Here is a 97385-nt window from a genome sequence, read left to right as displayed (position 1 = left end):
CATACTGCCGTGGCGTTAGTCGATACCGATGGCGATGGCCTTACCGATTGTGAGGAGACTACTGGAATCGATAACCCAGCTACACCAGAAGTACCAACGGGTACGAGTGATGAGAACGATCCATGTGATCCGATGCATACTGCTGTAGCATTAACAGATACGGATGGAGATGGTGTAACAGATTGTCATGAGTTAACACCACCAGATGGAGAAGCTCCAACGGATCCAAACGATCCATGTGATGCTATATTAGCAGATATAACATTAGTTCAAACTGGTGCTTATCTGATAGCAGATTGTGATGGAGATGGTGTAATCAATGGAGATGAGTTAAGTCCTCCAGATGGGGAAACGCCTACTGATCCAAATGATCCATGTTCATTTGTGTTAGCAGACATTTTATCACCAAGTATGGCATGGAATGCTGCAGATTGTGATGGAGATGGAGTAACCAATGGAAACGAGATAAGTCCTCCAGATGGAGAAACTCCAACAGATCCATTATACCCTTGTTCATATAGGCCAACAGATATTAGCTTAACAGTTACTACAACAGTGAGTTGTATTGGAGAACTAGAGGTGACAAAAATAGCTGATGTGTCTAATAGAGGGCTAGGAGGTACCATTACCTATACTATTTTAGTAGAGAATACAGGGAATGTAACGCTAACGAATGTAGGGTTGGTAGATACATTCACAGATGCAAATGGCAATCCATTAACCTTAACGGAAGAACCTGTTTTTGATGATGCCGATTTAGGTAGTCTTGAAGGTACTTTATTATCAGGAGAAATAGCAACGTATACGGCTACTTTTGATATAACGGAGCAAGCTATAAATGCGGGAGGCGTTGTAAATAGTATTGTAGGATCGGGAACGACACCTGGTTTTGAAACTATAACAGATATGAGTGATGATGGTGATGACGTAGACGGAAATACCGAAGATGATCCAACGGAAACAGAATTAGGATGTTTAATAGTTCTTAATGAGTTCTCTCCAAATGGAGATGGCGTTAATGATTATTTAGTGATTAATTGTATAGAAAACTATCCAAATAATCGATTAGAGATCTATAACCGTTGGGGTAATATAGTCTATAAGAAGCAGGGCTATGATAATGAATTTGATGGCATATCAAACGGAAGATCTACCATAAATGGTACGGAGAAGTTACCAGTAGGGACGTATTATTATGTATTAGACTTAGGAGACGGTTCTAAGCCAAAAGTAGGTTGGTTATACATTAATAGATAAGATAGTAAACAAACAACTAAAGAAATTAAAAATGATAAAGCAATCATCATTGACAAAAAGTTTAATTTTAGTAGTGTTTACTGCACTATTATCTCTAGAATTAAATGCACAACAAGATCCACAATACACACAGTATATGTATAATACAATGAGTGTAAACTCAGCTTATGCGGGTCAACGAGAGGTATTGAGTATAACAGGTCTATACCGTACTCAATGGGTTGGAATTGAAGGGGCACCAAAAACAATAACTTTTGGTGCACACGCACCATTAAGAAATAAACGTCTAGGACTAGGCTTAAATCTTGTAAGCGATCAATTGGGACCAGCAAGTGAAACATATGTAGATGTTAATTTTTCGTATACCATTCCTATAAATGAGATTACGGATACAGAACTTTCATTCGGACTTAAAGGAGGTTTTCACTTATTGGATACCGATTGGAGTAAAGGTATTTTTCAATATCCAGACAGATTATTTAATGACAACCTTAATCTATTTTCACCTACTGTAGGTGCAGGTGTGTATTTGCATTCGGAAAAATGGTATGTAGGACTTTCTGTTCCAAACTTTTTTAGAACAGAGCACTATGATGGTATTCAGGAATCTGTAGCTACTGAACGTTTACACTATTTTTTAATAGGAGGTTATGTTTTCGATGTAAATGAAAATACAAAGCTAAAGCCAGCTGTTTTAGTAAAAGGTGTATCGGGAGCCCCATTAATAGCAGACCTTTCTTTAAATGCCTTATTCAATGATAAGTTCACATTAGGATTAGGTTATAGGTGGGATGATGCAGTTAGTGGTTTGGCAGGATTTCAAGTAAGTGACGGTTTATTTATTGGATATGCTTATGATTTAACAACCACAGGCTTGAGTAATTACAATAGTGGTTCGCATGAAATTATGTTAAGATTTGAATTGCAACAATTGGGAAGAATTATATCGCCAAGATTCTTTTAAAAAGACGTAGGACATGAAAAAAAGATTATTTATACTACCGTTATTCGCTTTAATATGTGTTAATGTATCCTTTTCTCAAAAAGGTATAGCAAAAAGTGTCAAAAAGGAATACGATAATTTGTCGTATATAAAAACAACAGAGAAACTTTTAAAAGCTGCAAATGAAGGTAATAAGTCGTCAGACTTATTACAAAGTTTGGCAAATTCATTTTATTTTAATGGTAAGATGGAAGAAGCTTCAAAATGGTATGGTGAATTAATGGATTTGGATGTTGAAAATTTAGATCCAGAAAATTATTTTAGATATTCACAAGCATTAAAAGGAATAGGAGATTACGCTAAAGCAGATAAGGTGCTGCGTGAATTTAGAACTTTAAAACCAGACGATTCTAGGAGTAAATTGTTTAATGCCGATTATTTAAAGATTATCGAGAAGCGATCTGATGATTTTGAAATGAAAAATTTAGAAATTAATACGCCTTTATCAGATTTTGGAACTTCAGTTTATCAAAATAATTTAGTTTTTGCCTCTTCAAGAAGTAAAAGTAAAAAACTTTACAATTGGAATGAACAACCCTTTCTAGATATTTTTCAGTTAAATTCGGATGGTACAATTTCAGAAATCAAAGGCGATATAAATACAAAATATCATGAATCGTCCACTGCGTTTACCAAAGATGGAAAAACCGTTTACTTTACAAGAAATAATTACTACAAAGGAAAATTTAAAAAGAACACCAATAACATTCACGGTTTAAAAATTTATAAAGGAACATTAATTGAAGGAGAATGGACCCATATTGAATCTTTATCCTTTAATAGTGACGAATATAATGTAGCCCATCCAACATTAAGTGTAGATGAAACGAAATTATACTTTGCCTCAGATATGGATGGTACATTGGGAGGATCGGATATTTTTGTTGTAGATATTAATAAAGATGGTACCTATGGAGAGCCAATAAATTTAGGGCCAAAAATTAATACAGAAGGCAGGGAAAATTTCCCTTATGTAAGCGATAACGGTACCTTGTATTTCTCATCAGATGGTCATCCTGGATTAGGAGGGCTAGATGTATTTGCTTTCAAGAATATTGATGAGATAGCCAGCTCATCTAATAAAACTCACAATATAGGGCGGCCTATAAATAGTCCTAAAGATGATTTTGAATATATTATAAACGAAGAAACGCTTGAAGGTTATCTTTCTTCAAATAGAGAAAATGGAAAAGGGGATGACGACATTTACAGCTTTAAGAGAAACCCTTATTTGCAACTAATAACAGGTATCGTAATAGATAAAAATACCAATCAGGTCATAGCAGGAGCAGATGTTGTCATTGTTAATAGTGCAAATGAAGTTGTTGAAACCTTAAAATCTGATGCAAAGGGTGAATTTAACCTTAAATTACCGAATAATAAAAGTCAATTCAAGTCTGAAGTGGTAAAAGAAGATTATAAAAAAGATATTCAAAACTTTATTATAGACCCAAAAACAGATGAAGAGATAAAATTAAAATTAAGCTTAGAGCCTAAACCAAACGAGGTTGATTTATTTAATCTTCTTAATTTAAAGCCTATTTATTTCGATTATGATAAATCGTATATAAGACCCGATGCAGAAATAGAACTAGCTAAGATTATAAATTATATGAAAGAGTTCCCTGAAGTAAAAGTAGATATAAGATCGCATACAGATTCAAGAGGAACAAAATCTTATAACCTTGTCTTATCGCATAAGCGAAATAAGGCGACCCGAGAATACCTTGTTAAGGTAGGAGGTATCGATGAAAGTAGATTAACAGGTAAAGGCTATGGGAAAACAGTACTTATTAATAAATGTTCTAAGGGCATTAGATGTAGTGAAGAAGAGCATCAAGCAAATAGAAGAAGTGAATTTATATTGGTTGTAAACTAAATTAAACGACATCTTATAAAAAGAAAGGCATTCATAAACATATGGATGCTTTTTCTATTTTATAAACAAGTTTTAATTTTAAATATTTAACTAGAATATGTTTTTTTAATATTTACTTGGTATTTTTGTAATGCTATGGAAGAAGAAAAAGTGATTCTTGTTAATGAAAATGATGAGCAGATTGGATTAATGCCAAAAATGGAAGCCCATCAAAAAGCCTTGCTGCACCGTGCATTTTCTGTTTTTATTTTTAATGATAAAAATGAACTCATGCTTCAGCAACGGGCTTTAAATAAATACCATTCTCCTGGACTTTGGACGAATACGTGTTGCAGTCATCAACGTGATGGAGAAACTAATATTGAAGCAGGGAAAAGGCGTTTGGAAGAAGAAATGGGATTTGTAGTAGACTTGCAGGAATCCATTTCGTTTATCTATAAGGCACCATTTGATAATGGATTGACTGAACATGAGTACGATCATGTTTTATTAGGTAAATATAATGACGCGCCAACTATTAACCCAGACGAAGTGGTTAATTGGAAATGGATGCCTTTAGAAGAAGTCAAGGCAGATATTTTATCGCAACCTGAGTTATATACAGAATGGTTTAAGGTGATTTTTGATAGATTCTACGGATATATAAATATTTCTAAATGAGAGCAACGGTTAGTAGAAAGGCACATTTTAACGCAGCCCATCGTTTATATAGAAAAGATTGGAGTTTTAAAAAGAACGATGCGGTTTTCGGAAAGTGTAATAACCCAAACTTTCATGGCCATAATTATGAACTTATTGTTAGTATTACTGGAGAGATCGATCAAGAAACAGGTTATGTTATTGATATGAAAATCTTAAAAGATATTATTAAAGCTGAAGTTGAAGATGCCTTTGATCATAAAAATTTAAATGTTGAAGTACCAGAGTTTAAAGATTTAAATCCAACGGCCGAAAATATAGCGGTCGTAATCTATAATAAGATAAAGTTAAAATTGGTCTCACATTTAGAATTGGAAGTGACCCTGTTTGAAACCCCTCGTAATTTTGTAACCTATTCGGGAAAATAAATGAACAATACATTATACCCACTTAAATTTAGCCCTATTTTAAAAGATAAAATTTGGGGAGGACAAAAATTAAAGACTATTCTCAATAAAAAAAGCGATTTACCAAATATTGGAGAAAGCTGGGAGATTAGTGATGTAGAAGGTGATACATCTATTGTACTGAACGGCTCTTTAAAAGGACATTCGTTAAAAGAGCTTCTGGAAACTTTTAAAGGGCATTTAATTGGAGACAAAAATTATAAGATATTTGGAAATAAATTCCCCTTACTTATTAAATTTATTGATGCTCGGGAAGATTTGTCAATTCAGTTGCATCCTAATGATGAACTAGCTGCTAAAAGACATAATTCTTTTGGGAAAACAGAAATGTGGTATACGTTGCAGGCAGATAAAGGATCCAATTTAATAGTTGGTTTTAACCAAGAGATGACCCCAGAAAAATATTTAAGCCATTTAGAAGATAAAACGCTTACTAAGATTTTAAATTTTGATAAAGTTAAAGTTGGCGATACATATTTTATTGAAGTAGGTCGTATTCATGCTATAGGAGCAGGGGTTATGGTAGCCGAAATACAGCAGACAAGTGACATTACTTATCGTGTTTACGATTGGGATCGTGTGGATGATCAAGGTAACGAAAGAGATTTGCATAATGATTTAGCAATTGATGCATTCGATTTTAACATGCCAGATAATTTTAGAGTATCTTATTCTAAAACAGAAAATCAGTCTAATAAAATGGTGAGTTGTCCCTATTTTACAACAAGTTATTTAAAAGTTACGAAAACGCTTAAAAAGAAAAATGAACACGATTCATTTTTAATATATATGTGTGTAGAAGGTGCTGCAGAAATTTTAGTCAATGGTGTTTCCGAACCTATAAAAAAAGGAGAAACCATATTACTTCCTGCAGCCATTAAAGACTTTGAAATAGCTTCTAAAAATGCTACACTATTGGAAGTTTATGTTTAATTTTGCAATCAAATAAAAAATACAGATTATGGCAAATGTTAGAGATTTAAAAAAAGACATTAACTATGTTTTAGGAGATATTATTGAAGCGGTTTACGTATGGGAATATGAAAACACAGACAAAGATACAAAGAAGAGCGAGGCAATTATTGATGAAGCAATTGCTGTTTTCGATGCGTTAATTGCCAAGGTAAATGCCAAGAATGTTGAAAATGCCAAAGCGCATTTTAAAGCAATTAATGTTGAGCTAGAAGCCAAGGGTAAAGCCCTAATTGAAAAAATCAATAAATTGGGATAAATTTTTTAACGGACTACTTGTAAATATTAATTTAGATATTATATTTGCAACCGTTAAATAAGCCGATGTAGCTCAGCTGGCTAGAGCAGCTGATTTGTAATCAGCAGGTCGTGGGTTCGAGTCCCTCCATCGGCTCTTGAAATTTTGAAAAACATATCAGGTAATTGACCTATGTTTTATGGTTAAAACAGAAGTTAGTTGGGACGAGAAGTTTGTCCTGATCGTAGTCGAAGGGAGTTCTTCCATCGGCTCTTTATAAAAACAAAAAAGACCTTTCATTTAAAAGGTCTTTTTTGTTGGGGTGAATTAAAAAAATGTTATTTCTCCGAAGCTTTTATTTTATCAATAAACAATTGTAATTCTTTACCATATTTAGAGTTTTTAACTTTTGGCGTTAAACTATTATTAATGGTATCTAGAAAATTGATTCTAGCATTGTAAATTTCAGAAAGAGCAAGGTAAGGGGCTACCTCACTATCCTTATTATTCAATGCAAAATTTACGGTGTATAAGTATCTTCTTTTTAATGAATTTTCTGATTCCTTATCTAATTCCTTGATTTTCGCTGTATCATTGCTTTTATGAGCTTCAAAACGTTCCTTAATTAAGTCTAAGTTTCTATGATTCATTCTAGACATAATAGCTTTATATTCTTCTAGTGTTTTCTGTTGTTCAGAACCATTAATTTTTGCATCAAAAACAAAGTTTTTTAATGTTGTATTAATTTCTGTGATGCCTTTATCTGCAAAAAAAGCGATTCGATCTTCTTCAGAGCTATTCTTATCTAAATCCAAAAAGAATATTTCTGGAGATTCTAAATCAGATTGTAATTCGAATTGAGAATTACCATTTATAACTAAAGAATCTACCGTTACTAAAGTAGAATCACTAATTCTTTTAAGATAGATAGTTCCTTTTTTTAAATCTTTAATATGTCCTTTTACTATTAAATCGTGCTGTTTTTCACTACAAGAGATTATTAAAAAAGCTAAAAGTAAAAATGTAATGTTTTTCATGAATAGGGTCGTTTTTATATAATGGCAAATATCTTATAATTATATATTAAATGCTAGCTGCTAATAATTATTTTATGAGGTTGTATTTTTTTGCGTTTTATATGCAATAAATCAAAAAATAAATATAGAATTATATAGTTTGGCACGGATGTTGATGCATAAAAAGTAATTATATTTAATTAAATAAGTTTATTGAGTGGTTACTTTAAACTTAAAATGTAATTCATATTTTTGGTTAGTTAGTTAGTAAAAAAGCATCCTTATATAAGGATGCTTTTTTTATTTTACGAAAAGTTAGGTGGTACTGATTGTAAGCTTAACTAATTCCGCTTTTTCAGCAGAATCTTATTTTATGTTTCTTGGATTTGTCTCAAAGGTATTATTCATAAATAAGCTAGCCACTAAAAAAGAAGTGGTAAATAAATTATCATTAGCTTTAATATCGGCTAATTTCTTTTAAAAAGGTAGCATATTCTTTGGTCATAGACGTTCCTTTTCCAATTAAGCCATAATTTTTGCGTATTATTTGTTTGGTCTCTTTATCAAACCATGCCCGCCGTTTGATATGCAAATACACTATTTTGCCCCGAATAGGAAAATCTTGAATGGTAACTTCTTTAATAAACCCAAGAGAAATTAATTTTTGGGAGTCTTTTTCTTTATGAACGATATTGCGTTCTTCAAAATAAAGGTGCAGAACTTCGTTTTTCTTTGTCTTTTTCACTAAATCAAAATACTCTACTAACATAGAAGGAAGTGTAAGTTTTAACAAGTTTAAATAATTGTTCAAAGCTCTTTTTTGTAAAAATCTAAAACTTATTTCACTTTACATATAACTTTATGAAGTGATCCAATATTTGATATTTAAATGTGTATTTCATCGATATTTAAAGTATTTTTACCTGCAAATGTTAAAATTTTATGCTTTTCGTCGATTTTATATGTTTTTTATCGTCTTAAACCATTTATAGTTTTATTTTTGAAGTGTACTAAATAACACACTTTTTAGTTCAATGGATTAATTAATTAATATTTGCATTATGTTGTTGATATAGAGACCCTAAATCTAGCTTCATAATAAAAAAAGCAAATTGAAAGAAAGCCGAGTTTGAGGGAACTCGGTTTTTTTGTGTTCAATTTTTAATACATTGATAATTTATCTACATTAGCTTACAACTTAAATTATGAGAAAATTAGTTACGCTTATAATCATGTTTTATTGTGCATTCTCCTTTGGGCAACTGGAAAAAGGGTTTGTATATGTTCATGATATTATTCCAGATTTGGATGTAGAACTGAGATATTATTCTTCAAATAATTTTGTAGGAACTCCTATTGATGGGTATCAAGCAAATAAGCTTATATTAACAAAAGAAGCTGCAAACAAATTGAAGTTGGTTCATGAAGAATTGCAAGAGCATAATTTGTGCTTGAGGATATATGATGGTTACAGGCCGCAACAGTCAGTAAACCATTTTATTCGTTGGGCTAAAGACTTAAATGATACAATAAATAAACACATATTTTATCCAGAGATAAAAAAGAGGTATTTGTTTAAAGAACAGTATATTGCTTCAAGATCTGGCCATAGCAGAGGGAGTACGGTAGATTTAACTATAATTGATGGTAATACAGGTGAAGTACTGGACATGGGTAGTCCTTTTGACTTTTTTGGTCAAGAATCCTGGGTGAATTATGAAGGAATTACCGAGAAGCAAAAAGCCAATAGGCAGTTGTTACAGACTATTATGTTAAAGCATGGTTTTAGGAATTACCCAAAGGAGTGGTGGCATTTTACATTACGGGGAGAACCATTTCGTAATACTTATTTTGATTTTCCTGTTAAATAAAAACCTGCCTTTAAAAAAGCAGGTCTTATTTTTTTATTTATAAATAACGATACTATTCCTTGTCTAGATTTTTAGTCATATTAAAACCTACAAATAAACCGATACCAGCCATTAAGAAAATGCTACCTACATATAAAGGGCCTTCTTCAATGGTTGTGTAATTTTCCAAAATAGACCCTATAAAGGTTCCTAAGCCTATCCCCATTAATAATAAGGATACATTTAATATGAGTACTTTCCAAATAGGGGCAGTATGATTATTTCGTCCCCTAACAAAAATTGAGGCGTCTGCTCCCTTTTCTATAAGTGCTAAACGCTCCTTGTTGCGTGTTGAAAAGTATAAATAAAATACTCCGAAGACAGCTCCGAATATTATTGGTACTATGATTAATTCTGATCCCATAATTGTTTGTTTTTAATTGATTAATTTTAAACTGTTCATAGCTTATGACGACACGTTCTTAATTTTGGTTACACTTTTTTAAAAAAATATTTTTTTGCAAAGTGTAACCTCGATGAATATATAGTCGTCTTACCTTAAAAATGACCACCAACGACCAACATTATATCGATCTAATTATAAATGGAGACACGAATGCCTTTGAAGTATTGGTGGAGCGCTACAAGGATTTGGTATTCACTTTAACAATGCGTATGCTTAAAAATAGGGAAGAGGCTGAGGAAGTAGCACAAGACACCTTTATAAAAGCTTATAAATCGTTAAATAGATTTAAAGGGGATTCTAAATTTTCAACCTGGATTTATAAAATTGCTTACAATACGAGCTTAGATAGGTTAAAAAAGAATAAAAAACATTTTAATGATGTAGCTATTGACGAATTTACAGAGCATCAGGTAAAGACCATTGATAATGCTTTATATAATTTAGAGCTTAAAGAACGGGAACAGTCTATTCAAGATTGTATAGCTTTATTACCGAGTGATGATGGTTTTTTGTTAACTTTATATTATTTTGAAGAGCAATCCCTGGAAGAAATTTCCAAAACAATGGGACTAACGCCTAACAATGTAAAAGTGAAGTTGTTTAGAAGTAGAAAAAAGTTGGCAACTATTTTAAAAGCGCGATTAGAACCAGAAATAATTGAACATTATGAACGAGAACGCAGATAAATATTTAGATGATTTAACTAAAAGAGTAATTAAAGAAACTTCATTAGAGAGTCCATCTTTTAATTTCACAGCTTCTGTGATGTCTCAAGTTACAGAATTGAATGATCATAGTGTTACAGCCTATAAGCCCTTAATTTCTAAAAAGGGATGGATAATTATTTCAATAATTTTTTTAGGTCTAGTTGCATATATGCTTTTTGGAATTCAAAAAGAGCAAACAAATTGGTTTGATGCTTTAGATTTAAGTATACTGTACAATAATAAGATAACAGGTTTGTTTTCAGGGTTTTCAATACCAAAAACACTGACTTATGCTATAGCCCTTTTTGGATTCATGTTTTGTATTCAGGTGCCAATATTAAAGAATCACTTTAATAGAAGATTACAGGGTTAAACCCTTGTAAAATTGGTGATTATATTGCTGTGTTCAGGAAATCTTGAAATTAGCATATCTCTTTTAGGGAGTTCAAAGTCATTAAAATCGAAACCAGGTGATACGGTGCAACCTACTAAAGCGTAAGCACCTTTCCCAATAACTTCTGCAGCAAACCAATCTTTGGCTTTCACTACAAACTGAGGGGTCTGTCCAGATTCTATTTCATTTCCTATAATCGCAAAAGAATAAGTGCCATCATTAGAAATTATATGAATTTTTATAGGTGCTCCCTTATAAAAATGCCAAATTTCATCCTGTTTAATTCTATGGAATGCAGAAAACGATTCAGAAGTTAAAAGGAAATAAATAGAGGTTGCATAGTTTCGCTGTCCAGAAAAATCCTCCCCAAGATTTTCTTCGTTAATAGTTCCACCACTTCTATAAACTTCTTTAAAGTAGCCGCCTTCTGGATGTGGTAGTAGTTCTAACTGATCAACAATTTTTTTTATGTCATTCATATATAAAATGTTTTAGTACCAACGTTTCTTCTTCTTTTTAGAAGCAGCACTTTTACGTCCCTTTTTATGCTTACTGCCTGTTTTTTTTGATTTATGAACGATTGGTTTTTCCTTCGGATCCAAAGGATATGGATGGTTTTCAATAACGTCTATTTGAATCTGGATAAGCTGTTGTATAGCTTTTACATAATTCTTTTCATCTGCCGAGCAAAATGAGTAAGAGGCGCCTGTATTTCCGGCTCTGGCCGTACGTCCTATTCTGTGCACATAAGTTTCCGGAACATTTGGTAAATCGAAATTTATAACAGCATCTAAATTATTGATATCAATACCACGAGCCGCAACATCGGTTGCAATAAGAATATTAACGTGGTTAGATTTGAAATTCTTTAAAGCCTCTTGCCTTAAATTTTGATTTTTGTCACCATGAATACTATCCACCTTATAACCATTTTTTAACAGGGTCTGCTCTAATTTTTGAACGCCGAATTTTGTACGCCTAAAAATAAGGATGCTTCCTTTTATAGTATTTCTTAATAAATGCAAACACAATTCAATTTTATTGCGTTTTGGCACATAATAAAGTGCTTGATTTATATTTTTTGATGTAGATGAGTTGGGGGCGACTTCAACACGTTCTGGCTCTTTTAAAATGGTATTTGCTAACTGTTCTACTTTGTATGGTATGGTAGCCGAGAATAACAAGATTTGTTTTTCCTTGGTACAAAGACGTTCTATCTTTTTTACGTCATCAACAAAGCCCATATCCAACATTAAATCAGCTTCATCTAATACCAGTGTTTCTACATAATCGAGGTTGGCTATGTCTTGTTTGTGTAAGTCGAGTAAACGACCAGGCGTGGCGATTAGTATATCGATGCCTTTTTTTAGAATATCTATTTGAGGCTCTATAGAAGTGCCACCATAAATCACGGTACTTCTTAAGTTTGTGTACGTACTATAGTTTTTAAAATTTTCTCCAATCTGTATGGCTAATTCACGAGTCGGGCTTACAATCAAGGCGCGAATTTTTTTTCCCTTTTTGGGTGCATCTTGTTTATCGAATAGTAACTGTAAAATAGGTAATGCAAAAGAAGCCGTTTTTCCTGTACCGGTTTGGGCAGAAACAATAATATCTTTTTTATTTAAAACTAAAGGAATGGTTTTTTCTTGAACTAAAGTAGGGGTGTCATAACCCGTTTCTGCTATAGCCCTTAAAATAGGCCTGTTTAACTGTAAGTCTTTAAATGACATATTTAAATTTTATGTCACAAAGATACACCAAAATTAGCACAGCTATTTTAAGAGTTTTTTTATTTTTTCGCGCTTTCTTATTGGTAGGGCATCGTTTTCTACAGCCAGTCTTATTAAGTTTTCATTTTTATTTTTTGAAAATAACAAATCAAAAAACTGCCATGTGGTCAAGCTATTATTTGCATGTTCGACTAGTTTAAAAGTATCTCCGTTTTTTACATAACCTTCTTTTAAAACCCGTACATAAGTTCCTGGGAAACCATGCTCTATAAATTCCTTTAAGGCATTTTGGGTTCCAAATTTAATACCGAATTTAAAACAAGGCTCACGGGGTTGTGTAACTTGTACGATAGCTTCGCCAATCTCGTAGAGGTCACCAATATGGATGTCTTTTTCGTTTAAACTGGAAACGGTTAGGTTTTCACCAAACATACCATAATCCCAATCTAAATTTGGGTAACGCTCTTTCCAATAAGCGTAATGCACTTCAGAAAATAGATAACACGCTTTAAATTCGCCACCATGCACTTTTCTGTCTGAGACCTCATCATCTTTCACACCCTCTTTTCCTAAATAAATAGGAGTGTTTGTTGGCTTTTTGTAGATACCAGTAGTAAGCTCTTTTCCGTTCCAGATAATAGAAATAGGGTTGGAAATGTTGGTGGAGATAATTTTCATAAGTATTGTTTTGTGGCAAATGAGATCATTTATATAGATTCCGATTTTTATATTTAAAATTTACCGTGGCAAAAATAGTATAAAACAAGTTAAAATTAAGAGTTTGTTTTTATGGACAGCCTTGAAAACACCTAGGGCAATTATCAAGTTTTTATAAAGTATAATACTGGTTAACCATTTATTTTTCACGGTACGGGCAGGACTGAAAGTAAGTCAGAAGATTAAATTTTCGATCTTCAAATTTTTCCTGTAAAATTTTAAAATGTTGAATTCTATCAACTCTAAAAGAACGATATTCTTGTCGTAAATGACACCAGGCAATTAATATCCATTTGTGCTGTGTAGAATACATGGCACAAGGCTCTATTTTTCTAAAGGAAACATTGGTGTCGTTTGCTTTGCAGTAATTAATTTCTATAAAATTGAAATTAGTAATGGCCAATTGTATTTCAGAAAGAGCATTGCTAGATATATTTTCGTAAGTGGGATTGAAAATGTGAATCTTGCTTTGTAAGAGTTCACTTTTTTCCTGAATAGAAGTTCTAAAAACCGATTTAATTTTGGTTAGTGCTTCATTAAAATCTTTAATAAAAGAAGCATCCTTTGACTGGTTTATTAAATGCTCGGCCGTTATCAAGGCATTGGCCTGTTTTTCGGTAAACTGCACTGGGGCCACAGAATATCCTTCCATTAAAGAATAGCCCCTACCTTCAATGGTGGTAACGGGCACACCAGCTTCTTCAAGTTTTCGTATGTCCCTGTAAACCGTTCTTATGCTAACATCAAACTTTTTGGCAAGCTCACTGGCTGTTAAAAGACGTTTCGATTTTAACAGTGTTAGAATTGATATGAGTCTTGATAATTGAGACATAAAAGCAAAGATAGCGAACCGTATAACAATTCGCTACCTTGTCGTTTTTTGATTGCCAATTCCTATTACATTACATAAATGAATGTAATGCTATACGATTACCTTCTGTATCTATAAATTGTGCCATGAAACCGTTTTCTCCAATATCGGTTTTTGGCATAATTATTTTACCTCCAGCAGATTCTACTTTACTTAATGGCAAGCTTAAATCTTCACCGCCATTTAAATAAACCGTAGGGCCATCGGTTGTTGGTGCTTGCCCTTCTGCTTGAATGAGGCCACCGCCTACACCGTTATTATCATTATCATATGGAAACACACCATATTTTACGTTTTGTTCTGGCATGTGATGATCTTTGATTTCCAGGTTGGTTACAGTAGTATAAAACTTTTTGGCTCTTTCATAATCTTTTACAGGAATTTCAAACCAGCTAATTGCATTTTTCATTTTTTAAATTGATTTTAATTATTAAACTTACATACAAAGTTATTTGGAATTGTGTCGTATTGTGTCAGGGGCTGTTTTTTGTTGAAGAATTTTTTAAATGTTAGGCTTTTTCTGGTTTGCGCGTTGCTTTTTTTCGCTTTCGAGACCTCACCCGTTTCTGTTTGAGTTTTTAATTCGTTGATTTTTATGTTTTTAGCACATATTTCTTTTAAAACATAAACATACCCAACCACGTTTTCGGGTATGGCATGGCGTTTTAATATGCACGGGGGAATACCCCAAGTATACAGGAGGGCGATCAGTTCTATGGATTTTATTTTCATGCTCTTGCAAAAAACATTTTTTGGAATATTGGTTTGTCCGAGACTTTTTATTTTTTGTTTGATAGTTTTTTGTTTTGTTGAAGCAAATATTTTATAATGGTATTTACTGTGGATAATTCCTTGATTTTGGAAAGTTAACATGCGATTTTGTACTTTTATAACGTGAACATAACTTGGACGGTCGTTCAATTAAAATAAACCATGACAAGAACAACAGACCAAATTATAAGCATAAGGGTGCCCCTCTCTTTGATTATTTTTGGGCTTATCGTTTGCGGATGTAGTAAAAATACGAATACGATTGACAACCCAGACGAAGACTCCAACAATGAGGGTGGCAAATTCGAGGTTTCATACAAACTGGAAAATTTTGAGGCGACCAATACTGTGGTACGCCCATCACACGACCCTAGTAAATATACCCATTGGGAATGGGGCTTTGACAGCTCGGATAAATCGGGTAACAAACGTCTGGGTACTGCTGTTTACTCCAATGCAATGGCATTTACTGGCAATCAAAGTTTGGCCATGACTATTGATGGCCTAGACCCCAATGTACCTGATGATAACAACCAATCTGTTAGAAATATATTCGTGCAATATTATCCTTATGACGACGATAACTACGAGTATCGTTATATTAGGGAACAAGAGGTATGGAAAGGTCACAGCGGATACCAGCTTAATACCTATAACCGCATGCGCATGTGGGTAAAGGTTCCTAAAGAGGCCATCGATATGAATCCCAAGGACGATTCCTTTCAAGTGGGTACCTATACACGTCTTACCACGGCAGACCGAAACAGTTCTGAGTCTGGAGGTAACGGCGGACATTTCTACCATTATTTCAATTTGCCTTACATGGGCAATGATGTGTGGCACCAGGTTATTGTCGATTTTCACCCGCATACCGAGCGTGGTGTAAGCGGATCGATTGATATTGGTGTACAGGATAACCCAGAAAGCGGCTATAACTATTTCGATTTAATGACCCGCTACTACCTTAAATCCCTTAATAAATCGACCAGTTACCCAAGTACCTGGTATGTAGACGATATCGAGCTGTATTTTGACCCGAATGACGAAAACATCGAGCAGGTATACGCCCTAAGTAGAGCTTATAACCGTGAAAATAATAGGGTACAGTTGGGCTGGTCGCGACATAAGCAGGAAGGCGAACTAAGCCATGAGGTACGTTATGCTTTTGAGGATATTCATGTATTGGGCTGGTCTCATGCTAAATTGGCTCCCAATGGTGTGGTAACTCCACCAAGTAAGGGGTCGTATAATGGTATGCGTTATACCTCACAGGATATTGATTTTGAAGGGGCAGACTTTATTTATATAGCCATTAAGCCTAGTAATTCGGATAGGTTTCGCCAAATTAAGATTATAAAATGATGGTGTTTTGCTCTCCTAAATTCTAGCTATGCTATTGGTTTTAACGCATAGCTCTATGTTTATAACAATGGTGTTTGCGGCCATAAGTTCCCTGTTGTTGAAGTACGGGGAAGGGAACAAAGCAAAGAATGTATCGAACTCCTTTTGGTATAAAAGATGCGTACCTGTGTTGTAGCTTTGGTCTGCATATATAATGCCCAAAACTTTTAGGCCTGTCTTGCAATGTTTTTTAACGTCGCTTTTTAAATGAGATTTTTCTATTAGTATCATTAATGTGGCTATAATGCCGTAAAGTGGCAGTATAAAACTGTCTGGTACGATGTCTGTTTCCCTTCGCTACCGCTAAACTGTGTTTAGTGGCGGCAAACCAACTAGGTTAACCTATAACGCAGTATTGTTTATTCCCAAATCAACCCATAAAACCAACTGAATCTATTTCCAAAACCGTATTATCTTCTTGAAAATTCCTTGCGCTTGAATATTTCCAATCTACAGCGTTAGTTACATATCCACTTACTACTGGGTTATTATGTATATAATCTATTTTTTGCTTAATAGCTTTTTCACTCCATAATTCTATAGGTTTATTATGGTGCTGCCAAAACTGATATTTACTTTTTGTTGCATTCTTTTTCCCTGCTCTTTCAAATAACCATAACAATAATTCTTTGCGGCTTTCCTGTGGATTATTTTCTATAGTTTTTATTAATTCCCTTGCTGTATGCTTTTTGAAATCCCTCAGCAGTCCCGATGGATCTTCATTTGAAGACCTAAATATCAAATGTACGTGACTTGTCATGAAACAATAAGCGTACAACTCCATGCCCTTCTCTTTTCTACAGTAATCTACGCTTTTCGCTAATACATTAAAATAAATTTGTCTGGTAAATACATCTATCCAATTTACTGTGGCAAAACTTACAAAGTATAAACTCGATTTGTTGTGGAACTTATAATTTCTACTCATAGTTCTAAAATACAAAAAGCCCTTATGCTTATATAAGATTTATCTTAAAATATTTTATTGTTTTTTGCTCACTGCTACCGCCACTAAACACAGTTTAGCGGGAGCGAGGGAATGCGGGAGCGGGGAATTAGTTTTTCTTTTTGTTATTTCCAAGTTTAATAATAACACTCCAAAAAATAGTATGAATCAAAAAATTCAGAACATAGTTCCAAATTGGGGTTTCCAAAATCAAAGGTATTTGATAAGAAACCCAAGTTGTTATTACTCCGATTATCCCAATCATAATTATAGATGCAAACCATCCAACAATAGCATTGGCTTTCCGTCCATCTTTGCTATAAAGAGGAAGGAAAATTAAAAAGGGTAACATAATAGTAAACAAAAAATTAGAAGAAAATGCCATCCAAAAAATTGAACGTATGGGTTTATTTGTATTAGTTATCGGATAATTATTTTTCGGATCGTTTTGGTCGATAGTTTCAGGTATTTCATATTTTATAGAGTCCTTTAAAAATAATCGATATAATTCGTCCGAATAATGTTTTTTAGAAAATACTTTTCGCTCCATTTTAGTTAGTTCGACAAGTATTATGGAATCGGATTCATATTTTTTCTTGAGATTGCCAATTTTCTCAAGTTGTCCAATTTTATTGTTCAGATGGTAATTATAACTAAATCCTAAATAATAGTCAGAAGCAAAAAGTAAAGCAATTACAGAAATGAAAAGAGCTGTTTTAAACCCCCAAGATGTGGTTTTGTCCTTTATAAGGTCAATAAAATGTTTAAAAATATCTCCCAATTTCGTTTTTGTTCAAATTAATACCAACAATCTAAATATACTCAATTTGGTATATTTCTTTTTTACCTATAAATCTAGCAAACTTTTAATAGACGATGCCACTAAACACAGTTTAGCGGGAGCGAGGGGTTTTCTATTGTTTTTACATTGTTGCAGTGATCTTTATTTCGTCTCTTATTCATTTTCTTCTTCACCTTCATTATCTTGATTAAAAATTTCCGAAATCTTATTTAGCATATCTTTTAAATTTTTTTGTTCGTCATCTGACAGATTCCCAAAATCCGTATCGTCAATTACATTATTGTCTATCAACTGTTTTATCATTTCGGTATAAGTAAATTCAATAGGTACTGTGCCTTGCTGAATTTTTACAATAATATTGTTGTTCCCTTCTTTATTAAATAGTAATTTCATATTATTCAGTAAATTTTTTGAGATTATATTTCTTCACCCTTTTTTTTATTGAAGATTTTCCACCGTCTGTTATTGAAGCAATTAAGTCAACAACACTCGTTCCATCTATTTTTCCCTCTAAAGGACTAGACTTGATTGTAAGTTTATTGTTTTCATTTTTACACAAAATGATATTTTGAGCATCTGCGAGCATTGGAATAGTCGCATTATGAGAGACTAAAATTATTTGTTTTTTGCTTTTTATTTTCTTTACTGCATTAACCAAGCCTTTGTTAATATAATCGGTTGCTAAATTATCTTCAGGCTGGTCGATAATTATTGGTGCGCTATCCTTATCATAGCCTAAAATAATGTCTAGAATAACAGATGTTTTCCAACCTGGACTTAACCTTTCAAATTCACGACCATCATTAGTAATTATTTTATATTTCTTTTTATTTAATTCTTCAAAGGAGTTATAGATTTTATTTTCAAAATCATCATAATCGTGAACTTTGGGTTGTTTCTTTTTGAAATTAGTTTCGAATAATAATTCTGGTGTAATACTATCAAAATCTGTGATTTTTGTTTTTATGTAGTGATTTACAACTTCAACAAATTTTGTAGTATTTAATATGAAATCATTTTCAATAAATAATTTATGACCCATTGATTCAATTTCCTCTGAATCAAAGTTTAATGTGTAGTTTGATATTGAGTTGATAGTTCTATGAAATTGTCTATATGCACGAACGTATTTCTTCAACGACTCAAGAAGTTTATTGAAATTCTGTCTTTTCGTTTGTTCTTCTGAATTTGAATGTTTTAATGCTTGATTGTATGACTCTTGATTTAGCTCTAATAATTGTTTTATTCTTTTTTCTTTTTTTGAAATTTGTAAAACATCATCTAATTCATTTTTTAGGTTTTCGATTAAACTAGAATCGTGGTTGATAAATGGATAGTTAGATAAAAAACTTTCTAAAGAATTCAGAGATAGAATATAATTGTCATAAGTTCCTTTTGAAAAGCGTAGTTTTTCATTCTCGACTTCTGTTGGCTGTAAGTTATCAAAAATATTAGTTTCTAAATTAGCCCTTGTTAATAATCTTGAAAGGATTGGAATAGTGGATAGTGTTTGATTTTCTTCTTCTAGAACCTTGACACATCTAATTAGTTCTTCAATATTTTTTTTAAATTCTCTTAAACCATTATTGATATTTAATTTTATTTCATCATCACCAGGAAAAACTCTCTTAATGATGTCAATATTTTCAATTTTGTCATTACTTATATTATTAACAACACCCATTATATAATTTTGAGAAAGATAATGAGGCATCATTCCTGACGGATTTACAATCGTAATTTGGTCAATTTCGTATTGGTCATAAATAGATTCTTCCGTCTTTTTATTTAGACATTTGACAATTGAATCAACTAGAAGAGTTTTTCCGCTTGAAGAACCACCGATTATCACATTTAAACCTGATGTCAGTTCAATATCTATTTCAATATTATCTTTTTTATGAGAAACGGATTGTATATTTTCTGAATAAAATATAGGTTTAATTTTAGAATAGATAAGTCTTGACTGTTCGGATAATGAAAGTCTTAATCCGTTAAATGTTGGTTCTGCCAACATCCAAGTAGGGTTAAAAGGGTTTTTGTCTTTTCCATTTGGGTAGGTCACTGGGGTGTAATTATCACTACAAGTAATTAGATTTACAAATTCGTTAATTCCTAGTTTCTTAAAATATTCTTGTGTTCTTTCTAGTCCGTTGTCTCCTCTTGCTGTGAAGCCTTCGAAATGATTGTAGTAAACATTTCTCTCCAGTGTGCCATCAAGTCGTGTTTTTCTTGGAATTGAAGTGTTAAATGTAGCGTGTGATTGTCCTCCGTGGGGGAGAAGCATGAATTCATAAAAATCGAATTTGTTTATTATATCTTGAATCGATGGGATTTTAGGATCATTTTTCTGTACAATTTTATCAGGATATAATTCGTCAAGCCTTTTATTTATGTCATCTAGAATATCTTCTGTAATAACTTTTATATCGAAATAAATATGACAATGGTATGCTGGACAACCGTCATAATTTCTGACATGAAGTTCAACACCAAGAATTATATTAAGATTTAAAGCAATTGCTTTTTGATAAGCATTTTTGTTGACCATATTATGGTCTGTAAGAGAAATTAAAAATTCTGAATTGTCATTGAACTCGTGAATTTTCCTAACCAACATTTCAATATCATAATCTTTATTAACTTCATTTGGATTTTCAGAAGTATGTATATGTGTGTCTAGGTAAATTGGATTCACAATGTTTTTTTTAGATTACTGACAACAATTTGATAGAAACAATAGTTTATGCCTGCATTTCAGCACTAGTTTCTATAATCACTACAATAATAAGATGAAAAGGGGTGGGTATATTACGGAATACCGTATTGTGCAAATACCGTATTTTATAATAGTAGGCATATTTAGTGAATTTTTCTTATAAAATCAAGTTGATGTAATAAAAAAACCACTTTGTGTAAAACAAAGTGGTTTTGGTACTCTATTGATATTTAGAGATTGTATGTATCGTGAGATTCCTGCCTTCACTTCGGCTACGCTCAGTGCAACGCGCAGGAATGACATTTATTTGATCATTTCATAACTACGTTTAATAAAGTTTGTTAATTCTTCACCTTTTAATAAACCTTGAGACAGGCGTGCCAAATCTAAACTTTGGTTAATCAAGCGCTCCTGTTTCTTTTTGGTTTTGGTGTTTAAAATTTCACCTACCAGCTCGGAGTTTGTGTTAACTACCAAATTGTACATTTCTGGCATGTTGCCCATACCAAACATACCACCGCCACCTGTGGCTTGCATTTCTTTCATACGGCGCATAAATTCTGGCTGCGTAATAATAAATGGAGAGGCATCGCTATCCATAGCTTCTAGTTGTACCGTGAATTTCTCGGCAGGGATGACTTCTTTTAACAGCTCGTCCAATGTCTTTTTCTGGTCTTCGTCCAGTTTAGAAATGGTCGTATCGTCTTTCTTGATTAAATTATCGATATGATCGCCGTCTACACGTGCAAAAGAAATTTTTTCCTTAGAAGACTCTAGTTTTTGGATTAAGTGCGATACAATAGGCGAGTCTAATAACAACACCTCGTAACTTTTGGCTTTGGCAGACTCGATGTAGCTGTGCTGTGCATCTTTATCGGAAGCGTAAAGAATGACTAGTTTGTCGTCCTTATCGGTTTGGTTTGCCTTAATCTTGTTAAACAGTTCTTCGTAAGTATAATACGTACCGTCTACGGTTGGGTACAGCGCAAAGGCATCTGCTTTTTCAAAGAATTTTTCTTCAGAAAGCATCCCGTATTCAATCACAATTTTAATATCGTCCCATTTGGCTTCAAAATCTTCACGGCTGTTGTTAAACAGCGATTTTAATTTGTCGGCTACCTTTCTGGTAATGTAAGACGAGATCTTTTTTACGGCACCATCGGCTTGTAAGTAAGAACGCGATACGTTTAATGGAATGTCTGGCGAATCGATAACACCACGAAGCATGGTTAAGAACTCTGGTACAATACCTTCTACGTTATCGGTTACAAAAACCTGATTTTGGTACAGCTGAATTTTATCCTTCTGGATTTGCATGTCGTTAGACATTTTCGGGAAGTATAAAATTCCTGTTAAATTAAACGGATAATCCACGTTTAAGTGGATGTTGAACAAAGGCTCTTCGAACTGCATCGGGTACAATTCGCGGTAAAAGTTTTTGTAGTCTTCTTCCTCTAAATCTGCTGGTTGTTTGGTCCATGCCGGGCTAGGGTTGTTAATTATATTGTCTACCGTAATTTGTTTGTGAGGCTCGGTGGTTTCCTTACCGTCTTTGTCCTTTGTAGTTTTAGGCGTAAAGTCTGGATCGTTTATTTCCTTGGTTCCAAATTTAATAGGAATAGGCATAAACTTATTGTACTTGTCTAGTAGGCCTGTAATACGAGCGTCTTCTAAAAACTCTGTAGAATCTTCGGCAATATGTAAAATAATTTCGGTACCTCTTTCTGTTTTGTCTGAGGCTTCTAGGGTGAATTCTGGGCTTCCGTCGCAAGTCCAATGCGCGGCAGGCTCGTCTTTAAAAGATTTTGTGATAATCTCAACCTTTTCGGCTACCATAAAGGCAGAATAGAAACCAAGACCAAAATGCCCAATGATTCCAGAATCTTTAGCAGAATCTTTATATTTATCTAAAAACTCTTCGGCTCCAGAAAAGGCCACCTGGTTGATGTATTTTTCAACTTCATCGGCAGTCATACCCAAACCTTGATCGATGATATGAAGTTTTTTGCCGTCTTTATCTATTTTAACTTCAATTTGCGGATGGCCATATTCAATCTTGGCATCGCCAACATTGGTTAAATGCTTAAGCTTTAAAGTAGCATCTGTGGCATTACTAATCAACTCACGTAAAAAGATTTCGTGGTCGCTGTATAAGAATTTTTTAATGAGGGGAAAGATATTCTCAACCGATACATTAATATTTCCTTTTGTCATAATGAATTGTTATTTGTTGGAGATGTCTAAAAAGTGTGTTCAATGTCATATTGAGCTTGTCGAAATATTTAATCGCTTTGATGATCAATATTGGTTTCGACAGGTTGCACACTGAGCGTAGTCGAAGTGCTCAACCTGACAAAAATTATAAAGACTTTTTTGGCATCGTCCTGAATTAATTATTGTTTTTAATTATGTTGAGTGTTAGTCAAAAAAAGTACCAAGAGTAAAAATGTGACAAACTGACACAACTTTTTATGGGATTGGTTTCTGGAATTTAGATTTTTATTATTGGAATTTAGTAGGACTTATTGTACTTTGTATTATCTAAAGAAAATGTGTTATGTATAATTCTAAAATAATAGGTTTAGGTAAATACCTTCCAGATCATGTGGTGACCAACGATGATTTATCTAAACTCATGGATACCAACGATGCATGGATTCAGGAACGAACTGGAATAAAAGAACGTAGATGGATTAAGGAGGGTACCGGGGATACATCGGCAATTATGGGCGCCAAAGCAGCCAAAATAGCTATTGAACGTTCTGGATTAAAGAAGGATGATATTGATTTTATTGTATTTGCCACTTTAAGTCCCGATTATTATTTCCCGGGCTGCGGGGTGCAGATACAGGACATGTTGGAGATGCCTACCATTGGTGCTTTAGATGTAAGGAACCAATGTTCTGGGTTTGTGTATGCCATATCTGTTGCCGACCAGTTTATTAAAACAGGCATGTATAAAAATATTTTGGTTATAGGAGCAGAGTATCATAGCAACGGATTGGATAAAACAACACGAGGCCGAGGGGTATCTGTTATTTTTGGTGATGGGGCAGGGGCCTGTGTATTAACAAGAGAAGAGGATAATACGAAGGGTATTTTGTCTACACATTTGCACAGTGAAGGGCAATATGCCGATAAACTAACAGTGGCTTCGCCAAGTATAGCGCACTGGGTGCCAGAAATTCTAGCAGCAGAAGAAGAGGACATCTCTTATTTTCCTTACATGGATGGCACCTTTGTGTTTAAACATGCCGTGGTACGTTTTAGTGAAGTGATTATGGAAGGTTTAATGAAGAACGGCTTACAGAAAGAGGATATCGATATGTTGATTCCGCACCAGGCTAATTTACGAATTGCTCAATTTATCCAGAAAAAATTTGGGCTAAAAGAGGATCAGGTATTTAACAATATTATGAAATACGGTAATACTACAGCAGCATCTGTTATTATCGCATTGACAGAAGCTTGGGAAGAAGATAAAATTAAGGAAGGCGATCATGTTGTATTGGCTGCTTTTGGCAGTGGGTTTACCTGGGCCAGTGCGATTATTAAATGGTGACAGTGTCATCCTGAACTTGTTTCAGGGGCTCATGTAGTATAGAAACAAAAAACCCGAAACGATTAAGTTTCGGGTTTTTCTAGCTATTAATCAACTTCAACTAACACTAATGTGAAGAATCTTAATGTGTTAGACGTATAAAGCCTCATATTATTACATGTGTTTTAATATTTAACTTTTGCTAACGATATAAAGAAAAAACCCGAAATAGAAATTACGAGTTTTTAATTATACAAATCTTTAGGCACGAATTTTCTGTGTATGTAGACGACTAACTCTAAATAATTATTTTCGTTTTGGCTAGACTGTATGTTACGTTTAACGTTAAACCTTTTTGTTTATTGTGTGAGGTCTAAATTTTTTTTAAAAAATATTTTTTTGAACAAATTTTAAAAGCAAACCCCCAAGGTGATACCTTAGGGGTTCTTATTTAATAACCTTGCACGATATTACCAACCATCAACTATTTTGCAAGGTATTAAATGGTCTTTATAGGAAGCCGCCTCCAGATTTTTCGTCATTATCACGTTGTTTACGAGATTTTGCGCGGTATTTTCCGCCACCAAATCGATACGATAGACCAGCAGATACCGTATGGCTTTCCCAGTTAAAGAAAACATCTTGTTGATAAGGCTTGGTTCCAGATCCAGAAAAATGCATGGTGTTAAATACATCGTTAAAATTTAAATTAAAGGAACCTTTTCCTTGAGCAAAGCTTACACGACCGCCTAGATTTATAAAAAACATAGGGTCTATGTCAAATTGTAGGTTTTTGTTTTGTCCTCTGTAAAAACCAAAGGCTGTTAGGCTTATAGTTTTACTAACTTTAAAATTGTTAAACATTCTAAGGTTCCAGGCTACGTTGTCAACTTCGTCTGTCTCTGTAATAATATTAGCTATAGTAGCTGTTTCTATAGGCGTGTTTAGTCTTTCTGCAATACCTTTTTGGGTTTGGGAGTAAAAATCGAAACTACCGTTTATGCTCCACCATTTTGTAGGGCGGTAATTTGATGATATTTCTACCCCGTATGCCGAGGTATCATTAAAATTGTCGTGTGTTAAAATAATTCTTCCAGATCTCACATCGCTTCTATCAATAAATAATGCCATATTTATTTCATCCGAAATAGCGCGATAAAACACACCTGCAGTTACACTTCCCTTACGGTCTTTTAAGTTTCTTGTATAGTTTAGCTCTAAAGAATTTGTAAACTGAGGTTCTAAAGATTGGTTGCCAAATGAAGAAACTAAAGGTGTACTCCACTCTCTAATAGGGTTTACCTGCCCGATACCTGGTCTGTCTACACGACGGCTATAACTTAATTGATAGGTGTTCTTCTCAGAAGGCGTATAGGTAAAGAAAGCCGAAGGATAAACTTCAAAATAATCATTGTTAAATGGAATTGATGTTGTTGCGTTTGAAACAACATCGGTTTGCAGGGCCAATGCCTCTACGTTAACATTTTCAGCACGAACCCCTATTTGATAGGTCCATTTATCAAATTTTTTGCTATAGGTGGCGTAAGCAGAGTAAATGTCTCTGGTGTAATCAAACACAGTACTCGGCGTCGGTGCCAGAACACCCATGCTATTAAACGAATCTCCTGTAGAAGAATAATCGATATCTGTATTGAACAATCGGGCTTGAAGTCCCAGTTCTAATTTAGAACTATCAGACAATGGATTTACATAATCTAAATTAACTGTAGTTCGTACCCTATCGGTCTCATTAAAATCATTATAGTTATCTTGGTCTCCCAGAAATACAAAATAATCAAGTGGGTTTTCTTCATCGAAGATGTTATGGTCAACTTCCAGTTCTATGTTATGCCCCTCTTTTTTAAAATCCAGTTTATAGTCGAAATTATATTGTGCTGTATTGTTCTTTCTGTCTGCTAAAAAACGTTGCCTTTGATTAAAAGCACTGTTTTCATTAAAAATGGCCGAAGTATTACTTATGGTACCAATGTCTGCAATATTTTGATTGGTAAATAGAGAAAGCGTGTTTTTATCATTTATATACACATCAACACCTACTTTAAATAAATGCGATTTATTATTTGTTAAAAACTTAAAAAACTGCTCAGAATTGTTTTCTGGTCTAAACACATGACCATTGTTGACATTTTTAGCAATATTGCTGCTGTAATTGGTGTATACATTAAACTTACCCGTGCGATAATTTAAATTAATGGCACTATTAAATTTTGCTTCCTCTTCATGAGAAAGGTTTGTACTTATACTCCCATTAAAGCCAACCATGGTATTTTTATGTAGTACGATGTTTATAATACCACTCATACCCTCAGGGTTGTATTTGGCTGAAGGATTGGTAATCAGCTCAACAGATTTTATAGCCGTAGATGGGATTTGTTTCAATAATTGAGCTGTTGGAATGTTAGATAGCTTACCATCTACCATCACCCTTACATTTTGATTGCCTCTAAGGCTAAGGTTTCCAGTTTGAGCATCTACGTTTACAGATGGAATACCCACCATGAGTTCTGAAGCCGTTCCTGTGGCAGCCAAGTCTTTTCCAATGGTAATGACTTTTCTGTCTACCTTTTGCTGGATAGTCGATGTTTCTGCTACAACCGTAACAGCATCCAGGCCTTCGGTTTCTTCTTCCAGTAAAATACTGCCCAGATTCACTCTGTAGTTGCCTTTGCCTATCGTAATGTTTTTACTATATGTTTTATATCCTATGTATTGAATACTTACTACGATATCTCCTTCCGTGACTTTTTCGATTTTAAAAGAACCATCATCTAAAGAGATACCTCCAGTTAAGATGGTGCCTTTGGAGTTTTTAATTACGATATTTACGTAAGGTAAGGGTTGTTTAAGTTTTGCGTCTAATACTTTTCCTGATATGGTACCAGTTTTATCGGCATTTTTTTCGGGATCTGCGTTGTGTGCTTTAGTAGATACTGTAAATAATAAAACACATACTAAAAATAGTTTGTACATTGTTGTTATGATTTTTTTGATTGATGTGATAATTTAGTTCAATTAATAAGTAGACGCCTTGGCTTGTTTTCTGTTACCACATTTTTTCATCTTAACATTTTTTTAACAAATGAGAAAGAAAACACTGATAATTGGTGCCTCTTTAAAACCGAATAGGTACTCTAACTATGCTATACAACGACTGGTCGCCCATAATTTTGAGGTGGTTGCTTTTGGTTTGAAAAAGGGAGAGATTTCTGGAGTACAAATCGACACCCAGTTATTACCGTATAAAGATGTTCATACGGTAACCTTGTATTTAAATCCTAAAAGACAGAAAGATTATTATGATTATATAGTATCGTTAAAACCAAAGCGCGTTATTTTTAATCCAGGTACAGAAAATCCAGAGTTTTATAAAGTTTTAAAAGAAAACAGCATTCCTTTTGAAGCGGCATGTACGTTAGTTTTGCTTGCTACGAATCAGTATTAGTCCCAAAAATGTTATAAGCCCGTTAATTATTAAAAGCTCATAGCCTATAACGTAGCCTCCAATTTGCTCGGCTGGAATTTTTCCAATGATATAAGATAGTATTACGGATATTAATGTAACCAGCCAAACATATTTATCGACAACTTTGAATTTGGTAAAAATTCCAAAAGCAAATAACCCCAGTAGAGGCCCATAAGTGTAACCAGCAACTTTTAAAAGGTTATCAATAACATTGCTGTCTAATATATATTTAAAAGCTACGATAACAAAAATTAGAATGATGCTCATTAATACATGAATTCGTTTTCGTAGGCCTTTTTGTTTGGATTCATCAATTTTTTCTATACCCAAAAAATCTACACAAAAAGATGTGGTTAACGATGTTAGGGCGCTATCAGCACTACTATAAGCAGCGGCAATTAAACCTAATAAAAATACGACAGCTAATGTTATGCTTAAACCACCATTTAATGCTATTTCTGGGAATAGTAAATCGGTTTTTATCTTGCCGTCTAGTGTTGGAGTGGCTATGTTGAATTTATTGGCATAAATAAACAACAGGGCACCAAGTAATAAAAAGATAAAATTCACTACAACTAAAACCAAACTAAAGGAAACCATATTCTTTTGGGCATCTTTGAGTGTTTTACAGGTCAAGTTTTTTTGCATCATATCTTGATCCAGCCCCGTCATACAAATGGCTATAAACATGCCGCCAAGGAAAGACTTAACCAAATGGTTTTTTGCTAAAAAAGACTCGGTAAAAAAAGTTTTATTATAGGCTTTCAATTCATTAGAAGCTAAAAATTCTGAAAAGCTCCAACCTAATTTATCGGTGATTAAGATAATGGCTATAACAACTGCAACAAGCATGAATAGGGTTTGTAAAGTGTCTGTCCAGACAATGGTTTTAATACCACCTTTATAAGTGTATAACCATATTAATAAGATTGAAATGGTTACGGTTCCCCAAAACGGGAATCCATAAGCATCAAAAACAAACTTCTGTAAGACTATAGCAACTAGGTACAATCGAAAAGAGGCGCCCAAAACTCTTGATATAAAAAAGAAAAAAGCCCCTGTTTTGTAACTCACCACGCCAAAACGCTCTTCTAAATATTGATATATTGAAATGACATTAAGCTTGTAATATATAGGAAGCAAAACGTAGGCTATTACAAAATAACCAGCCAAATACCCCAAAACAACCTGCATATAACTAAACTGAGAGGATGCAACCCAACCAGGAACAGAGATAAAGGTCACGCCAGAGAGTGAAGCGCCTATCATTCCAAAAGCTACGACAAACCATGGTGATTGTCTTTTGGCTTTAAAAAAAGCTTCGTTAGAATCTTCTTTGCCAGTTAAGTACGATATAAGAATAAGTACACCAAAATAAAGCACTATGAGTAGTATGATTTGCGTAGCAGACATTAAAATAAGTTTTAAGAGTTTAAAATACTGATATTAAATCCCAAATTCCAAATGATTGGATCTGTAATTTAAAAGAGTTGATGAAAATTAGTGAATTTCAGGTCTAAATGTTAAATTCGCGCAAATGGAATTTTCTTCAAAATTATTAGAACGTGCAGTAAATGAGATGTCTCAGTTGCCTGGAATAGGTAAGCGGACGGCTTTACGCTTGGTATTGCATATGTTAAGGCAGCCTAAAGAGCAAACAACCATGCTTTCTGAAGCTTTGCAGGCTATGCGCAACGAAGTTAAATTCTGTAAATCGTGTCATAATATAAGTGACCATAACCTTTGCGAAATATGTGCCAGTCCGAATAGAAATGAAAGCATTATTTGTGTGGTCGAAGATATTAAAGATGTCATGGCTATAGAAAACACAAGTTCGTTTAAAGGGCTGTACCATGTTTTAGGAGGTAAAATTTCACCTATGGATGGCATTGGTCCACACGATTTAAATATAGAATCTTTGGTAAATAAAGTAAAAGAAGGTAGTGTTAAGGAACTCATTTTTGCATTAAGTTCTACCATGGAAGGGGATACCACAAATTTTTATATATTTAAGCAAATTCAAGAATACAAAATTTTTACATCTACAATTGCTAGGGGCATTTCTGTTGGTGATGAGTTGGAATATGCAGACGAAATTACTTTGGGGAGAAGTATTGTAAATCGAATTCCGTTTGAAAACTCTTTAAAGTTATAATTATTATTTGAAACTCTCAGTTGTTATACTAAATTATAATGTTCGCTACTTTTTAGAGCTCTGTATAAAAAGTGTACAAGCAGCTATTTCTAATATTGATGCAGAGATTATAGTTGTCGATAATAATTCGGAAGACACTAGCTGCAAAATGGTAAAGGCTTTTTTTCCAGAGGTCAATCTTATAGAAAATAAAACGAATTTTGGTTTTTCTAAAGGTAATAATATTGGTGTTTCACAAGCCAAAGGCGAATACATTTGTATTCTAAATCCAGACACGGTAGTCGCAGAAGATGTTTTTTTAAAGCTATTAAAATTTGCAGATGAAAAAGAAAAATTAGGTATAGTAGGTTGTAAATTAATTAATGGAGCGGGTAGTTTTTTACCAGAAAGTAAGCGTAACATTCCTTATATAAGATCGGCATTTAAGAAGTTATTGGGAAATTCTAAAGATTACTATGCCAATCACTTACAAGAGAATGAAATAGGTAATGTTGATGTTCTGGTTGGGGCTTTTATGTTGTTAAAACGCAATATTTATAATGCAGTTGGAGGGTTTGATGAAGATTACTTCATGTATGGAGAGGATATCGATTTGTCTTATAGGGTATTAAAAGCTGGTTATAGAAATTACTATTATGGTAACTCTAGCGTCATTCATTACAAGGGAGAAAGTACATTAAGGGATAAATTTTATGCACGTCGTTTTTATGGCGCCATGCAGATATTTTACAAGAAGCATTTTAAGAAGAATATATTATTCGATATGCTGGTTTGGTTAGGGCTTAGGTTGGTATACGTTTTTCGTAAAACACCGATTTATCAGCAGAAAAGGATCAATCAATATGTTTTTCTTTCAGACATAATGAATGAAAAACTAAAAACTGTTTTGCCCAAGAAGGTCATCTTAAAGCAGGAATTGGATATTGTTGAAAATTTGACAGAAGTTATCTTTGATGCAAACAGTTATGATTATAAGGACATTATAAAAATGATCGAGGCTAATAAGGGGCCAGAAATTACTTTTAAAATATGCCCTAAAAACTCTAATTTTGCATTAGGAAGCGATGATGCAATATCGAGAGGGGAAATTATTATTTTAGAATAGTTTTTGTTGTAAATAATTTAAAAAAATTAATGTTTTTTAATTAATTTTGCAATCGAAATTAAAAAAAGAAGGATTACGTTATTAATATGGCAAAGTTTGAACTTAAGTTACCAAAAATGGGTGAGAGTGTTGCAGAAGCAACAATAACATCTTGGCTAAAGGAGGTTGGAGATACGATAGAAATGGATGAGCCTGTTTTAGAAATAGCGACAGATAAGGTTGATAGTGAAGTACCAAGTGAGGTAGATGGTGTCTTGGTTGAGAAGCTTTTTAATGTAGATGATATTGTGCAAGTTGGGCAGGTTATAGCTGTTATTGAAGTTGATGGAAAAGAAGATTCGGAACCTATTGATGAAAATGAAGAACAACACCAAGAAGAGGCTATCGAGCTGGTGGAAGAAACTATAGCTGTAGCCAAAGAAGTAGTAGCACCTGTAGCCTCAAATGGCGAACGCTTTTATTCGCCACTTGTTAGGAATATAGCAAAGCAAGAGGGTATTGGTCAACAGGAATTAGATGCTATTTCGGGTAGTGGAAAAGATGGACGCGTTACTAAGCACGATATTCTTGGGTATATAGAAAATGGAAGAGAGACGGCACAAGAATCAATTACAGAACATGTTGAAAGCCCAGTTGTTCAATCTAAACCTGTAGAAAAACAACAAGCAGTTACTAAGCCTGTCATTTCTGATGGAGAAGATGAAATTATAGAAATGACTAGAATGGGCAAGATTATTGCACATCATATGGTTGAGTCTGTACAAACATCTGCTCATGTACAAAGTTTTATTGAAGCCGACGTTACCAAAATATGGAATTGGAGAAAGAAGGTCAAGGAAGGGTTTATGAAGCGTGAAGGGGAAAATTTAACCTTTACACCAATTTTTATGGAAGCGGTAGCTAAAGCACTCCGCGATTTCCCAATGATGAATATCTCGCTACAAGGAGATACCATCGTGAAAAAGAAAAACATTAATTTGGGGATGGCTGCTGCTTTACCAGATGGCAATTTAATAGTGCCAGTTATTAAAAATGCCGATCAACTCAATTTAGTTGGTATGACCAAACAAGTTAATGACCTGGCAAATAGAGCCCGAATAAATAAATTAAAGCCAGACGATATTCAAGGTGGTACTTATACTGTAACCAATGTAGGAACCTTTGGTAGTATTATGGGGACTCCAATAATAAACCAGCCACAGGTGGGGATATTGGCACTTGGAGCTATTAGAAAAGTTCCAGCAGTAATCGAAACTCCCGAAGGCGATTTTATAGGGATCCGTTATAAGATGTTTTTATCACATTCATACGACCATCGGGTAGTAAATGGTGCATTGGGAGGCCAGTTTGTAAAAGCGGTAAAAGACTATCTGGAAGCTTGGGATAGTGACAGGGAAATATGATTTTTAAGAAATAAATATTCAAAACCAACTTGAAAAGGGTTGGTTTTTTTGTTTCTACACTTTAGCAATTTAGTATCTTTACAACTTATTAATATTTTAAGTTAAATGCAACTAAATCTCACCAAGCCCATTTGTTTCTTCGATCTGGAAACAACAGGTGTCAATATTTCTAAAGATCGTATCGTAGAGATTTCTGTTCTTAAAGTATTTCCTAACGGAACAGAAGAAAGCAAAACTTGGTTGGTAAATCCAGAAATAACGATTCCAAAAGAAGTTGTTGAAATTCATGGTATTACTAATGAGAAAGTAGCCAATGAACCAACATTTAAGGAGCTTTCCAAAGAAATCCATAATATGATCAAAGACTCAGATTTAGGCGGATTTAATTCCAATAGATTCGATATCCCTTTATTAGCTGAAGAAATGTTACGCGCAGATATTGATTTTGACATGAAAAACCGATTGGCGATAGATGTGCAAACTATTTTCCATAAAATGGAACAGCGTACTTTAAGTGCTGCATATAAATTTTATTGCGATAAAAATCTTGACGGTGCTCATAGTGCAGAAGCAGATACAAATGCGACCTACGAAGTTTTAAAAGCGCAAATTGAAAAATACGATGAAGTAGAAAACAATACCAAATTTTTAGCAGCGTTTAGTTCAAGAAAAAAGTTTGCAGACTTTGCAGGTTTTATAGCCTATAATAAAGATGGTGTAGAATGTTTTTCTTTTGGGAAACATAAAGGGAAGTTAGTAACAGAAGTATTGGAAAAAGAACCAGGATATTTCGGTTGGTTATTAAATGCAGATTTTCCTTTATACACCAAAAAAGTATTGACAGGTATTAAACTTAGAAGTCTTAATAATAAATTATAAAGGTTTGTCGTTTCTGTATATCACTTTGGGTGTATCGAAGTGAGGGAGGAACACATTTTAAATCTGAGTTCAGTAATATAAAGACTCTTACTGTAGTTTGTCTTGAATGTTGTTGAAAATGAAAATGTATTTTTTTGAGAGGCATCACCTGTTATAGTATGGCAGGAATAATTAGGAAATATGAAACTTATTTGCATCGGTAGAAATTATACCGAACATATTAAAGAATTAGAAAACGAAAAACCCGCAGATCCTGTGGTTTTTTTAAAGCCAGATACTGCCATTTTATTGAAAAAACAGCCCTTTTTTATCCCAGATTTTTCAAATGATGTACATCATGAAGTTGAGGTTTTGGTTAAGATCAATAGGGTGGGGAAATATATAGATAGAAAATTTGCACATAAATATTATAAAGAAATTAGTTTAGGAATTGATTTTACAGCCCGCGATATGCAGAGTCAATTAAAGGAAAAAGGTTTACCATGGGAAAAATCTAAGGCTTTTGATGGATCGGCAGTAGTAGGTAAATGGTTAAAAGTGAGTGATTTTGAGGATGTTAACGCACTTAGTTTTTCATTACATAAAAATGAAGAGATCGTTCAAAAAGGGAGTACCAGCTTCATGTTATGGAAAATTGACGAACTAATAGAATATGTGTCAAAATATTTTACTTTAAAGATAGGAGATATTATCTTTACGGGCACGCCAGCAGGTGTTGGCAAAGTAATTGCTAATGATAAATTAAAAGGTTTTATAGAAGACAAGGAAATGTTTTCGATAACAGTAAAATAAATGGAGCAACATTACAAATTATTTAGAGTACGGGAGTTAGCCGACAATGATGAGGATTTTATAAAAACGCTAGCAGAGACTTTCTTGGAGGAAGTCCCAGAAGATGCAGAACGATTAAAAAAAGCAGTGGCTGAAGGCGATTATTTCAATGCCTATCAAGCTGCTCATAAAATGAAGCCTACAATCGATTTATTCGAACTGGGTGTATTAGATATCTTAATTGAAGTTCAGGATTGGGGTAAATTTGAAAAGCGGGATATGGATATCACGCCTCAATTAAAAATCGTTATAGATGCGGTAGATCATGCTATTGTTGAAATTAGATCAGATTTTAACTTATAATGTTAGCCGAAATAATCACTATAGGTGATGAGCTTCTCATTGGGCAAGTTATAGATACCAATTCGGCATTCATTGCAAAACAGCTTAATAAAATTGGAGTTTCAGTATATCAGATAACTTCTGTTCAAGACGATCAATCACATATTCTAAAAGCTTTGAAAGAAGCCGAAACTCATGTGGATATTGTTATTCTTACAGGCGGATTAGGACCAACAAAAGATGATATTACTAAAAAAACTATTGCTGAATATTTTAATGATACCCTTATAAAAAACGAATCTGTTTTAAAAAACATAGAATACATTTGGAGAAATTATGTGGGAGGTTCCCTTTTACAAGTAAATAAAGATCAAGCTTTGGTGCCATCTAAGGCAAAAGTATTAATGAATAAGCTAGGTACGGCTCCTGGCATGTGGATAGAAAAGGGAGGTAAAGTTTTTGTTTCGCTTCCAGGTGTGCCTTACGAAATGAATGCTTTAATAGAGTATCAAGTGGTTCCTAAGCTAAAGGACAAATATAATTGTCCTTTTATTTTGCATAAGACCATGCTGGTATATGGTTTAGGAGAAAGTGCATTGGCAGATAGGATAGCGTCATGGGAAGATGCTTTGCCAGAACATATAAAATTGGCTTACCTGCCAAATCTAGGCCAAATGAGATTGCGTCTATCGGCAAAAGGAGATGATGAACAGCAAGTTAAAGAAGATGTTCAAAAAGAAATAGACAAGGTACTGCCATTAATTAAAGATGAATTTTTTGGTTTTGAAGACGAAGAAGGCTCGGTTGAAATAATTATTTCTAAACACCTAACCAGAATAGGAAAAACATTGTCAATAGCCGAAAGTTGTACTGGTGGGACGGTAGCAGAGCGTTTTACTGTAAATTCTGGAGCTTCAGCTTATTTTAATGGCGGTGTTGTTACGTATTCTACGGCATCTAAAATCAATGTTTTAGGGGTCTGTAAAGAAGATATTGAGGCGCATTCTGTGGTTAGCTCTCAAGTGGTAGAGTCTATGGCTCAAAATGCCTTGCGGTTATTTCAATCGGATTATGCAGTAGCAACAACAGGAAACGCAGGTCCAACAAAAGGTGATTCAGATGCAGAGGTAGGAACGGTTTTTATAGGAATAGCCACTAAAACAGGTGTGTATTCAGAAAAATTTAACTTTGGAAATCATCGTGTAAAAGTGATAAATAAAGCGGTAAATAAAGCGCTGGAAATGTTACTAAAAGAAATTTTTAAAAATTGATTAAAAATTAGGTTGCTGTAAATTAAAGAATTTGTATATTTGCACCTCGATTTTAAGCAACAAAAAAATTAAAGTTATATATCATGTCAAGAGTTTGTGAACTTACAGGAAAGAAGGCAATGGTTGGAAACAATGTTTCTCATGCATTAAACAGAACAAAACGTAAATTTAATGCGAATTTATTAAAGAAGCGTTTTTACATTCCAGAAGAAGACAGTTGGATAACTTTAAAAGTTTCTGCATCTGCTTTAAAAACTATTAACAAAATAGGTATATCTGCAGCAATTAAGGAAGCAAAATCTAAAGGGTTTTTAAAATAATAGCTGTATTTAATAAGTTAAAGAAATGGCAAAGAAAGGCAATAGAATACAAGTAATTTTAGAATGTACTGAGCATAAAGCGTCTGGTCAACCAGGAACTTCAAGATACATTACTACTAAGAATAAAAAAAATACGCCAGATAGAATGGAGATTAAAAAATTTAATCCTATTCTAAAACGTATGACAGTTCATAAAGAGATAAAATAATAAGTCATGGCAAAGAAATCAGTAGCATCATTACAAACAGGATCTAAAAGATTAACGAAAGCTATCAAAATGGTGAAATCACCAAAAACAGGAGCTTACATGTTTGTTGAATCCATTATGAGTCCAGATCAAGTAAAAGACTTTTTTAGCAAAAACTAAAACAGTCATACTTCATGATATTATAAGCTGCTTTCTTTTTAGAAAGCAGCTTTTTATGTTTATATTTGGAAGGTTTTTCTGCCATAATTGCAGTAAAAATTTGTGGTGTGAAAATTGACATAAATGTTTTGAGCGTCATCACAAGGAAAAAAGAACGCTGTCATTAATAAATAACAATTAAGTAAACTTAAAGTATGAGTTTTTTTAAAAAAATATTTTCTTCAGAAAAGAAAGAAACCCTAGATAAAGGTTTAGAAAAATCTAAATCCAGCTTTTTCGGGAAATTAAGTAAAGCTGTAGCGGGGAAATCTAAAGTAGATGATGATGTTTTAGATGATCTTGAAGAAGTTTTAGTATCTAGTGATGTAGGAGTTAATACAACACTTAAAGTTATAGAGCGCATTGAAGCACGTGTTGCAAAAGACAAATACCTAGGAACCGACGAACTTAATACGATCCTTCGTGAAGAAATCGCCAGTTTGTTAAGTGAAACAAATTTAGGAGAAGAAACAGATTTTATCATTCCGCAGGACAAAAAGCCCTATGTTATCATGGTGGTTGGTGTTAATGGCGTTGGTAAAACGACTACCATTGGTAAGTTGGCCTATCAATTTAAAAAACAAGGCTTAAAAGTAGTGCTTGGAGCCGCAGATACTTTTAGAGCTGCGGCCATAGACCAGTTACAAGTGTGGGCGGACAGAGTAGATATACCCATTGTTAAACAATCTATGGGTAGCGACCCAGCCTCAGTGGCATTCGATACTTTAAAAAGTGCTGTCACGCAGAATGCAGATGTTGTAATTATTGACACAGCGGGACGATTACATAATAAGGTAAACTTAATGAATGAGCTTACTAAAGTAAAGCGTGTCATGCAAAAAGTAGTGGACAATACGCCTAATGATGTGCTATTGGTTTTAGATGGTTCTACAGGTCAAAATGCATTCGAACAAGCAAAACAATTTACAGCAGCTACAGAAGTTACATCATTAGCCGTTACAAAACTTGATGGAACGGCAAAAGGAGGCGTCGTAATTGGTATTTCAGACCAATTAAAAATTCCAGTAAAGTATATTGGTGTTGGTGAAGGTATTGAGGATTTACAGGTCTTCAATAAGTTTGAGTTTGTGGATTCATTTTTTAAGTAAAACTTTTGGTGTTTGTATGTGGTCACTGAGTGAAGTCGAAGTGAAGACAGGTATCTTTTAATTCTTATGTTGGATTTAAGGGATAAGAAGACGCTTCGAGTTTTTATTATTATATCTGGAATTTATTCTGTGATGAGAATTTTGAGCTATTCTGTTTCTCTTATTCAATCGTATTTCAATACTAACAATCCTTTAATTCCTGACTATCTGTTTTATTGCGTTAATTTTCCTCTGTATTTTTTTATACCCGTATTTAGCTTTATTTTGTGGTATGCCTTAAAGAGTCTGATAAGTCAGAATTATAATAAAGTTATAGTTCTTATAACCTTTTCGTTTGTTGTGATTTCTTATTTTTTTGAAATTCACATTTATAATTTCATTCAAAGCTTTAACCCCTATGGTAAATAATTAGTACTTTTAACTACATGTACTACAATATCTACCATAATCTCTTAATCAAAGCTTCTCCAAAAGTAGTTTTTGATGCTGTTTCATTACCAGAACATTTAAATAATTGGTGGACATTAAAAAGCTCTGGAACTCCAGAATTCGATTCAGAGTACAATCTAAATTTTACAGATGCCTATAATTGGTTCTGTAAAGTATCTGAAGTGAAAAATAATGAATCATTTTACTTAAAAATGACAGATTCAGATAAAGATTGGAACCCTACAACATTTGGATTTGACTTAGAAGTCCAAGACTCAGAAACTTTGGTGAAATTTAGCCATGTTAATTGGTTAGAAGATAACCATCATTACAGACATTCCTCATTCTGTTGGGCTATACTGCTCAATGGTTTAAAAAACTATTTGGAAAAAGGAATTATTATTCCTTTTGAGAAAAGGAACTAATCTTATTATTAAATTAAGTATAAATAATCTTCTCTTTTGTTAAGAAATTTCCATTCGTCGAAGAACTTCTTTACACAAACCTAATATTTTATTAATCGTAAGAATAAACTTAATTTAATTGTTAGATTTATATTTAGTTTCATTTTTAAATTTAATGAAGTATGAAAAACATTTATTCTAAAAAAAGGCATGTTATTATAACAATGACCTTTTTATGCACATTAATAGCTAATTCGCAAATTATTATTAGTGGGGTTTTTGATGGTCCTCTTCCTGGAGGTTTACCAAAAGGGGTAGAGCTTTATGTTACTGACAACATTCCAGATTTAAGTATTTATAGTATCGGATCTGCCAATAATGGAGGCGGTACAGATGGAGAGGAATTTACTTTGCCAGCAGTAGCTGTTAATTCAGGAGACTTTATTTATCTGGCTTCTGAAGCAATAGAATTCTTAAACTTTTTTGGTTTTTCCCCAGATTATACTAATAGTGCTGCTAATATCAATGGAGACGATGCTATTGAGTTATTCAAGTCAGGTACGGTTATCGATGTTTTTGGAGATATAAATACAGATGGCTCTGGACAGGCATGGGAATATTTAGATGGCTGGGCATATAGAAATGAGAACACAGGACCAGATGGAAGTATCTTTGTATTGGCTAATTGGTCTTTTAGTGGCTCTAACGCTTTAGATGGAGAAACCTCCAATGCTAGTGCAGCTGTTCCATTTCCCTTAGGAACTTATGGTGGAGGAGGAACTGTTGATAACGAAGCGCCTACAGCCCCAACAAACCTAATAGCTTCTAATACTACAAACACTACTACGGATTTAACCTGGGAAGCATCAACAGACAATATTGGTGTTACGGCCTATCAGATTTTTAGCGGAACGACTTTAATAGCATCTTCGGCGGAGACAACACATACCATTATAAATCTAACACCAAATACAAGTTACACATTTACGGTAAAAGCTATAGATACTGCAGGAAATGTATCAGTTGCAAGTAATCCAGTAAATATAATAACCAATGCAGGAGATCCGCCACCTCCTGGAATATCGACAGATTTAATTATTACGGGTGTTATTGATGGACCACTTTCTGGGGGTGTGCCAAAGGCTATTGAGTTTTATGCTGTAAATGATATATCTGATTTAAGCCTATATGGTTTCGGATCTGCTAATAATGGCGGTGGTACAGATGGACAAGAATTTACATTTTCAGGATCGGCGAGTGCAGGAGATTTTATATATGTAGCCTCCGAGGAAACTGGATTCACAAGTTTCTTTGGCTTTGCACCTAATTTCACATCAGGAGCAGCAGGTATTAATGGTGATGATGCCATTGAGTTATTTAATTCGGGTGTGGTTGTTGATGTTTTTGGAGATATTAATACAGATGGTTCTGGTCAGCCATGGGAATATTTAGATGGATGGGCTTATAGGAAGGATAATACAGGAGCAGACAATAATACTTTTGTAATAGAAAATTGGATATTTAGTACTCCCAATGCTTTAGATGGTACAACGACCAATAATGATGCGACAACTCCATTCCCTTTAGGGGCTTATGGACCCGATTTAATTATAACAGGAATTATAGACGGACCACTTTCAGGAGGCATTCCAAAAGCTATCGAGTTTTATGCTAAACAAGATATTGCAGATTTAAGCAAATATGGTTTTGGTTCTGCTAATAATGGAGGTGGATCTGATGGGGAAGAGTTTACTTTGTCTGGATCGGCAAATGCAGGAGATTTTATTTATGTAGCATCCGAAACGACTGGTTTTAATAGTTTTTTTGGCTTTGTACCTAATTTTACATCGGGAGCTGCTTCAGTAAATGGTGATGATGCCGTAGAATTGTTTTTTAACGGAGATGTTATCGATGTTTTTGGAGATATTAACACAGATGGTTCAGGACAGCCATGGGAATATCTAGATGGATGGGCTTATAGAAACGATAATACTGGTCCAGACGGAAGTTCTTTTTTATTGGCAAATTGGTCTTTTAGTGGTGTTAATGCTTTAGATGGAACAACCGTTAATACAACATTTCCTATTGGAACGTATGGAGAAGGTGGCGTTAGTGAACCAGCAGAATTAATATCAATACTTGAGGCTAGAGGTGCAGATAAATTGGGGGAAGAAGTAAAAGTAACAGGTGTGCTTACTGTAGCGGATGAATTTTCAGGATCTGCTTATTTACAGGACGACACTGGAGGTATAGCCATTTTTGATGCATTAGTTCATGGAGATGGTGTTTTTAAAATAGGAGATTCAATAACTGTAAAAGGTATAAGAAGTATTTTTAGAGACCAAGTTCAAATAAGTCCTGTAACTGAAGTGGAAAACAATGGAAGCCCCAATCAGGCTATAGAACCATTGGTTATAACTTTAGATGAATTGTCCAACCACCCAGCAGAATTGGTTAAGATTTTAAATCCTGCTTTTCCAAAACCAGGAGATGTTCTTTTTGGAGACTCTAATTATATTTTAGCAGATTCAAGTGGTTCAGGAGAATTAAGAATCGATAATGATGTCGAAGAAATAGTAGGCTTAGGGCAGCCAGAAGTTTGTGATGAGGTAATAGGCGTTGTAGGTAGGTTTTTTGAATTATATCAATTGCTTCCTAGAGCAGCTGCAGATATAGGTTGTGCAGGAGCATACATGCCCCCTGTCTCTCCAATAGATATTCCAAAAGAAAAAACTTTAGACGTGGTAACATGGAATATTGAGTGGTTTGGAGATGAAAGTAACTCTCCAGCAGCAGGAAATCCGATGCCTGATACCATTCAAAAAGATAGTGTAAAAGTTATAATTAATGAATTGAAGGCCGATGTATTGGCGGTTCAGGAGATTTCAGATGATGCATTATTTGCACAATTGGTAAGTGAACTTCCTGGGTACGATTACATACTTTCGCCAGCTGTGTCAAGACCAAATGATCCTGGTGTTAAACAGAAAGTCGGATTTATTTATAATACGGCGACAGTAAATGTAACCGCAACTAAAGTTTTGTTAGAATCTATTCACCCTTTGTATAATGGAGGAGATGACTCTGCATTGGTTAATTACCCAAGTACTACAGACCGTTTTTATGCAAGTGGCCGTTTGCCTTTTTTAATGACAGCAGATATTAATATTGATGGTGAAACAGAACCATATAATTTTATTGCTTTGCATGCTAGGGCAAATAGCAGCTCAGATCCTCAGAGTAGATACGATATGAGAAAATATGATGTAGAAGTATTAAAAGATAGTTTAGATGCACAATACCCTATAGCAAATATTGTATTGTTAGGTGATTATAATGATGATGTTGATGTTACCGTTGCTGATGTTGCAACAACACTAACTAGCTACGACGAATATGTTACAGATACTACGAATTATAATGTAGTAACCAGTGCTTTAAGTGCAGGAGGGTTTAGATCTTTTGTGTCCAGAGAAAATATGATAGATCACATTGCTATTTCTAATGAGTTGAACGATAATTATATAAATGAATCCGAACGTGTTCATTACGAATTTTATGATAGTGATTATACCCGAACGGTATCAGATCATTTTCCAGTATCAGCCAGGTTACAGATAAAATCACTAGTTGTTAACGAGCTTGTCCATACAGATATTATTTGTTCAGGTACGTCAGATGGTTCAGCAGCACTAGCTGTTTCTGGTGGCATAGCACCTTATAATTACCAATGGAGTGGGAGCGATATGTCTACAAATACAATTAATGGTTTAAGTGGAGGAGACCATATGGTAACAATAACGGATGCTTTAGGGAACGTAATAATTGAAAAATTTACCATTTTAGAATCACCCGAATTATCAGTTACTACAACTAATGATACAACAGTGTATTTTGGATATAAATCACAAGCCTGTACCTTGTTAGAAGTTGCAAATGTAACAGGAGGCACAGCCCCGTATAATTATGAGTGGAGTACTGGCGAAACCCAAGCAAGCATAGAAGTTTGCCCAGAAGAGACCACAGAATACAGTATAACTATTACTGATGCTAATGGTTGTACGCAAACATCAACGATAAAAGTTACTGTAATAAATGTTGCTTGTGAGGCAGAAGCAAGTCAATACAACCAGAGATATCAAAGACAAAGAAAGCCTAAAATACAAGTGTGTTTTAAAGGCAGAACTTTATGTGTGAATCAATATGCTGCAAGGGCTCTTTTGGCAAGAGGAGCTTATTTGGGAACTTGTAATGATCAAGACCCTATACCAACAGTTCGATTAAAAGTGTCTCCCAATCCTTTTGTAGCCTACACTAATGTGATCTTAAATAGTAATATGGAAGCAGAAGTAGAATTAAAGATTTACAATTTCTATGGACAGCTTTTAAAATCGTCATTTCATCAAATTAGTGCTGGTAAATCCAATATCGGTCTGCAATTAGGTGATTTAAGATGTGGGTTCTATTATTTAAAGACTAAAATTAATGGGAAACATGCTAAAACTAGGATATTGATAAAGCGTTAGAAAAATTAATAAAATAAAGGTCAAAGTATAATGCGTCATTGCGAGTTGAGTGTAGACATGGTAACTCTTTAGAATTAAATCTGAAATTAAACAGGTTACCGCGATTTTTACAAAGCCTCGCAATGACGAATTAGTTTTTTAAGCCTTTATTTCACTACTGGATAGCTTATTGACAAGTACTAATTAATCAAAGCATTTATTTTGGCCCAGAGATCATTATCAAAAGTAGATAAAGCAAAATTGATATTATCTGCAGCATTTCCCATACGCACTATGACTAATTTCTTACTGGGAACAACATAAATTTTTTGATCATTTTTACCCAAAGCAGCATACATATCTGTAGGTGCATTGGGAATTAACGCACCATTAAATTCTAATTGGCTTCCGGGTAAGTGGTAAGTCGGTTTTCCATTTAACCACCATAAGTATCCATAAGATTGGTTGATGCTTTGAGATGTATTAGTGGCTTCATTTAAAAAATTTTCTGGGATTATTTGAGTGTTTTCCCATTTTCCATTGGCATAAATTAGTAAGCCGAAACGGGCCATGCTTCGTGTATTACTCCAATAAACATTAAAATCATTTGAATTTATCCATGTACCAGTCATACCAATTTTGTTCTTTAATACTGTGTTAAAGTATCCAGACCAACTTTGACTACTAGCTTGGGCAATAACATCCTGCATTTTCACATACACATTATGATAAGCCCATCTGCTACCAGCATCGGCTATGTATTTAAGGTTTGCAGTAGACACATTGTCTCCTAAACCATCATCCAGACCAGAGTTCATAGATAATAGATTTTTACAAGTAATCAGGTTTTCTTTTTCTAAAGGAGCGCTCGTCCAACCAATTCCTAGATAATCAGAAACTTTGTTATTGATATTTATTAAACTTGCTTCTTGGGCGATTCCAGAAATAGCTGTGGTTAATGTCTTGCCTGCACTGGCCCAATACCAAGGCGATGTTGCAGTATGATTGCTAAAATAGTGTTCAACTACAATTTTGCCATCATGAAGGATCATAAAACTTTTTGTGTTTTTATCTTCTAAATAATCCAATAGTGGTTGTAAAGCAGTGGTGTTCCACTCTAAATCGCTAACAGATTTAGTCTTCCAAGTATTAGAATTTATAGGTGGAAAATAAAGGGTGTCATCTAAAACCTCGGGAGATGTGGGAGCATTATCTTTAGAGCAACTCAATAAAATTGTTAAGATGCATAATGAGAGATAAGTCATTTTTTTCATAGTTGTAGGTTTAGCAATTAAGACCTTCAAATATATAAAAGGTTTAATTAAGGTTGTATCTTTGCGCCCTAAATTGGTTATCGTTATTAATTAAAAAGATTCCCACCTTCTCGGGAAAATGGTATGCGTACAAAAACTCTTAAGAAAAACAAGATAAATGTTGTAACCCTTGGCTGTAGTAAAAATGTTTACGATAGTGAGGTGTTAATGGGACAACTTAAAGCTAGCGGTAAAGATGTTGTTCATGAAGATGAAGGGAATATTGTCGTTATTAATACCTGTGGATTTATTAATAATGCTAAGGAAGAAAGTGTGAATACCATCTTGGAATTCATGCAAAAAAAAGAAGCAGGAGATGTTGATAAGGTATTTGTTACGGGATGTTTAAGCGAGCGTTATAAGCCAGACTTACAAAAAGAAATCCCAAATGTAGATCAGTATTTTGGAACTACAGAATTACCAGGGTTGTTAAAAGCTTTGGGTGCCGATTATAAGCATGAATTAATAGGAGAGCGCTTAACAACAACCCCAAAAAATTATGCTTATTTAAAGATTGCTGAAGGTTGTGACAGACCTTGTAGTTTTTGCGCTATTCCGATTATGCGGGGAAAACATAGAAGCACCCCCATAGAAGATATTGTTGTTGAAGCCGAAAAATTAGCTGCGAATGGTGTTAAGGAACTTATATTAATAGCACAAGATTTGACCTATTATGGGTTAGATTTATATAAAAAGCGAAATCTGGCAGAGCTACTGGAGGCTTTGGTGAAAGTTGATGGTGTAGAATGGATTCGCTTACATTATGCATTTCCTACAGGTTTTCCCATGGACGTCTTGGAAGTTATGAATCGCGAGCCTAAAGTTTGTAATTATATAGATATTCCATTACAGCATATTTCAGATGCTATTTTAAAAAGTATGCGACGCGGAACGACAAAAGAGAAAACTACTAAATTACTTAAAGAATTTAGGGCTGCTGTTCCAAATATGACAATAAGGACAACACTCATAGTTGGGTACCCTGGTGAAACAGAAGAAGACTTTCAAATATTGAAACAGTGGGTTGCAGATATGCGTTTTGAGCGTTTGGGCTGTTTTACATATTCTCACGAAGAAAACACACATGCCTACAATTTAGAAGACGATGTTCCAGAAGCGGTAAAGATAGAACGTGCTAACCAGATTATGGAGGTACAGTCGCAGATCTCATGGGAACTCAATCAAGAAAAAATAGGAAAGACCTTTAAAGTCGTTATCGATAGGAAAGAAGGCAACTATTTTATAGGGCGTACCGAGTATGACTCGCCAGATGTTGATAATGAGGTACTGATTGATGCGACTAAAACCTATTTAAAAACAGGTGAGTTTACTACCGTGAAAATTATTGAAGCAGAAGATTTTGACCTTTACGGCGAAGTTGTTGCTTAATATTTAAAATAGAGATATTTATAATGGTATGGTTGACCTGAGCTGTTGATGAGGTTGTTAATTCATTATTTTTCTATTTTTGAAGAAACATATGTGTATGGATTCAAGTGATTTTTCAAAATTCTTAAATAACATAAGTTCCAAGCCGCTACAGGTGTTGGATGCATCTATACCAAACTCCAAATACATACCTTTAGATTTGTCTGAATCTAATGAAGAATTAAATAGTATCGATGTATCATCATCGTCAAAACTAGATACCTTTATTAATAATCATATTAAGAAGTATCATGCTTTTGTGGCTTATGGAGGATATTTGGAAGTCCGAAATATATACAAACGCAGTTCGCATTTTAATAAACAAGCTGAAGATGGGCGTAATATACATTTAGGAGTCGATTTATGGTGTCCTGCTAATACTTTAATTTACACACCTCTTGATGCTACTGTACATAGTTTTAAAAATAATACGAACTTTGGCGATTATGGTCCGACCATTATTTTGAAACATGTTATAGGCGAGGTCACATTTTATACCCTTTATGGTCATTTGAGCCTAGCATCAATCAAGGGTTTAAAAATTGGACAGGCGTTTATTAAAGGGGAGCAAATCGCAACTTTAGGCGACGCTTCAGTAAATGGAGATTACCCACCGCATTTACACTTTCAGATTATTAAAGATATTCAGCATTGCATTGGGGACTACCCAGGTGTTTGTAATAAGAAAGATCTAAAGTTTTATATGAAAAATTGTCCAGATCCCAATGTTCTATTGAAGTACACTTAGTCTTAGATAAAAAGACCTATTTAGCACCTTAAAATGAACTAAGAATAGAGCATTATTGGGTATTATATTTATAAATTGCTCTGCTTGTGCGTAAGCAGAATTATTCAAATTTAAAAATCTTAAAATATTATTAAATAATGTTCATTATCAAATCGATTCGTTTTATAACCATCTGTTTTTTATTCCTATTGTTAGTTGCTTGTTCTCAGAAAAAAGATACGTTAACTTCTGAAAATTCAGAAAAAATAGCTAAAACAGAAAAATACGAACCTACATGGGAATCCTTGGCCAAACATCAAGCCACTCCAGAATGGTTACAGGATGCCAAATTGGGAATTTATTTCCACTGGGGGGTGTATACTGTGCCAGCATATCACAGTGAATGGTATCCTTTTTATATGTATAGAGATGGGCACCCACACGGGTCTAATGTTGCTAAATGGCATAAAGAAAAGTACGGAAAAGATTTTAATTACCATGATTTTGTCCCGATGTTTAAAGCAGAAAAATTTGATGCAAAAGATTGGGCTAAATTATTTAAGGATGCTGGAGCTAAGTTTTCTGGTCCAGTAGCACAGCACCATGACGGTTTTGCCTTATGGGATAGTAAAGTAAATCCTTGGAATGCAAAAGCTAAAGGGCCTAAAAAGGATATTACTGGATTGTTAGAAAAAGAGATTAAAGCAAATGGGATGAAATTCATTACAACTTTTCACCATGCTCGTAATCTACAAAGAAATGCCAATAATCCAGAAAAGTGGGGAGCTTATGATAGCCATTTTGCGTATGATCCTAATTCGGCAACATCCTCTAAAGATTCTATAATTTCAAAGTTATATGGAAATATGCCAGCAGACCAATTTCATAAATATTGGTATGCCCAGCTAAAAGAAGTTATAGACCAGTATTCTCCAGATATTGTTTGGTTTGACTCTTGGTTAAATGCAATTCCTGAACAATACAGACAAGAATTTGCAGCTTATTATTTAAATGAGGCGAAGAAGAAAAATCAGGAGGTAGCCATTGTTATGAAACAACACGATATGCCACACAATATGAGTATGCTGGATATTGAACAAGGCGGTAAAAAAGATTTATCTGAGTCGCCATGGATGACAGATGTCACCATTAGTAGAGGTTCTTGGTCTTATACAGATAATTTAAAATATAAAGATGCCACATTGGTATTGCGAAATATGATAGATGTTTGGAGTAAGAACGGCACCGTTTTACTAAATGTTTCCCCTACAAAAGAAGGGGTTATTCCAACTGAGCAACGAGACATTCTTTTGGAAATTGGAGGTTGGTTGTCTAAGTACGGAGAAGCTGTTTATAATACGCGACCGTTTATAAAATACGGATTTGGAACTTCTGTGGCTAAGGCAGGTCATTTTGGGGGGCAATCTGCAACGACTAAATATTCTGCAAATGATGTGCGTTTTACCATGTCGAAAGACAAAAAAACACTCTACATGTTTTTCTTGGGTCATCCCGAAAAAGGTAGAAAATTAGATATGAAAAGTTTTGGTTTACATCGCTATCCAACGCCGAGTCCGATTAAAAATATTACTGTTTTAGGTACAGAAACTAAAGTACAATTTGAACAAACAGAAAATGAGTTATTTTTAACAATTCCAGATGTAGACATGAATGATATGGCAACAATATTTAAATTTGAGCTGGAATAAAATAATATATTTACATCTTAACTTATTTAATCTAACGGGCCAATGATCATATGAAAACTGTAAAAATGTTGTTAATCCTATTATTATTTATTTCTTGTAATAACAAAACCGATAAGAAAGAAAAACCAGAAGTAGATAAACAACTAACAGCTGTAGAAAAACAACTTTCTTTATTGTTGGAAAAAGCAGTGGAAAAAAACAGAATTCCTCGAACTACCAATAAAGACAATAGTATTTATTGGGCGCCTTTAAAATTTGATTGGACTGAGGGTTTTTTTCCAGGGACATGCTGGTATTTGTATGAAGCTACTAAAGATGAAAAGTGGAAAAACGGGGCTGAACAATTTCAAAAACTAATTGAAAGTCACAAAACAATTACAAACAATCATGACTTAGGGTTTATTTTTAATTGTTCTTTTGGAAATGGTTATCGTTTGACAAAAAATGAAGATTTTAAACAGGTTTTAATTGTCTCTGGAAACTCTTTAATTACACGTTTTAATGAAAAGGTAGGCTGTATTCAAAGCTGGGATGTAGGACCAAATCATCGTTGGAAATTTCCTGTCATTATAGACAATATGATGAATTTAGAGTTGTTATTTGAATTAACAAAATTAACAGGGGATCCTAAGTACAAAGAAATAGCCATTATTCATGCCAATACGACGATGAAAAACCATTTTAGAGATGATTATAGTTCTTACCATGTCATTGATTATGATCTAGAAACAGGTGCCGTACGCAACAGAAATACAGCACAAGGCTTTTCTGATAAAAGTTCTTGGGCGCGTGGACAAGCATGGGGACTATACGGTTATACAGTTTGTTACAGGTATACAAAGGATAAAAGGTACCTGGAACAAGCTCAAAATATAGCAAAATATATTATTGACGCTATGCCAGAAGATGGAATTCCTTATTGGGACTATAATGCACCAAACATTCCTAACGAAAAAAGAGATGTTTCTGCAGCTGCTATTGCTACGTCTGCTTTAATTGAATTAGATGGATATACAACAGAATCTTATTTGTCTTTTATCAATAAGTCAATTGTTTCCCTAGGTTCAGAAGTCTATAACGCTAAACTTGGAGAAAATAATGGTTTTGCTTTGATGCATAGTGTAGGTAGTATTCCGCACAAAGCAGAAGTAGATGTGCCTTTAAACTATGCAGATTATTATTATGTAGAAGCTTTGATGAGGTTGATAAAGTAAAAAACTAAAAACATTATTTGTTTTGTAGGTTTTTTTGACTATATTGGTAAGTGTAAAACTACAAAAATATAAAACATGAATGAACAAATAATCAACAAATTTGAAAGTAAAGGTGTATCGTCTGGGCTAGTAACAATAGCTCATACTGATTTTTTTTGTTATAATAATGTGCAAGGTTCTTTAACTGCGGGGTATTTATATACTAATATTGGAGCTACAAATTCAAATCTCGAAGTGTACATGAGATATGATAGTGGAGATACCACAGAATATACGTTATTATACCAGATTGATGGTGGACCAACCGAGTCCTTCACTCTGACACCAGGAACAAATATTTTTACTAAATCGTGTTCGTTTAAAAGTCTTAACTGTTGGTTAATGGTTCCTTACCAAGGAGGTAATGCGAATACTTCGTGCTCAATGAGTGTGTTTAAGTAATCATTTTGTTCACAAAATTATGTGAAGTTATTGAAATTTGAAGTTTAATAAGAAGAAAACATTCATTGTTATTGAAATGTTTTCTTCTTTTTTATTGGTACAAACTTCTATATAGAAAGCGATGAATTAATGACTTCTATAATCATATTGCAAGGTGCTTTTCTATCAGGCCTATGCGTTTTAATAGATTACAGACTTTAAAATTTCCCCTTCTTTGTCATTATTTTAATAAAAATATGTTATGACTCTTTACGTTAGTTGTCTTTTTTGGTTGAATGGTAGTTTCTGATCTCTATAGAAAATGCTTTTGAAGGGTTGATGCTCATTAATAATTTAAATTCATCATCTGTAAAGCCATGTGATTTTAGTTCAGGATAGAGTTTTTTGAAAATATTTGTAAATGGTTTGATTGATTGGTTTTCCTTTTGCGGGTCATACCAACCAGAGTCATGAGAAATCAAAATTTTATCTAAAATCCCGTTTCTTTTTGCAAATAGAATTTTTTCAATATGTTTATCCAATTCCCAACCTAAACCATCGAGACTTATCCAGCATCCCATTTTTGCCGCTTTAAGATAATTATCATTGTTATTTTCAAACTGGGCGTGAACCCAAATAAAAGATTCTGGTGACACTCCCATTTCTTTAAGAATGCTTAATTGTGGCCATAACCCTTTTGCTTCTCCAGTGTGTGATGCTATGGTTAAACCTGTTTTCAAGTGCGTAAGAGCAGCAGCTTTTACCAATTTTTGATGCATTTTATCTAAAGGATCGGAATTATCAATACCAATCTTAATAAACCCAGGTTTAATAGACGTTTTATCTATACCATATTTGTATTCATTTATCCATCTTTCAGCGAGATCCTTTACGGGTATTTCTCTTGCATAATGAGGAATAAATTTGTTATTACGAGCCCCATAAAGTCCTGTATTAGTAATAATCTTAACACCTGTTTTTTTAGCAATTTTTTCAAGAAGTAATGCATCTCTTCCCAGATAATTAGGTGTCGCGTCTACGAAATAATCCACATTAAATGCTTTGATTTCTTCAAAATAAGGTAGTATTTCTTTGATTATCGAATCATGGTCCCATGTGTTAGGTTGTATGCTATCTGCTCCTATAAAATCAACTAATATATGTTCATGTGTTAACCATATTTTTTCTGAGGTTAATTTATGTGCCCCTTTTACGTCTTGCACTAGTGAACTTTTGCTTAATGACTTGCACCCGCAACCTATTATTAATAATAAAACAACATGGTTTATTTTGAAAACCTTATTCATGGTTTTATGTATTACTTTGTTAATAAAAGAATATCAATTGTTCATCAAACTAGTAAAGTTTTAACTATTATTTCTGAAATATAATGATTAGTACTGTTACTATTCATGTCTTCAAAATGCGCTATTATCATGATTGATTTACTTTGTTCAAATCGTTGATTATGAGTGTTTAATATGCTCTTTTATGGTGGTACTAAGATAATAAATCTTTTTTCTATTGATATATTTATAAAGCTAGGGTATAAAAAAAGACCATATATTTTAATATATGGTCTTTTATACCAATTTTAAAAAATTAAGTAAAATGTTTATTCTTCAACCAAAACCCAGTCACCTTTAGCAATTAATGGTTCTGCTTGCTTGTATTTAAGTGTTTTGTTTTCACCATTCATAACATGCTTAATGGTAACTCTATCGTTACGTCCAATTTTTGGTCGGTCGCGAACAATGGTTTCTACCACTTCTTGTTTACGTTGGGTATTACCTGCAGCTCTATTTTGGGCAGAGCGTTCGTCCAAATTAGGAATTTCATCCTTTTGAGTATTTAATTTTTCCTGTTTACGGACGCGTGCTTCTTGGATGGTATTTTGTGTTTCTTGCGGTAATTCACCTTTAAATAAGAATGAGATAACATCTTTATTTACTTGGTCAATCATACCTTTAAATAACTCAAACGATTCAAATTTATAGATAAGTAGAGGATCTTTTTGTTCATGTACAGCTAATTGTACAGATTGTTTCAGTTCATCCATTTTACGTAAATGTGTTTTCCACGCATCATCAATAATGGCTAAAGTGATATTTTTCTCGAAATCGGTAATTAATTGTTTACCATTGGTTTCATACGCTTTTTCGAGGTCGGTAACAACATTTAAGCTTTTTATACCATCTGTAAATGGAACAACAATTCGTTTAAACTTATCACGTTGTGTTTCATATACATTTTTAATAACAGGAAAAGCAATGTCTGCATTACGAGCCATTTTTTCTCTGTAATGATCAAAAGCAGTTTTGTATATTTTAGACGTGATTTCTTGAGCAGAAAGTTTACCAAATTCTTCTTCAGAAATTGGAGAGTTCATTGAAAAATAACGAATTAATTCAAACTCGAAGTTTTTATAATCGTTAGCGCCTTTATTTGTTTCTGCAATACCTTCTGAGGTATCATAAATCATGTTTGCTAAATCTACACGAAGACGTTCTCCAAATAAGGCATGGTGACGACGTTTGTAAACAACCTCACGTTGTGCATTCATAACATCATCATACTCTAATAAACGCTTACGAACCCCAAAGTTATTTTCTTCTACTTTTTTCTGTGCACGTTCAATAGATTTAGAAATCATAGAATGCTGAATAACTTCACCTTCTTTGAGTCCCATTTTATCCATCATTTTGGCAATACGTTCGCTGCCAAATAAACGCATTAAATTATCTTCTAAAGAGACATAGAACTGAGAGCTTCCTGGATCTCCTTGACGCCCTGCACGACCACGTAACTGTCGGTCTACACGACGTGAATCATGACGTTCTGTACCAACAATGGCTAAACCACCAGCAGCTTTAACTTCATCGCTTAATTTAATATCGGTACCACGACCTGCCATATTGGTTGCAATGGTTACCTGACCCGCGTTTCCTGCTTCTGCAACAATATCAGCCTCTCTTTTATGCTGTTTTGCATTTAATACATTGTGTGATATTTTACGAATGCTTAGCATTTTACCTAATAGCTCACTAATTTCAACAGATGTTGTACCAATAAGAACTGGGCGACCTGCTTGCGATAATTGTGTTACTTCGTCAATAACGGCATTATATTTTTCACGCTTTGTCTTGTAAACCAAATCTTCTCTATCGTCTCTGGCAATGGGCTTGTTGGTAGGAATTTCAACAACATCTAATTTATAGATTTCCCAAAACTCACCTGCTTCTGTTACCGCAGTACCAGTCATACCAGATAATTTTCGATACATTCTGAAATAGTTTTGAAGGGTTACCGTGGCAAATGTTTGTGTGGCATCTTCAATTTTTACATTTTCTTTAGCCTCAATCGCCTGATGTAATCCGTCACTATAACGGCGCCCATCCATAATACGACCTGTTTGCTCGTCAACAATCATTACTTTATTATCCATAACCACGTATTGTGTGTCCTTTTCAAATAAAGCATAGGCTTTTAAAAGTTGGTTAAGTGTATGGATACGTTCCGACTTCACCCCGAAGTCCTTAAATAGCTCTTCTTTTAAATTCGCTTCTTCTTCTGCGGAAAGGTTTTGCTTTTCAATTTTAGCAACTTCAAGACCGATTTCTGGTAAGATAAAAAAGTCTGGATTATCTTTCCCAGAGAGATAATCTATTCCTTTGTCGGTTAATTCAATTTGATTGTTTTTTTCTTCAATAACATAGTACAGTTCGGCATCAACCTTTGGCATTTCACGGTTGTTGTCCTGCATGTAGAAATTCTCTGTTTTTTGAAGCAGCTGTTTAACGCCTTCTTCACTTAAAAACTTAATAAGTGCTTTGTTTTTGGGAATACCACGATACACACGCAGTAATTGGAAACCACCTTCTTTGGTATCACCAGCTTTGATTAACTTCTTAGCCTCTGCTAAAACACCTGTTAAATATTTACGTTGTACGCTTACAATATCGTCTACCTTAGGCTTTAACTCTGTAAATTCATGGCGCTCTCCCTGAGGAATTGGTCCAGAAATAATTAATGGCGTACGGGCATCATCTACTAAAACCGAATCGACCTCATCTACAATCGCATAATTGTGTGGGCGTTGTACTAAATCGTCTGGCGAATGTGCCATATTATCACGCAAATAATCGAATCCAAATTCGTTATTGGTACCATAAGTAATATCAGCATTGTAGGCTTTTTTACGAGCATCGGAATTTGGTTGGTGGTAATCAATACAATCAACACTTAAGCCGTGAAATTCGAAAATAGGAGCCATCCATGCGCTATCACGTTTTGCCAGATAATCGTTTACCGTAACTAAGTGAACACCTTTTCCAGCAAGTGCATTTAAGTACACGGGCAGTGTAGCCACTAATGTTTTTCCTTCACCTGTCTGCATTTCAGCAATTTTCCCCTGGTGCATGGCTATACCACCAATAAGTTGCACATCATAATGAATCATGTCCCATGTGATAGCTTTCCCTGCTGCATCCCATGAATTTGCCCAAATGGCTTTGTCATCTTCTAAAACAACATAGTCTTTAGCTCCAGATAGCTCTCTATCGAAAGTATTAGCAGTAACAGTAATATTTGTATTGTTTACAAAACGTTTTGCGGTTTCTTTAACAACAGCAAAAGCTTCAGGTAAGATATCATTTAAAACCGTTTCGGTTGCGTTGTATGCGTCATCTTTTAATTTGTCAATATCTTGATAAATATCCTCACGCCTGTCTATATCTTCGGTGTTTTCTGCTTCTTCTAAAAGATTTGCTATTTGTTCGTTGATACTCTTAGTGGCATCGGCAATTTTCCCTTTAAATTCATCTGTTTTACTGCGTAATTCATCATGTGATAAAGCTTCTAACGCAGCTTCAAAGGTTTTTACTTGATTTACAATAGGGTAGATGGCTTTTACGTCTTGTTTGGACTTGTCGCCAACAAATACTTTAAGTACAGAATTTAAAAAACTCATGTTTTTATATTTTAATTTTTACTTGGAGATCGCTCTAAAAGTAATTTATGTTATGTTTAATTTTATTGCGCTTTTGTAAAGCATTCAAAGATACATTTTGTTATGATGTTTTATAAATATTAAGACAAAAAAAAAGCCCCAAATCGAGACTTTTTAACTATTCTTTATGCTTTGCTATTATTAATATTCATCTTCATTCCAGAGGTAATCTTCATCAGTAGGGTAATCGGACCAGATTTCTTCAATTGAATCATACGAATCACCTTCGTCTTCAATTGACTGTAAATTTTCAACAACTTCTAACGGGGCTCCCGTTCTAATAGCGTAATCTATTAATTCGTCTTTTGTCGCTGGCCAAGGTGCATCACTTAAATAAGATGCTAGTTCTAATGTCCAATACATTTTCTATGTGTTTAATTTTTTGCAAAAATAATTTTTTAGTTTAAACAGACAAGAAAAAAGTGAATTATTTATTCGTTAATTTTAAGAACGTATCTTTAATTGTAATCTAAACAGTTGAAATTATTAGTGCTTTGTTAATATTTTAAAGCTGTTTCTTTAATTAGGATTCTTTTTCGGGAATCCACTTAATTTCATTTGCTTGTAAGTCGTACGACAACTTTCGTGCCAATACAAAAAGGTAGTCAGAAAGGCGGTTTAAATACATTAAAGCACTAGGTTCGATTTCCTCAATGTCATTAAGTGCAGTTGCTAAACGCTCTGCTCTGCGGCATACACAACGTGCTATGTGACAGAATGACACGGTTTGGTGGCCTCCAGGAAGAACAAAATGCGTCATAGGAGGAAGTTTTGCATTCATAACATCCATTTCCTTTTCTAAACGTTCAATATCTTCATTAGAAATTTTAGGAATGTTTAAACGTTCTTTTCCATTTTTTAAAATGGCTTTTTCTGGATCGGTTGCTAAAATAGCTCCAACTGTAAAAAGCCTGTCTTGAATATGAATTATTAAATCTTTGTATTGTTGATCAATCTCCTGGTCGCGAATTAAGCCTAAATGGGAGTTTAATTCATCAATAGTACCGTAACTTTCAATACGAATATGATGTTTTGGTACTCGGGTGCCCCCGAATAATGCTGTAGTACCTTTGTCGCCTGTTTTGGTGTAGATTTTCATTTTTTTATGAAGGCGATAAGACGCCAATTTTTTCAAATTTAACAGAAATCCTGTTTTTAAACTAATAAATTTAAAATATGGACCAAGATAGCCTTAAAGTCATTATTCATAACTGATTCTATTTCGTTTAAAAAATCGATAGTGAATTCTGGTTAATTTTAAAAGTGAATCCAAATATTAGAATAGACAAGTGTTTTACCTAAGTTATAACCCATAGACTATGCAAATGGTTATCTAGTTATCGCTTATTTATTTAATTTGAAAAACCATTAATCCAAGGTCAGCACGATGGGGTTTTCCATTTCTTAATGGTTTAATGAAATATTCTGGCATTAGGGAAACAATAGTATTTACTTGTTTTATAATTGGATTCTCAGGATTTGTTGAGCTTATTTTACCAATTTTAGCTATTTTATTGATCTGTATGCTACCGCCTGATGTAACATATGCCCAAACCTTTAGATGAGGCCCTTTAATTGGCATATAGCCTTTTGCTAGTTTATGTACATTGTTTTTAGAATTAACCTTGGCAATGATATAGTTTCGAATTTGACGAATATTAAATTCATCTATACTTTTTGAGTTATTACATGTGGTACATTTTTGATAGCTTCCAACTGAAAACCATTCCAGTTCTTTATCACATAAAACTTGTTTTTTATCCTTAAATTTTCTTATGATTCCCAATGAATATATCCTGTTTATAGATTTATTTAAGTTTAAGGAATTCATAGGATATTTTTTTAAAATCTTAATAAGGGTTTTATTTAGTTTTTCATTAGTTGTATTCGTCCAAACGTCATGTAGATCACCTTTTTTGTTGAAACTAAAAAATACTTTAATAGCAGGTTTTGAATGACTTATAATTGCCGATTCAATATCTTTGGTTTTTAAATTTTCCTTGAAAAAACTTGTGAAAGAGTTGTTGTTTAGATATAAAAACTCCTCCTTGGTAAAACTTTCACTTATGAACAGGGGCAAAGACATATTTACAGATGTCTCTAGAGCTACTCCATTACGATTGGCTGGTTGTATGATTTTTGTTCCAAACAATTGGACGATTCTATTTATTTCGGCATCAAATGCTGGGCTAATTGAGTAACAATTTAGATCTGTAATGAGGCCCTTTTTGTTGATTTTAAAACGAATATTAGTTTTTAGCTCACCAGCAACACTTTCTTTTTTTATTAATTCTTGATTTAGGTTTTTGATAATAAAATTTTCTAAATTCTTTTTAAAGCAACCGTAAGCATCGTCAAATGAAATATTTTGACATTTACCCGATATAGGAAAACGTTTAAATACATCTGATGTGTATAAGGGTGGGGTGTCAAATGTAGTTGTGCTGACTTTCTTTTTTAGTGAAGTTTTTGCTTCTTTAGAGATATTGCCATCTGCGTAAAAAACGTTTTCACTATTAGATTGAGAGAGATTGTCTACGTATGAAAACACAGGAGGAAAAGTACTTACTATAATAGAACTGACATTTATTATGTTTTTATTTCCTTCTTTTGAAAACAATTGAATTTTGTTTATAGATTCATGTAGTTCTGAAAGGTTAGAGACTTCATTTGGTAGAAATTCCCTTAAAAGTTTTTCTAATTTTTTATTAAGATCTCTGTTGCCAGTATAAATCCTAAAGTTCCATGGTCTGCCATTAGCGCTTACTTGGAACTGTGCTCTAATGCTTTGGTGTGAATTTGGAGGGGTTTTATAGCTGAGATTTCTTATTTCATCATTGCTAAGGTGTATTTTTAAATACTTGGAAAGCTTATTTTCTGTTGAAGGCCTATGAAGCATTCTAAACGATTTTTCTTCCAATTGGCTATCCATTATTCTAAATTGAGAAAAACCTTGTAAGCTAAAAAACAGTAGAAGAAATAATAATTTATGCATTCTTGAATTTTATAAGATAATTTATAAAAATATTAAATTCTAATAATAAAATGTTCCTTGACCTGTTCCTTTCTAAAAAAAACTAAGCCCCAAAAAAAAGTATCAATTGTTACGGAAACTTTAGGATGCTGCTTGATTATTTCCCAAGCTTCAGTCATTTCTTTAGACCAATAAATATCATCGAAGATAAAGATAGAATCATTATTGGCGGCCTGTAAAAATGTTTCGAAATAGTTTAAAGTAGTTTTTTTTTGGTGGTTGCCGTCAAAAAAAATAAAATCGTAATTATTATTAGCTGGTAGTTGGTTAATCACAATATTAAAATCACCAGTTTTTATATCAATATTATCTAAATTATATTTCTTAAAATTTGCTTTCGAAAACTCCGAAATATTAGGACAGCCTTCAATGGTTGTTATATGAGTGTCTTGATTTGCTAAACTCATGGCATGTGTTGCAATTCCAAGAGAGGTGCCTAACTCTAAAATAGTTTTAGGACTGAAGTGTTTTGCTAATCGGTATAAAAGTTTAGCTCTTTTGTTTGTTGAACCCGCATTTTTAGCCATGGATGAAATACGACGTTCATGTTGTTTCATCACCTGAGAACCTGCCCCTAAATCGGTTACTTTAATACTTGTTTTGTCTTTTAGAAGCTCTTTTTTATAATTTAAAATGTGCTTGTAATCATCATACTTTGTCTTGTCATAAAAGCATTTGGTAACTAAATTATAAACAAAAGGAGAATGTACACCGTGTTGATTGGTAGACTTGATAAGGAACTTTATGTATTGAATAATTTGATACATGTTTTTAGTGTTCAGTTGCTGTATTCTGGATTTGCTGAGGTGCTAAAGCTTCGATTTTTGCTTCTTTGCGGGAATACTAAACGCCATACATATCAGTGCTAACTTTGCAATCATCTGCAAACAAGTTAATCCTCAAGTTTAGCCGATAATTCAAACCACCGTTCTTCTTTAGCCTCAATAGTATCTATTATTTTTTGTAATTCATCTGATAGATTATTAATGTCATCTTGTGAAAGGTCGGGGTTGTTGAATTTGTTTTCTAATTCTTTTTTATCAAATGCTAAAGCATTTAATTTACTTTCAATGTTTTTAAGTTCTTTTTCTTCATTATAAGACAATTTAGTGGTGTCATTTTTCTTCCAGGCATTTTTGTCTTTTTTGTTTTCCTGACTCTTTGAAATGACAGGTTGACTGTCTTCATAAACACGATAATCTGTGTAGTTGCCAGGGAAATCTTCTATAACACCTTCGCCCTTAAATACAAAGAGGTGATCAATAACTTTATCCATAAAATAGCGATCGTGGGATACGACAATAACACAACCAGGGAAATCTAATAAAAAACTTTCAAGGACATTAAGTGTTACAATATCCAAATCGTTAGTCGGTTCATCTAGGATTAGAAAATTAGGGTTCTGAATTAAAACAGTACATAAATACAAACGTTTGCGTTCGCCACCACTTAATTTTTCAACAAAATCATATTGTTTTTTTCTGCTAAATAAAAAGCGTTCTAAAAGTTGTTGGGCACTTATTTGTCTACCTTTCTTTAATGGAATATAGTCTCCATATTCGCGGATGACATCAATGACTTTTTGTTCGGGTTTTATGGTAATGCCATTTTGAGTGTAATACCCAAATTTAACAGTGTCGCCTTTAACAATTTTACCAGAGTCTGGTTGTGCGGTTTGAGTCAATATATTTAAAAAGGTTGTTTTTCCCGTACCATTTTTGCCTATAATCCCAACACGTTCTCCTTTTTGAAACGTGTAATCAAATTTGTTGAGTATGGTTTTGTCTTTAAACGCTTTTGATACTTTATGAAATTCTAGAATCTTGCTACCAAGACGTTCCATATTTAGTTCAAGCTGAACTTCGTGATCGTTTCGTCGTTGGTGCGCACGATGTTTTATATCTTGAAAATCATCAATTCGAGATTTCGATTTGGTTGTTCTGGCTTTGGGTTGACGACGCATCCAAGCGAGTTCTTTCTTGAATAGTTGTTTTGCTTTGCCTATTTCTACAGACTCCTGTTCAATTCTGGCTTCCCTTTTTTCCAGATAATACGAGTAATTGCCTTTGTAACTGTATAACTTTCCTTGATCTAATTCAATAATTTCATTGCAAACACGCTCTAAAAAATAGCGGTCGTGTGTAACCATGAACAATGTCATATTTTCCTTAGCAAAAAAAGCTTCCAGCCATTCGATCATTTCTAAATCTAAGTGGTTGGTAGGCTCGTCAAGAATTAACAAGTCGGGTTTGTTTATTAGGGCATTAGCTAACGATAGTCGTTTTTTTTGTCCACCAGAAAGTGTACTTACTTTTTGGTTTAAATTATCCAGTTTCAGTTTAAAAAGGATTTGTTTGTAAAGTGTTTCGAAATCCCAGGCCTGATGCTGTTCCATTTGCTCGAAAGCGGTTTGGTAGGATTCAGAATCTTCAGGGTTTAAAAGTGCTTTTTCGTAATTGGCTATGATTTTTAAAATAGGATTGTCACTAGCAAAAATAGTTTCTTCTATAGTTAAATTGTTATCAAACTTAGGGTCTTGCGATAGAAAAGAAACTGCAATACCTTTTCTATAAATCACATTGCCTGAGTCTGCTTCGTCATCACCAGAAATAATGTTTAAAATGGAGGTTTTTCCTGTTCCATTTTTTGCTACGAAAGCAATTTTCTGATCCTTATGTACGCTAAAAGAAATATTTTCAAAAAGCGTTCGCTCTCCATAAGATTTAGATATATTTTCAACGGTTAGATAATTCAAAAGAATATTTTTTTTTGCAAATAACGGATAAAAAACCAAAAAACTTGCCATAAGTTTTATTGTTCAAGACGAAAACTTATATTTGTGATAAATCAATGTGCCCTCTATGAAGAGATGTTTTATTATTGCTATTATAGTTATAAATGTAGTGTTTGTTTCCTGTATTCCATATAAGGATACCGTTTATCTTCAAAATAAAAGTAATGCAGTAGATTCTACTCAGGTTATTGTCGAGAAGCAAAAACCATATCGTGTCCAGATAAATGATATCCTAAATATTCGGATTAAAGCAGCTAAGCAAGAAACGGTTTCTATTTTTAACCCAATTGGTGAAGGTGATTTAAATGTTGGTAGCCAAGAACGAGCTTATTTTGATGGCTTTACAGTGAATTTACACGGAAATATTCTTCTTCCAAAGTTGGGAGAAATAAATGTGTTGGGATTTACAGTAGATGAAATAAAGCAAATTATTGAAAAAAAACTATTGGAAACCGAGTATAAAGCTGCTAATGATATTTTTGTGACAGTCAAGCTTACAGGTTTGCAGTATACAGCTCTTGGCGAGGTTAATAATAGAGGCATTAAAATCATTTTTAAAGAACGTGTAAATATTTTTGAAGCCTTAGCAAGTTCAGGAGATATTTTAGATACAGGAAATAAGAAAGATGTTTTGATTATTAGGCAGTTCCCTCAAGGGCAAAAAATATTTCATTTAGATTTAACAGATGCTGCAGTAATGAATTCTCCATATTATTATATTCAGCCTAACGATATGATTTATGTAAAACCCATAAGACAGAAGTCTATAGGTACTGGTACTACCGCGTTTCAAACTATCGGATCGATAGCTACGGTAATAACATTGATTACTACCACAGTCATATTAATTAACAGATAGAACTATGTCTCAAAATGAATTAGAAGATATTGAATTTCAGGAATCTGGAAGTTTAAGTTTTGATATTCGAGGCTTTGTTTTTAAAGTTTTGAAGTTTTGGAAGCTGATAGTGCTATGCATTATTACTGGACTAATAATTGCATATTCTATTAATGTTAGAAAGCAGAATATTTATAATGTAAATTCTTTGATATCGGTTGAAAATGATCAAAATCCTTTTTTTACTGCTAACACAAGTATTTCTTTTAATTGGGGAGGTGTTTCGGATAAGGTAGGTAAAATTATCATAGCATTGAGTACCAGAAACCATAATGAAAAAGTAGTTGATTCTTTGAAGTTTTATATGCGATATTTGAAGGAAGGGAAATATAGAAAAAATGATATATACAAAAATGCACCGTTTGAAGTTGTAATTGATAAAAGAAAAGGGCAATTACTAAATGAGTACATAGGTATTCGATTTATTAGTGAAAATCAGTATGAGCTATTTATAGATTTTGAAAATGATTTAGTAAGAGTGCAGAGATATAAAGATAAATTAATTCAGACCATATCAGTGGAAACAGGTGAGTTTAACAAAGTTTTCAATTTTGGAGAGCAAGTAGATTTACCTTTTGCATCATTTAAGCTATTAAAGAAACCTGATATAAAAATAGTGCCAGAATCTGAATATTTTATTCAATTTTTGAATTTTGATGCGATTGTGAATAGCTACAAACGTCAAATAAAAGCAAGGTCGTATTCAAAAGAGTCGGCATCTGTATTAATGCTTTCTTTAACTGGAGTTAATAAAGCCAAAATAGTAGATTATTTAAATGCCACTACACAAATATTGAGTAAAGCAGAGTTAGACCGTAAAAATTTATATGCTACTAATACAATAAAATTTATAGATAGTACTTTAAGTATAGTTAATACTGATTTGAAGGCAGCAACAGATACTATGAATGCCTTTAGACAAGAGAACAAAATATTTAATATTGATGAGGAATTGTCACAACTTTCGGGGAAAATAATTGAACTTGATGTAAACAAGGAGACTATACAATCTAAATTAAGGTATTTGAATTTTCTTGAAAATTATTTACGTACAAGAACTAATTATACAAATATAGCCGCACCAACTTCAGTAGGTATTGATGAAAGAAATATAATAGCATCTGTTGGTAAAATTACATCTTTAGCTATTGAACGCCAGGAACTGGAGCAATTGGTGCAAGAAGGTTCTACGTCACTAAAAGAATTAGATGCTAGAATAAATGCGGAGAAGAATGTATTGTTAGAAATTCTAGATTCAACTAAAGAAACAATTCAAATAGAGTTGGAAATAGTAAATAAAAAGAAGGTAAACTTAGAGAGTAAACTCAAAGATTTACCAGAAGACCAACAAGAATATTTGAAAATACAACGAAAATTAAATTTAAGTCAGGAATCTTATAATGTTTATTTGGCAAAGAGAAGTGAAGCAGCAATAGTAAAAGCAGCTAATGTATCCGATATTTCTGTAATAGATGAAGCTAAGGATGTTGGTGGAGGTCTAATCGGTCCAAATAAAAACTTAAATTATATGATGGCACTAATTTTAGGGATATCTCTGCCAATTATAATTTTGTTTATTATTTTTTTACTAGATAATACAATTCATGGAACTGAAGATATAAAACGATTATCCAATGTTCCTATTTTGGGTCTTATAGGTAAATTAAATCATGAGAATAATTTAATAGTATTTGAAAAACCTAAATCCGCAGTAGCTGAAGCCTTTAGGGCTATTCGTTCTAGTTTACAGTTTTTTTATAAAAAAACAGATAAAGAAGGAGGACGTACAATTATGATTACCTCGTCGGTTAGTGGTGAAGGAAAAACATTTTGTTCTATTAACGTTGCAAGTGCTTATGCGTTATCTGGTAAAAAAACCATCCTTTTAGGTTTAGATTTGCGTAAGCCTAAAATTTTTGAAGATTTTAATATTGATAATAGTATTGGTATAGTTAATTATTTTATTGGAGATAAAACATTAAAAGAAATCACATTTAAGAGTCATATAGAAAATTTAGATGTAATTACATCAGGACCTATACCTCCTAATCCTTCAGAATTATTGATGAGTGAAATAATGGAGGATGTCGTTCTGAATTTACGGAAAACATACGACATCATAGTATTGGATTCGCCTCCATTAGGATTGGTAACCGATGCCTTGATTTTATCCCAATATGCAGATGCCTCTTTATTTGTAGTCAGATTAGATTATACAAAGAAAGGGATGTTAGAGCTAGTTAATGCAAAACACAAATCTGGAGAATTAAAAAATATTAGCTATGTTTTAAACTTTTATAAACATAAATCTAACCATAATTATGGCTATGGCTATGGCTATGGCTATGGGATATATGGAAATGCTTATCATGAGAAAACCCAAAAAGAAAATGTTTTAAGCAAATTGAAAAATTTGTTAAAAAAAGATAGTTTAAAGCGATATTAAAAAATATAAAAAATAAATACTTTGAAAGAGGAAGAATGGCTATATACAATATCTTCAAAAAAACGATTAATTGATTTTAATTTTAAAGAAATATGGAGATATAAAGATTTAGTATTGCTATTTGTTAAAAGAGACATTGTTACAGTTTACAAACAAACCATTCTCGGGCCTTTGTGGTATTTTGTTCAACCACTACTTACATCATTAATTTTTACATTAATTTTTAACAATCTGGCAAGTATACCCACAGGTAATGGTATGCCTCCTTTTCTGTTTAACCTTGCAGGCATAACTTCTTGGAACTATTTTAAACTATGTTTAACAGGAACAAGTAATACGTTTGTTAAAAATCAAGACATTTTTGGAAAAGTGTATTTTCCAAGGGTAGTTATGCCTTTGTCTGTTGTTATTTCCAATATATTAAAATTTGGAATTCAACTTTTAGTATTTATTTCTTTTTATATTTATTTTAAATACTTTACTCATAGCTCAACAAATGCTTTACCGCAAATAGAGATTGTTTTGTTGCCAATTATAATTGTATTAATGGGATTATTGGGCTTAGGCTTTGGTATGATAATTTCATCTATGACTACGAAATATAGAGATTTAACATTTTTATTAACATTTGCTGTCCAGTTACTTATGTATGGATCGGCAGTTATGTACCCAATAAGTTATTTTAAGGAAAAGTTACCAAATATATCATGGGTTGTTGAGTATAATCCAATAGCAGTGATTATTGAAACTTTTAGATATATTACTATAGGAGCTGGAGATTTTTCATTATATAAAATGCTTTACGTTTCATTAATTAGTGTTTTAGTATTTTTATTTGGCTTGATAGTTTTTAATAAGACAGAGAAAAGTTTTATTGATACCGTATAATGATGAAGGAAGATATTATTTTAAAAGTTGAAGATATTTCTAAGCAATATCGTTTAGGACTAATAGGTACTGGCACTTTAAACCACGATTTGAATAGATGGTGGTGTAAAATACGAGGTAAAGAAGATCCTTATTTGAAAATTGGAGAAACCAATGACAGAGCAAAAAAAGGAACTTCTAGTTATGTTTGGGGGTTAAGGGATATTAATTTCGAAATAAGAAGAGGTGAGATCTTAGGCATTATCGGTAAAAATGGTGCTGGAAAATCTACCTTATTAAAAGTATTATCGCGAGTAACAAGCCCTACAACGGGAGAAATAAAAATGAAGGGGCGCATTGCTTCTTTATTGGAAGTAGGCACAGGATTTCATGGTGAAATGACAGGTCGTGAAAATGTATTTTTGAACGGAGCTATTTTAGGAATGACCAAATCAGAAATAGCATCAAAAATTGATGATATTATTGAGTTTTCAGGATGCCATCGTTATATTGATACACCTGTAAAGCGGTATAGTTCAGGAATGACGGTTCGTTTGGCTTTCGCTGTCGCAGCTTTTTTAGAACCAGATATTTTAGTGATAGATGAGGTATTGGCGGTAGGAGATGCTGAGTTTCAGAAAAAAGCTATTGGTAAAATGCAGGATATTAGTAAAGGGGAAGGACGTACTATATTGTTTGTAAGTCACAATATGGCCTCAATACAAAACCTGTGTACACGGGTTATGCTGCTAGATAATGGAAAAATAGATATTGACGGAGCAACCGATGAAGTCATTTCTTATTATCTAAAGAAGTTTAGAAATAAAGAAGTAGAACAGAAATTAATAAGTAGAGCTGATAGAAAAGGTAATGGGAAATTAAAGTTTTTAGATTACTGGTTTGAAAACATAAAAGGTGAAAAAATAAACTTGATTCAATCTGGATTGGCATATAAAATGGTTTTAAAAGTTCAAAATATTACAACTAATAACTTAAAAAATATTAGAATTTCTGTTGGTATTGATGATGATCAATCTAGAAGGTTAACCATATTTAGTAATGACTTAACTAACCAAGTTATTGAATTTAAATCTGTTGAAACAAAATTGGTTAAGATTCGCATTCCGGCAATTCCTTTTCAGTCGGGAACATATCATTTTACACTATTTGCTAGTGAAAATCAAAATATTTCAGATTGGGTAATCAATGCAGGTTCTTTCGAAGTAGAAAATGGTGATTTTTTCAACACTGGTCGTATTATAGAAAGTAATCAAGGCTATATATTAATAGAGCATGAATTTCATTAAGAACACGATTCGTTATGCATTGAAGATGTTGGGCTTTAGGTTAATTAAAGATAACCCTCAAAGTTTCGAATATACAGCAGCAAGCAAATTGTTGGAAATTGGTTATGGCCATTTAGAAAGTGCACGCACAGAAATGTCTATAAATGCCGAGAAAAAACCTATACCTTGGTTTACATACCCAGCAATTGAATACTTGTCTCAATTAGATTTGTCGGACAAAATAATGTTAGAATGGGGAGCAGGAAATTCATCTTTGTTTTTTTCAGAAAAAGTAAAAACCATTTATTCTGTAGAGCATAATAAAACTTGGTATGAACAGGTTAAAAAGTATAACATTAGTAATCAATACCTTTTTTTGTCAGAGACTAATTATGCTACAGAACCAACCAAATTATCTATTAAATTTGATATTATTCTAATTGATGGCATCAAAAGAGAGGCGTGTTCTAAAGAGGTTTTTAGTTTAATTAATAAAGGAGGATTAATTATTTTAGATAATAGTGATAGGCATCCTGATATCGCTAAGAATTTTAGGAAGCATGGATTTATAGAGGTAGATTTTCATGGGTTAGGTCCAATTAATAATTACTCCTGGACTACTAGTATTTTTATGGATAGAGAGATTAATTTAAAACCGCTATCCATTCAACCAACACTACCAATTGGTGGTGGATTTTGATAAAGAATTACTATGGAAATTTTAAAAAATATATTAAACGTTGTAGTTCCTAAAAAAATTAAAAACTTTTTTTATCAACAAGTAATTACCGATTATGAGAAACGGTTAGAATATGCAACCATATCGTATTCGCAAGAAGGTGAAGATTGTATTTTGGATAGAATATTCAATGAAATGGAATATGGCTTTTATGTAGACATTGGCGCACATCATCCAAAACGTTTTTCTAATACTAATAAATTCTACAAAAGAGGATGGAGAGGTATAAATATAGATGCCATGCCAAATAGTATGGATGCATTCAAAAAAGAGCGTCCTGATGATATTAATCTTGAAATTGGTATATCTAAAGAAAACAGAGTTTTGACTTACTATATGTTTAATGAACCGGCATTAAATACATTCTCAAAAGAGGAAGCCAGTAAGAAAGATGGGATAAGGAATTATAAAGTAATTGAAGAAAAAAAGATTTTAACCTATTCTTTAAAAGAGGTTTTAGATAAATATTTAATAAACAGTAATAAAATCGATTTTATTACTATTGATGTTGAGGGGCTTGATCTAGAAGTGATTGAATCTAATGATTGGAATAGATATAGACCCAAAATAGTTTTAGTTGAAGACTTAAAAAAACATGAACTTATTGAACTTCCTTTAAAAAGTGACGTGTATAAATTTTTGAATTCGAATGACTATCAGTTGATAGCAAGAACATTTAATACACTGTTTTTTAAAGATAATCGAATTTAAATGAATCTTGCACCCGTTATATTATTTGTTTACAATCGCCCATGGCACACAGAGCAGACTTTAAATGCTTTAATGTTAAATAAATATGCGAATAAGAGTGTTTTGTATATTTATTGCGATGGACCTAAACCAAATGCTCCTATTGAAGAAATTAATAAAATAAGTGAAGTCAGGCAAATTGTAAGAAAAAAAAAGTGGTGTAAAGAAATTGTAATAATTGAAAGAGATGAAAATTTAGGGCTTTTTAAAAATGTCATAGATGGTATTACCACAATTGTTAATAAATACGGTAATATTATAGTTTTAGAAGATGATTTAATAAGTTCACCATATTTTTTAACTTATTGTAATGAAGGCCTTGAGATGTATAAAAAGGAACAAAATGTATATTCAATAAATGCTTTTCAGTTCCCTTTGGAAACTAACAGGGTTGATACTTTTTTATCACCTTTAGCAACAAGCTCTTGGGGATGGGCAACATGGAAAGATAGATGGAACATATTAGATATTAGTATAAAAAATAAGGAACAAATTCAGAATCATTTTTTCTTAAAATCTAGGTTTAATTTTGCAGATTATGACTATGCGGCTATGCTTAACAACCCAAAATCTTGGGCAATTAAATGGTACTACTCAGTTTTTTTAAGGAATGGATTAGGTTTATTTCCAACTAAACCTTTGATAACTAATATTGGTTTGGATGGTAGCGGTGAAAATTGTGGTACAGAAACTGTTTATAGTACATTAATGAGTAGTAAAATGGTTTTATCAAAAAAAGAAGTTATAGATATTGATTTTTATGAATTAATGCTAAATTATTTTACAAAAACAGATAGTATTACTTCAAAAAAAAGAAAGAAAAATAGTATTTACAGTTTAAAATACTATATTAAAAGAATGTTAAAGTTTTGATTTAATTAAGAAACAATCAAGAGAAGTATAAGAGGGTATATTACTGTTTGGAAATGAGAAGATTAATTTTAGAATTTATTTTTAAGGTCTTTGGCAAAAAGAACATTATTGATTCTATAGGTATTGATTTAATCGATATGGAATTACAGAAAAATGAAACTAAAAGTCTTTCGAAACAAGCATTAATTAGTGATAGTTCTGTTTTTTATAGAGAATCCAGTATAGAGAATTTGCAGAATGATAAGTCTAATGTCGTTATTGGTGATAATACACATATTAGAGGGGGGCTCTTAATTTTTAAGTATGGAGGTAAAATAGTAATTGGTAATCATTGTTATGTTGGAGAAGGAGCTAGATTATGGTCTGGAGAATCATTAACAATAGGCAATAATGTATTGATATCTCATAATGTGAGTATTGTTGACACTGATTCTCACGAAATAAATTATTTAGAAAGGGCAGTCAGGTATAAAGAGATGTTGTCTACTGGACATTGGGAAACGAAGGGTAGCATAAAAACAAATCCAATTATAATTAAAGATTATGCATGGATAAATTTTGGTGCTTCCATATTAAAAGGAGTAACTGTAGGAAAAGGGGCAATAATTGGAGCAGGAAGTGTAGTTACTAAAGATGTGCCTGATTGGACAATAGTGGCTGGTAACCCAGCTCAAATCATTAGAACAATTTCTGAAAGCGAAAGGTAATATGATTTGGGAAGAAACTACTAACTATCATAGCAGGAAATCTTGCTAAACCCACCAAAAAAATAAAAAATGCTTAAAAAGGTTGCTAAATATATATTAAGAAAGAATAAGGAAAAGAAAAATAAAAATGATAGACAAGCTTTATTGCGTGAAGTTGAGGAATACATAGATAAGGGTAGAGAACCATGGTCGAAAGGATATCATCAATATAAGCAAGAGGTTATTGTCAAATCAATAAACGATCAAGGGTTTCTAGAAAAAATCAAAATTAAGGCGCCTTTAAATAATTATGGATATAGATTAGATGAAAGAGTAGTGGAATACCCCTGGATATTTTCAAAACTGAATGTAAAAAAACAAAAGTTATTAGACGCAGGTTCTACTTTTAATTTTGATTTTATTGTTAATCACCCTATCTTAAAAAATAAAGATTTAACAATTTTTACATTTGCCCCTGAGTCAAATAACTTTTGTAATAAAGGTGTTTCTTATGTTTATGGAGATTTAAGAAACATAGTATTCAAAGATAATTTGTTTGATGTTGTAATATCGCAGTCCACTATTGAGCACATAGATATGGATAATTCAATTTATGGCTATGACGTTAAACACAATGAAGATATTAATAGAAAGTCTTATGACTATATTCTTGCGGTAAGAGAAATGATTCGGGTACTTAAAAATAAAGGAACTCTATTACTAACCTTTCCATTTGGTAAATTTGAAAATCATGGTTTTTTTCAACAGTTTGATGAAGAAATGCTAAATAAAATATTAGAGCTTTTTCAAAATATAGGTACCTATAAATTAGATTTTTTTCACTATAAGAAACAAGGTTGGGAGTTTGCAAAACAAGCAGAATTAGTAGATGTGGTATCTTATAACCCACATACAGGTAAAGGGAAACATGAGGATGGCGCTGCGCATTGCAGAAGTGTAGTTTGTATACATTTTATCAAGAAATAATATGACTTGGGAAGAAACTATAATTAAAATAAGAAAAGAAAACGACTACAAAGATTTAGTTGCACAGGCTTATTTTGAAGAGGATTTAAAACTCAACGTGGAGCGTTTTTCCAAAAGCAAAGAATATAAAGAAACGCAAAAGCTAATTGTTCGGTATGCACCAAATGCAAAATCTATTTTAGATATAGGTTGCGGTAATGGTATAAGTGCCATAAGTTTTGCATTGCAAGGGTATCAAGTAACTGCAGTAGAGCCAGATGAGAGTGAAACTGTAGGAGCAGGAGCTATTAAAAAGCTTAAAACCGCCTATAAACTTGATAATTTAGACGTTTTTGAGGCATTTGCTGAAGATATTAATTTTGCAAATAATTCTTTTGATATTGTTTATATTAGGCAGGCTATGCATCATGCAAATAATTTGGATAAATTTGTTGCTGAATGTGTTAGGGTGTTAAAACCAAATGGGCTTTTATTAACTATAAGGGACCATGTTATTTTTAACGACAATGACAAACAATGTTTTTTAAAAAATCATCCTTTACATAAATTTTATGGAGGTGAAAATGCATATAAACCAGAAGCTTATAGAAGTGCTATAAAAAATGCTGGAGCTATTATAAAAAAAGAACTAAAGTATTTTGATAGTGTCATTAATTATTTCCCATTAACAGATATAGAGATTAAAGCAATAGGAGATACAGAAATTAAAGACCAGAAGAAAAAATTATATAACAAAATTGGAGCGCTTTCTAAAATTCCTTTTGTATGGAATTTATATGTGATTTTAAGAGGGTACAGAGCGCCTAATGAAAATAAAATACCTGGAAGAATGTATTCGTATATTGCGTATAAAAAATGAAAATACTAATAATTGGATCTAAAGGATTTATTGGATCGCATTGTGTGACCTATTTTGCAAATAACCATGAAGTGTGGCAATGCGATGTAGTAACTGATTATGTTAGTGAAAAATATATCGTTGTTGATGTTACCAATGCGAACTATAATGAGATTTTTCAAACACACACATTCGATGTCTGTATTAACTGTTCTGGAGCAGCAAACGTGTCAGATTCTCTAAAGAACCCTCAAAGAGATTTCATGTTAAATACTGTAAATGTTTTTAACCAGTTAGAAGCCATCAGAAGGTATAATTCAAAGTGCAAATACATTAATTTTTCAAGTGCCGCGGTTTATGGAAACCCAGAGTATTTACCAATTGATGAAAATCATCCACTTAGTCCTATATCTCCATATGGAGTTCATAAGCAACTAGCTGAACAAATTTGTGAAGAGTTTTTTAAAACGTACAAAATAGCATGTTGTTCTTTACGAGTTTTTTCTGTTTACGGTCCAGGATTACAAAAACAATTATTTTGGGATCTTTATAAGAAAAGTAAAAATGCTTCTAAAGTAACACTATTTGGGACAGGAAATGAATCTAGAGATTTTATTTATATATCAGACTTAATCCAAGCATTAGAATTAGTGATTCTTAATAGTTCTTTTAAAAATAATATTATAAATGTAGCAAATAATAAAGAACAAAAAATAAATGATATTGTGACTGCTTTTTATAAATATTATGATGCTAATGTAACAATTGAGTTTGGAGGAGAGGAACGAGCTGGAGACCCTATAAATTGGAAGGCTGATATAAACAAACTTAAGGAATTAGGCTATGAGCCACAAGTGAATATTAATGAAGGTTTAAGGAAATATATAACGTGGTTAAAAGAAAGAGAATAGGAGTCATTTTTTCTTATAATGAAGCTTGGATAGCTGGTAGTTACTATATTTTAAATATAATAAATGCATTGCACCGCTTAGAGTATAAAGAAAAACCAGTTATTGTAGTGCTAACTGAACAAAAATCTGATTTTTTGATTTTGGAGGAAGAAACACAATACCCTTTTTTAGAATTTTTTAAAATACCTCTGCAGCTACCTCGCTATAGTGTTTTTGAAAGGTTGATCAATAAAATAGGACGCGTTTTTAAAATTAAAAAATTAATAAATAAAAAACCACTTAAAGCAGATATTGAGTTTTTATATCCTTTCGAAATGCCAGGTGTTTCTGTTAATCCCATAAAAAAAATAAATTGGGTTCCAGATTTTCAAGAGATTCATTTGCCAAATCTTTTTACTGAAGAACTTTTAGAACAACGGAAAAAACATCAAAAAGAGGTTATTTGTAAAGGAGATTGGGTTGTTTTTAGTAGTAAAGACGCTCAAAAGGATTTTAACCAGCTATATACTAACACTACGGTAAAACAGTATGTATTGCCCTTTGCTGTTACACATCCTGATTTTAAAACATTAAATTTAAATGAGATTTTAAAAAAGTACGATTTGCCTAAAAACTATTATTTTGCACCAAATCAATTTTGGGCCCATAAAAATCATATGGTTGTGTTAGAGGCAGTCAACGAATTAAAGGATAAAAATATTAATATACAGGTTGCTTTTTCTGGAAAAGAAAACGATCATAGAAATGCAGATTATGTATCGCTTTTACACTCATATGTAAAAAATAACAACTTAGAAAAGAATGTTCACTTTTTAGGGTTTATTCCTAGAAAAGACCAGCTTAAATTAATGCAAAATGCGGTGGCTATAATACAACCATCAAAATTTGAAGGTTGGAGTACCGTAGTCGAAGATGCCAAGGCAATTAATCAATATCTCATTTTATCAGATATTGATGTGCATAAAGAACAGATAAACAAAAATGTATCTTTTTTTAATCCAACAAATTATTCAAAATTAGCTGCATTATTATCCGAATTTTGGTTAAGCCCTCCTAAAGTAGAAGTAATAGATTATGATATAGAGAAAAGTAAGTTCGCCAAAAACTTTATGAGCCTTATAACATCAGTTAATAATCAAGTGTAAATTTAATATTAGTAAAATTATTTATGCTTAAAAAACCAACTGTTTCAATTGTAACGCCAAACTATAATCAAGCACAGTTTATTGAGCAAACGTTGTTATCGGTTATAAATCAGGATTATCCAAATATAGAATATATAGTTATTGATGGTGGTAGTAATGATGGCTCGATAGATATTATTAAAAAGTATGAAAAGTACTTAACTTATTGGGAGACATCGCCAGATAAAGGTATGTATGACGCAATTAATAAAGGGTTTAAGAGAGCTTCGGGAGATATCATGTGTTGGATAAATAGTGATGATATACTGGTTTCGAGTGCTATAAAAGAGGTAGTTGGCTTAATGGATAAAAACCCCTATGTTCATTGGCTTATGGGGTATCCCACAATTATTAATGAAAAAAGTGAAATTACCTGGCAAGGTCAAGACGCTCAAGTGTTTTCGCCCTATTTTTTTTATTTACATAATCATACCAGAGACTTTTCATTTATTCAACAGGAATCTACCTTTTGGACCCGATCCCTATGGGAAAGAGCTGGAGCTAGGTTAAACCTTGAATATACTTTGGCAGCGGATTTCGATTTATGGATGCGGTTTTTTAAACATGATAAATTATACTTTACACATCAACAGCTAGGGGCATTCAGAAGACGAAAGGGGCAGCAATCAGAAAATCAAGAAAGTTATTTGCAAGAAACCAATTTGGCTATATCGAATAATCAGGAAAAACTTTTAATAAAACAGAGGTGCGTTATTTTTTTACTTAAAAGTGTAAGAAAGCTATTTTTCTCTTTAAAAAATAAAAAAATAAGGAATGCCTATTATAAACTACAGCTTAAAATATTCGGTAAGCCTAATTGGATTGATTAGTAGTTTGTTATTATACCATTCTATTTTTATGTTGAGTAGCCTGTAAAAAAGTTATATTTACGATTAAATAATTAAATACGAGTAAAAGAATAGATGCTAAAGTTATCTATAATAACTGTTAACTATAATAATTATAATGGACTAAAAAGAACCATTGAGAGTATTAGTTCACAAAATGTTTCTGACTTTGAATTTATAATAATAGACGGAAATTCTACAGATGAAAGTGTAGCTCTTATTAAAGAAAGTAGCATGTATATTTCTAATTGGATAAGTGAGCCAGATAATGGCATTTATCAAGCAATGAACAAAGGTGTTTCTATGGCCAAAGGGGAATATCTTCTTTTTTTAAATAGCGGAGACCATTTGTTTGAAAGTAATATCATATCTACAAGTCTTGATCATTTAAAGGGAGATGATTTTATTTGTTTTGATATCGAATGTGTTTTAAGTAATGATAGCTGTATTAAAAAGCACCCCGATAATTTAGATTTTTCTTATTTGTTTTCCGATACATTTGCCCATCAATCTACTTTCATAAAAAGAAACGTTTTTGAAAAAGTTGGTTATTACGACGAATCATTAAAAATAGTATCAGATTGGAAGTTTTTTATTCAATCAATAGTGTTTCATGGTTGTAGCTATAAAGCGATTCATAAAACCCTCTCGACCTATTATCTTGATGGTATAAGTGCAACTGCTGAAGGTACGTTCAACCGAAGAGAAGAAAGAGAAGCCATTCTTAAGAATGAATTCTCAATATTCTATAATGACTATAGGAGGTTGAAGTTGTTAGATATGAACCGATTTAAAATGCTCAATGAATTGGAACACTCAAAATTAGCTAAAAAAATGCTTTCTTTTTTTCTTAGAATCTTGCTAAGATGTTTTAGGAATAAGTCGCTTAAAGATTTGTAATTTGAAATACAGATGATTCCAAAGATTATTCATTATTGCTGGTTTGGAAAAGCCGAAAAACCAAAACTGTTTGCTAAATGCTTAGAGAGTTGGAACTACTATTGTCCAGATTTTGAAATTAAGGAATGGCATGAGGGGAATATAAAGCAGTTTAAAAACAAATTTATAAAGGATGCATTGAGAAAAAAAAAGTATGCTTTCGTTGCTGATGCAGTTAGAATGCAAATTGTTTTGGAGTTTGGAGGTGTTTATCTGGATACAGATATGTTGTTGTTAAAACCACTAGACGAATTGTTGACATATAATTTTTTTATAGGCAATGAAGTTATAAACAGACCAGCTTTTGGCATTTTTGGAGTGATTTCTAAGCACAGGTTAATACAAGAAATGGTTGATTTTTATAATACGGAAAGGTTTGATCAATTTTCAGCCCCAGTAATTACACATAAATTTAAACACTTAATTAAACGGGAAAACCTCATAGTGAACGAACGAATTTTAGATGTTCATTATTTTTATCCATTGCCATACGAGAACAGACTTGATGATTATGCTCCATTTTGTTCAGAAAATACAATAGCAGTACATTTATGGGATCATTCATGGGGTTCAGAAGAAAATGAGAGCTTGAGGAGTCTTTTTAAGAATTTACAAATCGTTATAGTAGATTATTTGATTTATGGATATTCCTATGCTTATTTTAAGCGCTACTTTAGAGGTTTTTCAAGAAAAGTTTATCACCATATAAAAAGAAAAATGGGCTTATGAAAGTAGTTCAGATAAGTACATCCTCAAGAGGAGGAGCAGGTATAGCTGCCCTTAGACTACATCATGCTTTGCGACAGGTAGGCGTGGAGTCTGCCTTTGTATCGAAGAATTATACGATTGGATTTGATGGAGTAGCACACAACGATGCTTTTTTTGAATATAAGCGACCTTCTCTTTTTAAGCGGTTTTTATTGAAAATTAAAAGAAGCTTTTATCCATCAATAGGCCAAAGAATAAATAAAGAAATTGAAAGCAAAAAGCATTTGTTGAAATATGAAATGTTGTCTGTCCCTTATACGGAATTTGAATTACATAAACATCCAATTTTACAACAGGCAGATGTTATAAATTTTCATTGGGTTGGTGGTGTTTTATCGTATAATACTTTTTTTAAAAATAACAAGACTCCTATAGTTTTTACTCTACATGATATGAACCCTTTTAAAGGGCTGTTTCATTATCAACAAGACGAAATAAGGAATAGAAAACATATAAAAGTTTTGGATAATTCTTTGCTGATTTTAAAGAAAAATGCAATAAGTATTATAAAAAAGGGAGCTTTAATTACTCCTTCCAAGTGGCTGTTGGATGAAGCGAAAACCAGTAACTTCTATAATCATTTTCATGCTTTAAAGTGTATTCCAAATGCTATAGATTTTAATGTTTTTAAAATTCAAAATAAAGTACAAATAAGAAAAGAAAAAGGGATTTCGGAAAATGAGTTTGTTTTGTTGTTTGTTGCAGATAAAGATGCGAGTTTGCGTAAAGGCGTAGATTTGTTGGTGGAAGGTTTAGAGTTGTTGAAAAACATCAAATGTACCCTTTTGGTATTGGGAAGCGGAGTGGTTAAAGCCGATAATATTAATTTAAAAATAGTACCTTTAGGCTTTGTTGGAGAGGTTGATGAATTGGCATCGTATTATGCCGCGGCAGATGTATTTATTTTACCAAGTATTGAAGATAATTTACCTAACGTAATGTTGGAATCATTTGCCTGTGGAACACCTGTAATTAGTTTTAAAACAGGAGGAATGGACGAGCATGTAATAAATAATATAACGGGGGTTAAAATAGAGGACATAACAGGGGAGTCTTTAGTAAAAGCAATTCAGCAATTCTATGAGAATATAAATGATTTCAAACCCGAAATAATAAGGGAATATGCGATCAAACATTTTAGTTATAATAAACAAGCCGAGGCTTATAAAGAAGTTTATAAAGAATTAATGGCCTGAAATAAGAGGTAAGTGGTCTAATAAATTAAAATGAATAATAATCCTTTTCTTTCTATAATTACTATAAATTATAATAATGCTCCAGAACTGGAAAAGACTTTGTTATCGGTATTTCACCAATTGTATACTGATTTTGAATACATAGTAATTGATGGCGGTTCAACAGATGAAAGTTTATCAATAATCAAAAAGCATAAAAAACAGATTACGTACTATACCAGTGAGCCAGATACAGGTATTTTTAATGCCATGAACAGAGGTATTGATGTTGCAAAAGGAGCGTATTTATTATTTTTAAATAGCGGAGATGTGCTTACTTCTTCAAATGCATTATCAGACTTTATAAATCACGAAAAATTTAAAGGGGATATTATTTATGGAGATTATAAATTTAAATCAGGAGAAAAAATTTATCCCGATACCCTATATCCAAGTTATTTTATGAGGAGTTCATTGCCCCATCAAAGTACACTATTTAAAAAAGATGTTTTTAAAAAAATGGGAGGCTACGATGAAACTTATAAAATAATAAGTGATCGAGCGTTCTACCTTAAATGTTTCTTAAGCGATCAATTTCAATTTACCCATGTAAAATATTTCTTAACCCTCTTCGATATGGAAGGCGTTAGTAATAATGATGATTATAGAAAAAAGAAAATAGAGGAAGACGAAAGGATGTTTAAAAGTGAGTATGGCGTTTTTTATGAGGAGTGTAAAAGAAGTTTGTTTTTAGAACAAGAATTGAAAAAAGCACAACGTAAAACATTGCAAGGCATTTTAAAACGAATTAAAATAAAATTAAAAAAGTTATGGGTTCTACGCCATTGGTAAGTGTTATTGTGCCTACATATAAGAGAGAAGCATATCTTAAACTAACATTGGAAAGCATTGTGTCTCAAACTTATAAAAACATAGAGATTATTGTTGTAGATGATGGTACTCCTGGTGATGAAAACGAAATTTTGTGTAATAGTTTTTCTAGTATTGCATATTTTAAAATAGAAAATACAGGAGGACCTTCTGGGCCAAGAAATTTTGGAATTTCAAAATCAAATGGTGCCTATATAGCATTTGTTGATGATGATGATATATGGCTTCCTCAAAAATTACAGGTACAAGTTGATATTTTAGAAGAAAATAACGATTTTGGTCTAGTTCATAGTTGTTGTAATATTATTGATGAGTACGGATTAGAAACAGGAGAGGTCATTGGCAGACCCGGTAAGCCTTTAGTAAAGCATGGTAAGGTGTTCATGCGAATGATTGGAAATTGGACAATTATGATGCCCACTCCATTAGTAAGAAAAGATGTAATTGATAAGGTTGGCTTATTTAATCAAAATATCCCAGCAGCTTTAGAAGATGTAGAGTATTGGTCTAGATGTGCTTTTCATACTAAGTTTTATTATGTAGACGAACCGCTAGTAAACTATAGACAGCATTCAAGTAATATTTCAACGAATAATAAAAAATATATTAATTTACCATTATATCTTTTCAAGGTAGTCAAACAAAAACATAAACAAAATATTTTTAGTAAAGAAAGCTATAAAAAATTAGTATCGAATCTTTGTTTTATGCAGGCTAAAATGTTTAAAATTAATGTTTTAAAAACAGTATCTAACCTATTTGTATTAAATCCTTTTTGGTTTAGTAGGTTTAGCATTTTAAAAGTGATTATAAAAAAGACAATTTCATGAGTTTAACAACATATTTAATAACTGGTGGTGCAGGAAATATAGGGAGTGCATTGACTAAAAAACTATCTAAGGGCGCTAATAATTTAATTGTTATAGTCGATAATTTATTGACAGGAAGTTTCTCAAAAGTACCTATAAAGGATAATGTAATTTTTATAAAAGCAGATGTAAATAATTATAATGATATTGTACCCGTTTTTGGACGATTTAGTTTTGATTATGTATTCCATTTTGCTGCAGTAGTAGGTGTAAAAAGAACATTGGATAATCCCATGATGGTGTTAGAAGATATAGAGGGTATCAAAAATATTTTATCCTTATCAAAAAACACAGGTGTCAAGCGTGTGTTTTATTCAAGTTCTTCAGAAGTTTATGGAGAGCCATTTGAAATACCTCAAAATGAGTCAACCACACCTTTAAACTCAAGATTGCCTTATGCCATAGTTAAAAATTTAGGAGAGGCCTTTTTTAAATCTTATTACCAAGAATTTAATTTAAAATATACAATTTTTAGATTTTTTAATACTTACGGACCCAATCAAAGTGAGGATTTTGTAGTACCAAAATTTTTAAAGGCAGCTTTAAAAAATGAGCCTATTCTTATTTACGGAAACGGTCAACAAACAAGATCTTTTTGCTTTGTTGATGATAATATTGATACTTGCCTAAAAGCTTTAAAAAGTGCAGATTGTGTCAATGAAGTTTTAAACATAGGTAGTGATAAAGAAATGACGATTCTTGAGCTTGCCGAAATTATAATTAAGGTCACGGGGTCTAATTCTACCATAGAACATGTACCTGCTTTAAAAGAAGGAGATATGGAAAGACGCTGCCCAGATACATCAAAAATGAGAAATTTACTTGGTCGAGATTTATTATCTCTGGAAGAAGGCTTAAAAAAACTTATGAATTTTTATAATAAAAACTAAGTTGCTACTTAAATCATATGATTTTTAAATTAAAAAAAGTATTAAACGCTATAAATGAAATCGATAAGATTCATAGAAGTAATGATGATGCTTATGCGCTTCAAATTATACATAAATTATTTCCAGAATTTTGTTATTTACCATTTACACCTTTTTCGTTAAATCCATATACCATTATCCACATCTTGAATGATATTTTATTTAATGATAGAAGACAGATTGTTGAATTTGGAGGCGGTATATCAACAATAATAATCTCACGTTTTATAAAAGTTAACAACTTAAAAACAAAAATTCTAAGTATAGATAATAACGAAAGTTGGCAGAAGATCATTTTTAATGAAGTTAAAAAATACGATTGTAGTGATAATCTATTACAGATTCATTGTAGCATAGTTGAACATGAAAATGAAATATTGAAAGTTTATGATAATGATTGTTGGTATGACCATAAAAAGGTTAATAGCGAGATTGATAAACTTGATTATGAAGTGGATTTAGTTATTGTAGACGGGCCAAGTACAGCAACTTCTAAGTTTGTAAGATATCCAGCATTGCCTACCATACAAAGTAAGTTATCTACATCAGCATCAATATTTTTAGACGATATAAAAAGGCCAGCAGAAAAAGAGATTTTAGAAAAATGGAATGACATGGTAAAAGGAAAACTAACGTTCGAAAAGATGTATGGCACTATTACATTAGGCGATAGTTTTTCAACAAAACCGTTAAGTCATTAATTTAGTCATTATGAGGATAGGAACTAACCCAGAGAAATTACAAAACATTTTAGAAATTGACTCCTATCATAGAGTCGTAATTCCAGTATATATACCCAATTTGACCGAAGACTATTTTAAAGATGCATTGAAAATCTTTAAGCTATGTTTTGAATCTTTACAAAAAACAATACACTCTAAAACAAGAATATCTATTATAAATAATGGATGCTGTGATGAGGTATTAAATTATTTGACAAAAATTTATAATGTGCATGAAAATGTAGATCAACTATTAAATTCTAAAATTAATTTAGGAAAAGTTAATGCACTTTACTCTGCCATTAAAAGTAATTTAGAACCATTGATTACCATTACAGATTCAGATGTTATGTTCCTGCCAGAATGGCAACAAAAAGTAGAAAACATTCTTGAGGCATTTCCAGAATCGGGTATGGTTTCTCCTGTACCTAGCAGTATAGCTTATAAAGGAGAGTTTTTATACAGTACCATATATTATGCTCTAACTAAAGGTAAATTGCAATTTACAAACGTTAAACATCCCGATGGATTAGAAAAATTTGAAAAAAGTATTGGACGACAATTGTACAATCAAACTCATAAGGAAAAATACCTAACCGTTACTAGCAAAAAAGAGAAAGCCGTTTTGGGTTGTGGGCATTTCGTGGCTACGTTCAAAGCAGACGTATTTAATCATGCACCAAAAGAGAATTGTAAGCTTAAAATTGTTGGAGGTAGCGAAAACAATTATTTAGATAAACCTAACGATAAAGGTGGTTTTTTAAGATTGGCTACCCATGGTAACTATGCTTATCATTTAGGTAATATTTTTGAGCCTTGGATGGAAGATAAAATGAATGAAATAAATAAAGAAACCCATTCAAATGAATTATTAAACACATTACCAATATCCAAGCCATACAATAAGTTTCAATACACTATAGGTAAGACATGGCATATAATCTTCTTTAAAAAATTAAAATCTTTTTACTTTGGTATTAAGGGTGTAAAAAAACCTTTTTAATGCAAAACGATTTAAATATATTAGTTAGTAATATAGCGCTTCCATCTAAAAAAATTGGTAGTTGGACCACAAGACTATCATTATTAAATAATACTCATAATGTGTTTAATTACATACTATCCCCGTCAAATTTTAACAAGACTTATTTATATTGTAGAAAGAGAAAATTTATTACTTGGCGGAAAGAAGTTAGAAAATTTAACCTAAAACATTGGGTTGCTAAAGATTATTTAAAGGCTATCTCAAAGCTATCTAAAAAAGCATCAAGACTTACTATAGTTATAATGGACGATACCCATTTGTTAGAGGCTATAGCAATATCGAAGTCTAAATTTAATTGTCCCATAAAAATTATATTCTCGTTCCATGGATTTAAGCTACAACTTGAAAACAAAATTCTAAAACAAATAGACAAAGTGCTGTTTCTCTCGAATGTAGGCTATGAAGTAAGTAAAACTGATAACTTTCCTAAAGTAGAAATTGTTGGAAATGGTGTAAACTCGAATGTTTTTTATCCTTTAAATGATAAAGAATATATAGAATCAAGATTAAAAAAAGGATATATTGAAGAAGATGAAATATTAATTTGGGTTGCCAATGATAGACCCAAAAAAGGGTTTCATATTTTTAGTGAAGTTGTTCAAAGCTTATTGGAAACTATACCCAGTTTAAAAGTGATAATAATAGGAACAACAAAAAAGCTAGATCATAAAAATGTTTCTAATATAGGGCGTATAAGTAATAACGAAGTTTCAAAATATTTACAAATAAGTAATTATTATATGTTTACAACTTTTTACGAAGAAGGATTCGGGTTGTCAATGGCTGAAGCTTTAAAGTGTGGTAACGCTATAATAGCATCAAACAGAGGAGCCATTCCAGAAGTTTTAAATAATATAGACTACACTTATCAGATAAATGATATTGAAAATATAGATAATTGGGTTAAAGCGTTTAATTTAGCTAGAAAAGAAACTAATCATGGTAAAAAAAGACGTTTCAAATCTGAAACAGACCTCATTTGGGATTACAAAGACTGGGAACAAAAATTTATAAATGCTATTTTAGAATCGTGAAGAACATCGTAATAATTCCAGCAAGAGGTAACTCTAAAAGATTGCTAAAAAAGAATATTTTGCAGCTTCAAAATAAACCTTTAATAACATATAGTATTGAATATGCTATAAATAATAATAGTTTGGTTGATGAAATATATGTGTCTACTGATGATGAAGAAATAAAAGAAATTGCTCTTGGATTGAAGGTGAAAGTAATTGATAGGCCAAAAGAGCTGTCAGGCGATTTGGCTACTACGGTATCCGCTTTAAAACATGTTTTAGAAAATTTGGACACAACTTTTGATAATGTAATTTTATTACAGCCTACAAATCCTTTAAGGCCTCAAACACTTTTAAAAGAAGCATACCTGAAATTTGTTGAGTCCGATTCAGATAGTTTAATGACTGTAAGTTTAAGTACCAAAAAATTAGGTAAAATTACTAATGATAATTTCGAGCCATATAACTATACTATGGGGCAACGAAGTCAAGATTTAGAACCTTTATATTTTGAAAATGGCTTGTTATACATTACAAAAACTTCTTTAATTTTAGATGATATTATTTTAGGTAAAAATAATTACCCTTTTATAATTAATCACCCTTATGCTAAAGTCGATATAGACACAAAGAACGATTTTAAGTATGCCGAATTTATTTTAAAAAACCATCCAAATGACTAACCCATTTATAAAAATATCAGGAAGAAAAATAGGTTTAGATTATCCCCCTTTGGTTATTGCCGAAATTGGGATTAACCATGAAGGATCTTTACAAATAGCAAAAGAGATGGTCGATGCAGCAGCTAGGGCAGGAGTAGAGGTTGTAAAGCATCAAACACATATTGTAGAGGATGAAATGAGTAAAGAGGCTAAAAAAGTAGTTCCAGGAAATTCAAATGTATCTATATACGAAATCATGGAAAGGTGCTCATTAAATGAAGCAGATGAAATAGCTCTAAAAGATTATGTAGAACAAAAAGGAATGATTTTTATTTCTACTCCCTTTTCTAGAGCAGCAGCAGAACGGTTAAACAAAATGGATGTTAAAGCCTATAAAATAGGTTCTGGTGAATGTAATAATTATCCATTGTTAGAACATATAGCGAGGTTTGGAAAGCCTGTAATTATGAGTACGGGGATGAATACCATTGAAAACGTACAAAAAGCAGTTGAAGTTTTTGACAACCATAATGTACCCTTAGCATTATTACATACTACAAACCTGTATCCAACACCAATCCATTTGGTAAGATATGGCGCCATGATGGAGTTGCATAAAGCCTTTCCTGATAAGGTTTTTGGGCTTAGTGATCATACGCTTAACAATAATGCATGTCTTGGTGCTGTTGCGTTAGGAGCCTCCATATTAGAACGTCATTTTACAGATTATATGGAACGTACAGGTCCAGATATTGTTTGTAGTATGGATGAGCAAGCATGTAAAGAACTAATTATAAGTAGTAACGAAATAGCCCAAATGAGAGGAGGCACTAAAGAACCCTCAAAAGAAGAACAAGTAACGATAGATTTTGCTTTTGCAACCGTATGCTCAATTTCCAAAATTGCTAAAGGAGATATTTTAACTAAAAATAATATTTGGGTAAAACGACCTGGTACAGGCAAGATTTTAGCAGAACATTTCGATACAATTTTAGGAAAAAAAGCCCTTAAAGATATTGATAACGACGTACAATTAAATTGGGAAGACTTTGAGTAGAAAAATAGTATTTCTTACAGGTACAAGAGCCGATTTTGGTAAAATAAAATCGCTCGTTCAGATATTAGAGGATCATGAAAATTTTAATCCTTTTGTATTTGTTACAGGGATGCATCTCATGGAAACATATGGTTATACACTTATTGAAATTGAACGTTGTCAGTTTTCTAATGTTCATGCTTTTGAAAATTATACGTCGGAGGCAACTATGGATTTAACTTTAGCTAAAACGATTCAAGGATTCTCATCATATATTAAAGAAATTAAACCAGATTTAGTTGTTGTACATGGAGATAGAGTGGAAGCTATGGCTGGAGCTATTGTTGGCGCTTTAAATAATATATTAGTAGCTCATATTGAAGGTGGAGAACTTTCGGGAACCGTAGATGAACTTATTAGACATTCGGTTAGTAAAATGAGTCATATTCATTATGTCTCCAATACTGAAGCTAAAAATAGACTAATACAAATGGGAGAATTGCATAACACCATAGAAGTTATTGGTTCTCCAGATATAGATATCATGTTTTCCAAAAACCTACCAAGTATAGATGAGGTGAAATCATATTACAATATTCCATTTAAAAATTATGCTTTAGCAATGTTTCATCCTGTCACGACAGAGTTTGATAAAATGGAAGACCATGCTAACAGTTTTGTAAATGCATTATTAAAGGATGATAAAAACTATGTCATTATTTTCCCGAATAATGATTTGGGTTCCGAAGTAATATTAAACGCATATAAAAAATTAGAAGCCAATTCAAGGTTTAGAATTTTCCCATCTGTAAGGTTTGAGTATTTCTTAACTTTATTAAAGCACAGTAGTTTTATAATAGGCAACTCCAGCGCAGGAATTCGTGAAGCACCTTATTACGGTATTCCAACAATTAATGTTGGTACCAGACAAGAAAACAGAGCGTTACATTCGCATATTACAAATGTATCCTATAGTGAAGAAGCTATATCTAATGCGCTTTTATCAGAATTCAAAACGGTTAAAAAAGATACCGTTAGTTTTGGAAATGGTAACAGTGCAGGGTTGTTTTTAAATTCACTTTTAGGTACTACCATATGGAGTTTAAACAATCAAAAACAGTTCGTAGACATTCATTAAAGCAAAAATTAAAGAGTGAATAATAAGCGCAAAAAAGTCATATTTGTTGTTCCTGATGGAACAGGTATTAGAAACTATTTGTTTTCTGAAATTATCCCAAACCTAATTAAGCAAGATGCAGACCTTGTTGTTTATCATGCACTTTCAAATGAAGCTATTACAGAAGTGGAAAAGCTTCATGGCATACGGTTAACAAAAAAAAACATACCAAAGTATGAAGAAACTGTTTTACAAAAACTTTTAAGAGAATCTATATGCTATGGTAGGTTGATCTATAATACTGAATTGGAGAATAATCCAACAGTGCTTACAAATTGGAAACCTAAAAGAAAAGGCTTGCAAAAATGGTTTTATAAAGTTGCAGAGTTTTTAGGAAACCGCATAAGTAAAGATTATAAAAACATATTACGTTTCGAAAATTATTATCAAAAAAAGTTACTAAAAAGTATTTCTGTCGAAAAAGAGTTTTTGCAAGACATTCAGCCAGATGTCATTTTCTGTACACACCAAAGAGCGTTAAATGCTATCCCTATTTTTAAGGCAGCCGAGATGTTGAATATTGAAACCATTGGAGCTATTTATTCTTGGGATAATTTAGTTAAAGCCAGATTATCCGTTCGAACTAAAAAATATATCGTTTGGTCTGATTACATGAAAGTTGATATGAAAAAATATTATCCAGAAATCTTAGAAGATAATATAATAGTTACAGGTACACCACAGTTTGAATTATATCAAGACTCATTATTGCTATCAAAAGAAAACTTTTTTAATGACTATGGTTTAGATATTAGCAAACCCACGATTTGTTTTTCGGGTGATGACGAATTAACATCACCATATGATCCATTATATTTGGAGGATTTTGTGGACGCTATTATAAAAGATAATCTTCAAGATAAAGTACAAGTTATTTTTAGAAGAAGCCCCGTCGATTTATCGGGGAGATATGATGCAGTAATTGATAACTTCGATTTTATAACTTCAATCGAGCCTGCTTGGAGCAATAACCAAAAAGCTTGGACACAATTATTTCCTTATTACGACGATGTGAAATTATTAGCAAACATTTGTAAACACTGTAGTTTAGTCGTTAATTTAGGCTCTACAATGGCTCATGATTTTGCTATTTTTGATAACCCAGCAGCTTATTTGAATTATAATACGACCGAAGATGAAAACTGGTCTGTTAATACCATTTACAATTACCAACATTTTAAAAGCATGCCACATAAAGATGTTGTATATTGGATTAACTCAAAAGAAGATTTTATTACGGTTTTAGATCAGGCTTTGTCGCAAAAAAAATCTTTAGGAAAAGATTGGTTAAAAATAATTAATACCCCCAATAAAGTGAGCACGAAAACCATTGCTAACCTTTTATTACAATAACAGATGCACATTTGCTTTATAACACATGAATATCCAAAAAAAAACTTTCCACATGGCGGAATAGGTACATTTATTCAAACCATTGGGAAAGCTTATGTTGCAAAAGGGTGCAAGGTTAGTGTAGTGGGAATAAATGTATACACAAAAGTGTATGAGGAAGAAGATGATCATGGTGTTCACATTTATAGGTTAAAACCTAGAAAAATTAAAGGGCTTACATGGTTTTTAAATTACAAACATATAAACCAGCAATTACTAAAACTACATGTCGAATCACCAATCGATGTCATAGAAACTCCAGAGCTAGGTTTGGTCTTTTTAAAAAAAATAAAACCGATAAAATACATCATTAGATTACATGGCGGGCATCATTTTTTCGCAGAAGCAGAAGAGCGGGATATTGATCGTTGGAAAGGGTTTCAGGAAAAAAGGTCTTTTAAAAAAGCAGATGCTTTTGTGGCAGTATCAAATTATGTAAAAACACACACCTCTAAATATTTAAGTTACAATAATAAAAAAATAAGTGTTATTAAGTCTCCAATAGATTTAGACGTTTTTAAACCCATTCCAGAAATAAAAGTGAGCGATGATACGATACTATTTGCAGGTACCATATGTGAAAAAAAAGGTATTAAGCAGTTAATATTGGCAATGAAGACTGTAAATGCTTCATACCCTAATCTAAAACTTGACATATATGGTAGAGATTGGTTTTTTAAAGACGGAACGTCCTATGTCGAATATCTAAAAGAGAAAATAATACCAGAGCTTAAAGAATTTTCAAAAAATATAATTTTTAAAGGACCGGTTCCTTATATAGAATTAGCAACCAAATATGCAGCTGCAAGAATATGTGTATTCCCCTCTTTAATGGAGACTCAAGGCTTGGTTGCGCCAGAGGCTATGGCAATGAAAAAAGTGGTTGTTTTTTCTAACCTAGGACCAGGACCAGAAACAATAGAACACAAAAAAACAGGCTTATTATGTAATCCGTATGATGTAAACAATATTGCCGAAAACATTTTATGGGCTTTAGAAAACCCAAAAAAATGTCTTGAAATTGAGGGTCAGGCTAACGAGTTTGTATATCAGGCATTTAACACAGGTAGTATTGTTAATAAAAATATTGATTTTTATAAATCAATCTTATGAAATTCTTAATCATAACACATGTAAATCATATTAAGAAAGACCAACAATTTTTTGGTTATGCGCCTTATGTTAGAGAAATGAATTTGTGGTTTAAATATGTAGATCAGGTAGATATTATTGCCCCAATGATCAAAGGGGACGTTACAGAGATAAACTTGCCTTATAAACACAATAATTTAAACTTTATAAGTATTCCAGAGTTTTCCTTTACCTCTATATCAAATACTTTTCTTTCTTTTTTTAAAGTTCCGCTGATAGTAATAGCTCTTTTTAGAGCTTGTAAAAATACTGATCATATTCATTTAAGATGCCCTGGTAATATAGGACTTTTGGGAAGTGTTGTTCAAATATGTTTTCCTAAAAAGACAAAAACTGCCAAGTATGCAGGTAACTGGGATCCGGAAGCAAAACAACCTTTATCCTATAGGTTTCAAAAGTGGCTGCTATCCCATACTTTTTTAACAAGAAATATGACTGTATTGGTTTATGGAGACTGGAATAACCAAACAAAAAATATTAAACCGTTTTTTACAGCAACATATGAAAAAAACGAAATTGTCAATCCTAATATTAGGAATTATGATGCTCATTTAAAATTTATTTTTATTGGTAGTTTAGTAGAAGGAAAGAGACCATTATTTTGTTTGGAAATAATAAAAAAGTTAAAAGAATTTGGTGTTGCACTTAGTATAGATGTTTATGGTGATGGAGTGCTTCTGTCTCAACTTAAACATTTTGTGAAAAATAACGGTTTAGATGAAATAGTTATATTTCATGGCAATAAGGACAAAATGGTAATTAAAAAAGCACTACAAGAAGCTCATTTTTTACTATTACCATCTAAGAGTGAAGGGTGGCCAAAAGCAGTTGCAGAAGCGATGTTTTTTGGTACAATTCCTATAGCAACCAAAGTATCATGTTTGCCCAATATGTTAGATAACGGTAATAGAGGTATATTGATTGAACCTATTTTAGATAACGCTGTTTCTGTGATTATAAATTATATTTCTGAAAAAGATTTAATTTCTATTTCTCATAAAGCATCAAAGTGGTCACATGGTTATACGTTAGATGTTTTTGAAAATGAAATTTCAAAACTATTATAAATAATTATGAAAGTTATTCAAATAATAGATTCGTTAAATGCAGGTGGAGCAGAACGAGTTGCTGTAAATATTGCTAATGAATTGGCTGATAACGATATTGAATCCTTTATTTGTACAACTAGAAAAGAAGGTATTTTAAAAGATAATATTAGAAGTAATGTCAAATATCTTTTTTTAAGTAAAAAGGGAAGATTTGATATTATGGCAATAAAAACCTTGAGGTTATATATAAAAACACATAAAATTGATATAATACATGCTCATTCTTCATCTTTTTTTATTGCAATCCTAGTGAAGCTTTTTCAACCCAAACTAAAAGTAATATGGCATGATCATTATGGCAATAGTGAGTTTTTAAATGAACGCCCTATTAAAATACTAAAATTGGTGTCTAAGAAATTTAATCATATTTTGGCTGTAAATACGATTCTAAAATCTTGGGCAGAGCTTAATCTTAATGTTAAAAATGTAAGTTACATTCCAAACTTTGTGGATATAAATTTGAATGAAGAAGGGGATACCAAATTATCAGGGAATAATAGTAAACGAATTGTTTGTCTAGCTAATTTAAGACCTCAAAAAGATCATATTACCTTATTAAATGCTATCAAAAAAGTATTTGATCAATTTTCAGATTGGTCTTTACACCTTATTGGAAAAGATTTTAGTGATGAATACTCTAAGGAACTTAAAACAATAATGAAGAAATTGAATTTAGATGAAAATGTTTATATCTATGGAAGTAGAAAAGATATCTACAAAATTTTACTTCAATGTGATATAGGAGTTTTGTCTTCAAAATCAGAAGGTTTGCCATTATCTTTATTAGAATATGGATTAGCTAAATTACCAGTTATAGTTACAGATGTAGGTCAATGTAAAGAAGTAATATCAAGCAATAAGCTAGGTAGGATTGTTGAAGCCAACAATGAAGATGTTCTATCTGAAGCTATAATTAAATTAATTAAGGATCGAGAACTTATGAGAACTCTTGGAAATAATTTATATAGCCATATTTCCAAGCAATTCGGAAAAGACTCAATTGTTAAATCTATTATTAAAATATACAAAGAAGTTTTATGCTAAGAAATGAAAAGGCGTATATAACATTAGTAGTAATTCATTTAATAATTGCTGTTGGAATATATTTATTTAACCCACTATCTAAAGTGTATTTTCTGGCGGTTTTTCTGTTTTTTTTATTTAAGATTTTTTCCGCCCCAAAAAAAGATTTAACGGTTGAAGTTCTTACAGCTTGTGCGTATATTGTTGGGGCAGAAGTTTTTTTAAGAATGACACAGGGGAATTTTTTATACGAATCTTCCAAATATATAGTCATATTATATTTATTAATAGGCATGCTTCTAGGTAAAGGTTTAAATAGAGGTACTTATATTTATTTCATTTATTTGTTTGCTCTTATCCCTGGAGTTATTGTTGCATCATGGACTTTAAATTTAGGGACAAATGTTCGAACCGCAATTACCTTCAATATTAGTGGACCAGTTTGTTTAGGTATTGCAGCCATATATTGCTATAACAACCGCATTTCTCTTAAAAACTTACAGAGTGTTTTATTGGCAATGTTATTGCCTCTTTTATCTACAACATTATATTTGTTTTTATATTCTCCTAATATAAGGGATGTTTTACGAGGAACACAATCGAATTTTGAAGCTTCTGGAGGGTTTGGTCCTAACCAAGTAGCTACAGTTTTAGGGTTAGGTGTATTTATTTTGGTTTCAAGATTTTTTATTCAATCTAAAAGCTTAGTTCTAAAAGTATTCAATATGATATTAATAGGTTTGATGGCTTATAGAGGTATAGTTACATTCAGCAGAGGGGGAATTATAGTTGGAGCTATTTGTATTTTATGTTTTATCGGAATTTATTACAGGTATTCACCTGTAAAAAGGAAAATGAATATTATATCAACATTGATTGTAATTTCAATAGCCTTTATTTTTGTATGGATTATAAGTTCTGTAAGTACATTGGGGCTAATAGATAAGCGTTATTCAAATCAAGATGCTATTGGACGAGAGAAAGAAGATATAACGACGGGGAGATCTGAATTGTTAACTAGAGAAATAGACATTTTTTTTAATAACCCATTTTTTGGAGCTGGGGTAGGAAAATTAAAAGAAATAAGGGCTGAACGGTCTGGGGAAAATGTAGCTTCACATAATGAAATGAGCAGAATATTGGGAGAGCATGGAATTATGGGATTATTTGCCTTAATGGTTTTATTATTAGTACCGATTGTATTTAGACTAAAAAACCGTAGAAATGTTTATTTCTATTCATTTTACTTATTTTGGTTTTTAACGATCAATCATTCATCCATGCGTATTGCTGCCCCAGCATTTATATATGGTCTATGTTTATTAAATGTTGTTAATTATAAGAAGATAACTAAAAGAAAGCAGTTTAACGGAACGAATAAAGTAATAAGAGCTTAGCTTCAAAATCATTTCAAAAGAAAACACATAGTTGAAAACTATTCTCTACATAGGAAATCAATTGAATAAAACAAAAAGAAACCAATCTTCCATTGATGTTTTGGGGGCTTTATTGATAAGTGAAGGTTACAAAGTATTTTCTGCATCTAGAGAAAGGAATATAATTTTAAGGTTATTGCACATGCTATGGACATGTTTTAAATTTAGAAGTAAAGTTGATTATGTTTTAATCGATACCTACAGTACATTAAACTTTTATTATGCATTTTTTGTAAGCCAACTGTGTAGATTACTTAAATTAAAATATATTCCTATCCTGCATGGAGGTAATTTACCTGATCGATTAAAAAAATCACCTAAATTATCAAAAATCATATTTAATAGTGCTTATAAGAATATAGCTCCATCAAAATACATTCAATCAAGTTTTGAAGGTTTAGGGTATGGCAATATCGTTTGTATCCCGAATTCAATAGAACTTAATAATTATGTATTTCAAGAAAGATCTTTTGATAAGATAAAGTTGCTATGGGTGCGTTCATTTTCGAAAATATATAATCCCTTATTGGCAATTAAGCTTTTAAAAGGTTTAAAAGATATTAATATAAGTGCAGAACTCTGTATGGTAGGTCCAGATAACGATGGTAGTATGCAGGAAGCCATTGATTATGCAAATAAGCAAGAGGTAGAAGTGACTTTTACTGGAAAATTATCAAAGCAAGAATGGATAGAGCTCTCAAAAGATTATAATATTTTTATCAATACTACTAATTTTGATAATATGCCTGTTAGTGTCATGGAAGCTATGGCTTTAGGGTTGCCAATAGTCTCCACTAATGTAGGCGGTATGCCCTTTTTAATTGAAGATAACCTTACAGGTATTTTAGTAGAACCAGATTCGGTAGAAGAACTTATTAAAGCCGTTCAAGGATTATTAAATTCTCCAAAAAAATCGAATATAATGGCAGTAAATGCAAGAAAAAAAGCGGAACAATTAGATTGGAATATTATTAAAGAACAATGGTATAAAGTGTTAAAATAATTTAGTTAATGTAAATATACTTATTATCTTTATAGTCCCTCATTTTAGTAACAAAGATGTCTAACCGCAGTATTCATTTTAATATTTCAGAACGTAAAGTTTTGCTGCGCATTTTCGATATTATTTCAATATTGGTTGTGCTTTATTTTGTTAGCAATACATTTGATTTTGATTATTTTACGATAAATAAAGAAAATTGGACATGGGTTTTTATCCTTGTTTTATATGTTTCTGTATTTGGAACTATTTTTGAGCTTTATGATTTACAAAAATCCAGTAAAATTGAGAAAATTTTTACTAGCCTTGTGTTTACGGTCTCAATGACGGTCCTATTTTATTTTTTAACACCTTTCTTCACTCCTATATTACCAGATAACCGTTTACAGATACTCTACTTTTATTTTGCAATTCTGTTTGCTTTGTTTATATGGAGATTAGCGTATACAAACTTTATTGTATCTCCAAGGTTTTATAAAAAAGTATTGATTATAGGAGAAACTTCAAATATTGAGACTATAGTCGAAGCCTTTAACAATTCGGATCCTAATTATAAAATTGCAGGTTTTATTAATTGTGAATTAAATAGTCTTGAAGCCATTAAGTTTAATGCTATTGCAGAGTATAAACCAAGTGAAATACGTCAAGTAATTAAGGATGAAAATATATCGGAAATTGTGATAGCGAGTTATAATTCAGAGTCCATTACTTCAGAAATTTATTATTCGCTTATTTCACTTCTAGAAGAAGGGTTTTCAATAAAAGAATATACGCAAGTATATGAAGAGTTGGCACAGCGGATACCTGTACAATTTGTGGGAAAAGATTTTTACAAGTATTTTCCATTTAGCAGAAGTAATCAAAACAAGTTATACTTATTTTTTCGCCGTTTTTTTGATATTTTTATTTCTATAATTGGAATTATTATAGGTTTCATGTTCTTACCACTTATTCTACTAGGAAATATTATAGCTAATCGCGGACCTCTTTTCTATTCTCAAGATAGAATAGGAAAAAACGGAAAACCTTTTAAGATTTTGAAGTATAGAACCATGATCAGGAATGCCGAAAAAGCAGGTGCGGTTTGGGCCAAAAAAGGAGATACAAGAATCACACTTTTTGGTAAGTTTTTAAGACATTCCAGGTTAGATGAAATCCCTCAATTTATTAACATATTAAAAGGGGATATGAGTTTGATTGGCCCTAGACCAGAACGCCCTTTTTTTGTTAAAGAACTATCACAAATGCTGCCTTTTTACGAAACACGTCATATTGTTAAACCTGGTCTCACTGGTTGGGCACAGGTTAAGACCAGATACGGGTCTTCTGTTGACGATAGTTTATTGAAGTTACAATACGACTTATATTATATTAAGCACAAAAGCTTTTTTTTAGATATAAATATTTTGGTTAAAACTATAAGTACTATGATTTTCTTCAGAGGGCAATAATTCGGTATTATTCAGCTTAAAGAGTGTTCAGCCTTAGTACTCAATATTATTATTTAAGAAGGTTGCTCTTATTTATTGTAAAATTTTATCAAATAAAGGTATCTCATAAATAATGCTATTAACAGAGGTATTAACCCAATAGCAAAAACTTGTATACCAATAATCCAATGTAATGTCAATAAACATAATAGAATTATTAAAAACTTCAAATATTTAATAAACCAAGTGCTTGCTGCCTTTTTAAATAACTGAGGAATTATAAATATATTAAGAGCACAGGCCCAAAGTAAGTTATAGTTTTGATGCGTACCTTTATGGTCGGTAGCAAACCAAAGAAGTAGTAGTAGGATGCCTATAATTCCTGTAATGCTAAATATAGTAGCGTCTAACCAAAGACTTTGCTTGTTGTTTTTTGAATCCCGATAGGTTATAAATAGCATGACCGCTCCAATAAGACCTAAAATAAATAACGGACTTGTAAAAAAGGTATTAGATTTTGGAGTTTTCTTTTTAGAATATAAGATTCGACTTTCTTTAACTAAAGGTTCATTGCTATTTCTTATAGATGCATTAGCAAAGAATTTGTGTATGTTTTCAGGTAAAAACATGTGTTCTTCGGCTATTGCATTTTTGTCTATTACAGAACCTAAACATATGTCAATACCTAAGCTTCCCCAAGAATTCTTATTAAGGTTATCTTGAATTAAAGTTCTAAAAGAAGCTTCTTTATAATCTTCAGGAGTATTAAAAACAATGGCGTTATTTAAACTAATATTAGCAACATCCTTAATTTTTGTAGCGCAATTATCAAAAAAGAAATCGTATAAATAACCTCTGTTTTTTGGTTTATAGTTTTCCGTAAGAAAATCATAAAGTTTTTGCTTTTCGGCAAGAGAAAGATTTAGAGTCTGCTCTTTAATGGTTCTATTAAAATAGACATAAACTTGATAAAATTTTTGAAACTTATCTTTACTAATGAGGTAATTGAGTTTACCTTGAGCAAATTTCAAATAAAAATTTGGTGCATCAAAATCGTATTCACCATACCCATAAACCAAATCAATATTATTAAGTCTATCAGTGATTCTAAAAGCGCTATGTCCAAAAGAATCGTTTAAAGAAGTTCCAGGGCCTATAGTAAGTACGCTAATTTTAGATTCAGGAGATAATATATGCTCTTGAGCGGTACTAATTTTAATAAATAAAAAAAGAAATAAAAAGACTAATGTTTTATACATCTAAATAAATATTATCTAAAAATACTAAAATCGAGTTTTAAAGAAAATACATTTGAATATAGAGCAACACTTTGGTCTCCAATATCGGTAAAAGCATAATCTATTTGAACGCCGCTATATTTAAAACCAACACCAAAACTAGGTTGGAAGCTTAATTGTTCAGTATTATCAAATTGTTTCTCATTCTGGAAATTTCCCATACCAGCACGTAAATAAACCATATCTATATAACCGAATTCAAAACCTAAAGCTGGGTTTATACTCGCAAAGGAAGACGAAATAATATCATTGTTTTCTTCAAATCGAACATTTAAGTTTACAGCTGTTAACAGTGTATAGTCAAAATTAAAATCGATAAGTTTTGAAACTCCGATTTGTAATTTAGGAATGGTAATCTCAGTTGTTTCTGGCAATTCTTGATTTTGACCTGCTACTGCGTTTTGAATCTTGGCAAATTCATTTTTATCGATGGCCCAAGCGTTAAAAGTGGTGGTGATATCACGAGCCATAACACCAAATTTCCAGTTATTATCCGTTTCAAACTGAACTCCGAGGTCAAAACCAAAGCCCCATGAGGAAGCAAAATCACCAATAACACGCCGTATTACTTTGGCATTTACGCCATAATTTAGTCCTTGTACAGGAAGTTGTCTTGCATATGAAAATGTTAATCCATAATCTGCAGTAGAAAATAGACTAATCCTGTCGTAGTTAATATTACCTTGCTCGTCAATAAGTTGCGTCGTATTTAAAATATCATCAACAGCAAAGCGAATTAAAGATATGCCTACAGCACTTTGTTTGTCTAAAGGCATGGCATAAGCGGCGTAGTCGTAATTAGCGATGTTGGCAAAATAACTAGAGTGCATTAAAGCCAATTGGTTGTCTTCAATTTTTAATAAACCAGCAGGGTTCCAGTAACCAGAATTAACATCGGAAGAATGAGAAGTAACAGCATTGCTCATACCCAAAGCAGCTGCATCTACACCAATATTCATAAACTCGTTGGAATATTTTCTAACGGATTGACTAAATATTGATACAGATAGTGTACAAAATAATGCAGTTATGTAAACTTTCAATCGCAATTTTTTTACAAAGATGCACATAATACCAATTTAATCATAAAATATCAGATTTAAACTTGCTCATTTTTCATTTTATTTATTTGCTTGTAATTCCGATAATTTATGATATACGAATTAATTACAGTGTAGCTAAATAAAAAAATAACAAGTAAACTAGTATGATTTGTCAATCTATTAAACTTGAAATTATAATAGATATTGTTTAATACTTGTTTTGCTCAATAATTGTTTGTTATTTTTACAAAATCAATTTTTAAAGTTGAAACCGCTTAAAGAGATAGTATTTTAATAAATATTTAGCGATAACAATTGCTGTCCAGAGGCATACAAACGATTTAATAGCAATAAGAGTCTATAAATGAAACGACATATTCCTAATATGCTAACGCTTTTAAACTTATTATGTGGAAGCATTGCAGTTATTCTTGTAATCGATAATAATTTTACTGGTGCTTCATTGTTTGTTTTCTTAGGGATATTTTTCGACTTCTTTGATGGTTTTGCAGCCAGAAAACTAAATGTTCAAAGCGCGTTAGGTTTACAGTTGGATTCACTTGCGGATATGGTAACCAGTGGGCTAGTCCCCGGCATTATTTTATATAAGTTGTTATCATTAACAATTCATGCTTCTGGGTTGGATAGTGATTGGCCTTCTGGTACAAGTTGGTTGGATTTTAATTTACCAATACTCCCGCTTTTAGGGTTATTCGTAACATTGGCTTCTGCTTATCGTTTGGCAAATTTTAATTTAGATACAGAACAGCAAAGTTATTTTAAAGGCCTTCCAACTCCAGCAAATACTTTATTAATAGTGTCTTTGCCATTAATCATGGAATTTCAGAATAGTGATTTTCTTAATAACATTATCCTTAATAAATGGTTTTTAATAGGATTAACATTTTTAAGTTGTTATCTACTAAATTCAAACATAAAACTATTTGCATTAAAGTTTAAAGATTGGGGTTTTAAAACAAATGCGATACGATATATTTTTATAATACTTTGTATTGTTCTGCTGGTTGTATTACAATTTGTTGCGATACCTGTTATCATTTTACTATATATAATCATGTCTTTAATAGACAATTTAACAACCAAATAACTAAGAATGGCCTCAGGATTTTTTGCACTACTAGATGATATAGCAGCTTTAATGGATGACGTGGTAGTAATGAGTAAGATTACCACAAAAAAGACAGCTGGTATTTTAGGTGATGATTTAGCAGTAAATGCTGAAAAGGCAACAGGATTTGTCTCTTCAAGAGAGTTGCCGGTTTTATGGGCAATTACAAAAGGTTCTGCGCTTAACAAATTAATTATTTTGCCTATTGCCTT

The 97385-nt window shown here is 32.4% G+C and carries 92 protein-coding genes and 1 tRNA gene (1 of these 93 cut by a window edge); 66 read left to right on the top strand and 27 right to left on the bottom strand.

The window, feature by feature from the left end; translation table 11 throughout:
- The 8 genes from HHX25_RS02800 to HHX25_RS02765 form a co-directional block, all read left to right on the top strand.
- Positions 1–1257 (top strand): T9SS type B sorting domain-containing protein (locus tag HHX25_RS02800; protein ID WP_169669838.1); only part of this gene is annotated, 1257 nt, incomplete at its 5' end.
- Between the two features lie 31 nt (positions 1258–1288).
- Positions 1289–2221: a PorP/SprF family type IX secretion system membrane protein gene (locus HHX25_RS02795; RefSeq protein ID WP_169669836.1), complete on the top strand. Its 933-nt coding sequence runs from the start codon at positions 1289–1291 to the stop codon at positions 2219–2221.
- Positions 2222–2234: 13 nt separating this feature from the next.
- Positions 2235–4139, top strand: coding sequence for an OmpA family protein (locus HHX25_RS02790; protein WP_169669834.1), 1905 nt, complete (start codon positions 2235–2237; stop codon positions 4137–4139).
- A 135-nt stretch (positions 4140–4274) separates the two neighbouring features.
- Positions 4275–4799, top strand: coding sequence for an isopentenyl-diphosphate Delta-isomerase (gene idi, locus HHX25_RS02785; protein WP_169669832.1), 525 nt, complete (start codon positions 4275–4277; stop codon positions 4797–4799).
- A complete protein-coding gene (locus HHX25_RS02780) occupies positions 4796–5206 on the top strand; it encodes a 6-pyruvoyl trahydropterin synthase family protein (RefSeq protein WP_169669830.1) in 411 nt (136 codons plus the stop codon). Before idi ends, HHX25_RS02780 begins: the two co-directional genes overlap by 4 nt.
- Positions 5207–6178, top strand: coding sequence for a type I phosphomannose isomerase catalytic subunit (locus HHX25_RS02775; protein WP_169669828.1), 972 nt, complete (start codon positions 5207–5209; stop codon positions 6176–6178).
- 28 nt (positions 6179–6206) lie between these two features.
- Entirely contained in the window at positions 6207–6476 is a 270-nt protein-coding gene (locus HHX25_RS02770) for a hypothetical protein (protein ID WP_169669826.1), read from the top strand.
- A gap of 61 nt (positions 6477–6537) precedes the next feature.
- Positions 6538–6611, top strand: a tRNA-Thr gene (locus HHX25_RS02765).
- A 182-nt stretch (positions 6612–6793) separates the two neighbouring features.
- Here the strand turns inward: HHX25_RS02765 and HHX25_RS02760 are convergent.
- On the bottom strand, positions 6794–7492 hold the full coding sequence (locus tag HHX25_RS02760) for a DUF4369 domain-containing protein (RefSeq protein WP_169669824.1): 699 nt from the start codon (positions 7490–7492) through the stop codon (positions 6794–6796).
- A gap of 436 nt (positions 7493–7928) precedes the next feature.
- Positions 7929–8282, bottom strand: a complete 354-nt coding sequence (locus HHX25_RS02755) for an ISAon1 family transposase N-terminal region protein (protein WP_240964207.1) — start codon at positions 8280–8282, stop codon at positions 7929–7931.
- A gap of 394 nt (positions 8283–8676) precedes the next feature.
- On the opposite strand from HHX25_RS02755, the gene HHX25_RS02750 reads away from it, so the two are divergent.
- The gene (locus HHX25_RS02750; RefSeq protein ID WP_169669822.1) at positions 8677–9342 is read left to right on the top strand and encodes a M15 family metallopeptidase; all 666 of its coding nucleotides are present in this window, start codon (positions 8677–8679) and stop codon (positions 9340–9342) included.
- 52 nt (positions 9343–9394) lie between these two features.
- Here the strand turns inward: HHX25_RS02750 and HHX25_RS02745 are convergent, their stop codons facing one another.
- Positions 9395–9745 (bottom strand): DUF6249 domain-containing protein, encoded by a 351-nt coding sequence (locus HHX25_RS02745; RefSeq protein WP_169669820.1) that lies wholly within the window; start codon positions 9743–9745, stop codon positions 9395–9397.
- Between the two features lie 140 nt (positions 9746–9885).
- Here HHX25_RS02745 and HHX25_RS02740 point away from each other — a divergent pair, with 140 nt between their 5' ends.
- Both HHX25_RS02740 and HHX25_RS02735 read left to right on the top strand, forming a co-directional pair.
- A complete protein-coding gene (locus HHX25_RS02740; protein WP_169669818.1) occupies positions 9886–10473 on the top strand; it encodes an RNA polymerase sigma factor in 588 nt (195 codons plus the stop codon).
- Complete coding sequence (locus HHX25_RS02735) at positions 10454–10867, top strand: hypothetical protein (protein WP_169669816.1); 414 nt, start codon at positions 10454–10456, stop codon at positions 10865–10867. The genes HHX25_RS02740 and HHX25_RS02735 overlap by 20 nt, the downstream gene beginning before the upstream one ends.
- Here the strand turns inward: HHX25_RS02735 and HHX25_RS02730 are convergent.
- The 6 genes from HHX25_RS02730 to HHX25_RS02705 form a co-directional block, all read right to left on the bottom strand.
- Complete coding sequence (locus HHX25_RS02730) at positions 10864–11367, bottom strand: cupin domain-containing protein (protein WP_169669814.1); 504 nt, start codon at positions 11365–11367, stop codon at positions 10864–10866. The two genes, HHX25_RS02735 and HHX25_RS02730, sit on opposite strands and share 4 nt — an antisense overlap.
- Before the next feature lie 12 nt (positions 11368–11379).
- Positions 11380–12621 carry a DEAD/DEAH box helicase gene (locus HHX25_RS02725; protein ID WP_169669812.1) on the bottom strand — a complete coding sequence of 414 codons (1242 nt, stop codon included), beginning with the start codon at positions 12619–12621 and terminating at the stop codon, positions 11380–11382.
- 42 nt (positions 12622–12663) lie between these two features.
- Positions 12664–13299, bottom strand: a complete 636-nt coding sequence (locus HHX25_RS02720; RefSeq protein WP_169669810.1) for an MOSC domain-containing protein — start codon at positions 13297–13299, stop codon at positions 12664–12666.
- 178 nt (positions 13300–13477) lie between these two features.
- The gene (locus HHX25_RS02715; RefSeq protein ID WP_169669808.1) at positions 13478–14170 is read right to left on the bottom strand and encodes a helix-turn-helix transcriptional regulator; all 693 of its coding nucleotides are present in this window, start codon (positions 14168–14170) and stop codon (positions 13478–13480) included.
- Positions 14171–14240: 70 nt separating this feature from the next.
- Positions 14241–14618, bottom strand: coding sequence for a VOC family protein (locus tag HHX25_RS02710; RefSeq protein WP_169669807.1), 378 nt, complete (start codon positions 14616–14618; stop codon positions 14241–14243).
- Between the two features lie 14 nt (positions 14619–14632).
- Positions 14633–15082 carry a hypothetical protein gene (locus HHX25_RS02705; protein ID WP_169669805.1) on the bottom strand — a complete coding sequence of 150 codons (450 nt, stop codon included), beginning with the start codon at positions 15080–15082 and terminating at the stop codon, positions 14633–14635.
- Positions 15083–15142: 60 nt separating this feature from the next.
- On the opposite strand from HHX25_RS02705, the gene HHX25_RS02700 reads away from it, so the two are divergent.
- A complete protein-coding gene (locus HHX25_RS02700) occupies positions 15143–16342 on the top strand; it encodes a hypothetical protein (protein ID WP_169669803.1) in 1200 nt (399 codons plus the stop codon).
- Positions 16343–16357: 15 nt separating this feature from the next.
- On the opposite strand, the gene HHX25_RS02695 is transcribed toward HHX25_RS02700, so the two are convergent.
- The 6 genes from HHX25_RS02695 to htpG form a co-directional block, all read right to left on the bottom strand.
- A complete protein-coding gene (locus HHX25_RS02695) occupies positions 16358–16612 on the bottom strand; it encodes a hypothetical protein (RefSeq protein ID WP_169669801.1) in 255 nt (84 codons plus the stop codon).
- Positions 16613–16751: 139 nt separating this feature from the next.
- Positions 16752–17309, bottom strand: a complete 558-nt coding sequence (locus HHX25_RS02690) for an REP-associated tyrosine transposase (protein WP_169669799.1) — start codon at positions 17307–17309, stop codon at positions 16752–16754.
- Positions 17310–17436: 127 nt separating this feature from the next.
- Positions 17437–18108 (bottom strand): hypothetical protein, encoded by a 672-nt coding sequence (locus tag HHX25_RS02685; RefSeq protein WP_169669797.1) that lies wholly within the window; start codon positions 18106–18108, stop codon positions 17437–17439.
- A gap of 174 nt (positions 18109–18282) precedes the next feature.
- Entirely contained in the window at positions 18283–18522 is a 240-nt protein-coding gene (locus HHX25_RS02680; protein ID WP_169669795.1) for a hypothetical protein, read from the bottom strand.
- A gap of 1 nt (position 18523) precedes the next feature.
- Entirely contained in the window at positions 18524–20827 is a 2304-nt protein-coding gene (locus tag HHX25_RS02675; RefSeq protein ID WP_169669793.1) for an ATPase, read from the bottom strand.
- 324 nt (positions 20828–21151) lie between these two features.
- On the bottom strand, positions 21152–23062 hold the full coding sequence (htpG, locus tag HHX25_RS02670; protein ID WP_169669791.1) for a molecular chaperone HtpG: 1911 nt from the start codon (positions 23060–23062) through the stop codon (positions 21152–21154).
- Positions 23063–23405: 343 nt separating this feature from the next.
- Between htpG and HHX25_RS02665 the strand changes: the two genes are divergently transcribed.
- Entirely contained in the window at positions 23406–24410 is a 1005-nt protein-coding gene (locus HHX25_RS02665) for a 3-oxoacyl-ACP synthase III family protein (protein WP_169669789.1), read from the top strand.
- A 489-nt stretch (positions 24411–24899) separates the two neighbouring features.
- Here HHX25_RS02665 and HHX25_RS02660 read toward each other — a convergent pair whose 3' ends face one another.
- Positions 24900–27380, bottom strand: coding sequence for an outer membrane beta-barrel family protein (locus HHX25_RS02660; protein WP_169669787.1), 2481 nt, complete (start codon positions 27378–27380; stop codon positions 24900–24902).
- Between the two features lie 109 nt (positions 27381–27489).
- Between HHX25_RS02660 and HHX25_RS02655 the strand changes: the two genes are divergently transcribed.
- Positions 27490–27852 (top strand): CoA-binding protein, encoded by a 363-nt coding sequence (locus HHX25_RS02655; RefSeq protein ID WP_169669785.1) that lies wholly within the window; start codon positions 27490–27492, stop codon positions 27850–27852.
- On the opposite strand, the gene HHX25_RS02650 is transcribed toward HHX25_RS02655, so the two are convergent.
- Entirely contained in the window at positions 27823–29286 is a 1464-nt protein-coding gene (locus HHX25_RS02650; protein WP_169669783.1) for a sodium:solute symporter, read from the bottom strand. The two genes, HHX25_RS02655 and HHX25_RS02650, sit on opposite strands and share 30 nt — an antisense overlap.
- Before the next feature lie 124 nt (positions 29287–29410).
- On the opposite strand from HHX25_RS02650, the gene recR reads away from it, so the two are divergent.
- From recR to HHX25_RS02580, 13 genes are all read left to right on the top strand, one after another.
- A complete protein-coding gene (recR, locus tag HHX25_RS02645; RefSeq protein ID WP_169669781.1) occupies positions 29411–30028 on the top strand; it encodes a recombination mediator RecR in 618 nt (205 codons plus the stop codon).
- 7 nt (positions 30029–30035) lie between these two features.
- Positions 30036–31133: a glycosyltransferase family 2 protein gene (locus tag HHX25_RS02640; protein ID WP_169669779.1), complete on the top strand. Its 1098-nt coding sequence runs from the start codon at positions 30036–30038 to the stop codon at positions 31131–31133.
- Positions 31134–31219: 86 nt separating this feature from the next.
- Positions 31220–32536, top strand: coding sequence for a dihydrolipoamide acetyltransferase family protein (locus HHX25_RS02635; protein ID WP_169669777.1), 1317 nt, complete (start codon positions 31220–31222; stop codon positions 32534–32536).
- A gap of 105 nt (positions 32537–32641) precedes the next feature.
- Complete coding sequence (locus HHX25_RS02630; protein ID WP_169669775.1) at positions 32642–33415, top strand: 3'-5' exonuclease; 774 nt, start codon at positions 32642–32644, stop codon at positions 33413–33415.
- Positions 33416–33595: 180 nt separating this feature from the next.
- Positions 33596–34207: a fumarylacetoacetate hydrolase family protein gene (locus HHX25_RS02625; RefSeq protein ID WP_169669773.1), complete on the top strand. Its 612-nt coding sequence runs from the start codon at positions 33596–33598 to the stop codon at positions 34205–34207.
- Positions 34208–34549 carry an Hpt domain-containing protein gene (locus HHX25_RS02620; RefSeq protein ID WP_169669771.1) on the top strand — a complete coding sequence of 114 codons (342 nt, stop codon included), beginning with the start codon at positions 34208–34210 and terminating at the stop codon, positions 34547–34549.
- The gene (locus tag HHX25_RS02615) at positions 34549–35799 is read left to right on the top strand and encodes a competence/damage-inducible protein A (RefSeq protein ID WP_169669769.1); all 1251 of its coding nucleotides are present in this window, start codon (positions 34549–34551) and stop codon (positions 35797–35799) included. Before HHX25_RS02620 ends, HHX25_RS02615 begins: the two co-directional genes overlap by 1 nt.
- An 83-nt stretch (positions 35800–35882) precedes the next feature.
- A complete protein-coding gene (gene rpmB, locus HHX25_RS02610) occupies positions 35883–36119 on the top strand; it encodes a 50S ribosomal protein L28 (protein ID WP_135875107.1) in 237 nt (78 codons plus the stop codon).
- Positions 36120–36144: 25 nt separating this feature from the next.
- Entirely contained in the window at positions 36145–36327 is a 183-nt protein-coding gene (gene rpmG, locus HHX25_RS02605) for a 50S ribosomal protein L33 (RefSeq protein WP_008271040.1), read from the top strand.
- A gap of 6 nt (positions 36328–36333) precedes the next feature.
- Entirely contained in the window at positions 36334–36486 is a 153-nt protein-coding gene (locus HHX25_RS02600) for a DUF4295 domain-containing protein (protein ID WP_169669767.1), read from the top strand.
- Positions 36487–36680: 194 nt separating this feature from the next.
- Positions 36681–37634 carry a signal recognition particle-docking protein FtsY gene (gene ftsY, locus HHX25_RS02595; protein ID WP_169669765.1) on the top strand — a complete coding sequence of 318 codons (954 nt, stop codon included), beginning with the start codon at positions 36681–36683 and terminating at the stop codon, positions 37632–37634.
- A 425-nt stretch (positions 37635–38059) separates the two neighbouring features.
- Positions 38060–38488: an SRPBCC family protein gene (locus HHX25_RS02590; protein ID WP_169669763.1), complete on the top strand. Its 429-nt coding sequence runs from the start codon at positions 38060–38062 to the stop codon at positions 38486–38488.
- Positions 38489–38649: 161 nt separating this feature from the next.
- Positions 38650–42993, top strand: coding sequence for a fibronectin type III domain-containing protein (locus HHX25_RS02580; RefSeq protein WP_205957979.1), 4344 nt, complete (start codon positions 38650–38652; stop codon positions 42991–42993).
- Between the two features lie 179 nt (positions 42994–43172).
- On the opposite strand, the gene HHX25_RS02575 is transcribed toward HHX25_RS02580, so the two are convergent.
- Complete coding sequence (locus HHX25_RS02575; RefSeq protein ID WP_169669761.1) at positions 43173–44246, bottom strand: serine hydrolase domain-containing protein; 1074 nt, start codon at positions 44244–44246, stop codon at positions 43173–43175.
- Positions 44247–44369: 123 nt separating this feature from the next.
- Here HHX25_RS02575 and rimO point away from each other — a divergent pair, with 123 nt between their 5' ends.
- From rimO to HHX25_RS02550, 5 genes are all read left to right on the top strand, one after another.
- Positions 44370–45674 (top strand): 30S ribosomal protein S12 methylthiotransferase RimO, encoded by a 1305-nt coding sequence (gene rimO / locus HHX25_RS02570; RefSeq protein ID WP_169669759.1) that lies wholly within the window; start codon positions 44370–44372, stop codon positions 45672–45674.
- 97 nt (positions 45675–45771) lie between these two features.
- Entirely contained in the window at positions 45772–46461 is a 690-nt protein-coding gene (locus tag HHX25_RS02565) for a peptidoglycan DD-metalloendopeptidase family protein (RefSeq protein WP_169669758.1), read from the top strand.
- A 137-nt stretch (positions 46462–46598) separates the two neighbouring features.
- Positions 46599–48149 carry an alpha-L-fucosidase gene (locus HHX25_RS02560; protein ID WP_169669756.1) on the top strand — a complete coding sequence of 517 codons (1551 nt, stop codon included), beginning with the start codon at positions 46599–46601 and terminating at the stop codon, positions 48147–48149.
- A gap of 50 nt (positions 48150–48199) precedes the next feature.
- Entirely contained in the window at positions 48200–49363 is a 1164-nt protein-coding gene (locus tag HHX25_RS02555) for a glycoside hydrolase family 88 protein (RefSeq protein ID WP_169669754.1), read from the top strand.
- A gap of 75 nt (positions 49364–49438) precedes the next feature.
- Positions 49439–49804: a hypothetical protein gene (locus tag HHX25_RS02550; RefSeq protein WP_169669751.1), complete on the top strand. Its 366-nt coding sequence runs from the start codon at positions 49439–49441 to the stop codon at positions 49802–49804.
- Between the two features lie 254 nt (positions 49805–50058).
- On the opposite strand, the gene HHX25_RS02545 is transcribed toward HHX25_RS02550, so the two are convergent.
- The 7 genes from HHX25_RS02545 to HHX25_RS02515 all read right to left on the bottom strand — a co-directional run bounded on the left by HHX25_RS02545 (position 50059) and on the right by HHX25_RS02515 (position 60580).
- A complete protein-coding gene (locus tag HHX25_RS02545; protein WP_169669749.1) occupies positions 50059–51090 on the bottom strand; it encodes a phosphotriesterase family protein in 1032 nt (343 codons plus the stop codon).
- Positions 51091–51398: 308 nt separating this feature from the next.
- Positions 51399–54752: a preprotein translocase subunit SecA gene (gene secA / locus HHX25_RS02540; protein WP_169669747.1), complete on the bottom strand. Its 3354-nt coding sequence runs from the start codon at positions 54750–54752 to the stop codon at positions 51399–51401.
- 180 nt (positions 54753–54932) lie between these two features.
- Positions 54933–55154 carry a DUF2795 domain-containing protein gene (locus HHX25_RS02535; RefSeq protein ID WP_019387375.1) on the bottom strand — a complete coding sequence of 74 codons (222 nt, stop codon included), beginning with the start codon at positions 55152–55154 and terminating at the stop codon, positions 54933–54935.
- A gap of 160 nt (positions 55155–55314) precedes the next feature.
- Positions 55315–55890 carry a cob(I)yrinic acid a,c-diamide adenosyltransferase gene (locus HHX25_RS02530; protein ID WP_169669745.1) on the bottom strand — a complete coding sequence of 192 codons (576 nt, stop codon included), beginning with the start codon at positions 55888–55890 and terminating at the stop codon, positions 55315–55317.
- Positions 55891–56139: 249 nt separating this feature from the next.
- Positions 56140–57786, bottom strand: coding sequence for a hypothetical protein (locus HHX25_RS02525; protein ID WP_169669743.1), 1647 nt, complete (start codon positions 57784–57786; stop codon positions 56140–56142).
- A 32-nt stretch (positions 57787–57818) separates the two neighbouring features.
- Positions 57819–58592 carry an O-methyltransferase gene (locus HHX25_RS02520; protein WP_169669741.1) on the bottom strand — a complete coding sequence of 258 codons (774 nt, stop codon included), beginning with the start codon at positions 58590–58592 and terminating at the stop codon, positions 57819–57821.
- A 125-nt stretch (positions 58593–58717) separates the two neighbouring features.
- Positions 58718–60580 carry an ABC-F family ATP-binding cassette domain-containing protein gene (locus HHX25_RS02515; protein ID WP_169669739.1) on the bottom strand — a complete coding sequence of 621 codons (1863 nt, stop codon included), beginning with the start codon at positions 60578–60580 and terminating at the stop codon, positions 58718–58720.
- Between the two features lie 106 nt (positions 60581–60686).
- Here HHX25_RS02515 and HHX25_RS02510 point away from each other — a divergent pair, with 106 nt between their 5' ends.
- The 32 genes from HHX25_RS02510 to HHX25_RS02355 all read left to right on the top strand — a co-directional run bounded on the left by HHX25_RS02510 (position 60687) and on the right by HHX25_RS02355 (position 93724).
- A complete protein-coding gene (locus tag HHX25_RS02510) occupies positions 60687–61478 on the top strand; it encodes a polysaccharide biosynthesis/export family protein (RefSeq protein ID WP_169669737.1) in 792 nt (263 codons plus the stop codon).
- A 4-nt stretch (positions 61479–61482) separates the two neighbouring features.
- The gene (locus HHX25_RS02505; RefSeq protein WP_169669735.1) at positions 61483–63963 is read left to right on the top strand and encodes an exopolysaccharide transport family protein; all 2481 of its coding nucleotides are present in this window, start codon (positions 61483–61485) and stop codon (positions 63961–63963) included.
- A gap of 12 nt (positions 63964–63975) precedes the next feature.
- A complete protein-coding gene (locus HHX25_RS02500; protein WP_169669906.1) occupies positions 63976–64851 on the top strand; it encodes an ABC transporter permease in 876 nt (291 codons plus the stop codon).
- Between the two features lie 2 nt (positions 64852–64853).
- Positions 64854–66137 carry an ABC transporter ATP-binding protein gene (locus tag HHX25_RS02495; RefSeq protein WP_169669904.1) on the top strand — a complete coding sequence of 428 codons (1284 nt, stop codon included), beginning with the start codon at positions 64854–64856 and terminating at the stop codon, positions 66135–66137.
- Positions 66124–66816, top strand: a complete 693-nt coding sequence (locus HHX25_RS02490) for an O-methyltransferase (RefSeq protein WP_169669732.1) — start codon at positions 66124–66126, stop codon at positions 66814–66816. The genes HHX25_RS02495 and HHX25_RS02490 overlap by 14 nt, the downstream gene beginning before the upstream one ends.
- 12 nt (positions 66817–66828) lie before the next feature.
- The gene (locus HHX25_RS02485) at positions 66829–67566 is read left to right on the top strand and encodes an FkbM family methyltransferase (protein ID WP_169669730.1); all 738 of its coding nucleotides are present in this window, start codon (positions 66829–66831) and stop codon (positions 67564–67566) included.
- A complete protein-coding gene (locus tag HHX25_RS02480) occupies positions 67567–68478 on the top strand; it encodes a glycosyltransferase family 2 protein (protein WP_169669728.1) in 912 nt (303 codons plus the stop codon).
- A gap of 53 nt (positions 68479–68531) precedes the next feature.
- Positions 68532–69185 (top strand): acyltransferase, encoded by a 654-nt coding sequence (locus tag HHX25_RS02475; RefSeq protein ID WP_205957977.1) that lies wholly within the window; start codon positions 68532–68534, stop codon positions 69183–69185.
- Between the two features lie 69 nt (positions 69186–69254).
- On the top strand, positions 69255–70151 hold the full coding sequence (locus HHX25_RS02470; RefSeq protein WP_169669725.1) for a methyltransferase domain-containing protein: 897 nt from the start codon (positions 69255–69257) through the stop codon (positions 70149–70151).
- A 1-nt stretch (position 70152) separates the two neighbouring features.
- Entirely contained in the window at positions 70153–71010 is an 858-nt protein-coding gene (locus HHX25_RS02465) for a class I SAM-dependent methyltransferase (protein WP_169669723.1), read from the top strand.
- Entirely contained in the window at positions 71007–71900 is an 894-nt protein-coding gene (locus HHX25_RS02460) for an NAD-dependent epimerase/dehydratase family protein (RefSeq protein WP_169669721.1), read from the top strand. The genes HHX25_RS02465 and HHX25_RS02460 overlap by 4 nt, the downstream gene beginning before the upstream one ends.
- Entirely contained in the window at positions 71879–73045 is a 1167-nt protein-coding gene (locus tag HHX25_RS21330) for a glycosyltransferase (RefSeq protein WP_169669719.1), read from the top strand. Before HHX25_RS02460 ends, HHX25_RS21330 begins: the two co-directional genes overlap by 22 nt.
- A 23-nt stretch (positions 73046–73068) precedes the next feature.
- Complete coding sequence (locus HHX25_RS02450; protein WP_169669717.1) at positions 73069–73914, top strand: glycosyltransferase family 2 protein; 846 nt, start codon at positions 73069–73071, stop codon at positions 73912–73914.
- A gap of 93 nt (positions 73915–74007) precedes the next feature.
- Positions 74008–74832: a glycosyltransferase family 2 protein gene (locus tag HHX25_RS02445; protein ID WP_169669715.1), complete on the top strand. Its 825-nt coding sequence runs from the start codon at positions 74008–74010 to the stop codon at positions 74830–74832.
- Between the two features lie 12 nt (positions 74833–74844).
- The gene (locus tag HHX25_RS02440; protein WP_169669713.1) at positions 74845–75600 is read left to right on the top strand and encodes a glycosyltransferase family 32 protein; all 756 of its coding nucleotides are present in this window, start codon (positions 74845–74847) and stop codon (positions 75598–75600) included.
- Positions 75597–76835, top strand: coding sequence for a glycosyltransferase (locus HHX25_RS02435; protein ID WP_169669711.1), 1239 nt, complete (start codon positions 75597–75599; stop codon positions 76833–76835). Before HHX25_RS02440 ends, HHX25_RS02435 begins: the two co-directional genes overlap by 4 nt.
- A gap of 30 nt (positions 76836–76865) precedes the next feature.
- A complete protein-coding gene (locus HHX25_RS02430) occupies positions 76866–77666 on the top strand; it encodes a glycosyltransferase family 2 protein (protein WP_169669709.1) in 801 nt (266 codons plus the stop codon).
- Complete coding sequence (locus HHX25_RS02425) at positions 77645–78535, top strand: glycosyltransferase family 2 protein (RefSeq protein WP_169669707.1); 891 nt, start codon at positions 77645–77647, stop codon at positions 78533–78535. Before HHX25_RS02430 ends, HHX25_RS02425 begins: the two co-directional genes overlap by 22 nt.
- Complete coding sequence (locus HHX25_RS02420) at positions 78532–79464, top strand: NAD-dependent epimerase/dehydratase family protein (RefSeq protein ID WP_169669705.1); 933 nt, start codon at positions 78532–78534, stop codon at positions 79462–79464. The genes HHX25_RS02425 and HHX25_RS02420 overlap by 4 nt, the downstream gene beginning before the upstream one ends.
- A 17-nt stretch (positions 79465–79481) precedes the next feature.
- Entirely contained in the window at positions 79482–80204 is a 723-nt protein-coding gene (locus HHX25_RS02415; protein WP_169669703.1) for a class I SAM-dependent methyltransferase, read from the top strand.
- Positions 80205–80214: 10 nt separating this feature from the next.
- Positions 80215–81228, top strand: coding sequence for a glycosyltransferase family A protein (locus tag HHX25_RS02410; protein ID WP_169669702.1), 1014 nt, complete (start codon positions 80215–80217; stop codon positions 81226–81228).
- Positions 81228–82304 (top strand): glycosyltransferase family 4 protein, encoded by a 1077-nt coding sequence (locus tag HHX25_RS02405; RefSeq protein WP_169669700.1) that lies wholly within the window; start codon positions 81228–81230, stop codon positions 82302–82304. The genes HHX25_RS02410 and HHX25_RS02405 overlap by 1 nt, the downstream gene beginning before the upstream one ends.
- On the top strand, positions 82301–82969 hold the full coding sequence (locus tag HHX25_RS02400; RefSeq protein WP_169669698.1) for an acylneuraminate cytidylyltransferase family protein: 669 nt from the start codon (positions 82301–82303) through the stop codon (positions 82967–82969). The genes HHX25_RS02405 and HHX25_RS02400 overlap by 4 nt, the downstream gene beginning before the upstream one ends.
- The gene (gene neuB, locus HHX25_RS02395; RefSeq protein ID WP_169669696.1) at positions 82962–84005 is read left to right on the top strand and encodes an N-acetylneuraminate synthase; all 1044 of its coding nucleotides are present in this window, start codon (positions 82962–82964) and stop codon (positions 84003–84005) included. Before HHX25_RS02400 ends, neuB begins: the two co-directional genes overlap by 8 nt.
- Complete coding sequence (gene neuC / locus HHX25_RS02390) at positions 83998–85122, top strand: UDP-N-acetylglucosamine 2-epimerase (protein WP_169669694.1); 1125 nt, start codon at positions 83998–84000, stop codon at positions 85120–85122. Before neuB ends, neuC begins: the two co-directional genes overlap by 8 nt.
- A gap of 15 nt (positions 85123–85137) precedes the next feature.
- Positions 85138–86514: a hypothetical protein gene (locus tag HHX25_RS02385; RefSeq protein WP_169669692.1), complete on the top strand. Its 1377-nt coding sequence runs from the start codon at positions 85138–85140 to the stop codon at positions 86512–86514.
- A 3-nt stretch (positions 86515–86517) separates the two neighbouring features.
- On the top strand, positions 86518–87666 hold the full coding sequence (locus tag HHX25_RS02380; RefSeq protein WP_169669690.1) for a glycosyltransferase family 4 protein: 1149 nt from the start codon (positions 86518–86520) through the stop codon (positions 87664–87666).
- Positions 87663–88772: a glycosyltransferase gene (locus HHX25_RS02375; protein ID WP_169669688.1), complete on the top strand. Its 1110-nt coding sequence runs from the start codon at positions 87663–87665 to the stop codon at positions 88770–88772. Before HHX25_RS02380 ends, HHX25_RS02375 begins: the two co-directional genes overlap by 4 nt.
- 6 nt (positions 88773–88778) lie before the next feature.
- The gene (locus HHX25_RS02370; RefSeq protein WP_169669686.1) at positions 88779–89858 is read left to right on the top strand and encodes a glycosyltransferase family 4 protein; all 1080 of its coding nucleotides are present in this window, start codon (positions 88779–88781) and stop codon (positions 89856–89858) included.
- The gene (locus HHX25_RS02365; RefSeq protein WP_169669684.1) at positions 89852–91234 is read left to right on the top strand and encodes an O-antigen ligase family protein; all 1383 of its coding nucleotides are present in this window, start codon (positions 89852–89854) and stop codon (positions 91232–91234) included. Before HHX25_RS02370 ends, HHX25_RS02365 begins: the two co-directional genes overlap by 7 nt.
- A gap of 31 nt (positions 91235–91265) precedes the next feature.
- Complete coding sequence (locus HHX25_RS02360) at positions 91266–92276, top strand: glycosyltransferase family 4 protein (RefSeq protein ID WP_169669682.1); 1011 nt, start codon at positions 91266–91268, stop codon at positions 92274–92276.
- Between the two features lie 56 nt (positions 92277–92332).
- A complete protein-coding gene (locus HHX25_RS02355) occupies positions 92333–93724 on the top strand; it encodes an exopolysaccharide biosynthesis polyprenyl glycosylphosphotransferase (RefSeq protein ID WP_169669680.1) in 1392 nt (463 codons plus the stop codon).
- 68 nt (positions 93725–93792) lie between these two features.
- Here the strand turns inward: HHX25_RS02355 and HHX25_RS02350 are convergent, their stop codons facing one another.
- Together HHX25_RS02350 and HHX25_RS02345 are read right to left on the bottom strand one after the other, a co-directional pair.
- Positions 93793–94962, bottom strand: a complete 1170-nt coding sequence (locus tag HHX25_RS02350; protein ID WP_169669671.1) for a lipoprotein N-acyltransferase Lnb domain-containing protein — start codon at positions 94960–94962, stop codon at positions 93793–93795.
- 11 nt (positions 94963–94973) lie between these two features.
- Positions 94974–96044, bottom strand: coding sequence for a putative type IX sorting system protein PorV2 (locus HHX25_RS02345; RefSeq protein ID WP_240964205.1), 1071 nt, complete (start codon positions 96042–96044; stop codon positions 94974–94976).
- Positions 96045–96408: 364 nt separating this feature from the next.
- Here HHX25_RS02345 and HHX25_RS02340 point away from each other — a divergent pair, with 364 nt between their 5' ends.
- Both HHX25_RS02340 and HHX25_RS02335 read left to right on the top strand, forming a co-directional pair.
- Positions 96409–97152: a CDP-alcohol phosphatidyltransferase family protein gene (locus HHX25_RS02340; RefSeq protein WP_169669667.1), complete on the top strand. Its 744-nt coding sequence runs from the start codon at positions 96409–96411 to the stop codon at positions 97150–97152.
- A gap of 6 nt (positions 97153–97158) precedes the next feature.
- On the top strand, positions 97159–97385 hold the 5' end (the start) of the coding sequence (locus HHX25_RS02335; protein WP_169669665.1) for a DUF808 domain-containing protein. It continues 667 nt past the right edge of the window; only the first 227 of its 894 coding nucleotides appear in the window; it begins with the start codon at positions 97159–97161; its stop codon lies off the right edge, out of view.

Origin of the sequence: Flavivirga algicola (assembly GCF_012910715.1) — a bacterium.
Taxonomy (GTDB): domain Bacteria; phylum Bacteroidota; class Bacteroidia; order Flavobacteriales; family Flavobacteriaceae; genus Flavivirga; species Flavivirga algicola.
Note: the sequence above shows the minus strand (reverse complement) of the source record. Positions and strands in the feature narration are given on the sequence as shown.

What these genes read in the sequence shown, in the direction of transcription:
- HHX25_RS02795 (WP_169669836.1), top strand. Translation starts at nt 1,289, where the DNA reads ATGATAAAGCAATCATCATTGACAAAAAGTTTAATTTTAGTAGTGTTT.
- HHX25_RS02790 (WP_169669834.1), top strand. Translation starts at nt 2,235, where the DNA reads ATGAAAAAAAGATTATTTATACTACCGTTATTCGCTTTAATATGTGTT.
- idi (WP_169669832.1), top strand. Translation starts at nt 4,275, where the DNA reads ATGGAAGAAGAAAAAGTGATTCTTGTTAATGAAAATGATGAGCAGATT.
- HHX25_RS02780 (WP_169669830.1), top strand. Translation starts at nt 4,796, where the DNA reads ATGAGAGCAACGGTTAGTAGAAAGGCACATTTTAACGCAGCCCATCGT.
- HHX25_RS02775 (WP_169669828.1), top strand. Translation starts at nt 5,207, where the DNA reads ATGAACAATACATTATACCCACTTAAATTTAGCCCTATTTTAAAAGAT.
- HHX25_RS02770 (WP_169669826.1), top strand. Translation starts at nt 6,207, where the DNA reads ATGGCAAATGTTAGAGATTTAAAAAAAGACATTAACTATGTTTTAGGA.
- HHX25_RS02760 (WP_169669824.1), bottom strand. Translation starts at nt 7,492, where the DNA reads ATGAAAAACATTACATTTTTACTTTTAGCTTTTTTAATAATCTCTTGT.
- HHX25_RS02750 (WP_169669822.1), top strand. Translation starts at nt 8,677, where the DNA reads ATGAGAAAATTAGTTACGCTTATAATCATGTTTTATTGTGCATTCTCC.
- HHX25_RS02745 (WP_169669820.1), bottom strand. Translation starts at nt 9,745, where the DNA reads ATGGGATCAGAATTAATCATAGTACCAATAATATTCGGAGCTGTCTTC.
- HHX25_RS02740 (WP_169669818.1), top strand. Translation starts at nt 9,886, where the DNA reads ATGACCACCAACGACCAACATTATATCGATCTAATTATAAATGGAGAC.
- HHX25_RS02735 (WP_169669816.1), top strand. Translation starts at nt 10,454, where the DNA reads ATGAACGAGAACGCAGATAAATATTTAGATGATTTAACTAAAAGAGTA.
- HHX25_RS02730 (WP_169669814.1), bottom strand. Translation starts at nt 11,367, where the DNA reads ATGAATGACATAAAAAAAATTGTTGATCAGTTAGAACTACTACCACAT.
- HHX25_RS02725 (WP_169669812.1), bottom strand. Translation starts at nt 12,621, where the DNA reads ATGTCATTTAAAGACTTACAGTTAAACAGGCCTATTTTAAGGGCTATA.
- HHX25_RS02720 (WP_169669810.1), bottom strand. Translation starts at nt 13,299, where the DNA reads ATGAAAATTATCTCCACCAACATTTCCAACCCTATTTCTATTATCTGG.
- HHX25_RS02715 (WP_169669808.1), bottom strand. Translation starts at nt 14,170, where the DNA reads ATGTCTCAATTATCAAGACTCATATCAATTCTAACACTGTTAAAATCG.
- HHX25_RS02710 (WP_169669807.1), bottom strand. Translation starts at nt 14,618, where the DNA reads ATGAAAAATGCAATTAGCTGGTTTGAAATTCCTGTAAAAGATTATGAA.
- HHX25_RS02705 (WP_169669805.1), bottom strand. Translation starts at nt 15,082, where the DNA reads ATGTTAACTTTCCAAAATCAAGGAATTATCCACAGTAAATACCATTAT.
- HHX25_RS02700 (WP_169669803.1), top strand. Translation starts at nt 15,143, where the DNA reads ATGACAAGAACAACAGACCAAATTATAAGCATAAGGGTGCCCCTCTCT.
- HHX25_RS02695 (WP_169669801.1), bottom strand. Translation starts at nt 16,612, where the DNA reads ATGATACTAATAGAAAAATCTCATTTAAAAAGCGACGTTAAAAAACAT.
- HHX25_RS02690 (WP_169669799.1), bottom strand. Translation starts at nt 17,309, where the DNA reads ATGAGTAGAAATTATAAGTTCCACAACAAATCGAGTTTATACTTTGTA.
- HHX25_RS02680 (WP_169669795.1), bottom strand. Translation starts at nt 18,522, where the DNA reads ATGAAATTACTATTTAATAAAGAAGGGAACAACAATATTATTGTAAAA.
- htpG (WP_169669791.1), bottom strand. Translation starts at nt 23,062, where the DNA reads ATGACAAAAGGAAATATTAATGTATCGGTTGAGAATATCTTTCCCCTC.
- HHX25_RS02665 (WP_169669789.1), top strand. Translation starts at nt 23,406, where the DNA reads ATGTATAATTCTAAAATAATAGGTTTAGGTAAATACCTTCCAGATCAT.
- HHX25_RS02660 (WP_169669787.1), bottom strand. Translation starts at nt 27,380, where the DNA reads ATGTACAAACTATTTTTAGTATGTGTTTTATTATTTACAGTATCTACT.
- HHX25_RS02655 (WP_169669785.1), top strand. Translation starts at nt 27,490, where the DNA reads ATGAGAAAGAAAACACTGATAATTGGTGCCTCTTTAAAACCGAATAGG.
- HHX25_RS02650 (WP_169669783.1), bottom strand. Translation starts at nt 29,286, where the DNA reads ATGTCTGCTACGCAAATCATACTACTCATAGTGCTTTATTTTGGTGTA.
- recR (WP_169669781.1), top strand. Translation starts at nt 29,411, where the DNA reads ATGGAATTTTCTTCAAAATTATTAGAACGTGCAGTAAATGAGATGTCT.
- HHX25_RS02635 (WP_169669777.1), top strand. Translation starts at nt 31,220, where the DNA reads ATGGCAAAGTTTGAACTTAAGTTACCAAAAATGGGTGAGAGTGTTGCA.
- HHX25_RS02630 (WP_169669775.1), top strand. Translation starts at nt 32,642, where the DNA reads ATGCAACTAAATCTCACCAAGCCCATTTGTTTCTTCGATCTGGAAACA.
- HHX25_RS02625 (WP_169669773.1), top strand. Translation starts at nt 33,596, where the DNA reads ATGAAACTTATTTGCATCGGTAGAAATTATACCGAACATATTAAAGAA.
- HHX25_RS02620 (WP_169669771.1), top strand. Translation starts at nt 34,208, where the DNA reads ATGGAGCAACATTACAAATTATTTAGAGTACGGGAGTTAGCCGACAAT.
- HHX25_RS02615 (WP_169669769.1), top strand. Translation starts at nt 34,549, where the DNA reads ATGTTAGCCGAAATAATCACTATAGGTGATGAGCTTCTCATTGGGCAA.
- rpmB (WP_135875107.1), top strand. Translation starts at nt 35,883, where the DNA reads ATGTCAAGAGTTTGTGAACTTACAGGAAAGAAGGCAATGGTTGGAAAC.
- rpmG (WP_008271040.1), top strand. Translation starts at nt 36,145, where the DNA reads ATGGCAAAGAAAGGCAATAGAATACAAGTAATTTTAGAATGTACTGAG.
- HHX25_RS02600 (WP_169669767.1), top strand. Translation starts at nt 36,334, where the DNA reads ATGGCAAAGAAATCAGTAGCATCATTACAAACAGGATCTAAAAGATTA.
- ftsY (WP_169669765.1), top strand. Translation starts at nt 36,681, where the DNA reads ATGAGTTTTTTTAAAAAAATATTTTCTTCAGAAAAGAAAGAAACCCTA.
- HHX25_RS02590 (WP_169669763.1), top strand. Translation starts at nt 38,060, where the DNA reads ATGTACTACAATATCTACCATAATCTCTTAATCAAAGCTTCTCCAAAA.
- HHX25_RS02580 (WP_205957979.1), top strand. Translation starts at nt 38,650, where the DNA reads ATGAAAAACATTTATTCTAAAAAAAGGCATGTTATTATAACAATGACC.
- HHX25_RS02575 (WP_169669761.1), bottom strand. Translation starts at nt 44,246, where the DNA reads ATGAAAAAAATGACTTATCTCTCATTATGCATCTTAACAATTTTATTG.
- rimO (WP_169669759.1), top strand. Translation starts at nt 44,370, where the DNA reads ATGCGTACAAAAACTCTTAAGAAAAACAAGATAAATGTTGTAACCCTT.
- HHX25_RS02565 (WP_169669758.1), top strand. Translation starts at nt 45,772, where the DNA reads ATGGATTCAAGTGATTTTTCAAAATTCTTAAATAACATAAGTTCCAAG.
- HHX25_RS02560 (WP_169669756.1), top strand. Translation starts at nt 46,599, where the DNA reads ATGTTCATTATCAAATCGATTCGTTTTATAACCATCTGTTTTTTATTC.
- HHX25_RS02555 (WP_169669754.1), top strand. Translation starts at nt 48,200, where the DNA reads ATGAAAACTGTAAAAATGTTGTTAATCCTATTATTATTTATTTCTTGT.
- HHX25_RS02550 (WP_169669751.1), top strand. Translation starts at nt 49,439, where the DNA reads ATGAATGAACAAATAATCAACAAATTTGAAAGTAAAGGTGTATCGTCT.
- HHX25_RS02545 (WP_169669749.1), bottom strand. Translation starts at nt 51,090, where the DNA reads ATGAATAAGGTTTTCAAAATAAACCATGTTGTTTTATTATTAATAATA.
- secA (WP_169669747.1), bottom strand. Translation starts at nt 54,752, where the DNA reads ATGAGTTTTTTAAATTCTGTACTTAAAGTATTTGTTGGCGACAAGTCC.
- HHX25_RS02535 (WP_019387375.1), bottom strand. Translation starts at nt 55,154, where the DNA reads ATGTATTGGACATTAGAACTAGCATCTTATTTAAGTGATGCACCTTGG.
- HHX25_RS02530 (WP_169669745.1), bottom strand. Translation starts at nt 55,890, where the DNA reads ATGAAAATCTACACCAAAACAGGCGACAAAGGTACTACAGCATTATTC.
- HHX25_RS02525 (WP_169669743.1), bottom strand. Translation starts at nt 57,786, where the DNA reads ATGCATAAATTATTATTTCTTCTACTGTTTTTTAGCTTACAAGGTTTT.
- HHX25_RS02520 (WP_169669741.1), bottom strand. Translation starts at nt 58,592, where the DNA reads ATGTATCAAATTATTCAATACATAAAGTTCCTTATCAAGTCTACCAAT.
- HHX25_RS02510 (WP_169669737.1), top strand. Translation starts at nt 60,687, where the DNA reads ATGAAGAGATGTTTTATTATTGCTATTATAGTTATAAATGTAGTGTTT.
- HHX25_RS02505 (WP_169669735.1), top strand. Translation starts at nt 61,483, where the DNA reads ATGTCTCAAAATGAATTAGAAGATATTGAATTTCAGGAATCTGGAAGT.
- HHX25_RS02495 (WP_169669904.1), top strand. Translation starts at nt 64,854, where the DNA reads ATGAAGGAAGATATTATTTTAAAAGTTGAAGATATTTCTAAGCAATAT.
- HHX25_RS02490 (WP_169669732.1), top strand. Translation starts at nt 66,124, where the DNA reads ATGAATTTCATTAAGAACACGATTCGTTATGCATTGAAGATGTTGGGC.
- HHX25_RS02485 (WP_169669730.1), top strand. Translation starts at nt 66,829, where the DNA reads ATGGAAATTTTAAAAAATATATTAAACGTTGTAGTTCCTAAAAAAATT.
- HHX25_RS02480 (WP_169669728.1), top strand. Translation starts at nt 67,567, where the DNA reads ATGAATCTTGCACCCGTTATATTATTTGTTTACAATCGCCCATGGCAC.
- HHX25_RS02475 (WP_205957977.1), top strand. Translation starts at nt 68,532, where the DNA reads ATGAGAAGATTAATTTTAGAATTTATTTTTAAGGTCTTTGGCAAAAAG.
- HHX25_RS02470 (WP_169669725.1), top strand. Translation starts at nt 69,255, where the DNA reads ATGCTTAAAAAGGTTGCTAAATATATATTAAGAAAGAATAAGGAAAAG.
- HHX25_RS02465 (WP_169669723.1), top strand. Translation starts at nt 70,153, where the DNA reads ATGACTTGGGAAGAAACTATAATTAAAATAAGAAAAGAAAACGACTAC.
- HHX25_RS02460 (WP_169669721.1), top strand. Translation starts at nt 71,007, where the DNA reads ATGAAAATACTAATAATTGGATCTAAAGGATTTATTGGATCGCATTGT.
- HHX25_RS02450 (WP_169669717.1), top strand. Translation starts at nt 73,069, where the DNA reads ATGCTTAAAAAACCAACTGTTTCAATTGTAACGCCAAACTATAATCAA.
- HHX25_RS02445 (WP_169669715.1), top strand. Translation starts at nt 74,008, where the DNA reads ATGCTAAAGTTATCTATAATAACTGTTAACTATAATAATTATAATGGA.
- HHX25_RS02440 (WP_169669713.1), top strand. Translation starts at nt 74,845, where the DNA reads ATGATTCCAAAGATTATTCATTATTGCTGGTTTGGAAAAGCCGAAAAA.
- HHX25_RS02435 (WP_169669711.1), top strand. Translation starts at nt 75,597, where the DNA reads ATGAAAGTAGTTCAGATAAGTACATCCTCAAGAGGAGGAGCAGGTATA.
- HHX25_RS02430 (WP_169669709.1), top strand. Translation starts at nt 76,866, where the DNA reads ATGAATAATAATCCTTTTCTTTCTATAATTACTATAAATTATAATAAT.
- HHX25_RS02425 (WP_169669707.1), top strand. Translation starts at nt 77,645, where the DNA reads ATGGGTTCTACGCCATTGGTAAGTGTTATTGTGCCTACATATAAGAGA.
- HHX25_RS02420 (WP_169669705.1), top strand. Translation starts at nt 78,532, where the DNA reads ATGAGTTTAACAACATATTTAATAACTGGTGGTGCAGGAAATATAGGG.
- HHX25_RS02415 (WP_169669703.1), top strand. Translation starts at nt 79,482, where the DNA reads ATGATTTTTAAATTAAAAAAAGTATTAAACGCTATAAATGAAATCGAT.
- HHX25_RS02410 (WP_169669702.1), top strand. Translation starts at nt 80,215, where the DNA reads ATGAGGATAGGAACTAACCCAGAGAAATTACAAAACATTTTAGAAATT.
- HHX25_RS02405 (WP_169669700.1), top strand. Translation starts at nt 81,228, where the DNA reads ATGCAAAACGATTTAAATATATTAGTTAGTAATATAGCGCTTCCATCT.
- neuB (WP_169669696.1), top strand. Translation starts at nt 82,962, where the DNA reads ATGACTAACCCATTTATAAAAATATCAGGAAGAAAAATAGGTTTAGAT.
- HHX25_RS02380 (WP_169669690.1), top strand. Translation starts at nt 86,518, where the DNA reads ATGCACATTTGCTTTATAACACATGAATATCCAAAAAAAAACTTTCCA.
- HHX25_RS02375 (WP_169669688.1), top strand. Translation starts at nt 87,663, where the DNA reads ATGAAATTCTTAATCATAACACATGTAAATCATATTAAGAAAGACCAA.
- HHX25_RS02370 (WP_169669686.1), top strand. Translation starts at nt 88,779, where the DNA reads ATGAAAGTTATTCAAATAATAGATTCGTTAAATGCAGGTGGAGCAGAA.
- HHX25_RS02365 (WP_169669684.1), top strand. Translation starts at nt 89,852, where the DNA reads ATGCTAAGAAATGAAAAGGCGTATATAACATTAGTAGTAATTCATTTA.
- HHX25_RS02355 (WP_169669680.1), top strand. Translation starts at nt 92,333, where the DNA reads ATGTCTAACCGCAGTATTCATTTTAATATTTCAGAACGTAAAGTTTTG.
- HHX25_RS02350 (WP_169669671.1), bottom strand. Translation starts at nt 94,962, where the DNA reads ATGTATAAAACATTAGTCTTTTTATTTCTTTTTTTATTTATTAAAATT.
- HHX25_RS02340 (WP_169669667.1), top strand. Translation starts at nt 96,409, where the DNA reads ATGAAACGACATATTCCTAATATGCTAACGCTTTTAAACTTATTATGT.